The organism is Sideroxydans sp. CL21, from assembly GCF_902459525.1.
Taxonomy (GTDB): Bacteria; Pseudomonadota; Gammaproteobacteria; order Burkholderiales; family Gallionellaceae; genus Sideroxyarcus.
This window is the reverse complement of sequence record NZ_LR699166.1, coordinates 1367844-1483186: the sequence shown is the minus strand read 5'-3', so window position 1 is coordinate 1483186 and position 115343 is coordinate 1367844. Positions and strand designations below refer to the sequence as shown.

Genomic DNA, 115343 nt, shown 5'->3' with positions numbered 1-115343 from the left:
AATCCGAGGGTACATAGACAAGTCGTATCCAAATGCCAACTTATTTAACCAGACAGCTATCTGCAATAACACCAAATTACCAAAAACAAAGTAGTCACTTCTTGCGTACCATAAGGATGTCCAGAAACCTTTGTCCAGCAACATGCCTGTCCACAATCCATCCTCAGTAAATATTCCGGAGTTCAGCATTGGATCTGGATTTCTGATAAAAAAAACTATTACTGCCAATAAAAACAAGGTGCTCGCGCCAAAAATGCTGTCCAGCTTGGAAATGAGATTCGCCCCCTTAACTGACAGCATCCAAGCAACCAATCCTGCCCCCAACGCTGCAAACACAAATGCCTGTATAACTTTCCAGAGAACTGACGAAAGCGTAACACTTGAGGCTACATCAAGTGCAAATCCAGGCAATAGAATAATAGGACGGTTTACTATTGCGTTAGCTTTAAATGAAATGGCTCCATCCGGTTCAACAATATATTGTTCGAACCGATTAATTGGCTTTGCTTGCTTCAGATCGTAGTCTGTAACAGAATCGCCACCATGCTTTACCAGCCAAATTTTCGATATTCTTATCTCAGCGGCACCATTTTGAATGGGATTTAACACTGGATCTAAACGGAATGATTTGTAGTGGCCTATTGGCAGCCGTATATTTAGTATTTGTTTTTTTTGCCCTCCAACATATGGGACCTGAACTGATTCCTTTTCGTTAAACTCATTGCCAGAGTCGAAATAGAGTTGAAGCAAGCCGGGTATATTTGATTCTAGTTGTACGCAGAATTCCGCCTCACGCGCCGCTTTGCTTGCTTGAATTTGATGCCAACCAAAAATCAGCACAAACAACACAAAGACCCCAATGGTCACTTTATTTTTCATCGCTATTTCCATTTCAAAGCTAGCATCGGGGAACAACAACACTCATAGTTTGAAAATATGATTAAGGCAAATTTAGACGGCATCCGACTACAATTTTTTCAAAATCACCGCGTCTTGACCATACCCACCGCCATCATTTTTGCCCCACCACTGTCCTATCAGAATTGGAGGAACAAGATCTAGTCCGCTTCTATTGATCAACTCAATCATTTTTGTCTCGGTAAATGCAACGGCACCGGCGGGTACTGAAATGTCATTAACAAAGCAACCATCACCATATGGGTGTTCGAACTTCAAATCGTACGGTGTCAAATTGACTTTTCTAGCAGCAGCCAATATTTCTTCATCCACAATAAAGCAAGTCGCAAGAACGCTCCCGCCCTTTTTCAAAACCCGCTTGAATTCCTTCAAATAATGCACGATGTCGTCTTCAAACATATGAGTAAAGACAGACCACAAAAATATTCGGTCAATTGAACTATCTGCACAAGGCAGCTTGTATTCCTTCATCAAACTTTTGCCAGATGGATTGTGCAGCTGATCTTTGACATCGAAGTGAATGAAACGAAAATTTGGATTCCGAAGGCTGATATTCGCAGAACACCAGTCGATTGATGGCTTGATAATATCAATGCCTATGTATGAACCTGTCGACGAGATAATCTTGGTGAGTGGAATCGCGTCACGTCCAATTCCACAACCTACTTCAAGAATATTGAAGTCGCTTTCAATTCCAATAGTATCTTTTAGATATTGAATATGTCCCTTGGATATTGCAGAAAAAGTATCTGTACCACCGCCCGTCATATTGACCAAGTTAACAGGCAACTCATATTCAAAAAAGGTGAAAGTGTCCATATCATTCCATGTAGTTAATATTATTAAACTTAAACTTTATTACATCTTTACATTATTGCTTCTGCGTACAGTTCTGAAATTAAATTTTCAGGCAAAGCTTTGAATGGATTATCAAGCAAAAAGGTTTCCGGAATGGCTCCGGATGAAGTTTGGACAGATTCAGAAAATTGATTCGTTAAACTGATCAATGCGTCACACAACAATTCTGGTGCTGCGTAGTCAAGAGCAATTATGTTGTCACTAAAGTATGACAAATCTTTTGACTCATATTTGTTTGTAATAACTTTAAGCCCAAAAGCTGCCATTTCCAAAGGTGGATAACTTGGATGCGGTGAAATCATCAGTGAAATACCAGCATAGCTGCTTAATAGAATTTCTGCATATCCTTCGATTGAAAGTTTACCCAATGACTTAAGAACATTACCATTGCCTAGCTCTATTGGTTTATGCATCTCTCCGACAGATATAAATTCCCAACCAAGGCAATTTTTTTCATTTACCCACATTTTTAAAGCCATAACAATTATTTCATACGCATTACGCGCAGTGCTAGGTCTCCCATATACAAGCACCCTTTTATATCGTTTAGCGGCCACGACTCTATCAAGATAAGGCTTAAGACCTTCATGTAATACAGGCTCAAAGCAATATGATTTTTTAAAATTGAACCCTGCTTGTTCAAAATAATTCTTCAATGTCGAAGTATTGAAAACAGCAACTAATCCAGAGGTATTCTTATATGTAGATTCAGCCAGTGCATATCGGGATGACCAAGGATAAAATCCAGGCTCAAAATCCTGAATAAGATAAATAAATCGCCTAACGTTGCCTAAGTCATATATTACTGCCTGCTTCGACTGCAAAGATTTAGCCAATATGGAGGTCCACCACGCAGTCGCAATAAAAATATCATTTTTTCCAACCGAAAGAGTCTTCCCATATCGATCGGCTGCTGGTATCACACATTTTCCTGATTGATCGTGTGCCTCAAGAGTCAGAATAGACCATTCTTTATAATTAATATTATCTTCAGGGGTAAATGCGGCTTCATCAGTCAGAATTATCCTTAGATTCTCATAATCTTTGCTAAGCTCCTCAAAGAACTTAAGCGCGGTTGCAATGCCACCAAAAACATGTTTCGTTGACAAAGCTGGGACAAGAAGATTTAACCGGAATGATTTAAATTGCGATTCTCTTGCTGCCAAAGCGCCAATTTCAGGTATCTCCGAAATTGATGGTTGTAAATCCGAGCTTAACTTGACTTCGGACTGAGACTCGACATATATATCGCGCAGAAACGATTTAATGCGTTGGTTTTTTAGTAGCCGTTTGAGTAAATTACGAAGCACTTGGTGCTCCCTGAATGCTTGGTGTGGTTGAGCTTAGCGATAAGTTTGGGTTGTAGAATGGATCAGTTTTCTCTTGTCGGTATGGCGCGTACTTTTCAGATGACTGAATAAAGTCTTCTTGGGGTACATGGGGGGTACGAGTTTTTGATTCGTAGTGAAATAGTTTAGCTTCTGCGCACATTACGTTAAATAATCCCCGCTTGTGGGCCCGTAATCCGAGCTCGACATCACTGCCGCATATAATAAATGATTCATCAAAACCGCCTAGCTCTTCGAATCGCTCTCGTGAAATCGCCATGCAAGCACCTGTGACTGCCAGTACATTTCTTGTCAGTACTGGTGATACAAAGGGACCTCCGATATGTTGCGCTGCAGTTGTTCTAAAAACATGATCTGCCCACCCCCCCATCCCAACGACCACCCCACTATGCTGAATAGATCCGTCCTCAAATAGTAGAAGCGCCCCTACAGTGCCTACATTGGGCAATCTAGCGTAACCAGCCATAGATTCTATCCAAGCGGGAGAAATTACTTTTGTATCATTGTTTAGAAAGATGAGCACATTACCACTCGCTTGTTTTCCACCAATATTGTTCAACTTGGACCAGTTGAACGGAATAGGTGCCGGAATAACACGTACACGCGGCTCGCTCCGCTGTAACTCTTTTAGATACTGGATCGTCTCCGTTTTTTCGGATCCGTTGTCAAGAATTATTACTTCTAAGTTGTGCCAGGTGGAGCGTTCAAAAATACTTTCCACACAGGGTTTTAAGTAATTCAACCCATCCTTGGTTGGGATAATTATGGAAACTAATAGATTGGCCGGTAGTTCAAATTCCGCCTTGTATGTAAATAGATAATCTCCATCTGCTGCTCGCATTCCCCTCCCGGGGAAGTTGTGTTGGATGTACATCTCTACTGCTTTGCGCCCCGCTTCATGAGCATATGGCTTGGCATTCCCAGACTGTGCAGTACTTGCAGCATGCATACGCCAATGATAGAGAATGCGGGGTATATGTTGGATCTGTGTCGCCTCAATATTGGTTACACATGCCAAAGCAAGTCCATAGTCTTGGGCACCATTTAGCTCAGTATTAAATCCCTCAACTGTTTCAATTAATGTCTTTTTATAGCAAACAAGATGACCAAGATATGCTTGTGAGATCATCAAATGAGGTGACCAGCTAGGCTTGAAAAATGGCAAGGAACGATTGCCACGTTTATCCACCTTATCTTCATCGGAGTAGATCAAACGTGATTGAGGATGGGAATCTATAGTTTCAGCTACCCAAAACAAGGCGTGTTCAGCCAGTAAATCATCGTGATCCAACAAGACAACCCACTCTCCTGTCGCAATCCCAAGTGCGCTGTTGGATGCGGCAGAAATATGCCCGTTCTTTTCACGAAAGACCACCTTGATTCGGGAATCTTGTCGCGCGTAGCGTTCCAGAATTGGTCGGATGGATTTGTCGGTGGATGCATCATCGGCAATGCATAACTCCCAATGGTCGTAAATCTGCTGACGTACTGATTCGATAGCCTCTATCAACCACACCGCGTTTGGATTATAGGTAGGCATTACCACGGAGATGCATGGCTGATGGGCAAAACCCTTTATGCGTTTGCGCATCGTGGCGCGCGATTCGTCAGTGAGCGTATCGTAACTGCTTATCCATTTAGCATAGTCACTCTTTTCACCTTCTACAACCTCCAGTGTAGAGACATTCTGCCCTGTCGTTGCGACGATTCTGAATCCTCGCTTAATGCCTTGCAAACCCTCACGCCGGTATACCTGCACAGCCTTCTTAACCGTATTTCTCAAACCGCCACCACGCTTAATTGCAGGCTTCGCCAATTCCACGATGCGTCGAACACGTTTCATTTGGTATGCGACAAAACGGAGCGGTCCTGTAATTCGCCAACTGGTTGAGTTATACAGTGCCGCAATCAATGCATCTCGTTCAGCCACCGACTGGTTAAGATGCGATATATGCCCATCGCGTTCAACCACCGACTGGTTAAGATGCGATATATGCCCGTCGCGTTCAGCCACCGACTGGTTAAGATGCGATATCTGTTCGTCGCGTAAAGTCACCGTTTGGCTAAGATCGGCAATTTGCTGTTTCAAGATAGTTAGCTGCTGCCGTGCATCAACTAGCGCCAATTCCGTATGCAGAATTTCCTCGTCAGGTGGCGATGACCTTGCGGTCCATGGATTATTGGCTTGGTCAAGTATCGGGTCCAATTGATACGGGCGCAAGTTCAGCCCCCGATGCCCCTGCACCACTAGTTCCAACGAGCCTGCTATAACGCGATTTCCAAGGCCGTTGCTGGCGGCCACCGCTTTGCGTACAACACACATGGAATTGATGAACTCGACGGAATGCACTTGGGATAGCGTTTCCGTGTCAACTTCACAATCATATCTAGCAAATATTCCACCTAGAATATCGGCTCGAGCCTTGGGTATGCCCCAGTGCTCATGATTAATAACGTCCGCAAGTCGTTTGAAGAATGAAATTGATGAGTACGGGTCGAATAGCCCGCCTTCAAACTTATCCCAGTAGCTGCAATGCAGATCTTCGGCGATGAAAATTCCGCCCTCCACTACACTTGAAAAATACAGCGCAAACGTCCTTATTATGTCGCTCGAAACATGAGACCCGTCATCAATGATTAAGTCGAACTGTGGTGAACGCCGGAGGATCTGTTCACGTACCTTAAGGTCATTAGCATCGCCGATTATTAAGTCGATGCGCGGATCGTCATATTTAAGTTGCTCACAGTCCGGATTAATGTCACAACCAATCAAGACTGAAGCATTATTGAAATACTTTGCCCAAATCTCAAGCGAACCGCCGTTTTGTATGCCAATTTCAAGCATACGAATTCGTTTGTCTCTATATTCCTTAAACAATCTATCGTATTCAGTAAGATACAATGACCACTTATCGGACACCTTGCCCGTGTGTTCGGCATACAGTTGCAAAAGGGATCTACTATTCATCTATTGCCTTTAACTCCACTCTCTCAAATGGAATACCGACCAGCCCATATCGAATTTTGCTGGAAGAAACGTTAATGATCAGTGCATCATGCATCCAATGATGCTGTAAATTGTCGTAAGCATCACCATCAGCCACGGATGCCATCACTGCATAAAGACCGTTTGGAAGCATGGGCAACTTGAACTCGAAAACTCCTTCGAATGTCATGCCCCTCTCAATCGAGGTAGGCACCTGATAGGTGAAGGGAAGCGTATTTTCACCAAATAAATCCTGTCCAAGGCGATCACGCACCAGGAAGCCAAGAATCGGGTTACCTAGTTTTTCATGAGCTTTAGCGCGCACTGTCATACGCACACGCTCGCCGCCTTCAAAGATGTCTCCTTGTCCAGATAACAGCTTTGTAAGAGTAACTGAAATGATTTCAGCACGGCCAGTAATCCAACCTTTAGCGGCATCTGTGTTGTCGCGGACGGAAGCAACAGAGGTATAGTCAATTGCCATTTGCGGTTGTGTTTCCGTATTGGAAACTGATTCGTTGACACATACATCATCGCAAATCTCAGTCAGGGCTATTGAAGTCAGTTTTGACTCATTGCCATATATTTCCTGTAGCGTGTACTGTAAATATGCTTCCGAGACGATCTTTGCTGTGCCGAACTTCTCAATCCTACCATTATTGAGCCAGATACCAGACTTGCAGAGGTTCTGCACAGATGCAGTGTCGTGGCTAACAAAGATCAGCGAACCTCTCTCTTGAAATTTGCGAATGAAACGCATGCATTTTTGCGTAAAGACTGCATCGCCCACCGCTAGCGCTTCATCCACTACCAATATATCAGCATCAACATGCGCAATTACAGCGAAGGCAAGACGAACATACATACCGCTAGAGTAAGTCTTCACGGGTTGCTCGATGAATTCTCCAATGTCCGCAAATGCCTCGATATCATTAAATCGAGTATCGATTTCTTCATTACTCAATCCCAGCACCGAGGCATTCATATACACATTTTCGCGCCCGGTAAACTCGGGGTTGAAACCCGCACCTAGTTCCAACAACGCTGCAATACGTCCATTGGTTTGAATACTGCCGCTGGTGGGGTTGAGCGTGCCGCAGATCATTTGTAGCAGCGTGGATTTACCACTGCCATTGCGCCCAATGATGCCGACCGTTTCACCTTTTTTGATTTCGAAAGAAACATCTTTAAGCGCCCAGAATTCTCGGTAATATTGCTTAGTCGCTCGCCCTGTCAAGCTTTGCAAACGGGGTAAGACGAATTGCTTGAGCCGGTCACGCGGTGCGTTGTAAATCTGATAGCACTTGCTGAGGTTACTGACACGTATGGCGATATCATTGGCATCTGTCCCCATCCCTTCTCCAAGCGGGCGAGGGGAATTGTTTTGATTAGAGGACATCGGCAAAACCCTTTCTGGTTTTCTGGAACCACCAATATCCAGCCCATGCTACTCCCATACTTGCACCTGCATAGATTGTCAGTCCTGCCCAATCAGGTTGTTTGCCAAAGATCAAGACTGCTCTGCTTTGTTCGATTACAAAGGTGAGTGGGTTTAGCATTAGCCAGATTTGAAATCTGGCAGGAAGTGCGGTTATGGGAAAAAAAACCGGCGAGACGAACATCAGTACGGTAGTAAAAATGCCGACCGTTTGCCCGACATCGCGTACAAACACACCGATTGAGGCGAGAAACCAGGCCACGCCCAGTGTGGCAATCAACAGAGGAACAAGGATCAATGGGAAGAAAATAATAGTCCATGGCAGACTGCCTTTGATCAACAAAATGGCGGTCAACAACACGCCAAAACTTATCAGTGAATGAAACAGTGCGGCACCCAGGCCAACAACGGGCAATATCTCTAATGGAAAAATGACTTTTTTTACGTAGTTGACGTTGGATAAAATCAAACTCGGCGCTCGATTTGCCATTTCCGCAAACAATCCATATACGATCATGCCCACAAACAACACGATGGCGAAGCTAGTTTGGCTCTCCTCCCCTCCCGTCCCCCATCTTGCTTTAAACACGACGCTGAAGACAAAGGTATACACCACCAGCATCAGGATAGGGTTAAAGAATGACCAAGCCAAACCCATGACAGAACCACGGTAGCGCCCCACCACTTCGCGCCGGGTCATCTGCACAATCAGCTGCCGGTTGCGCCAAAGGCTTTTGGCCAGTGCCACCAGGGACGTTGGCTGCGGGGTGTGCGGGTTGATTGCCGTTTGTGAATGGTTCATGCGAAGCACCCCGCATCGGCCAAAATTTTACCTTGGGCATCTTTGCCGGAAATGATCGGCGGAGTCTGCAGCTTCCAATCTATTGCCAAGGCTGGATCGTTCCAGAGTATCGAACGTTCATGCTCCGGGAACCAGTAATCGGTGGTTTTGTACAGAAACTCGGCTGTATCTGAAAGGACCACAAAGCCATGTGCAAAGCCTTCAGGTATCCACATCATGCGCTTATTCACGGCAGATAATTCCACGGCCACATGCTGTCCGAATGTTGGTGAGCTTTTGCGTATATCCACCGCCACGTCAAGCACTGTACCTTGCACTACGCGCACCAGTTTTCCCTGAGGATGCTGGATTTGATAATGCAGGCCGCGCAGCACATTTTTTGCCGAGCGCGAGTGGTTGTCTTGTACGAAGTCCACATCGCGCCCCGTGAGCTCAGCGAATTTGCGGCGATTGAAACTTTCAAAAAAGAAACCACGATCATCGCCGAAAACTTTTGGTTCGAACAGGAATACTTCAGGAATGGAGAGTGGAATTGCTTTCATCAAAATTCTTTTTTAGGAAGTGTGGATTAAGTCCGTTTGGCGTGCACCAGTCGAACGCCATTCACCTTTCGACAAACTCAAGGCGAACGGCGTTAATATTTCAATTGGCCAAATAAATAAACTTCTAAAGCGGGAAGTCATTGGCTAACACAACGAACGGAGGACTTGATCGGCGACTTGGGCTTGGTTGTCAAAATAACTGGTTCGTGGTTTTGTACCAGCAAATGAACAGCCAAATTGCCGCCCGCGACACCTGCATCACCGGTAACCAAAATGTTCATGCTTAGATCTTCTTGAAAATTGCAGCAACGACAAGGCCTAAGTTGCCCAACAAGGTTTGGCGGTAGATACCCGACCTCTTCAAGCCTATCAGCCGGGGCAAAATATTGCGGTTTCTGGCTGTCGCGAATTGGTCAAGGATGACCTTATTTTCAGGAGTTAGTTTGTGCTGTATACGTTGCAATGCATTGATATGTCGGTCGTTCAAATCCCTGAATCGCCCTTGCCAAAGCATGCGCATTCGGATGAAGCGGGCATGCCAACTTGAGTTCATCCCGACCAGATTGCAACCATGCTGGCGATAACGCAGGGTTGGGTGTGCATCATAAAAAACCTTGCCCCCGCAACCGCTGACGACCAGGTAAGACCACCAGTCATGCGTGATCACGTTGACGTCCTGCCCTGCCTCGCTCAACAGCTTGCGTGCTGCCTCGTTGAATACCATGGTGTTGCCGCCGCCCACGTTTTGCATCAACGCGTTGGCAAAGCTGGGCGGCTTGTCAAAAAGAGGAGAGAGGCAGATTTCCCGGTTGTTTGCATCGACGACTCTTGTGCGAGAGCAATACAGTGCAGGAACATCGCGTGGAAGACTCTGAAACCAATCCACCGCACGCTGCAGCTTGTCTGCTTCCCAGATATCGTCCTGGTCCGAGTAAGCGTAGTAATCTGCATGAATGGTTGCGTTGCAGGTTAACGACAGAAAATTTGCAACAAACCCTTCCGCAGGGCCGAAGTGGATGGAGAGCCGATCATCTCCCCATTGATCCCGGCACGCCTCGAGAATCGCATGAGTATCGTCCTGCGATCCGTCATCAGAGGCCCACACGACCCAGTTGGGAAAACTCTGTGCCGCAAACGAATCCATTTGTTCGGACAGATAAAGCTGGCCGTGATAAGTGCAGAGAAGAATGGCAACCTTGGGCAATGCAGGGACATGCTGTTTAAGCGGCTTTTGAAATTTTGTGACAACAACTTCCTGTTGCTTCGATGGCTGCTCACTCAGTCCATCGGGTATCGCAAGCGAATTTTTATTTAAGGCAAGCATTTATTGCGTTAACACCATTGATACATATTTGTTTACTAATGGGTATTTCGGGTCGGATAGTATCAAACTTGTGTTGCAGAATCTATTACAAAAAATATCTAGATATATCCAAATTACTTAAGTAAACGCTTATATATCGGGATTGTTTGGTAATTTCTTGGCTGCATTCAATCAGTTCCTGCAGATGTAACGATTATTCGCAGTCCGCGTCAATCAGACATTAACAAATCGCGGTCGTAAAATTCAAGTTTTCAGAAGCGGCGTAGCTACGTTTTTACTTTTGTTAAATTTATGTCAAAAAAAACACGCATCGTTTTTTCGATGCGTGCTCATATTGACAACTTCGGGTGCTCAGACCTTGAACGGGTGTCGCAATACAATCGTTTCATCCCGATCCGGTCCGGTGGAAACCATATCCACCGGCACTTCGCAAATCTGTGCGATGCGTTGCAGGTAGTTGCGGGCTTCCACGGGCAGTTCTTCATAACGCTTCACGCCCACGGTGCTGGCGCTCCAGCCCGGCATATCCTCGTATACCGGCACACAGCCTTCCAGCGATTCCGCGCCGACCGGCAGGATGTCGCTGAACTGGCCGTCTATCGTGTAGCCCACGCCGATACGCACCTTTTCCATACCGTCCATCACGTCCAGCTTGGTCACGCACAGGCCGGATACGCCGTTGATCTGGATAGAGCGCTTGAGCGCGGCGGCATCGAACCAGCCGCAGCGGCGCGCACGTCCGGTGGTCGCACCGAACTCGTGACCTTTAGTCGCCAGCATCTTGCCGATCGGATCCTGCTTGTCCACCGCATCATACAGTTCGGTCGGGAACGGGCCGGAGCCGACGCGCGTGGTGTATGCCTTGGTGATGCCCAGTACGTAATGCAGCATCTGCGGGCCGATACCGGCGCCGCTGCAGGCTGCACCGGCGATGCAGTTGCTGGAGGTCACAAACGGATAGGTGCCGTGATCGATATCCAGCAGCGTGCCTTGTGCGCCTTCGAACAGCAGGTTTTGTCCGGCCTTGTTTGCCTCGTACAAAGCGCGTGGCACGTCCAGCACCAGCGGTTTGATACGCTCGGCCAGCGCCAATGCATCATCCATGGTTTTCTGGAAATCCACCGTTTCCGCATGGAAATAATTTTTCAACACGAAATTATGGTAATCGAGGACTTCACCCAGCTTGGCGGCAAAACGTTTGCGGTGGAACAAGTCCTGCAGACGGATGGCGCGGCGCGCGACCTTGTCTTCGTAAGCCGGCCCGATACCGCGTCCTGTGGTGCCTATCTTGCCCGCACCTTTGGCTATTTCACGTGCTTTGTCCAACGCCTCGTGGTACGGCAGGATCAGCGGGCATGCCTCGGAGATACGCAAGCGCTCATAGACCTGTATTCCCGCTTCGACAAGCTTGTCCATTTCCTTGAGCAGCGCAGCCGGCGACAGAACCACGCCGTTGCCGATGTAGCACATCACTTCGTCGCGCAGGATGCCAGACGGGATCAGATGCAACACCGTTTTTTCACCGCCAATGACCAGCGTGTGGCCCGCATTGTGTCCACCCTGAAAGCGCACCACGCCCTGCGCATGGTCGGTCAACCAATCGACCACCTTGCCCTTGCCTTCATCGCCCCACTGGGTACCGATCACTACAACATTTTTTGACATGTTTCTTCCCTATATTCCAAGCATCAATTTTTCATTTCGACGACGACCCATTTGCCATCACGCAACACCAACTGGCGATCGCAATTCAATTCGGATTGGTATTCGGTATTGCCCAGCAGGTCGATGACGACGATATTGCCCTGCGCCCGCAATTTTTCGATAGTCGCTTCCAGTTCCGCATCCTGAAGATAGGGCGCATGGATCGCTTTGGGCTGCTCGCGCTTGGCCAGCAAACCATGCAATTGACGCAGGTCCATGCTGAATCCGGTGGCCGGGCGCGCCCGCCCGAAAGCTTTACCCACGTCGTCGTAACGGCCGCCCAATGCGATGGCATCGTGACTACCGGGGTGATATACCGCGAACACCATGCCGCTGTGATAGTGGTAACCGCGCAACTCGGCCATGTCGATGCCGATTCCGCGCGCAAGCGCCTTCAAATGGGCTGCCGCCTGTTCCAGCTCATTTAATGCAGCAGTCACTTCAGGATAAGCAGGCAGGATCGAACGGGCGCGGGCGATCACTTCCACGCCGCCGTAAAGCTGGGGCAAAGCCAGGAATGCGGTTTGTACATCCTGTGGCAGGTCGGCCACCAACCCGCGCAAGGCCGGTACATCCTTGCGTTGCAGGGCGTTGAATAATTCGGATTCCAGTGCGGGGGAAATGGATGCGTGCTTCACCAGGCTGCGGAACACGGCGACATGGCCCAGATCGAGATGCACACCTTCGATGCCCACCAGTGCCAATGTCTGCAACATCAAGCGCTGCACTTCCAGATCGCTCTCGATGCCGCCGTGGCCGTACAATTCGGCACCAATTTGCAGCGGTTCCCTGGTGCGCATCAATCCGGCAGGCTGGGTATGCAACACACTACCTGCGTAGCACAAACGCGTAACGCCCTGGCGGTTGAGCAGATGCGCATCGATACGCGCCACTTGCGGCGTGATATCGGCACGCAAAGCCAGCGTCCGCCCGCTCAACTGATCGACCAGCTTGAAGCTGCGCAGGTCCATGTCTTCGCTGTCGTTGATGAGCAGCGATTCTGCATATTCGAGCAAAGGGGGCGAAACGAGTTGATACCCGGAGCGGCGAAGCAGTTCCAGCACGTCGCGGCGTATGCTTTCGATGCGCCATGCTTCGTCCGGCAACATGTCCTGGATATATTCCGGCAGCAGCCAATTCATCTGGAAACCTTAAATAATCTGTGGCGCGGTTCGATGCACCCGCAAGAGGTAGGCCGGTGTGTTCCCGGCGGCTTTGCCGCCACCCTCCCGCTCGCGGCGTTGCGCGGTGCTCGCTCCTCACCTACCTGCTTGGTATGTCTCGTTCGCTGCGCTCCGTGCGCCTTGCACTCAAACCGCTCACGACGATTCTTAAAGATTTCCATTATTGGATCCAGTAAATCAGCAATACGCCGCATAACATCAGCGTCAGCCCGATGAAGCGGGCCTGACCATCCTGAAATTGTGACACCTTGCGCAGCGTTTCGCGCCAAGACGAGGGAAACAGGAACGGCATGATCCCCTCCAGCACCAACATCAAGCCCAAGGCCGCCAGCCAGTAATTGCCCATGCGAAATTATTTTCCGTCCTTGCCGGGGCCCTTCAGATACTTGAAGAACGGGGAGCCGGCATCCAGCACCATGATGTCGCTCTTGTTCTTGAAGCCCAGTTTGTAGACATCCAGGCTGCGATAGAAGGCATAGAACTCCGGATTGCGGCCGAATGCGCCCGCATACAATGAAGTCGCCTTGGCATCGCCTTCGCCTTTGATCTTTTGCGCATCGCGATACGCCTGCGCCAGAATCACCTCGCGTTGCCTGTCGGCATCGGCGCGGATCTTCTCGCTCTCCGCATTACCGGTCGCACGCAGTTCGTTGGCCACGCGCTTGCGTTCCGCGTCCATGCGGCGATACACCGAATCGCTGATCTCCAGCGGGAAATCCACACGTTTCAGGCGGACATCCAGCACTTCCACGCCGATCTTGCGCGCATCGAGATCGGTCTTTTCCTGGACGATGTGCATGAGCTCATCGCGCTGTCCGGACACGACTTCATGGATGGTGCGTTTGCCGAACTCTTCGCGCAGCGTCGAATTCACCGTCTGGGTCAAACGTGTCTGCGCACGCGCCTCGTCTCCGCCCACGCTGATGTAATACTGCTTAACGTCGATGATGCGCCATTTGATGAACGAATCTACCAGCACGTTCTTCTTCTCGGCAGTAATGAAACGCTCGGGATCGGCATTGTCCAGCGTCATGATGCGCGAATCGAAAAAGCGCACATTCTGGATCAGCGGCAGCTTGAATTTGATGCCGGGTGTTGTCTCCACACGCATCACTTCGCCAAGCTGGAACACGATGGCGGTCTGACGCTGGTCGACAATGAAGAAACTCATGCTGGCCAGAACCAGCACGACCACGCATGCCACCAGGAAATTAGTCATATTCAGTTTCATTAACGGGCCTCCCTGTCACGACCGAACAGCGATTCGCGACCTTGCGGAGGAACAGCCGCCGCTTCGCCTGCTGCCGGAGTATTAAGTTGTTCCGTCGGTTTGGCCGCGGCTGGCTCAGCGCCGGGATTGGTGCTCTGGATCAATTTGTCCAACGGCAGATACAACAGGTTGCCGCCGCCGCTTTTCTGGTCAACGATGACCTTGCTGGTGCTGGTCAGTATCTGCTGCTTCATGTCCTGATACATCCGTTCGCGGGTCACTTGCGGTGCTTTTTCATATTCGACCAGAATCTGTTTGAAGCGGCTGGCATCGCCTTCCGCATCGGCAATCACGCGTTGCTTGTAACCGTCCGCCTCCTGCATCAGGCGCGCTGCGGCACCTTTCGCTCTTGGCACAACGTCGTTGGCATAGGCCTGGCCTTCATTCTTCTGGCGCTCCCTGTCCTGACCGGCTTTCACCGCGTCGTCGAATGCCGCCAGAACCTGCTCCGGCGGCTGTGCGTTCTGCATGGTGACTTTGCTGATGATGATGCCCGCCTTGTAGCGGTCGAGGATGTCCTGGATGAGCTTGGTGGTCGAAGCCGCAACCTGTTCGCGCCCTTCATACAAAACGAAGTCCATTTTGCTTCTGCCCACGACCTCGCGAATGGCCGTTTCGGCGACCTGACGCACGATTTCCCTGTCATCCGGCATGCGGTTGTTGAACAGGAATTCGGCCGGATCTTTCAGGAAATATTGCACCGCGAACTGAATGTCGATGATGTTCTCGTCGTCAGTCAGCATCAACGATTCCTTGAGCATCTTGTTCTTCACATTGTCGCGGTAGCCGACTTCGACCATGCGCACCTGGCTCAGGTTGACCACTTCCACCGTCTCGATCGGATACGGGAAATGCCAGCGCGGGCCGGCATCCGTGATTTCCACCTGTTTGCCGAATCTCAGGACCACACCGCGCTGGCTGGCATCAACGATATAGAAACCGCTGGCGATCCAGATCAGCACGACGATCAGCACGATCAGACCGATACCGTTGGCCAATCCGCCAAATGAGCTGCCGTTGCCGCCCTTGGGTGCACCGCCACCGGATTTGCCGAACAGCGATTCGATTTTGCGATTGATTTTGCGCATCACCTCTTCAAGATCAGGTGGGCCGCCTCTGTTTTTATTGCCCCATTGCGGGTCGTTCAATCCCATAGTCCGTTACCTTTAGGTCAAATCAATTGTTATTCAGGGGATGCCATTCCTGCACTTGCACATCCGATTCAGGCGTATCGCGCACTTCGGCCAGCGCGGCCCGCAATTCGGCCAAACCTGCACCCGTGATTGCGCTCAAATGAATGCTGGCGATTTTACCATATTCGTCGCGCTTCACGCCCGCATCAAGGCCCTGCAGGTCGATCTTGTTGTAGACCACGATCTGCGGAATATTCTGCGCCCCGATTTCGGCCAGTACCTTGTTCACTTCGGCCACCTGGTCGTGCCGTTCCGGGCTGTTCACGTCCACCACATGCAGCAACAGGTCGGCCTGGGCGGTCTCTTCCAGCGTGCTGCGAAAAGCCGCCACCAGGCCGTGCGGCAGATGGCGGATAAAGCCCACGGTGTCGGACAGCACGACTTGCCGGTGGCTGTCGCCTTCCAGGAATATCTTGCGTGCCGTGGTGTCCAGTGTGGCAAACAACTGGTTGGCGACATAGACGTTGGCATTGGTCAAACGGTTGAACAGCGTGGACTTCCCGGCATTGGTGTAGCCGACGATGGAGACCGACATCACATCGGAACGGCTGCGCGCCTTGCGCTGCAGTTCGCGATGACGTTTGAGCTGTTTCAACCGCTCATTGAGCAGATGCACCCGCCGATCCAGTTTGCGCCTGTCCAGTTCCAATTGCGTTTCGCCGGGGCCGCGCGCGCCCACGGCAAACTTCTGCTGCCCCATATCCATGTTCATGCCGACCAGACGCGTGGATAAATACTTGAGCTGCGCCAGCTCGACCTGCACCTTGCCTTCGTGGCTCTGCGCGCGCAGCGCGAAGATATCCAGAATCAGCATGGTGCGATCGATCACGCGTGTCTGTATTTTGGCGGTAAGGTTGCGCATCTGCGCGGGAGACAGGTCGTGATTGAAGATGACCAGCGGCGCCTCCAGCTCCTCGACCAAAGCTGCGATCTCATCCACCTTGCCGCTGCCTGCAAAAGTAGAGGCGTCGGGGCGTTGCCGCTTGCCTTCTACCAGCGCAAGGGTGCGCACACCGGCGCTTTCTGCCAGCAAACGTAACTCTTCCAAACTTTCTGCGTAATCCGGTGCGCCGAAATCCAGACTGACCAACACCGCCGTATTGGCGGCAGTCGTTGACTCGTGCATTACTCGGCGTCGTACGGGATGGTGACGGCGCGTGCGGGGACGATGGTTGAAATGGCGTGCTTGTAAACCATCTGGGTGACGGTGTTTTTCAGCAGTACCACATATTGATCGAACGATTCGACCTGGCCTTGAAGTTTGATGCCGTTGACCAGATAAATGGCGACCTGCACATGTTCCTTGCGCAATGCGTTCAGGAACGGGTCTTGTAGTTGTTGCCCTTTTGCACTCATGTTGTTTGCTCTTGTAGTTCTTGGGGCGGGTACTTTACTGGAAAACAGGCTGCTACGGAAGGGCTCGTAGCCTTGAGCGCTTTTTCAAATCGGTCACGACACCCGGATTCCCCTTGGGATCCTTTTGTCTTGAGCATTGGGAAGTTAGTCCGGAATAAGAACGGTCACTTGAGTCCGGCTTAGCAGTTTTTTGAAATCGGTATCGAAGGTGATAAGGTGTTCGCCGAGTTGAATTGCCGCAGCAGCGAGCCAAGCATCAGGAATATCGTTCGCGGCCAACCTTTTCTGGATGCAGAGTTGGCGCAGCATCGGCCACTCTGCCCCGAGCGATGGTATTTCCACTCCGGGAACTTCCAGGAGCGCATCCAGAAAGCCCACGGCATCTTCCACTGGTGTTGGTTGAACGAATATTTTCGAATTTGTAACCAACCTTAAAAAACTGGCAACAACCATAGGCATCAGCTTCAGACTCGCCCCTCCTGCACAAGCTATTATGGCTTTATCCAGGCATGCATAGGCTATCTTGTGTTGAGGATGATCACTCCGTGACGCGGCAATCAACACATTGACATCAGGCGTCATCGTCAGCCGCATCCAGCATTGATTTATTGCTAAGCGGATTTAGGCCAACAACGAGCCCGCCTTGTCCCTTAAAGACTGGCAATTTTTTTTGTTTACTCACCTTGTTAGAGACTGAGGAAGAGCGGAGGCGAAGTTGTAATCCTTCCTCAATCAACCGTGTCAGGGTTGTTCGCTGCTGCGCAGCAAGAGCCTTCGCATTGGCAAGCAGGGAATCGTTAATGTCGAGAGTGGTTTTCATGCAAATACAATACAGATTTCTGTATGTATCGTCAAGCAAGGGCCTTCGACGCTTGTTCGCATTAATCCCGGCGCCCGGTTCGCCCCCTGGCGACCCACTCACGCAACTCTGCAACGACTGCGCTTGTCATGAAAGCAACCATGAATGTCGTCAAGACCAGTGTGATTATCAAACCCGATAATAAGTATTTCATCTCGACCTCCTGCAATGCGGATGTTAGCTGCTTGCTTATTATTGCGGCTTGAATCAGCGTTACTTGAGCGAGTGCAGAAGTCTTCTTACTGATTACCGATTCCGGGAAAGGTCACGCTTCAGTTCCAGTTCTTGGGGCAGTGAACTTGAACGCCCCATCAAAAATCGGCCAATATCGTCAAACGTTCCGGCTTGCAACTGTTCAGGTTTCAACTTGGCCTTCATTTCACCGAAACCATCAAGGTTATTACATTCCAGATCGACAGTGCCATCAGCATAATTGCCCTGAAAACGCATCCAGATCAGAAACTCCGGCTCGAAACTTACCTGAAAGGTCACTTTCTGCGGGCGGTTCCGCCACATTTCATGCATGTCTTCAACCGGCTTCAGCCCGAAAGCCTGTATATCTTGCTTTAACTCGTCATACTGCTCCCAGCGGCGAGTGACTTTAACCGGTTCAGGAACGGTCAGCCGTACCTGAAAATTCACATAATCCATCAGCGCATTATCCGCCAGGCTTTGCTTGCGAAATTCGACCATCCCGTATTTCCATTTCAACCGGGAGAATTGGGCTCTGCCGTCCAACGCATAGATACGGGGAACGTCAGGCTCGAGAGCATTCAAATGTTTGGTGAACAGGTTGAAAAAATGAAACGACCGTTCCAGAGCATCATTCACGCTTTGTGTCGTCGTCTGACGGTCTTGCTGCTGTGCGCGTTTCGCTTCCAGCTTTTGCGACGCCTCACTGGCCAGTTCTGCCAAGAAACCGCTCATCTCGTTATCCGATTGGTTCATGCTCGATTATCCCAATAAAAAAATCGGCAAAATTGATGGCAACTAACCGTACAGCCTGCGCCCGCGGATACGTGCGCGATGGGCGGCACGTTGCTCGCTCTCTGTAAGCACATGCTTCTTGTCCGCGAAAGGGTTCTTGCCGGATTTGAATTCGATGCGCAACGGAGTGCCTTGCAGCTTGAATGCATCGCAAAAGGTCGCCTCCAGAAAACGGCGATAACTGTCGGGCACTTTGTCCAGCGCGCTGCCGTGGATGATGATGAGCGGCGGATTGCTGCCGCCCTGATGGGCATAGCGCATCTTGGGACGGAAACTGCCCACGCGCGGCGGCTGTTGCTTCTGCAACGCCTCTTCCAGCACCCGGGTGAGTTGCGGCGTGGGAAGCTTGGCCATGGCAGCCGTGTAAGCCTGGTTCACCGATTTCAGCAGCGCATCCACACCCGTCCCGTTCAGTGCGGAAATGAAGTGGTGCTTGGCAAAATTCAGGAAATGCAGCTTGCGTTCGATGTCGCGCTTGGTCGTGTCGCGTTTGTATTCGTCCAGGCCGTCCCACTTGTTCACTGCGAGCACCAGCGCGCGTCCGGCTTGCAGCACAAAATCGGCAAGGTGCGCATCCTGCTCGGTGATCTGGTCGCGGGCATCCACCACCAGCACCACGACATTGGCATCCTCGATGGCCTGCAGCGTCTTCACCACCGAGAATTTTTCGACTGCCTCGTCAACTTTACCGCGACGGCGCACGCCGGCGGTGTCGATGATGGTGTATTTCTTTCCCTCGCGTTCGAAATCGATGTAGATCGAATCGCGCGTGGTGCCAGGCTGGTCGAAGGCAATGACGCGCTCTTCGCCGAGAATGGCATTCACCAGCGTGGATTTGCCCACGTTCGGGCGACCGACGATGGCGAGTTTTGGATGATCGGATTTTTCTTCGACTTCCGCTTCGGTGGCCGGTAGTTCATCCAGCGCGACTTCGATCATCTCGGCGACATTGTCGCCGTGCGCGGAAGAAATGGGGATTGGCGTACCCAGTCCGAGTTCGTGGAAATCCACGGTGGCACGCGCACTCTGCATACCCTCTGATTTGTTCACCAGCAACAACAGCGGACGACCTGTCTTGCGCAGCTGGGTGGCGATGATGCGGTCCTGCGGCGTTACCCCGTCCCGACCATCGACGATGAACAGGACCATATCCGCCTCGTCCACCGCCTGCCGTGTCTGCTTGGCCATCTCATGCAGGATGCCCTCCTTGGCGACCGGCTCCAGACCGCCGGTATCAACGACCAGATAGGGCCGTTCGCCCACGCGACCGCGCCCGTAGTGTCGGTCGCGGGTCAATCCGGGCAAGTCCGCCACCAGCGCATCACGGCTGCGCGTGAGGCGATTGAATAAAGTGGATTTACCCACATTGGGACGGCCGACGAGTACGAGAGTAGGTAACATTTTCTTTTAGTGGATAGCGATGGAGTACAGTTCGCCGCCGCTGGTTTGAACCAAGGCACCGTCACCCAGAGTGACAGGTGCATCCTGGATCGCGCTGCCATCGGTTTTGCTGCGCGCGACAAAACTGCCGTCGTCGCTTTTCAGCACATGCAGGTAGCCTTCATAATCGCCCACCACCAGATAGTCGTCCAGCGGGTAAGCGGCTGTTACTTTGCGATTCGTGAGCTGGTTGTTCTTCCATATTGTTGCACCTGTGCTTTTGTCCAGCGCCAGCACATTGCTGTCGGAATCGGTGATATACAGATTCTTGCCGGAAATCGCCAGGCCTTTTTCGCTGGCGATGTCGCGCGTCCACAATGCGCCACCCTGCACGGCATCGAAACAGGCCATGCTTCCCTGGAAGGCGACCGCGCAAACCTGGGCATCCTCCACCACCGGCAGACTGGTGATGTCGCTGATGCGTTCCAGTTCGGTGCTGCCGCGCGGCTGCGAAACCGAGGACTCCCACACCACCACGCCATTCTTCAGGCCGATCGCCGCCAATTTCCCTGCCGCGAAGCCCGCATAAACCAGGTCGTTGCGTATCACCACACTGGCATGACTGCGCACGATCAGCGTGGGGGTAGCGCGTTCATATAACCACAGGCGGCTGCCGTCTTTCGCGCTCAAACCGGTGATGCGCTGGTTGCCGGTGCGTACCACCACAATGCCGTCGGCGATCATGGGCGCAGCCAGTACCTCGCTTGAAACCTTGACCTTCCATTGCAACTGGCCGGTATCTTCGTCGAACGCGGCAAGTTCACCTTTCCCGCCGCCAACCAATACCAATCCTTCACCCGCGCCAACTCCACCGGTTATTTCAAAACCGCTATCGATACGCCATGACTGTTTGCCGGTATTGCGGTCGAAACGAAAGATATTGCCTTTTGCATTCGCCGCAAATACCGCTTCGCGCGTCACCGCAGGAAACAGTTCGCTCAAACCTGCGCCACCAACGTCGGCTTTCCAGCGCACGTCAATCTTGGTGGTAGCCTTGAAATCCACCAGCTTGGTGGGTTCTATGGTCGGTTTGTCGCTGCTGCAGGCAGCCATCAAGACAGGCAGCAGCATGACGGCGAATTGACGTTGCAATTTCATTTGGCGTTGCCCAGGCCGTCCATTTTCAGTTGGATCAGGTTGCGATATGAGTTCTTGGCATCGATCTTATCGTAGGCTTGCTGGTATGCGGCACGCGCCTCGGCTGTCTTGCCTTGTGCGCTCAACACATCGCCCCGAAGATCGGCGTAAAGCCCCGTGAAAGACTCGGGATGCGCGGCGTCAAGCAATTTGAGCGCGTCATCGTATTTTTTCTCGTCGAGCAATACGCTCGCCAGTTTCAGGCGTGCCGTATCCTGCAAGTCTGTTTCATTCGCATGTTCGATCACCCACTGCAATTGCACCGTGGCATGCGCCACATCGTGTGCCTGCAAACTGGCCTGCGCTGCCAGCAGTTCCGCGCGGGGCGCGTAAGCGCTGCTGCCATAGCGGCTGACCAGCGCATCCGCCGCGTCGCCGATGCGTTTGGCATCGTTGGAGGCGGCTTGCTTGACCACTTCGGCATACAGTTTCGCAGCTTCCGCAGCCTGACTGGACTGGTAGTTTTTCCAGTACATGGTGCCCGAAAAACCGAGCAGGCCGATCACCAGAATGCCAATGACCCACTTGCCATTTTCTTTCCACCAGGCCTTGAGCTCATCCACCTGTTCTTGTTCCTGCAGATCCAAACTAGACATTTTCATTTCCTCACTTGATCAATTCACGAACTTTTTGCTGCAAATCATCCATTCCAACGCGCTGTTGTTCTGCTCCCCCGCGCAAGGGTTTGAGCATGACGGCATTCGCTGCCGCTTCGTCATCGCCGATGATGACCGCGCATACTGCCGCACTGCCGTCGGCTTTTTTCATCTGCGACTTGAAGCTGCCGCCGCCGCAATGCAACAGCACGCGCAACCCGCCATCGCGCAGATCCTCTGCCGCACGCCAGGCCAGACTCCGCGCCTGCTCGCCCTGATGCACCACATATACATCCAGGGGCGCAGCGGGGTTCTGCATGCCGCTTTCCTGCAACAAAGCCAGCAGGCGTTCCACCCCCATTGCAAACCCGCACGCCGGTGCCGGTTTCCCGCCGATCTGCTCGACAAGGCCGTCATAACGGCCTCCGGCACAGATTGTTCCCTGCGCACCGAGGCGTGTCGTGACCCATTCGAACACTGTGCGGTTATAGTAGTCCAGTCCGCGCACCAGTCTCGGGTTGATCTCGAACCCGATGCCATGTTGTTTAAGGATCGCCTGCACTGCCTCGAAATGCCCGATGGCATCTTCTTCCAGTTCGTCCATCAGTTTCGGTGCCGCGCTCACCAGTTCCTGCATGGCCGGATTCTTGGTATCCAGGATACGCAAGGGGTTGCTGTGCAAACGACGCTGCGCATCGGCATCCAGCGCGTCCTTGTGCCGCTCGAAATAGGCGATCAGCTTTTCGCGGTGACGCTGGCGGGAAGCCGCATCTCCCAGCGAGTTGATCTGCAAGGCCACATCGCCAATGCCCAATTTTTTCCAGAGCCGCGCGCACATCACGATCTGCTCGGCATCGATGTCCGGCCCGGCAAAACCCAGCGCTTCCACGCCGATCTGGTGAAACTGGCGGTAGCGCCCCTTCTGCGGACGCTCGTGGCGAAACATCGCACCGCCGTAATATAGACGCTGCGGCGCGTTATACAGCAAATTGTGCTGCAATGCCGCACGCACGCAGGAAGCTGTCCCCTCGGGGCGCAGCGTCAGTTGGTCGCCATTCAGGCTGTCCTCGAAGCTGTACATCTCTTTCTCGACGATATCGGTGACTTCACCGATGGCGCGCTTGAACAGCGCAGTCGGCTCCACCAGCGGCATGCGGATATTGCGATAGCCGTAGCCTTCCAGCCAGTCTCGCACCGTGTCCTCGAACCAAAGCCATAAACCTGCCTCGTCCGGCAGAATATCGTTCATGCCGCGCACGGCCTGTAATGTTTCGTTGCTCATCTGCTTACTCAAACCGCTTTGATCTCGATGCGCCTGCCGGCCTTCTCGCCCGGCGCGCGTCTGGCATAGTTGCGCACAATATAGTCGTCCACGATCTGCTGGAATTCCTGCGCGATGCGGTCGCCGCGCAAGGTCGTGACTTTTTCACCGTCCACATATACCGGTGCGGACGGATTTTCACCCGTACCTGGCAGGCTGATGCCGATGTTGGCCATCTTGCTTTCGCCGGGTCCGTTGACGATGCATCCCATCACCGCGACTGTCATCTCTTCCACGCCGCTGTATTGTTCGCGCCATACCGGCATCTGCTGGCGCAGATAATTCTGGATGCTCTGGGCCAGCTCCTGGAATACGGTGCTCGTCGTGCGTCCGCATCCGGGACATGCGGTGACCATCGGCGTGAACGAACGCAATCCCATGGTCTGCAAGATCTCCTGCGCCACCACCACTTCCTGCGTGCGTGCGCCGCCCGGCTCGGGCGTCAGCGAAATGCGTATCGTGTCGCCTATACCCTGCTGCAACAGCACCGCCAGCGCCGCGGTGGAACCCACGATGCCTTTCGAACCCATGCCGGCTTCGGTCAAGCCCAGATGCAAGGGGTAGTCGCAACGATTCGCCAGTTCCCGGTATACGGCGATCAGATCCTGCACGCCGCTGACTTTGCAGGACAGCACGATGCGGTCATGTGCCAGACCCAGTTCCTCGGCGCGCCGGGCAGAGTCCAGCGCGGAAACGATCAGCGCCTCGCGTGTGACCTCTGCAACTTCTTTGGGCTGCGCCAGCCTGGCGTTCTCGTCCATCATGCGCACCACCAGGTCCTGATCCAGGCTGCCCCAATTCACACCGATGCGAACCGGTTTGTCGTATTGCCTGGCCACCCCGATCATCATGGCGAACTGATCCTCGCCTTTCCGGTTCTTGCCCACGTTGCCGGGATTGATGCGGTATTTCGCCAGCGCCTGCGCGCATTCTGGGAACTCGGTCAGCAGGCGGTGTCCGTTGTAGTGAAAATCGCCGATCAGCGGCACGTCGCACCCCATGTCATCCAGCATCTTGCGGATACGCGGAACCTGAACGGCAGCTTCTGAAGTATTCACCGTGATACGAACCAGTTCGGAACCGGCCTGCGCCAGCTCAAATACCTGGCGTGCCGTGCCTTCCGCATCGACAGTGTCGGTGTTGGTCATGGATTGCACAACGATATTTGTATCGCCGCCGATAGCAATATCGCCAACAAGCACGCGCTGCGTCGAACGACGCGAGATAGGAGGATGACTCATCTTATTCCACCTTCAGGTGCGCAACATCCATCCCGGCATACGCCGAGAGATCGATCTCTTTGCCCCTGAAAAACAATTTAACGTTGGCCGGATGCGCGATCGATATGTCGTACGGCTCGTGCCGTGGCCCTCCGACCCATTTCTCGGTGCCTCTCGGATTGTTCCGCGACAGAAGAACTACCCCATGAGCATCTATTACCTCGGCCCACGCACTTTCAATGAATACCAGGTGCAGAGGCCGACGCTTGAGCACTTCCAGCGGGATGGGCTGCTTGTCCGCCGCCACAGGTGCAGAAGCAGCTTCTATCTGGGCAAGCGGCTGCACGGCAGCAGGCTTGGGCTTGGATGATTTGGGCTGTTTGACCGTCGCCACCGGCGCGGATGCAGCTTCAATCTGCGGTGCCGGATTCACCACAGGCTGTTCAGATTTGGGTTTTTCGGCTGTTTTATCCGGCTCGATCACTTGTGCGACTTCAGGATTTTTCGCCTGCACCTCGGTCTCCGCCACAGCCGAAACGGCAACTTCAACTTCAGCCTTCGGCAAGGTCACGGGTTCGACGACGACCCTGGTCGGCTTTGCTGTCGGCTCGCCTGCATGGAGCAGCACGAACAATCCCAGCACCAGCGCGACAACCAGTGCGCCGGCCAACCACAGCACATTGATGCGCCGCAATGATTGCATGTTCGGAAACACCGCATTCACTGCCTGCGCCTTTGCAGCAACCTGTCCGGAAGGATCGGCAGGCAAAGCTGCGATCAGCGCCACTTCATCCAGGTGCAACACACGAGCGTAGCTGCGCACAAAACCGCGCACAAAGGCGGGTTCCGGCAAATGCGCAAAATCATTCGCTTCCAATGCTTCAACCTGCTTCGGGGCAAACTTGATCCGATCCGCAACGTCATGCACGCTCATGCCCAAGCGCTCACGCGCCTCGCGCAACGTCATGCCGACATCAAGCACCGGCTGTTGCTGATCCGCAGGTTCCTTTTTTGCGTTAACGGGGGTGCCGGAAGTATCCATCATTGCCCTTGCGATAACTGTTGGGCTTCGGGGGAATCGGGATAGTTCTTGCGCAATTGCAGGGCATAGCTGGCTTCGGAATTGCGATCATGCATCTTGCGCTCGATACGTACTGCCAGCCACAGTTGTTCGGCATTCGGTTCGGCATTTACCTGCATGAAGCGATTGAAATAGGACTTTGCGGCAGCAAAGTCTCCTTTGGAATAATTCAAGTCCGCCAAACCATATAACGCATTCGGCATATCGGGGCGCAGAACCAGCGCTCGCTGCAGATTGCTTTCCGCCTCCTTCGTCAGCCCCGCCTTCCTTGAGCATAAGCCCAGGTTGGCGTAAGCCACTTCCGGCGTGGAATACAGCGGATTGTTCAAAGCATCCTGGAATTGCTTGAAGGATTCCTTCATATTCCCGTTTTGGCAAAGGAACCATCCATAGTTATTGTGCGTCTCGGAATTCGCGCTATCCAGTCTCAGGCTGTGCTGGAAATCTTCGTCCGCCTTGTCATTTTCATGCAACGCCACCCGTACCAATGCCCGCACATTATAGGCTTGCGGAAAACCCGCATCCGCCTTCAGCGCCACCGCCACCTCCTGCAAGGCCACGCCATATTGGGCCCGGTCGTAATACATGCCCGCCAGCTCGGTGTGTATCCTGGCGATTTTCTGCGCACGTGTCGTATCGCCCTGCGGCGTACCTTCGGAACCGCCCCCTTGCGATGCGCAGGCCGACAACAACGATACAAGGAGAAACAGTTTGAATAGCTTCATTGGCTCACCTCAATCAATCGATGTGTTCGTTTTGTCTTGTCCTGCACCTGCCCTGCCAACTGTCCGCAAGCTGCCGCGATATCGTCGCCGCGCACCTTGCGTATGGTGGTAACGATATTTGCCTGCATCAACACATCGCGAAAACGCAACACTGTCTGCATGTCGGAACGCTGATATGGCGCCTGCGGGAAAGGATTGAACGGGATCAGGTTGAATTTGCACGGCACCGCGCGCACCAGCTCGATCAGCTCGCGCGCATGTTGCACGCTATCGTTCACCCCCGCCAGCATCACGTATTCGAACGTCACAAAATCGCGCGGAGCCTTTTCCAGATAGCGCAGGCAAGCCGCCATCAATTCGCTCAGCGGGTATTTCTGGTTGATCGGCACCAGCACATTGCGCAACGCATCGTTCGGCGCATGCAGGGAAACCGCCAGCGCCACCGGGCATGCGTCACGCAGCCTGTCCATCGCGGGCACCACGCCGGAAGTGGAAACCGTCACGCGGCGACGCGACAAGCCGTAGGCATTGTCGTCCAGCATCAGGCGCAAGGCGCTGACGGTATTGTCGAAATTCAACAATGGCTCGCCCATGCCCATCATGACCACGTTAGTGATGGGCCAATTGCCGTCGGCATTTTTGCCAAGTTCATGGTTTGCCCACCACACTTGGCCGATGATCTCGGCGGTCGACAGGTTGCGGTTGAAGCCCTGCTTGCCTGTAGAACAGAAGGAGCAATCAAGGGCGCATCCGGCTTGCGTCGAGACGCATAATGTTCCGCGATCCTCTTCAGGGATATACACGGTCTCAACTGCATTGCCCGTGCCCACATCCAGCAACCATTTGCATGTCCCGTCGGAAGCGATTTCTTCCTTCATCACTTTGGGAGTTTGTATGCAGGCGATCTGCTTGAGTTTTTCGCGAAGAGAGATCGCCAGATCGCTCATCGCATCGAAATCGGACTCCCCGCTTTTGTATATCCAGCGTAACACTTGCTTGGCGCGGAACGGCTTTTCGCCGTGTTCCGCAAACCATGCGGTCATTGCTGCCGGTTCAAAATCGAGGAGGTTTTGCTTCATCGGTAACAACTTAGCGCGAATAAACGTTCAGCGCCGGGAAGAAATAGGCAATCTCGACTGCTGCAGTTTCAGCCGCGTCGGAGCCGTGTACCGCATTGGCGTCGATGCTGTCGGCAAAGTCCGCACGAATGGTGCCCTTGTCGGCTTTCTTCGGATCGGTCGCGCCCATCAGGTCACGATTTTTCAGGATGGCGCCTTCGCCTTGCAGCACCTGGATCATCACCGGGCCGGAGATCATGAAGTTCACCAGGTCGTTGAAGAAAGGGCGAGCGCGATGCACCGCATAGAAACCTTCCGCTTCGGCGCGCGACAGTTGTGTCATGCGTGCTGCCACGATCTTCAGGCCTGCGCCCTCAAAACGGGAATAAATCTGGCCGATGACGTTCTTCGCCACGGCATCGGGTTTGATGATTGAAAGGGTACGTTCGACGGCCATGCTTCTCTCCAAAATGAATGTGCTTCAGAAAATTCTGAGGGCGCGATTCTATCAGGATTTGGCTACCCTGTCGCAGGGCAGCATCGCTTCCAATCAAGGGCTGGCATCATGATCAGGCTCTTTACAAGACGGCGCTTGCGATGAATTTCAGTCGATTCGGCAGCTTTCCCGGACATGAAACAGGTTCGAGCTGATTGGCCGGTTCTGTATCGTTACATTGCACCGACCAATCTCGGGAACCACAGCGACAATGCCGGCCAATAGGTAACCAGCAACAGGAAGCCCAGCATGGAGAGCAGCCACGGCCAGACCGCGACGGTCAGCTCGGTAATCCCCATTTTTGCAATGCCAGACGCGACATAGAGATTAAGGCCGACCGGCGGATGGCACATCCCGACTTCCATGTTCACCACCATGATGATGCCGAAGTGCACCGGATCGATCCCCAGCTTCATCGCCACCGGGAACAGGATCGGTGCAAAGATCAATACGATGGATGACGGCTCCATGAAATTTCCGGCGAGAAGCAGGATGACATTACATGCAAGCAGGAAAGTGATCATGCCCAGGCCGTTGCCCAGCATCCAGTTCGCCAAAGCCTGCGGGATGTTTTCGTTGGTCAGGATGAACGAGAAGAGCATGGCGTTGGTGATGATATAGAGCAGCATCGCGGACATATTGGCCGAATTGAGCAGCACCCGGGGCACGTCCTTGATACTCAAATCTTTGTAAACAAAGACCGCCACAAAAAAGGCATAGACCGCGCTCATCGCCGCCGCTTCAGTCGGCGTGAACAAGCCCATGTAGATGCCGCCCATGACGATCACGATCAACAGCAAACCCCATACCGATTCGCGGAATGCCTTCAGTCGCTCGGCCCAACTTGCCTTCTGCAAGCGCGGATAGTTGAATTTCCTCGCCCGATAATAAGTTACACCGCCCAGGATACAGGCCAGAACGATACCTGGCACGACGCCCGCCATGAACAGGGCTCCGACCGAGGTGTTGGTCGCCACCGCGTACATGACCATCACGATCGAAGGCGGAATCAGGATACCGAGCGCCCCCGAAGTGGTGATGATGCCGGCCCCGAATTTTTTGGGAAAACCGGCCTTGACCATCGCCGGCAACAGGATCGAGCCGATCGCCACCACCGTTGCCGGCGAAGAACCCGAGATCGCCGCGAACAAGGCACACGCCAGCACTCCGGACAAGCCGAGACCGCCGTACAGGTGGCCCACCATGGACGAGGCGAAGCGGATCATGCGTTTCGCCACGCCGCCGTGGGTGAGAAAATTGCCGGCAAGAATGAAGAACGGGATCGCCATGATCTCGAAATTCTCAATACCCGTGAACAGTTTAAGCGCAACCGACTCGATCGGAACCTGCGTGAACATGAACAGAAAACTGAGTACGGTTAGACCAAGCGAAATCGAGATCGGCATCCCGGTCAGCATGAGCCCCAACAGCAGTATGAAAATGATCGAGGCGTTCATTCCGGTTTGTCATCCTTGTTGTCACGATGACGCCCAATGCCGTCTACAGGATGTTCAAGATCAGCCGGATGAAGATTGTCACCCATCGCATACACATTGATATCGACCGGCGTTTCATCATCTTCAAGGCCGTCAACGTGTCCGTGATCATGATGCGGCAAGTCGCCGGTCTTGAGAAAAACGACCAACACTTGCAGAAAACGGAAACACATCAGACCGGTGCCGAGCGGAATCGCCGAATAAACCATCCAGGTCGGCCACTCCAGGTCCGGCGTCGTAGGCCCCTCCGGCACATCGCCAAACGGGCTGCCGATCAGGCCAAGATACGCGTGGTGGGCGCCGTTCTCCCAGACAAAGTAGGCACCCAGCGTAGCCACGATGCCGGTGAACAGCATTCCGGCCAGCAGGCCGAAAACGATGAACTTGGCGCGCATCTTTTCGTCCAGCCGGTTGATCAGCACGTCTACACCGACGTGGATGCCGGTACGCACGCCGTAAGCGGCCCCGAACTTGGCCATCCAGACGAACATGATGATGGTGAGTTCCTGCGCCCAGGAGAAGTTGATGCCCAGAAGCCAATCCTGAACGATGGGAATGCTAAGGCCGGCTGCGTAACGATGGACGACGGAGACGAAAATGATCAATGTCGCTCCGGCCATGAGAAAGGAAATCAACCATTCCTCAAGATGATCAAGAAATTTCACGAACGATGCTCCCCCTCATCTGCTGCAAGTCTATGAGACTGATTCCGGTGCCATGCTGCCGAAGAACACAGACGCGCATGGCAACCGATGATTACAGCTTGCTCGGATCAGTGCCGGTCTCTTTGTAGATAGACTGCAGCAAGTCGCTGCCGACGCGATCTGCCATCTTGATGTGAACGGGTGCCATTGCCTTCTTGAACGCCATTCTTTCTTCCTTGGTCGGCGTATAGACTGTTGTCTTGCCGCTCTTCTTGACCTCTTCCAGCGCGGTATCGTTTTCTTCCTGAGCGATCTTGTTGGCGTAATCGGTCGCTTCCTTCATCGCCTGTTCAAGTTCGCCGCGTATGTCAGGCGGCAAACCGTCCCAGAACTTCTTGTTGACGATCACCGCATAGCCCAGGTAACCGTGATTGGTCAACGTCAGATATTTCTGAACTTCGTTCATCTTCTGCGTGTAGAAATTGGAGATCGGATTTTCGGTACCGTCCACCACACCGGTCGACAATGCCTGATAGACCTCGGAGAAAGCGATCACCTGGGGAATTGCACCTACCGATCGCATCTCTTCTTCGAGCACCTTGGAAGACTGGATGCGCATCTTCTTGCCCTTGAGGTCGGCAGGCGTCCTTATGGGCGTATTCGCCGAAAAAGACTTGAAGCCGTTATCCCAGAAGGCCAGCCCCTTGATGCCCTTGGGTTCCAGCTTGGCCAGCAGGCTGGCTCCGATCGGCCCCTGTGTGATCTTGTGCAGCTCTGCGTAGTTGTCGAAGATGAAAGGAATATCGAAGGCCTCGAATTCCTTGACGCCGAGCGGGCCGAACTTCGCCAGGGACGGTGCCAGCATCTGTACCGCGCCGATTTGCAGCGCTTCCATCTCTTCCTTGTCCTTGTACAGGGAACTGTTGGGGTAGACCTCAACCTTGACTTTCCCCTTGGTTAACTCTGCTGCCCGTTTGGCGAAAAAATCCGACGCTTTGCCCTTGGGCGTATTGTTTGCAACGACGTGACTGAATTTGATGATGATGGGATCGGCAGATGCAGCCAGAGACAGACTCAACAACAATACACTGCACAATGCGCTTATGATTTTCATAGTTCTCTCCCTGATAAATTTTAGGTTCCGGCACTGCAATTTTTTGTCGGCGGAATCATATTCCAATTAGTCCAAAGACACCAACACACCTGCCTCGCCCGGTTCGGCTTGATAATCGGCATGGATGGCGACCCCCACCACGCACACCAATTCATCCCCGCAATACAGCAGGGGCAAGCGTTCGCGCTGCCAGGGTGGGACATGATGCTCCTGTAGCAGATTTTTCAAACTGCGCGTTGCGGCGGCGGCAGAAGGACGCAACGATTCACTTCCGCTGCGCAAGCGCAGTGTCACCGGTCCATGCTGCAACTTTGCATAGCTGATGCCCTTCCCTTGAACATGACTGAAGCCAATGACACGGTTAAGCGCAGACCATCGCAATTCTGCCTCTCCGTTCCACGTCATCACCAGATTTGGGTCGAACGGATCCCGGACGTCTGTTACATAGACCTTGCCTTGGTAACGACGCAGCTGCCAGCGTCCGAACTCGACACATATCGCCGCATCTTCACGCGCATCGCATAACTGGTGCAGCATGTCATCGAGTTGGGCGGCATGCGGCATGGATGCGTACTGCCTATGCAAAAAATAGCGCAACAGATTTTTGGCACGGGCATGCGGAAGTGCCCGCAAACGGGCGACATCAAGAGCCACGGCATCCCCCGAGCCTTGCATGTCCTGCAGTGCCAACTCATCCAGCAATTCTCCCGCTTCCGCGAAGTGTTGTGCGCTACGCGCCAACGTGTCGCGGTAGGCAGGGAATCGCCGTTCCAGCAGAGGCAGCAGACGATGCCTCAGGAAATTGCGCGGGTAGTAGTCGTCGGCATTGCTCTCGTCTTCAACCCAGTGCAGCCCGTGTTGCCTTGCGTATTCGGTCAACGCGCTGCGCGGGATATCCAGCAAAGGACGCAAGGTTGCAGGGGCAGGAGTCGGCTTGAGCAGGGACCCTTCGACCTTGCTCAGGACAGGCCCTTCGACTTTGCTCAGGACAGGCCCTTCGACTTTGCTCAGGACAGGCATTGCCGCTACACCCCTGATACCCGCGCCGCGCAACAGTTGCAATAACAACGTTTCCGCCTGGTCGTCGGCATGATGCGCCAGCGCAACGAAGTCGCTTTTTTGCCTGGCGAACGCAGCATGACGCAGCTTGCGCGCAGCGGCTTCGATACCGTGATCGGCTTGCAACCGGGAGATATCGACGCGTTCGATGTGCAAAGGAATATTGAGCCGCATGCAAAGCCCGGAGCAGAAATCCGCCCACGCATCGGCGTTCGGACTGATGCCGTGATGGACATGCAAGGCGGAAAGCTGCCAATCGAAGCGCGGCGCAAGGGTGTGCAGCATATGCAGCAGCACGACGGAATCCATGCCGCCGCTCAAGCCAATGAGGATTTGACTGTGTCTGGGAAGAAGCGGCGCCAGGCGCGCCGCGACGGTGTCAGCTAAGCTCGATTTCCTTGAACTTGCCATAGCTCATCAAGCGGCTGAAGCGCGTTTGCAGCATCTCATCCGTGGTTTGAGATTGCACTTGCTTGAGCGTGTCCTGCAAAGCCTTCTTCAGCGACTGCATCATTGCCGGATAGTCGCGGTGCGCGCCGCCCAAAGGTTCGCTGATAATCTTGTCGACCAGACCCAGCGTCTTCAGACGTGTCGCCGTGATACCCAGCGTCTCCGCGGCATCCGGGGCTTTGTCCGCGCTCTTCCACAGGATGGAAGCGCAGCCTTCCGGTGAAATGACGGAGTAAGTCGCATATTGCAGCATCAGCATCGCATCTCCTACCGCGATAGCCAGCGCGCCGCCTGAGCCGCCCTCGCCGATGATGGTGCAAATAATGGGCACTTTGAGCTCCGCCATCACATACAGATTCTTGCCGATGGCTTCGGACTGCCCGCGCTCTTCCGCACCCACACCGGGATAGGCGCCCGGGGTGTCGATGAAGGTCATGATCGGGATGCCGAACTTTTCGGCCAGACGCATCAGGCGCATCGCCTTGCGATAGCCTTCGGGACGCGGCATGCCGAAATTGCGGTATTGGCGTTCCTTGGTATCGCGGCCTTTCTGATGGCCGATCACCATCACGCTCTGGCCGTTGAAACGGGCCAGACCGCCGACGATGGCCGGATCGTCCGCGTAGTTGCGATCGCCGTGCAATTCTTCGAAGTCGGTGAACAGATGCTGGATGTAATCCAGCGTGTAGGGGCGCTGCGGGTGGCGCGAAACCTGCGATATCTGCCACGGTGTGAGCTTGGCATAGATATCCTTGGTCAGCGATTGGCTTTTCTTTTGCAGCCTGCCGATCTCGTCGGAGATATCGAGCGCGGAGTCGTCCTGCACATATCGCAACTGCTCGATCTTGTTTTCCAGTTCGGAGACCGACTGTTCGAAATCCAGAAAGGTAACTTTCATCTGCACTAAATCCGTGTTGTCCGGGTGCGAATGATACAGGAAGCCGCCCCGCGAATTAAGCCCTAAATTTTGGTGAGGCATTCAACCAAGCGAAAAGAAGCGCTTGATTGTGGCGAGTATCTCAATACGCTGCTGTGACAAGTCCTTATGCGCACCGGTTGCATCAAAATTCTGCAATGCGACATCGAGTTCCGCGCGTCGCGCAACCAGAATGTGAGATATCTCTTCGGCGATACCCGGGCGCGCCTGCAACAATTCTTCAACCACCTCCTTGTCGATGCGATAACACTCCACGTCGGTTTTGGCGATGACCGATGCGGAACGCGGCGCACCCGTCATCAGCCCCATTTCGCCGAAGAAATCGCCATGCCCCAGCGTGCGCACGGTGCGGCGTTTGCCATTGGGCAGGTCGACAAAAACATCGGCCTCGCCGTTGATGACGATGTACAACCATTGTGAGCGCTCGTCACCCTGTCTTGTGATGATATTGCCGCGAGCAAAGGGGGAATACCGCAGACGCTCGGCCAGCCCCTTGTATTCGGCGTCGTTGAGCTGCGAAAACAACTCGACCCGGCGCAATGTCTTGATGCGCAATTGCACTTCGCGTTGCCGCACCGCTTCATCGTATTTCTCGTTTTCCTTGGTGATATGGACGCTGTGCTCTTCCACTGCCAGCTTGATACCCGCACGCTGCAAAGCGGTCATGATATGCCAGCGCAAGACGGCGTCGGTAGGATCGTCCAGCACCAGATCGGTCAGCCAATAACGCAGGGCATAACGCGCATATCCCTTGCTGTCCATGTCCATCAGAACACAACTGGGCATCGGGCTTTTCGCCACGTTGGCGATTTCGGTCTGCTGCACGGAAGCCTCAACCACGCCCACCACCTTGGTCGGAGCAACATCCAGCCCCACGCTGAACCATACCCAGCGCCTTAACTGAACCGGCTGGTCTGTACGCCGACCCAGCACCAGAAACTTGTTCTTCATCAACTGACTGTTGGGAAACACGACGGTCTCCCAGTTGCGCGTCTCCACCAGCGTTGAACGCCAGCGGATGTCCACCACCTTGCCGGAGATATCGTCTACCTTGATCCAGTCGCCGACTTCAATTGAATTGTCCAGTTGCAGCGCCAGGCCGCCGAGGATATTGCCCAGGGTGTCCTGCATGGCGAATGCCAGCACCGCCGTGATCATCGCCGAAGTCGCCAGAATGCTGCCCAGATCGAGACCGGCATAACGCATGCGCACCATGAACCACGCGACATAGGCAACGATGACGAAGATATCTTCGGTGATGCGCGGCAGGCTGAGCTTGACCGCAGGCAGCACGGTACGGAACACCAACAGCCCCCACAGGCGGATGACCGCAATCCCCGCACCGATGACGAAAACTTCATGCGTGACGTCCGCGGCACGCAAATGCTCGAGTGCATGCAACACCGCACTGACGAATTGTCCGAACAGGCAAACAATGAAGAAACTCACCGTGTTGACGAGGCTGGGCCGGTCTTCGCGGCGGAAATGTGCAAGCAGGACCGTGAGGCACAGCACCATGAGCAGCAACGGGAAGGATATGTCGCTCCAGAAGAAGCCCATCATGTTTTCCCAGAAACTCATATTTTTCGTCCTCTTCGCATATTGTTCTATACGGCGTACCGTGCCAATGGCCGTACAGTACGCCAGAATTTCCAGGCATCGCCGCGCGTGAACTCGAAACATTGCGAACCGTTTTCGCGCAGCACCTCCAGTTGAACCGACTGCAACCGGCCGACCTGTAAAGCTTGCAGCAAGGGCCGGGCATATTCCGTTTCGATATTTTCCACCGACTCGCGCCATGCATAAAGATCGCCGCGCTGCAGCGCTTCGCGCGGCGCGTCGCAAACCCACAATCCGCTTTGGAATTTCCCGTCCAGCATTTCCTGCAGGGATTCAAGCTGCGGGATACCCGCAACCCGCGCGAATGCACCGGCCAGTTCGCTGTCACCGCCGACCGAATCGAAAGCTTCCACCACAGGGGCCGCGCGTCCGCCTCCCCACAGCCACAGACTATTGATAAGCTGTTCTCCGCGCGCTTCCCGTGCCTGATTCAGCGGATGCGCGTACAACAGCATCTGCACTTCGGTGAAGATACGCTGCCAGTGCAAAGCATCCGCACCCTGCGGCTGATAGAGCTTCGCGTCTGACCAGGCCACCTGCTGCAGCGGGAAAGTCGTCAGTTGCGGTTCGGCTTCCAGCCGCACATACCAGCGCCGGGGATGCGGCGCAAAGAATGTCATTCCCATGCCCGCAAAGTGCTCATTCAGCATGGCGCACAGAGCGGCACTTTCATCCGGGCCGGTTGCCAGATCGGGCAGCACCATCGCCTGCGAATGCTGCAGTTGCAGGCCCACGGGATCGGCACACAGCCAGTATGCTTCGCCGACTTCCAGCCCCTCGGATGCGGCGCGAACCGGCGCGACGGATTGCCCGCCAAACGCCGCGCAGAGCCAGTCTTCCAGACGGGTGGCACGCGATGAGGTCGCTTTACCCCGCCCCAGCAACTTTTCCAGCGCAGGCAGCCGCAACCCCGCGCACACTTCGGTGGCAATTTCCTGCGGCGGAAAAAGATCGGGGGCAAGCAGGCGGATACGGTTCATGGCAAACAGTTTACCATCCCGCAACACCGGCACTTATGGCAAACTAGCGCCCTTCGCCATTTCGAGCTTCCAACTTGCAACCTTACGAATTATTCATCGGCCTGCGCTATACACGCGCCAAACGCCGCAATCATTTCATTTCCTTCATCTCGATGATCTCCATGCTCGGCATCGGTCTGGGCGTGATGGCGCTGATTGTCGTGCTGTCCGTGATGAACGGGTTTCAGAAAGAGATACGCGCCCGCATCCTGGGTGTCACACCGCATTTGCAGGTCATGAGCGACAGCGGACAACTGAACGACTGGCAACATACGCTGGACATCGTCGCCAGCCATCCTGAGATACGCGCCGCTGCGCCCTTCGTCAGCGGCCAGGGCATGATATCGCTGAACGAAAGCGTCGAAGGAGTGATGGTGCGCGGCATCCTGCCCGACGCCGAGCAACGCCTGACCGCGCTGGGCGACAAAATGAAGCACGGCTCGCTGAACGATCTGCGCGCGGGCGAATTCAACATCATACTCGGCGTCGATTTGGCTCGCGCGCTGGGTGCGCATGTCGGCGACAGCGTGCTGCTCATCACTCCGCAAGGCCAGATCACCCCCGCCGGCATGCTGCCGCGCCTGAAGCAATTCCACGTGGTCGGCATCTTCGAGATCGGCATGGCGCCGTACGACAACGCGCTGGCCCTCATCCAACTTGAAGATGCACAAAAACTCTACCGCATGGGAGACAGTGTGAGCGGCATCAGCGGCAGCCTGAACAACCTCGACCTTGCCCCCCGGGTCGCCTTTGAACTGGAAGGCAAGTTGCCTAAAGACACTTATGCCACCGACTGGACCCGCCAGAACGCCAACTATTTCAGCGTGGTTGCGATGGAGAAGAAGATGATGTTCATCATCCTGTCGCTCATCGTCCTGGTTGCCGCATTCAACATCGTCTCCACGCTGGTGATGGCCGTCACCGACAAACAGGCCGACATCGCCATCCTGCGCACGCTGGGTGCCTCGCCCAAGAGCATCATGAAGATCTTCATGGTACAGGGCATGCTGATCGGACTGATCGGAATGGGGCTGGGCGTCATCGGCGGTGTAGTGATTGCACTGAACATCGGCACCATCGTGCCGTTTATCGAACACTTGTTCGGCGTGCAGTTCCTGTCCAAGGAATTCTATTACATCAGCGAGCTTCCTTCCGACCTGCAAAGGGGCGATGTGATCGTCGTCGCGGGCATGTCCTTCCTCATCAGCCTGTTCGCCACTATTTACCCGAGCTGGCGCGCTTCCAAGGTGCAACCTGCGGAGGCTCTGCGTTATGAATAAAAAACCGGTCATCTCCTGCCGAGACCTGCGCAAGACCTACGCGCAAGGCGACCTGAACGTTCCCGTCCTGAATGGAGTGGACCTGGACGTGGCACGCGGAGAACGTATCGCCATCGTGGGCGCATCCGGCTCGGGCAAGAGTACCTTGCTGCACCTGCTCGGTGGCCTCGACACCATCACCGGCGGCAGTGTCAACATACTGGGACAAGACGTATCGAAGATGAATGAGACGCAGCGCGGCGAACTGCGCAACCGTTCGCTCGGTTTCGTCTACCAGTTCCATCATTTGCTGGCGGAATTCACCGCGCTGGAAAACGTCGCCATGCCGCTGCTGATACGCGGGATAAAACCCTCAGAAGCACACCCCCAAGCCGCTTTCATGCTGGAGCAGGTCGGATTGGCACAACGCATCCGCCATACTCCCGCCGAGCTTTCCGGCGGGGAACGCCAGCGCGTGGCGGTTGCACGCGCGCTGGTCACCCAGCCTGCCTGCGTACTGGCCGACGAGCCGACCGGCAATCTGGACCGCGCCTCGGCTTCCACCCTGTTCGACCTGATGCAGACTCTCAACGCAAAGCTCAATACCAGCTTCATCATCGTCACTCACGACCTCGAACTGGCGGGCAGGATGCAACGCCAGTTGCGCCTGGTGGACGGCACGTTGCACCCGGCCTGACGTACTGCAACCTTCCTGTCATCACCCTGCAACGAGAAAAGGATAGCCTGCCCCCATCCTAACAACAGGAGTGGCGAACATGATCACTTACCCGACGCCCAAGCTTCCCCGTATCGACCGGGTTCCCTCCGACGGGGTCCTGCAGCCTTTCGAACAACTGTTCGATTTCAAGACATTCGCCTCGCTACGCCGCATGGTTTCGCATCAACAAAGCAAGCCCCTGCTCAGGCGGGCCGATTTCATGAAACAAATCACTTTATATCTGCCCGAGGTCGCCGCACGGATAGAAGAGAGCGACTTCGGCGTGTTGCATCTTGAAGTGGGTGCAATCAAATTAGCCACAAAAGACGCCATCGCCAGCCGAGATTTCGCCAGCGTGCGCAAATATCTGATGCTGGTGGCCGAGTTCTTCGATCGGGCGGATGCCGAGTTATACGATGCGATTCGCGTCTCCTTCCTGGAAGGACTGTTTCTGGAGGAGACTTCATCCGCTTACACGGAAGCGCGCAACATGCTGCCGAGGTCGATGGAAAACGTTTTGAGGCAATCCGAACTGCATTTGGAAAGACTGCGCGCACTTTAACGTCCAACCCCGGTGCTGCTGCAACAGCGCGAATCAGGACTTTGCAATATCCAACGCATGATCTATTTTGGCAATCAACGTGTCTCGATCAAAAGGCTTCACCACAAAATTTGAGGCACCGGCCTTCAAACTGTCACTGACGACCTGTCCGTCGCTCTTTCCGGTGATCATGATCACCGGAATCTTTGCGAATGTTGGCTTGGCCCTCAAATTTCGCATGGTTTCCAAGCCGTCCATATCGGGCATCATGACATCCATGAGAATAAGGTCCGGCTGCGCCTTGCGGATCATATTCAAAGCTTCGCTACCGTTGCTGGCGAACATGAGATGATAATTTTCCTTCTGCAGCAGTTTGCCAATTAGCTTGTGCTGGAACTCATCGTCATCCACGACCAAAATGTTCGGTCTGGTCAACCCGCCCTGTTCCACAATGCCCGGCATATCGTTGCAGCCCGATTCAGCCGCACTCTGTTGCTCCAGCATCTGCTCCATTTCCGCCAAAGGACGCGAGTGCACGGCAAGTTCAGTAACCTTGTGTCCGACTGCCTTGAGTGCAGCCAATTCGCGTAGCGCATTGTGGACAGACATGTTCAAACGGGGAGCGTCATAAGTCATGGGCCAGAACAGAATGTAATCGTCAAATATATCCTTCATGCACAACTCGTACGCACGTTTGACCTCGTCTTTGCTGCTCAGAATGACGGTACGATGCGGATGCAAGTGTATTTCCGGACACTGCCGGTACATTCCCAAATAGCAATGTTCAGATTTTTCGAGTGTATTGAATGCCAGCACCAGTACGTCGGGCTGATGGTGCACGAAGTCGTCGGCGGCATGGTCGGTATCGGTGGAAGTGAATACCCCGCGGAATTCTTCCTTCAGAATCCCTCTCACCAGAGCCGCATCGCCGATGATGTCCGTGGCAATTAAAATCCTGACAGGTGAAGTTGAAGTCGCCATGGCAAATTAATCCTTTATGGAATGCGTTTTCTCGACTTGGCGTAAGACTGATCCCAAGTCCTTATCCATTCCGGCAACTCGGCCCCCGGCATCGGTTTGGCAATAAAATAACCTTGGGCAATATCGCAACCCCGGTTGCGCACAAAATCCCAGTCGGCCTGGTCTTCGACACCTTCCGCCACCACCTCCAGGCCGAGTTGCTTGGCCAAACTGAGACAGGAATCAAACATCGCCCACAACTTCTCGTTGCTGCAGGCACCATGCACGAAGCTCTGGTCGATCTTGAGTTCATCAAAGGGAATGTCGCGCAACTGCGCCAGAGAGGAATTGCCAATGCCGAAATCATCGATTGAAAGCCTGAATCGTTTCAGGCGCAACCGGGTCAGTATCTCCAGCGGAATACGTATGTCGCTCATTAACCGTGTTTCCGTGACTTCCAGCATCATCATCTGCGGCGCCACACCGGATTGAGTCGACATCCCGACAACCATATCCACAAAATCCAGCGCGGCCAGATTGTCCATGGAAAGATTGACTGACATCTGCAACATCAGTCCCGATTCCTGCCAAACTTTGGATTGGGCGAATGCATTCTTCAGCACCACTTTGGTCAAATCGTCGATCAGGCCGTGCGCTTCCGCCACACCGATGAACTGGTCCGGATACACGAGCCCATCACTGGGGTGCCGCCAACGCACCAGTGTTTCCACGCCCATCACACGTCCCGTGGAAGTCACCACCTTGGGCTGATAATAATTGACCAGTTCACCGCCGCTAATGGCTGCCCGAACCTCGTCTGCGCCGTAAACGTTTCTATCCTTTCTCGGCTCGTGCCGGGATTGTATTTTCCATTTCCCGATCAGCTCGCCCAAACCCGCCGGAGTGGGAGGTTTATGCAAATGCCCCAACACTGAAATTTTATGTGCTATTGCCAATTTTTCGGCCGCCTGCTGCATGCGTTCATCCTCACCGCTGACCAGAATGACACTGCCGCTAAAGTGCAGTTCAACCAGATGGCGGACAAACGCAAGACCGTCCATCTGCGGCATATTGATATCCAGCAGGATCAGATTGGGCGGCTCGCCCGAGTCGGCAATCAACTCAAGTGCGGTCTGGCCGTTGTCACAGGCGAGGACGGGGGCGTATCCCAAATCGGCCAGTATGTGCTCGAGCAACTTGAGCATGAACGGCTCGTCATCGAGCACCAGAATCTTCATTTTTAAATCGTTCATGATGGCAGCCTTGCAACCTTTCAACTCGTTTGTGCGCGGACTCTATCGGACAACCGCGGCCGTATTCACTCGTGCGAATACGACCCTCAGTATTGTTCTAGAAAACGTTCGACGTTTGCCAGTTCCCGCTCGAATTTTGGCAACAGCGCCGCTAGCGCTTCATGATCATTAACCTCGCCGTACTTTTCCATCCCGGCGCACAGCTCACCCAACGCCAGCGCACCTACCGAGCGTGCAGACGATTTGAGTTTGTGCGCAGCAGCGCCGATAACCCCCGCCTGCCTTGCTGCACAGGCTGTACGCAGTTCATCCGCAATCTTTGCCGCACTGATTTGAAATTCATGCAAAAAATCGCGCAGGGTGGCGTCGTCATCACCCACCAGACTCCTAAGCACATTCACGTCAACAGCGATGGATGGCGAAGCCTGACGACTGTTCACCGTGCCTCTTTCGCGGAGCTCAGGAATCAATACCTTGTCAGACGGTAAATGAGGCGCTGCGGTAGCCACAGGCAACCATTTATCCAGCATCGCTTTCAGGCTGACCAGTTGCACGGGCTTGCTCAGATAATCATCCATGCCGATTTCTCGGCAATGCTCTGCCTCTCCCTTGAGCGCATTGGCGGTAAAAGCGATGATGGGCATGTGAATCTTGCCACCTTCGGCAATACGGATCGCGGCGGTCAGCCCGTAGCCATCCATTTCCGGCATGTGCAAATCGGTGAGCAAGAGACTGTAACGATCCTTCCGCCAACGTTCCAGTGCCTCGCGCCCATTGCCGGTGATATCCGCCGTCTGCCCGAGCAAATTGAGTTGTTGCAGAATGACTTTCTGGTTGATGTCATTGTCTTCGGCGATCAGGATCAATCTGCCTTGTCGGAGCGCCTCTTCGCGACTCAGGGGCGTGAGGTTCACTTTGACATCGCGAGGCCGGTCTTCCCAGTCGATCAAGTTAACCCTGCCGGCAGCAACCGCTACCGCTTTCAGCAAAGTTTTGCGGGAAAGCACGTTGCCATCCACCAGAACCAGGTCGGCGTCCTCTAATCGAGGTTCCCGGCGGTGCCCGCGCCGGATGACCACGAAGTGGGTTTTCTGCTCGGGATGGGCGCGGGCAGCAATGCGCAGTTCATCCAGCGGCAAGTTTGGGGCCGCAGTATCGATAAGCACGATACACAAGCCGGGAGGACGACTGGCTATCCATTGCTTGACCGCTCCCAGGTCGTCTACCCGGTCTACCTGCGCACCGGCATGCACAAGGTAAGCGGCAAGATCATCGGCCATTCCCTCGGCAACGCCAACCACGAGGCAGGGCAGTCCCGCTACCTGGTTTGCATTTTCGTCAATCTTTTCCGGCAGCCGTTGGAAAGTCAGTCGCAAGCTGAATGTGGAACCTTTGCCGGGATCGCTCTGCACCGTGATTTCGCCACCGTTGAGATTTGCCAACTGCCGCGAGATGGCCAGCCCCAGTCCGGTACCGCCGTAAGTCCGCGTTGTAGAGGAGTCAGCTTGTGCAAAGGGTTTGAACAACCGCTCCTGCGTTTCCGTATCCATGCCAATGCCATTGTCGGTCACGCTAAACTCAAGCGTGACTTGTTCTGGCTTGCTTTCAACCGGCAAGATGCGAACCGATACTTTGCCCTGCCGGGGTAGCCCGCTGGAAAACTTGATGGCGTTGCTCGTCAAGTTGATCAATATCTGGCGCAGGCGCACGGGATCACTCATGACTTGTGAGGGAATGCCCGGATCGGTAAACAGCATAAGCTCCACGTTCTTCATCAGGGCGATGTGGCTCAAGGTTTCGCATGCCGCCTCCGCCACGTCGGCAACCGACATGGGGATACTTTCAATCTGCAGCTTCCCCGCTTCGATCTTGGAAAAGTCGAGAATGTCGTCGATGATGGCCAGCAAAGCGAACGCCGAATCGTGAATGATATTGGCCATCACCATCTGTGAGCTGTTCAGGCTGCTCTGCTGCAATACATCAACCATGCCGATCACACCGTTCATCGGCGTGCGTATCTCGTGACTCATGGCCGAAAGGAAATCCGACTTGGCGTGATTGGCCTGTTCAGCTTCGATCCGTGCATGGTCCAGATCAGCCGTGCGCTCGCTGACTTTTTCTTCCAGCGCGTCGTTAAGCTTGCGCACATGATCTTCAACCTGCTTCTGGTCTTCAATCATGCTCAACAGCGCCCGGCGCGATTGGTTGGCGGCTGCGAGCGCTTCTTGCGCCGACTTTTCGGAAGCCAGGATGGCCTCGCTTCGTTTCTGTTCGGACAGATCGGTTGCCACCATGCAAAAAGCATCGTGCATGCCGTTGACGGGCAGGTTGCTCAGAGAAAGATAGACCGCCAGCCGTTCGCCGTCGCCGGCAACAAGATCAAGCTGCTCGCGGCGTTTTTCGCCTGAGTTTTTGCCCAGCAGAGACAGGAATTTTTCCCGATTATCAAGCGCAATCCAGGTGTGTATCGAGGCGCCTATCACTTTTTCGAGCGGCATCTTGAGCATCTCGGCAAAGCGCCTGTTGGCGTACAAAATCACACCCTCAGCCGTCAGCGTCAGCGCGCCTTCACTCATATCCTCTATCAGTGTCCGGTAAGCTTGATCGGCGCCCTTGAGCGTATAAATCTGCGGCCCGCCCGCGCCCGCAACAAACAGTGCATCCCCTTCGCCGCTGAGTATCTCACGCTGGATCTGCTCGGCAGTTTCAAGCTTTGCGCGCAGTGCCACGTTTTCTGCGAGGAGTTGCGCTTGGGTTGTGGGCTGGTTTGGCATTACGTGCTCTTTTGAATATCCAACCCGACCAACACGCGCTCGGTATTTGACATATCGCCGATGATGCGGCGCAAAGGGAGCGGGAGTTCACGGATGAGCGTCGGCAGAGCGATGATCTGCTCGCCCTGTGCCAGTTGTGGCTGCTGGTAGAGGTCGATCACCTCCAGTTCATAGCGCCCCTGCAAATTTTGCTCGCAGATTTTTTTGATGTTGGCAATGGCGTTAACGGATTTCGGCGACTTTCCGGCAACATACAAGCGCAGCACATAATGGCCACCTTCTTCTTTGCGAGGCTTGGCTTTGGGCGGCGTGGGCCGGGTTGTAGTGGCGCTCATTTCGAACCCCATTTTTGTTTGTTCGCCGTCGTATCCTCATTGCGGCTCTGCCCCATGTCCACGCGGCCTTGTGCCAATTGCACGCCTTGCGCCTGTTCTTGTCCGGTGATTCTGAGCGATGCTGTTTTTTGTACCTCAAATTCGGCCCGCATCGCGGCTATTTGCGCTTCCAGCACTTGATGCTTGCTCGCCAGTTCAAGTTGCTGGCGTTCTATTTCCTGCTTGCGCACCATCTGCGCAGCCTGATCCTGCGCCTCTTGCGTCAGACGCGCGGAGCCGGTCAGTACTCCGCTTGCACCAACATACACATCGCGCAATTCCACACCATGATCGGTGAGCAGGAACTCGCGCATCTGGTTCGAGTGCGCCATGCCGCGTGATTTCAGGATAGACAAGCCCCGATTGCGTTCGCCGCCGCTGTCGATCGCACGCAGTGACAACCAAGTGTCAATCAGGGATGAAATGGCCACCTCGCTCTGCTCAAGCTTGCCAACGCTTGAGGTCAAACTCGTGAACAAGCCGGTAATCTGACTCGTTTTCAGAAAATCCAAAAGCCTCGTCAACATCGACTGGACACCGATCTCGTTATCCCCGATGAGGAAACTGTTCAGGGGATCCAGAATCACCACTTGCGGTTTGAAGGTGTTGATCACTTTGTGTTTCATTGCCAGGTGCGTTTCCAGGCCCGCGGAAGAAGGACGGTTGGCATGAAACTGCAACAGACCTTTCTTTACCCATGGCTGAAGGTCGATCCCGATGGAACGCATATTGCGCATAGTCTGACTGGGCGATTCTTCAAATGAAAAATACAGTACGCGCTCGCCGCGACGGCAGGCGGCATCGGCAAAAAGAGCCGCAAAACTGCTCTTGCCGGTACCCGCTGTGCCTGAGATCAACACGCTACTGCCGCGGTAATACCCCTTGCTGCCCAGCATCGCATCCAGTCGCGGGATGCCGGTAGAAATACGTTCATTGGAGGCGATGTGCTGCAAAGCGAGCGACGTGACCGGCAGTACCGAAATACCGTCTTCATCGATCAGGAAGGGATATTCGTTGGTGCCGTGGGTCGAACCGCGATATTTGACAACGCGCAAGCGCCGCGACGAAGTCTGCTCGCTCACGCGATGGTCGAGCACGATCACACAATCGGAAACGTATTCTTCCAAGCCTTGACGCGTCAGCATTCCATCGCCGCGTTCGCCGGTGATGACGGCTGTCACGCCCTTGTGCTTCAGCCAACCAAACAGGCGGCGCAGTTCAGCGCGCAGAATGGCGGGGTTGGGCAAACCGGAGAATAGTGACTCGATCGTATCCAGCACCACGCGCTTGGCGCCGATGGAATCAATGGCTGTCCCGAGGCGGATGAACAAGCCTTCCAGATCGTATTCGCCGCTCTCTTCGATTTCGCTGCGCTCAATGTACACATAATCCAGCACGATCTTTTTGCGCGCGACCAGATCTTTCAAATCGAAACCGAGCGAGACCGTGTTCTGGGTCAAGTCTCTGGCGGTCTCTTCAAATGCCATGAACACGCCGGGTTCGTTGAACTCGGTTGCCCCGCGCACCAGAAATTCCATCGCGAGCAGCGTCTTGCCGCAGCCGGCACCACCGCACACCAGCGTCGGCCTGCTTTTGGGCAAGCCGCCGCCAGTGATTTCGTCCAATCCCTGAATGCCGGTCGGAGCCTTGGGAAGCTGTGGTCTGGCTATTTTTTTTTGCCTGACTTTGGCTGCCGGTTTCGATTTCGCTGCTGGCTTGAGCTTGGTCATAAGTTATGTCTCCGTTGGATTTGCAGACTCTGCGCTGGGGTAACGGGGATGATTGCCGATCAGCCCCATCAGTTCATTCACTTCATGCTTGAGTTCAAGGATGCGTGCTTCCCGTCCCGAGGTCACCTCATGCCAGCGGCGTAACTCATCCATCTGTTCGGAAAGCTCGGCCTCAGCCTGCTTACGTTCGGTGATGTCTTGCGACATGCCGGTCAAATAGAGTGGCCTGTTCTCGGCATCACACTGCAGATCCCCGAAACCATTGATGAAGCGTACCGTGCCATCGGACAAGAGAATGCGAAATTCCAGCGCATCCGGTTTTTTACCCGCCACGCACTCGTCCAACCATGTCTGCATAGACGGTCGGTCATCCGGATGTATGCAGCTGAAGAATGATTCCGGATTCGGCGTAAAAGTGTCTGGTGAAACACCAAAAAGATGATACATCTCATCAGACCAGGATATATGACCCGAAATTTCATAGCGCCAGCTGCCGACTTGGGCAATTCGTTGCGAATCGGACAGGAGAATATCTTTTTCGCGTAATACTGCTTCCGCCTTCTTGCGCTCGGTGATGTCAATAAATGTGACGATTGAGCCTATTGTCGCGCCATCGGACTCGATCGGATACGACCAGTATTCAACCGGGACGGCGACGCCGTCCTTGCGCCAGAACACCTCATCGGAAACATTGATTGCTCGATCATGCCGAAAAGCACAATATGCCAGGCATTCATTTGCCGGGTAGGGGCGGCCGTCAGCATGGGAATGATGGATCAGTCCATGAGTACGTTTTCCCAGAACTTCACTTTCGTTCTGGTAACCCAGTATTTGCAGAAAGGCTCGATTGACGAAGGTGCAGTCGCCATTGATATCCACCCCATATGCACCTTCTGCCATCGAATTGAGCAGGCGATGCAAATTCTCGTTAGAAGCCTGCAATGCTTGCTGCGCGTGCTTGAGCTGGGTGATGTCTTCCTTGATGGTCAGATAATGAGTCACCCTTCCATCGGCCTGGCGCACCGGTGACGCCAGCACATACTCAATGTACTCGCTGCCGTCCTTGCGCCGGTTGGTAAATTCGCCTTTCCACATTTCACCGCGCAACAGGTGCGCCCACATGTCGGTGTAGCTTGCCCTCGGTGTTTTGCCTGACTGAAGCAGACGCGGATTGTGCCCGACAAGTTCGGTACGGCTGTATCCGGATGTCCTGACAAAGCCCTCGTTAACGTACTCGATGTTGGCTTTGAGATCGGTGATGGCAATGGCACTGGGACTTTGCTCTACCGCCTGGGAGAGTTTGCGTAACATTTCCTCCGTTCGCTTGCGTTCGGTTGTGTCAATTGCTGTGGCGTAGGTGATGCCATCGTGCTTGTCATAGTAGGCTGTCCATGACAAATCAATCACGCCGCCGTCTTTGCATAGATAGCGATTTTCGAAATACAGTGTCGGACGTGTTTCCACCTGTAGTTTCATTTCATCCTCGGTTCTTTGCCGGTCTTCCGGCAGAACGAAATCGAGGAACGGCTTTGCGATGAGTTCGCTTTCAGAATATCCGGTCAGTTTTACAAATGCCGGATTGGCTTGCGTGAAGCAGCCGTATGGATCTGCGATACACATCGGATTGATGGAGAGCATAAAGAACTTCAAATATTGTTCTCTATCCTGTTCCAGTTTCTTGCGCGCACTGATGTCGCGCATCACACCAACGGCTTGCCAACCGCCTTTCACTTTGAACGCGGTCACGGATAGTTCGACCGGGAATTCACTGCCGTCCTTACGAATAGCCGTAACCTCATTGATGATTCCAATCAACGGCCCTTTGCCGGTCTTCTGGAAATTGGCAAAGCCGCGGGCCGCGTCGGTTTGATGGTGCGAAGGCGCGAGCAACTGGTGTAGCTGCTTGCCGATGGCGTCATCCCGGGTGTACTGGAAGTTTCTTTGCGCGGCCGGATTCCAGTCTGTGATGCGGCCCTGTTCGTTGACGACAACAATTGCTTCCTGAGACGAGGCATTGATTTGCCGCAAGCGTTCATCACTCTTCAGTCTTTTGAAGACCAGAGAATAGAGCGCTGGAGAAATGATCAGGGTAAGCAGGATGGAGTCAACCAGATTACTTCCAACATCAGAAAGGTGTTTACCGATGAGAGGTGCATGCATCACTGTCATGATCAAAAGCTCGACGAGTGCGATGAGCAAGCCCAAGGCGCACACTACCCCCAAGGGGCTCTTGAATAACGTCGGCAACTTCGAGTCTTTCATGGTGGGTTCATTTGAATCTTGAACACCCAGTTTGCGATTTGCTCGCTCTTTTGATTCTTGAAGCAAGATAACCATGGAAAAATTGCGCATGGTCAGGATTGCACTCCTACTTATATCACCTTGACTACGTCGTCTGTTCGCTATTGCACATATGAATGCTGAAAGGCTTCTGACAAAAAGCCCGCAATCGTCTTAACGTACTGCCAGGAAAGAAAGTATGCATGTCTCACTCATGTTTTTTGAATTTTGGGTCGCTATATGGTGTTGATGACAGCCCCAAAAAAACCCGGTACTTGCGCACCGGGGTATATGAATCATGGAGTACTGGTTGGAACGTCTATGGATGTGAAGGCTGGTAGCATAATGAGAATCGTCATCACACCGACCACTACCCAAGAGACAAATTTGGCTGCCTCTTCATAGGATTTTTATCTAATACCTCTATTGCTTAATTCAATACCCGGCCTGCATCTGCCGAACATAAAGCACGGCTCCCATCATTGAGGAAACTTCCGGGTTACCGAACGTGACGCCTGCGCCATTTGATCACTACGATCAGCCGCCAAATCAAGCGAACCGCAACATAGCCTATGATTGCAAGACCGACGGCAAGCAATGGCAGGCCGACCAACAATGGTTTGCCCAACAACATCAACCAGGCCCACAACTGGGAAAACCCGTCGCTCCAATGCAAATCCGGAAAGGCAGGTACGACAGTTGCGTTCGCCGAACCGATCACCCGTATGCCGATCTGATATGCCAACAAGTATAAAGGTACGATGGTAAACGGGTTGGTATAGAGCGTAGTGAAGGCTGCCACAGGCAGATTGACGCGAAAGAAAATCGCCAGCAAAGCGGCAGCGATCATTTGCAGCGGCCCCGGGATCAGTCCGCAAAACAAGCCAACTGCCACCCCGCCCGCCACTGAACGGCGATGCAGATGCCACAGGTTATGATGTTGCAGCCAGTGTTGCACCGGGCGCAACCAGCGCTGGCGCAGGAAGCTGTTGTGATCGGGTAGCCTGTCTTGGAAGAATCTGCGCATGGGTGGATTCTATGGGAACCTTGAAGAACCGTCACGAGCGACTTGAGTGCAAGGCGCACGGAGCTTTGCATGGCCATTCGACTAGGCTGGCAAAAAACACCAGCCAAGTCGCTGGTCAACGGAGCGACGAAACATACCACCAAGGTAGGTGAGGAAGCGAGTACCGCGCTGACAATTCCGCATCTGGCTTGCCGGATAGCGGATTGCGTACCTTTGGTGCAACGCAGCAATCAGGGCGCGCAGTAGGTTATTCAAGGTTCCCATTTGATTTTGCGGTACGCTACGCTTATGGTTTCTTTCGCACTCTTTTTTACACTCGGCGTGTGGTATCTGCAACAGCAAGCCGCACTGCCGGTACTCCCTGCCTACTGGCCTCTTGCCGTTATCGTATTGATGCTGCCGCACGCAAACGGCAAGCTGCTGAACGCGGCCCGTCGCGCCGCGATATTAATGTGTGCCGCGTTGCTGGGTTTCAGCTATGCCGCCTGGATAGCCCAGTACCGTCTGTCGGATGCACTGCCGGACGAATGGCAAGGGAAGAACATCACGATCACCGGTGTCGTTGCCGAAATGCCCCGTTTGCATGAACGCGGCTTGCGTTTCGCTTTCGATGTGGAAAGCGTTCAGACGGAAGGCGCGCACGTACCTCGCCACATCCAACTCTCCACTTACGATGGCGACAGCAATGATCCGCTGGAATTGAGTGCAGGTGAACGCTGGCAGCTCACCGTGCGCCTGAAGCAGCCCCACGGCACCAGCAATCCTTACAACTTCGATTTTGAGGCATGGGCGCTGGAGCGGGACATCCGCGCCATCGGCTATGTGTATGCCAAGGGCGACAATGAGAGATTGTCGGAACAGACTTCCAGCCCGGCATATCTGGTGCAACGGCTGCGCGAATCGGTGCGCACTCATTTTCGGAAGACACTGGGCGATGTGCCTTATGCCGGTGTTCTGACCGCACTGGCGATCGGCGACCAGTCCGGTATCACGCAGGCGGACTGGCAGGTCTTTACGCGTACCGGCGTCAACCATCTGATGAGTATCTCGGGCTTGCATATCACGATGCTCGCCGGGATGGTCTTCAGCATTGTGTATTGGTTATGGCGGCGCAGCATCCGCCTCACGCTCCGGTTCCCGGCGCGCAAGGCAGCGGTATTGGCAGGGCTTTTCGCCGCGATCTTCTACACGCTGGTGTCCGGCTACGAAGTGCCTGCACAACGCACGCTTTATATGCTGGCGACTGTCGGGATCATGCTGATGCTTTCGCGCAATGTTTCTCCTTCGCAACTGCTGGCAACCGCACTCTTGGTGGTGCTGCTCGCCGATCCGTGGGCAGTGTTGTCACCCGGTTTCTGGCTCTCGTTTGGTGCTGTTGCATTAATCTTCTATGTGACCGCGAACCGGCTGCGCAAACAGCATTGGCTGAAAGAGTACGGCAAGGTGCAATGGGCCATGATGATCGGCCTGATCCCGCCGCTGTTGGCTATGTTTCAGCAATTATCGTTGGTCTCGCCCATCGCGAATGCCTTCGCCATCCCGCTGGTCAGTTTCGTGGTGGTTCCGCTCACGCTGCTCGGCACCTTGCCGCCGTTCGAGTGGATGCTTTATGTCGCGCATGAGGCCATGGTCTTGTGCATGTACCTGCTGAACCTGCTGGACAAGCTTCCTTATGGCGTGTGGGCACAACATGCCCCGCCGGCCTGGACGATCGTTTCCGGCATGGGCGGGGCCTTGTGGATACTCGCCCCGCGCGGCTTCCCGATGCGCTGGCTGGGTGTTCTGTTGTTGTTGCCGATGTTTCTGGTGGTGCCGGACCACCCCGCTGAAGGCAGCGCGCGCCTGGTCGTGTTCGATGTCGGACAGGGATTGTCCGTCGCGGTACAGACTCGCAATCACGCTTTGCTCTATGACACCGGGCCGGAATTCTCCGGCGAAGCCGACAGCGGCAGCCGCATCATCATTCCCGCGCTGCGCGGCATGGGCATCGCGCTACTGGATGTGCTCGTGCTTTCGCACGGCGACATGGATCACATCGGCGGTACGGAATCGGTATTGAAAGGAGTTCCAGTGATGAATGTCATCTCTTCTTTGCCGAACACGCATCCGAAATTGCAACTCGCCGCTCACAACGAACCCTGTGCCGACGGTCAGTCCTGGGAATGGGACGGAGTGCATTTCGACATGCTGCATCCCGCCAAATCAAATACCCCGGCAGCCTTGTCGCATAACAACGAAGGCAGTTGCGTGTTGCGCGTCAGTACCGGACAGAACAGCATATTGCTGACCGGCGACATCGAAAGCCTGGCCGAATCGCGCCTGATGAAGCTGCACGCAAAAGAACTCCCGGCAACCTTGCTGGTCGTGCCGCATCACGGCAGCATGAGTTCTTCCTCGCAAGCCTTTGTGGATGCGGTTCATCCGCGTTATGCGATGTTCACATCGGGCTATCTGAACCGTTTCGGGCATCCCAGGGAAGAGATCACGGATCGCTACCGTGCGGCAGGCAGCGAAGTATTGCGCTCGGATGAGGATGGTGCAGTCACGATCGCCATGGATGCGCAGAATTTCAGGCTGGAGCGCTATCGCACTGTCCATGCCCGTTACTGGCAGCACGGTGTTATGCCAGATGCGGCGGGTTCTTGACGAACGTCATGAATGCATCGGCACCCAGCGGAAGCGAGTAGAAATATCCCTGTATCTCGTCGCACCCGCGTATGCGCAAAAAGTCGAGTTGGTCCTGCGTTTCGACGCCTTCCGCGATCACCTTAAGGTTCAGCCGGTGCCCCAGGCTGATGATGGAGCGGATGATGGCGGCATCGCCCTCGTCGGTATCGATGTCGCGTATGAATGACTGGTCTATCTTGAGCTTGTTTACCGGCAATTTCTTCAGGTAGTTCAAGCTGGAAAATCCCGTACCAAAGTCATCGATGGACAATTGAACGCCCGTCTCATGCATCTCGTTCAGGAAACGCATCCCCACCTGATTGTCACCCATCATGATGCCTTCGGTGATTTCAAGTTCCAGATAACGCGCTTCCAGACTGCATTCCTTTAGTACCGCTTTGACGAATTCCCCCAGCGTCGGCTGGCGCAACTGACGGATCGACAAGTTCACCGCCATGGTCAGGTCCTGCAAGCCGTCTTTGCGCCATTGCGCCATTTGCGTGCACGCGGTACGCAGCACCCATTCGCCTATCGCAATGATCTGCCCCGTCTCTTCCGCCACCGGGATGAATTCGGCGGGTGAAACCAAACCCTTTACCGGATGCTTCCAGCGGATCAACGCCTCGACGCCGCTCAAGGCTCCACCCGCCAGATTGACCTGGGGTTGATACTGCAGGAAGAATTCGCCGCGTTCCAGTGCCAGTCTCAGATCTTTTTCCATGGAAAACAGCAGGTCGACACGGAAGTTCATTTCCTGCGCAAAGAACTGGTAATTGTTGCGCCCTTCCTCCTTGGCGCGATACATCGCCATGTCGGCGTTCTTGATAAGTATGTCCGCATCCTGCGCGTGATCGGGATAGATGCTGATGCCGATACTCGCCTGCGTGGCGATCACCTGCCCATCCAGATCGTATGGCGTGGCCAGCGCGGACAACAGCTTCTGCGCCACCACAACAGCCTGGCTTTCTCCGGCCTCCCGCAACAGGACGATGAATTCGTCGCCGCCGAGGCGCGCCACCGTGTCTCCTTCCCGCACGCATTCCTGGATACGCGAGGCAACCGACTGCAGCAGGCGATCTCCGACGGAGTGTCCCATCGAGTCGTTGATATATTTGAACCGGTCCAGATCCAGGAACAACAGGGAAAACTGATGTCCATCCCGATGCGAGACAGCAATCATCTGCCCCAGCCGATCGCGCAATAATGTGCGGTTGGGCAAGCCTGTCAACACGTCGTAGTAGGCAAGAAAATGGATATTCTTTTCCGCCTCGGTTTCCTCTGTGGTGTCGCGTGCGATGGAGATATAGTTCACCACTTCGCCCTTGTCGTCGCGCACCGTCGTGATCGACATCCATTTGGGATAGACGCGTCCGCTCTTGTGCTTGTCCCATATCTCGCCCTGCCAGTAACCGTGGTTGTCAATGTCGCTCCACATGGCGCGGTAATACTCGGCATCGTGCCGTCCAGATGCGAGGATGCTCGGATTCCTGCCCAGCACCTCTTCAGAGCGGTAGCCGCTCATTTGCACGAAGGCATGATTGACGGCGACAACATTGACCTTTGCATCCGTAATCAGGATCGCCTCTCCGCTGCTCTCGAATACTCTTGCCGCCAGCCGCAGTGCCGATTCCTCTTCCTTGTGTGCAGTGATATCGTGCGCCGTGCCGACGGCAGAGACGGCCCTTCCGGTGTTTGCGTCGAAGTCCAGGTACGCCTGTTCGCGCACCCACCTGACCTTGCCATTGACCACGATGCGGTGTTCGACATCGTACGTGCTGCCATGCAGCGCCTTAATCCATGCCTGTCTGACTTTGTCCCTATCATCCGGGTGTATGCGTGAGAGGTAGGTCTCGTAGTCGACCCGGTCGCTTTCTTCCATGCCGAATATCCGCGAAGTCTCATTCGACCATTCCATGTGATTCTTGCGCAGATCGAGTTGCCAACTGCCGACACCGCCGATGGCCTGGGCACGATTGAGCGCATCCTGATTCGCCTGCAGCGCCTTCATGGCATGGGTGCGCTGGTAGTTCAATGCCGAGACGCTGGTGCCGAGCAGCGTCAGGAAGACAATGTAGAGCCACAGCTCGGTCACCCCGCGCAAATCGTTACCCGCAAACGGCCCGAAGCCATGCAGCGTGGTTTCGACCGCAACAAGGAAAATCAGGGTCAGGACGCTGCTGACGAAACGCTGGTTGAAGCTCAACCCCGCCCACACAATGACGGGAAACAGCACGAACATGCCTAAATGCATAAAATCCGCGATGCCGGAAAAATATTCGAACACCAGCAGGAGCAATGTCGTCAGCGTCAGCAACAACAGCATCACCTCCCTGATCTGCGCACGAGTCCAGGGTAAAGGTTTGTGCAAGGCAAACGCCAGTACGGCGGGCACAAACAAAACGACGCCGAGTGCGTCCCCCATCCACCAAAACAATGTGGTCGACAGATACCGGTCAAGCGGGATCGAGTGTGCTGCCAGCAGAATCGTCGCCCCGATCAGCGCGCTCGACAAAGTGCTTAGCACTCCGCCGAACAGCACCAGCCGGTAGATGTCGCGCACTTCGGAAAGACGGTGATGAAAATTCGAGAGTCGACCCAGCAGATAGGCGCCCAGCCATGCCTCCACGGTCGCACCGGTCGCCATGCCGGTTACCGCGATCAGCGGCAAACCGGTCGTCAGGTTGGAAAAGAAAGCACCGATGAAGATGGCGGGGAGCAAACGATAGCCGAACAGCAGGATAGCCGCCAGAGCGATGCCCGAAGAGGGCCAGAACAGGGTGACTGCATGCCCGACCAGCGCAAATTTAAGGCCGAGCTGCGAGGCCGCGAAGTAAGCCAGCGCAAGCAGGCTACCTCGCAGCCAATTACTCTTCATACTGATCAGATGCATACTCGGGAGCCACGCCCTGGCCCAGTTTTATCAGTGCGGATCTCTGCAATACGACCTCGCCCAGTTATGCTTTCAGCGCAACGAAAACTTCTTCCAGCATCTTCTTGGCATCGCCGAACAACATGCGGTTGTTCTCTTTGTAGAACAGCGGATTGTCCACGCCCGCATAGCCGGTCGCCATGCTGCGCTTCATCATGATCGAGGTCTTGGCCTTCCAGACTTCCAGCACCGGCATACCGGCGATGGGGCTGCCCGGATCTTCCTGCGCTGCCGGATTCACGATGTCGTTGGCGCCGATCACCATGGCAACATCGGTATCCGGGAAGTCCGCATTGAGTTCGTCCATCTCCATCACGATGTCGTAAGGTACTTTGGCTTCGGCCAGCAAAACGTTCATGTGACCGGGCATGCGACCGGCGACCGGGTGGATGCCGAAACGCACGTTGACGCCTTTCTCGCGCAACAACTTCGTGATCTCGTAGACTGTGTGCTGAGCCTGTGCCACTGCCATGCCGTATCCCGGCACGATGATCACGCTCTTGGCTTCACGCAGCAGTTCTGCTGTCTCGACCGCACTAATAGACACCACCTCGCCCGCAGGTTGCGCATCACCGTCAGCCTTCTTGGCCGGTTTGCCGCCGCCGCTACCGAATCCGCCTGCAATGACACTGATGAAGTTGCGGTTCATCGCGCGGCACATGATGTAGGAAAGAATGGCGCCACTGGATCCCACCAGCGCGCCGGTGACGATCAACAGGTCGTTGTTCAACATGAAGCCGGTTGCCGCTGCCGCCCAGCCGGAGTAGCTGTTCAGCATGGACACCACCACCGGCATGTCGGCGCCGCCGATGGCCATCACCATATGAATGCCGAACAGCAGCGCGATCACGGTCATCACGGTCAGGCCTATCATGCCCGCACTGATCGTTTCCGCATGGAGGAACTGCCATCCGAAGGCGATCACAACCAACAGGCCCGCCAGATTCATGAAGTGACGGCCCGGCAGCAACAGCGGCTTGCCGCCGATTTTTCCCGCCAGTTTGCCGAAGGCAATGAGTGAACCGGAGAAGGTCACCGCGCCTATCAGTATGCCAAGATAGACTTCGATCTCGTGGATCGATTTTTCAGCGCTGGACAGGTTCAGTGCCGCGATCGGGTCGATGTAATTGGCGAAGCCAACCAGACAGGCAGCGAGACCGACCATGCTGTGCATCATCGCGACCAGTTCCGGCATCTGCGTCATTTGCACTTTGCGCGCGGCATAGAGTCCGACGCTGCCTCCCACCACCATCGCGACTATGATCCAAGGAACTCCTGCCAATGAAACGCGGGGACCGAACACCGTCGCCAGTACGGCAAGCGCCATGCCTATCATGCCGTAGAGATTGCCGCGGCGAGAAGACTCGGGGTTGGACAGACCGCCCAGGCTGAGGATAAAGAGAATGATCGCACCGATATAAGCAACAGTTGCCAAGCTTGCAGACATAGTATTTATCCTTATTTGCGGAACATCGACAGCATGCGTCGGGTAACGGCGAAGCCGCCGAACATATTGACCGCAGTGAGCGCAATGCCCGCCACCGCCAACCAGCGTATCCATGCATCCGGGCGATCAAGCCCTACCGTCAGCGGCGGAGCAATCTGCACCAGCGCACCGATGGCGATAATGCTGCTGATCGCATTGGTCACGCTCATCAACGGCGTATGCAGAGCCGGAGTGACATTCCACACCACCATGTAACCGACGAAACAGGCGAGCACGAACACGGTGAAGTGTCCGAGAAACGCTGCGGGCGCATAGGCACCGATAAGAATGAACAGCAGTGCGGCTGCACCAAACAATGCAGCCGTCTTTCCGGCAGATGCTGGAGCCCCACCGCCACCATGACCGTGCGCAGGTGCCGGAGCCGGTTTTGCCGCGGCCGGTTTGACCGCAGCAGCCGGCAGTTTCGGCGCAGGCGCAGGCCAGGTGACCACGCCGTCCTTGATGACCGTCAGGCCGCGAATGGCGTCGTCTTCCATGTTGACGTTGATGATGCCGTCCTTGGTCTTGCACAACTCTTCAGTCAGGCGGAACAGATTGGTTCCATACAGCGTGGAAGACTGCTTGGCCAAACGACTGTTCAGGTCGGTGTAACCGACGATGGTCACACCGTGCTTAACCACCGCCTGACCGGGCTCGGTCAGTTCGCAATTGCCGCCGCGTTCGGCCGCCATGTCCACGATGACACTACCCGGCTTCATGCTCTTCACCATTTCGGCGGTGATCAGCCTTGGCGCGGGCTTGCCCGGGATCAATGCGGTCGTGATGATGACGTCCACTTCTTTCGCCTGCTTGGCGTACATATCGCGTTGTGCCTGCTGGAAGCCCTCGCTCATCACCTTGGCATAGCCACCGCCGCCGCCGCCTTCTTCCTCATACTCGACTTTCACGAATTCGCCGCCCAGGGATTTGACCTGGTCGGCCACCTCGGCCCGGGTGTCGTTGGCGCGCACGATGGCACCCAGACCGGCGGCTGTACCGATCGCCGCCAGGCCGGCTACACCGGCACCGGCGATGAAGACCTTGGCCGGCGGAACCTTGCCGGCAGCCGTGATCTGTCCGTTGAAGAACCGACCAAAGACATTGGCGGCCTCGATGACGGCGCGATAGCCGGCTACGCCAGCCTGCGAGGTCAGCGCGTCCATCTTCTGGGCGCGGCTCAGCATGCGCGGCAGACAGTCGATGGCCAGCACGGTGGCCTTCTTCGCCGCCAGTTGCTGCATCAATTCGGGGTTTTGCGCCGGCCAGATGAAACCGATTAGATGCCCACCTTCGCGCATAAGACCGACTTCTTCCTTCGACGGCACGGTCACCTTGAAAACAATGTCGGACGCCGCCCAGAGCTTGGGTGCACCAACGATGATTTCTGCACCCGCGGTGCGGTAGGCATCGTCACCGCAATTCGCCCCATCCCCGGCACCGGATTCAACTGCGACTTTGAAACCCAGCTTGACGAGTTTCTCTACGACTTCCGGAACCGTTGCAACGCGCTTTTCCCCTGCGGCTGTTTCGCGCGGAATTCCTATCATCAGAGCCATGTAGTCTTCCTCTTAACTGTTACGCTATTCTGAAAAACGCCCGGGTGACCGGGCGCGAATTTTTCTACAAGAATGTCTCGGCAGATTATATACGAGCTTAATAGTCAACTGCACAGCATTGTTAACAGATTAATAACAAAGAACCCCGGCACATGTCCTAAATGTTTATCGAATAAGGTGATACCAAATAACGCTCAAAGAAACGGGGCCTGGTTCCCCAGGCCCCGTTTAGTGTCGCCTCTACCCGGATTACTTTGCCGGGGCAGGAGCCGGTGTAGCGGGAGCGCTAGTGCCGGACATTGATTTATCGTGTTTGCTGCCATCGCAAGCGAAAACACTTCCGGTCACGGAAACACCGAACACCAACAGCATTGCAATAACCACATTCTTCATATCAACCCTCCTTTGCTCGTCCTCTGCAACACGGTCCGGCAAATTCCGGCCAGACCACCCTGAAAGATGGCTCTATCCTGCGCTTATTTTCCTGTAACCGTCAAGAAGGAGAGCTTGCTTACGCCCGCTTTCTGGGCAATGGCCATGACCTGCGCCACGCGTCCGTAATTCACTGCTTCGTCGGCCTGTATCTGCAACTGGAAATGCGGATCCACCGCACGGTTTTTCAACATCTCTGCCAATCCCTGATCCGTGAGGTGCTCAGACTCAAGAGAAACAACGCCGTGTGCATCAATGGCCAGGCTGACCTTTTGCAGCTTGTCATCGTGGGCGACCGATTCAGTCTTGGGCAGGTTGATCTTGAGCGCCTGCGGTGCCAGCAGCGGCGCGGTGATGATGAATACAACCAGCAGCACCAGCATCACGTCCACCAGCGGCGTGACATTGATCTCGCTCATCATGCTGTCTTCCTGGGAAGAGTTTCCGAATGCCATATGGGTACCTTACAGTTTGTAATCGTGCTTCTGCGCCAGGCGCAGAAAGTCGTGGGCGAAGTTTTCCAGATCGGTCACATGCACCTTCAGGCGGCGCAGAAAGAAGTTGTAGGCCAGGACTGCGGGCAGTGCAGTGGCGATGCCGATAGCCGTAGCGATCAGCGCTTCGCCGATGGGGCCTGCCACAATGTCCAGCGAAGCCGAACCGCTTTTGCCGATATCCTGCAACGCATGCATGATGCCCCACACAGTGCCGAAAAGCCCGACGAAAGGCGCGGTGGAACCGATTGTTGCCAATTCCGCCAGACCGCGCTCGTGAAAGCGCTGGATGTTCTGCAACTGCTGGCGCAGCATGCGTTCCAGCACCTCGTGCGGCGCCCCCAGATGCTTCAGGTCATGTTGCGCCTCGTTCATGGTTTTCAATTCGGCAAATCCGGCTTGCGCCAGGCGCGCAATGTCGCCCCGGCTATCCTGTGCGACTTCCCCTGCTTCGCTCCATTCACGCACCGACCAGAATCTGTCGTTGAAAGCGCGGTCATCCTTTTTTGTTTGCCATTGTCTCCACAACTTGAGCAATGCAGTGGACCAGGTCACGATGGACAAGATAATCAGCAACAACAGCGTCGCGGAGACAATGGGAGAATTGACGGAAAACAGATTGTTCATCCTGCGTTGTCCTCTAAAGAAAATTTGATGGGAACCAGAAACCACTGGGTGACAGGTTGGCCTAAGTGACGTGCCGGCGTAAAGTGCCAGGTCTTCACCGTCTGCAAGGCAGCATTGTCCAGAATATCGTGGCCGCAGCTTTGGTGCAGCAACACCTGGCCCGCTTTCCCTTCCGCCAGCACCTCGACATTCAGGATCACCTTGCCGTGAAAGCCCATGCGTCTCGCCACCATGGGATAAGGCGGACGCGGGTTGTTGAGGTAGTCGGCACGGTAATCCGGCTCGGTGTCCAGCGCCACCGGGGATGGCGGCGTGACATTCTGCGGTGCTGTATTCTCCTCTACGAGCTTTGCCTGTTCTGTCACGGCAGGTTGTGCGGCGGGTAAAGGATCGGGATCGTGCGGCAGGGGTATGGCCTTGGGCAGGGACTTGGGTTTGGTTTTGGGCGTGACATCGGCCTGCGGCATCTGCATGTTGGCAAAGGATACCGATATCTCATTCACCAGCACGGCAGGCATTTCCGGATGTAACCAATATGCCGCGAAGGCAGCCGCATGCAGCAAGACAACCAACCCGACCACCACGATACGTTCGCGCATCGGTGATCGCTCCGGCCGAGACGGTAAGGAATACGGCATAACCATGAAGGAATTCAGCGGGATTGCAATGGTTGACATCCTACCAGCGCTCCTCCGGGGAGACCAACAAAGCGTGATCACTTACGAATTCAATTGTCATGAGACACCGGCACAATGAGATAAACGGACAGAAAATCAATCGCTTCATTGACGACTGCACAATAGATCAAACTCCCAGAAAGATACGGCGCAACCCAAGCGCAACCAACACTGCCGCCGCACCCCGGCGTATCCAGCGGGTGATCCACTCGCGGTTCTCGCGCAGGTTACTGCCCAGCAAACTGATCAGCAGCAATAGTATCAGCATTGGCGTGAGTGCCGCACCCAAACCAAAGACCAATCCGTGCGCCATGCCCAGTTTGACGCTGCCCTCCGCCGAACACACTGCCAGCAGCGAAGCCAGCGGCGCACAGGGTGTTGACACAAACAATGCTCTCATCAACATCACTTTGATTTTCGTCGTGACCATCCTCGTCAGTTTTTTAAAATGCCTGTCGCTACCTTGCAGCGTTCAGTTCGGTCAGAAGTTGCATGTATTTGCTCGCGATCAATCCGGACAGATACCAAAACCCTGTCTCATATGCGGGAATGTGGCATATTGTCGCGCGTCATTTTGTCGCACCCGCGGCACGGCAATTTGTCTTCAGTCGCACGCATTGCCTGAACTTCAAAATTCCGTCTCGACCTATCCGCTATAATCCGCAACATGTCTTCCATCCAGTTGCTCCCCGACCTGCTCATCAACCAGATCGCCGCCGGCGAGGTGATCGAACGCCCCGCTTCGGCGCTGAAAGAATTGCTGGAGAACAGCCTGGATGCAGGCGCGACGGACATTGCAGTGCAGTTGGAAAGTGGCGGAATCAAACTGTTGAGAGTGCGCGACAACGGCGGCGGCATCGCGCCGGAGCAGTTGCCGTTGGCGCTGATGCGCCATGCCACCAGCAAGATCGCCTCGCTCGACGACTTGCAACGCGTGGCCAGCATGGGGTTTCGCGGTGAAGCGCTGGCCAGCATGGCGGCAGTGGCACAGGTCACGCTGACCAGCCGCAATGCCGACGCAGCTCATGCCTGGAAGATCGAGGCTGCCGACGGCACGCAAAGCGCTGCCGCGCCTGCAGCGCACGCCCACGGCACCAGCGTCGAGATACGCGAGCTGTATTTCAATACGCCCGCGCGGCGCAAGTTCCTGAAGAGCGAAAGCACCGAATTCGCCTGGTGCGAAGAGACCTTCAAGCGCATCGCACTGTCACGGCCGGATGTGGCGTTCACGTTGCAGCACAATGACCGCATGGTGTGGCAGCTTCCCGCACAGAACATGCAGCAGCGCATCACCGCCATCCTCGGCTCAGAATTCGGCCAGCACGCCGTCAATGTGGAACGCCAGATCGGCGCACTGCACCTCTACGGCATCGCCGCCCTGCCCGCCTATTCACGCTCCACGCGCGACGAACAATATTTCTTCGTCAACGGCCGTTTCGTGCGCGACAAGGTGCTGATGCACGCCGTGCGCCAGGCCTATCAGGACATCCTGCACCACCAGCGCCACCCCGCTTTCGTGTTGTTCATCGAGGTGCCGCCGGAGCAGGTGGACGTGAATGTGCATCCGGCCAAGAGCGAAGTGCGCTTTCGCGAAAGCCAGGGCATCCACCAGTTCGTGTTCCATGCTTTGCAGGATGCGTTGAGCGCAACTATGCAGGAATCGGCCCCGGCACCAGCGATTATTGCAGCTCCAGAAAATAAGCCGGGCAACTCGTTTGTTCCGATGCAGCAGCAACGCATTCCTTTCGGCGTGGCGCAACAACAAGCCAGTTATCGTTTATGGGAATCTCTAACGGAGAAGGGAGATGAGGGAAGAGAGAAGGGTAATACCGCACCTGCTTTTGACGCTACCCTTCCCTCTTCTCCTTTCCCCCTTCCCGCAGTTGAACACCCGCTCGGCTTCGCCCTCGGCCAACTCTCGGGCATCTATATCCTCGCGCAGAACCAGCAAGGTCTCATCGTCGTGGATATGCATGCGGCACATGAACGCATCGTGTACGAGAAACTGAAGGTCGCCTTCGACCGGCAGCAGATGCCGACACAACCCTTGCTGATCCCGGTAACGTTCAGTGCCGACACGCTGGATATCGCCACCGCCGAGGAAGAACAGGAAGCCTTGCACCAGCTGGGTTTCGAACTCGCCCCGATCTCGACCAACACGCTGGCCGTGCGCGCCATGCCGGCCATGCTCAAGCAAGCCCGAGCCGAAGCGGCCGCACGCGAAGTGCTGCACGAACTGCGCGAGTTCGGCGCGAGCCGTGCCCTCACCGAACGCCGCAACGAACTGCTCGCCACGCTCGCCTGCCATTCCGCCGTGCGCGCCAACCAGCAACTAAGTCTCCCCGAAATGAACGCCATCCTGCGCGAGATGGAGCAGACCGAGCGCGCCGACCAATGCAACCATGGGCGGCCCACCTGGTTCCAGGTCACGCTGGCGGAGCTGGACGCGATGTTCATGCGCGGAACATAGGATTCGGGATGCAGGACACAGGATTCAGACAACCATACCGAATTAGAGCCATGAACAAATCATTGAATACCACCGCCCCCACTGAATCCTGTATCCCGCATCCTGAATCCTTCTCCACCGCGCGCATCGCCTTCGCCAGTTTCATCGGCACCGCCATCGAGTTCTACGATTTCTACATCTACGGCCTTGCCGTGGCGATGGTGATCGGTCCGGTATTTTTTCCCAACAGCGATCCGGCAGTGCAGGCGCTGAATGCCTTTCTTACCTTCGGCATCGCCTTCATCGCGCGCCCTTTCGGCGCGCTGCTGTTCGGTCACTTTGGCGACCGCATCGGGCGCAAGACGACGCTGGTGGCTTCGCTGTTGGTGATGGGCCTCTCCACCACGCTCATCGGCGTGCTACCGAGCTATGAAGCCGTCGGCTGGCTCGCGCCTGCGCTGCTGTGCTTGTTGCGTTTCGGCCAGGGTATCGGCCTCGGCGGCGAATGGGGCGGCGCGGCCTTGCTGGCGGCGGAATATGCACCCAAGGGCAAGCGCGGCTGGTTTGGCATGTTCCCGCAACTCGGGCCTCCCGTCGGTTTCCTGTTTGCGGTCGGCAGTTTCCTGTTGCTGTCGCAATTTCTTGACGACACCCAGTTCCGCGCGTGGGGCTGGCGCATCCCGTTCCTTGCCAGTGCGGTGCTGGTGGTCATCGGGCTTTATGTGCGGTTGAAGCTGGAAGAGACGCCCGTGTTCGCAAAGGCATTGCGGTCGCACCAGCAGGTCAAGCTGCCGCTGTCGGAGTTGTTCGCCCATCACACCAAACCGCTGATCCTCGGTGCCTTGACCATGGTGGTGTGTTACGCGCTGTTCTATATCGCCACGGTGTTCTCATTGAGCTACGGCGTCACTTCGCTCCACATCCCGCGCCCGCATTTCCTTGGCATGCTGTGCATAGCCGTCGTCTTCATGGCGGCAGCCACACCACTGTCCGCCTGGGCTGGCGATCGTTATGGTCGCCGCCCCGTATTGCTGATCGCGGGCAGTGCCGCTTTGCTATCCGGTTTCCTGATGGCGCCAATGCTGGGCAGCGGTTCACCGATATTGATCACCGCGTTCCTGAGCCTCGAATTGTTCCTGATGGGTGCGACGTTTGCACCGATGGGGGCGCTGCTACCGGAACTGTTCCCGACATCTGTGCGCTATACCGGCGCAGGTGCGGCCTACAATCTGGGCGGCATCCTCGGCGCATCGCTGGCGCCTTACCTCGCGCAGCAACTGGTGCAGCATGGCGGTCTCGCCTGGGTGGGGGGATATATCTCGGTCGCAGCGGCAATCAGTGTGCTGGCCGCGCTGGCATTGCGTGAAACGCGTGACCGGGACCTGGCATGAACTCGCGCCCACCTGCCATCTTCCTGATGGGCCCCACCGCCAGTGGAAAAACCGGCGTCGCCGTGGAACTGGTGCAAAAACTTCCGGTGGAACTCATCAGCGTCGATTCCGCCCTGGTGTTCCGCGATATGGATATCGGCACCGCCAAGCCGGATGCCGCGACCCTCGCCCGCGCGCCGCACCACCTGATCGACATCATAGCCCCGACCGAAGCGTATTCCGCCGCCGCGTTCCGCCATGACGCGCTGCGCCTGATGGCCGACATCACCGCGCGCGGCAAGATTCCGTTGCTGGTCGGCGGCACCATGCTGTACTTCAAGGCACTGCGCGAAGGATTGAGTCCATTGCCGCAAGCCGACGCCGCGTTGCGCGCCGAACTGGATGCCGAGATCGCCCAACACGGCATCGAACACCTGCATGCCAAGCTGGCCAAGGTCGATGCCGAAACCGCCGCCCGCCTCCACTCCACCGACACGCAACGCATCCAGCGCGCGATGGAAATCTATCGTCTCAGCGGACAACCGATGTCGGTGCTTATCAAACAGCAGGAACAAAACCCGTTACCCTACCGCATCCTGCCCATCGCGCTGATCCCCTCTGACCGCGCCGTGCTGCACCAGCGCATCGCTTCGCGCTTTACAGATATGCTGAAGCAAGGTTTGCTGGATGAGCTGCACGGGCTGCGTGAGAAATTTCCGCTGCACCGCGACATGACCTCGATGCGTTGCGTCGGCTACAGGCAGGCTTGGGAATTTCTCGAGGGAGAGATCACGGAAGCAGAGCTGATGGAGAAAGGAATCGCGGCCACACGACAATTGGCGAAACGCCAACTCACGTGGCTGCGTTCAACGCCGGACATCATCGAACTGGATTGCCTTGCACCGGGACTGGCACAGACAGTGCTCGATATCCTGACTAACAAGCTAAATTAGCTCTCGTAAGGCGCAAAGCCCAAGAGTGGAAGATCCTCCGAAAAATAATTAGCGGTCATTGTGCCGAATTCATCCCCAACATTCGGTGCAATGCGCTACGCTTATTGCACCCTAATTAGTTTTCCGCCACCGCACCGAAGTACACCATGACCACCCTCCGCGCCATCCAAGCCGACATCACCCAACTCAACATCGACGCCATCATCAACGCAGCAAATTCGTCGCTGCTTGGTGGAGGCGGAGTCGATGGTGCGATTCATCGCACCGCCGGCCCCGGGCTGTTGGAGGAATGCCGCACGCTGGGCGGCTGTCCGACCGGGCAAGCACGGCTGACGCGCGGTTACAAATTACCGGCCAAATTCGTCATCCATACCGTGGGGCCGGTGTGGCAAGGCGGTAACCAGAACGAAGCGAAGCTGCTGGCCTCCTGCTACCGCGAAAGCCTTGCCCTCGCCGCCGCACAACAGCTTTCCAGCATCGCTTTTCCATGCATCAGCACGGGCGTTTATGGTTATCCACCGGAACAGGCATGCGAGGTGGCGATTGCGGCAGTTCGCGATTTCCTGCGCACGCCCTGTTCCTTACGGGAAGTGATCTTCTGCTGCTATTTGGATAGCGATCTGGCACTTTATCAAGCTGCGCTTGCACGCAAGGAATGACCTGATTACGTGGCTGTATTGCCGCACAGGTATTTGGCCTATGATGGGCGCTTGATTCCTTCAGGAGAATGGATATGAGCACCATCAATTTCAAACGAATAATCAACGACACCCTGGACCATACCGTCGAACGTGCGACAAAAGCACTTGCTGCCGAAGGTTTCGGCATCCTCACCCGCATCGACATGCACAGCAAGATCAAGGAGAAGACCGGCAAGGACGTCATCCCCACCGTGATCCTCGGGGCGTGCAACCCGAACCTGGCCTACGAGGCGTATACCGCAAACAGCGATGTGGCGAGCCTACTGCCTTGCAATGCAGTGATACGCGAAGTTGTCCCCGGCAAGATGTCGGTCGAATTCATCAAGCCGACCAGCATGATGAAAGTACTGGGCGACGCCAAGCTGACCGCATTGGCTGCCGAAGCGGATATCAAGATCGAAAGAGCGCTGTCAAATGCCTGAAAGATGTCTGTAATGCGGCATCGCGTATAATGCGCGCCATCATATTTACATGACGCCAACATTCAATCCATGAAAATTGCCATTGCCGGTACCGGTTACGTAGGCCTTTCCAACGCCATTCTGCTTGCCCAGCACAACGAAGTCGTGGCCATCGACATCGTTCCGGAAAAGGTGGAGATGCTCAATCGCAAGCAGTCGCCCATCGAGGATGTGGAAATCGAGGACTACCTGGCGCACAAAAAACTCAATTTCAAAGCCACGCTGGACAAGCGCGAAGCCTACACCGGTGCGGAATACGTCATCATCGCCACGCCCACCGATTACGATCCCGAAACCAACTACTTCAACACCAAGTCCATCGAGGCGGTGATCAGGGACGTGCAGAGCATCAACCCGCAGGCGGTGATGATCATCAAGTCGACCATTCCCGTAGGTTACACGGCCAAGCTCAGGCAGCAAATGAAGTGCGACAACCTGATCTTCTCGCCCGAATTCCTGCGCGAAGGCAAAGCGCTGTACGACAACCTGCACCCTTCACGCATCGTGGTGGGCGAACGTTCCAAGCGCGCGGAGATTTTTGCCAACCTGCTCAAGCAGGGCGCAATCAAGCAAAATATTCAGGTGCTGTTTACCGACTCCACCGAGGCCGAGGCAATCAAGCTCTTCGCCAACACCTACCTGGCCATGCGCGTGGCTTATTTCAACGAGCTGGACACCTACGCGGCTACTCATGGCTTGGATACCAAACAGATCATCCAAGGCGTAAGCCTCGACCCGCGCATCGGAGATCACTACAACAATCCTTCGTTCGGTTACGGCGGCTACTGTCTGCCCAAAGACACAAAGCAACTGCTCGCCAACTATCAGGATGTCCCGCAAAACCTGATCCATGCCATCGTCGAATCCAACACGACGCGCAAGGATTTCATCGCGCAAAGCATTGTAAAGCGCAACCCAAAGGTCGTCGGCATACACCGCCTGGTCATGAAGAGCGGGTCGGACAACTTCCGCTCCTCGAGCATCCAGGGCATCATGAAACGCATCAAGGCCAAGGGTATCGAGGTCATCGTCTATGAACCCGCGCTGCATGAGACAGAGTTTTTCCGCTCCAGAGTGGTGAATGACTTGGCTCAATTCAAGAAAGAGTCCGACGTCATCGTTGCCAATCGCATTACCGACGACATCCGGGACGTGGCTGACAAGGTTTACAGTCGCGATTTGTTCGGCAAGGACTAAACGGCCGATTCTGTTTAGCCGCCGCGATGACGCTTCAGTTGCGGAAGACATGTCCGCGTTCGCGGAACAACGCCACGCAGGCATCCACCACTTGTGGATCGTAACGAACACCGCGTGACTTGGTGATTTCCTCAAGTGCAGCTTGAACCCCCAGTCCCGGGCGATAGGGACGGTGCGAGGACATCGCCTCGACCACATCTGCCACGATCAGGATACGCGCCCCCGGCAATATCTCGTCGCCCTTCAATCCCTGCGGATAGCCGGATCCGTCCATGCGTTCATGGTGTTGCAGCACCATCTGTGCGATCGGCCACGAAAAATCGATCCCCTTCAGAATGTCATAACCGGCTTGGGGGTGCATCTTGATCAGGCTGTACTCGATCTCGTCCAACCTCCCCGGCTTGCTCAATATTTCAGCGGGGATGCGTATCTTGCCAAGGTCATGCACCAATCCGGCCAGATGAATGGCTTGAACCTGATCCTCCGGCAATCCCATCCGGCCTGCGATTTCCTTTGCCAGTTCCGCCACCCGTGCCTGATGGCCGGAGGTGTAAGGGTCGCGCATCTCGACGATACTGGCAATCGCTTCCACGGTTTGCAGCATGTTATCTTGCAGGCGCTGCGCATGTTCGCGATGCGCCAGCTTGACGCGCAGCGTAAGAATGCCGAAAGCGAGGTCGCCCGACATCTCTTCCAGCACCCCCACCTCATCCGCATCGAAGACATTCACCTTGCGATCAAAAAGCACCAATGCCCCGAATGCCCGCTTGCCATCCATCAGGGGCAAGGCAATGCAGGACGCATAGCCGTTACGCCGTGCATTTTCGTGCCATAAGTTTGTTTCGGGTTCAGACAGGATATCCTGCACTACCTTGGGCTCGCCGCTGGTAATGGCATCCCCGGCGGGATAAAATTGGCGTCCTTCCCTGCTCCAGGTCAGTGGCAACAAGTTCAGCCCGCCCTCGACGAAACCTGCCTGGGCCATCTGCTCTATCGTCTTGTCGGCATCGTCACGGGCATAGCCTATCCACGCCATGCGGTAGCCACCGACCTGCACCGCGACGTCGCACATGTCCTGCAGCAATTGTCCTTCTTCCGTTGCATGAATGAGCGCCTGATTGCCGGCACTGATCGTCCGCAACGCACGGTTGGCACGTTGCATGGCAAGCTCATGTTCTTTGCGCTCGGTCGTATCTTCAAGGCTGTGCACGCTGAACAGATACTCTCCCTGCTCGTTATGCACAGGGAAAGCGCGTGAACGATAGAACGTGCCATCCACGGCGATTTCATCTTCATTGTCCTTGTCTATTTCTTCTTCCAGAACATGCTGACAGCCGGGTAATGGCCCGTCCATCCGTGGGAATATTTCGTAATAGGGACGACCGATGAACTCGCCAAAAGGCAGACCGGCATGCCGTTGATACGCCCGATTGGCGCGCAAAATGCGGAATTCCCTGTCGTGCAGAAAGATCGGATCATCAACGGCATCCAGCGCCGCTATCCATTCGTGGTGGGCCTGTGCGATCTGCTTGCGCATGCTCTCCAGACCGTCCGGTCCGGACTCTCCGATGTGCAGACCGCCACTGCGGCTGGCAATCAGCTCACTCAATTCGGCGATGGCATGTTGCGCCGCGGCCAGTTCACTACGAAGTTGCGTTACAGCGTCGCTCATGACAGCACCTCATGTGCTTTATGGCTTGATTTTTACATCTGGAAAGATGTAGAAATGAAAAAATTATCCATGAGGTTTGCTCAAGTCGCACACGATGCCTGCCTCGGCACCCACGATGAGCATCACCTGCTCGGCGGATGTGCGTAACAACTCGCCGATATCCTTGTAATCGTCAGGAAGCGCTGCATCATCCCAGCCGTTCGCGGAATGACGGGCCAGATTGACCGCCAGCTGGACGTTGCGCACTCGCGGCTGATTGGCGTTCGCATCGTCCATCAGCGTCAGCAACAGTTGCGGCAACTCCCATTTTTGCACCAGCAGCTTTTGCAGATCAGCCAGGGCAAAACCCAGCACCTGTTCCTGCACGGCGCGACTGCGCAATGTTTTGTCCTGTTGCTGGATAGAACGTATTTGCATCATTTTCTGTGGCTCGAAACACCACATCAGCATTTCGGCAATATCGTGCAGCAATGCCGCCACGCGGACTTCTTCGTAGTGCAAGTCGTTCAACCTCACTGCCCAGTCGTAGGCATATTCCGAAGCGCGATGTGCACGGTGTACCCCGTGCAACAGATGAATGAGCGCATCCATCTGTCCTTTAAGGGCATCCTGTACTGTCAGGTTGGCGGGTATCTTGTTGAAAAACGCTTCGACGCCTAGCATGATGAGCGCCTGCTCGACCTGCATCACTTCACTGGTCTGGCTGCGGCGTTTGTTTAACTGGAGATAGCGCAGCAGCTTGAGCGTCATCATCGGGTCGACCGCAATTACCTGGGCGACGCTGCGTGCACTGAGTTTGTTCTGGTCTTCGCGCAGGGTGGCGAGATCGCGAGCGGTTTGCTTGAGTACCGGAATGTCCGCTCCGGTCAGAAAATCGACCCATCCTTCCAAACCTGTCACGTTTTGCTGTTGCATAACTCGCTCCCGAATACGCCCAACACAGGAGATAGCGGCATTTTTGACGGAATCTTTAACTGTTCGGGCTTTGCACCGCCAGCATACCACTTCGTCCTTCGACTGTTCCCGGTTTGACCGCATAACGCGGTAACTCGGCTAGTTTGAATTCTTGCAGATATTGGCGCATCGAGACGAGGTCATATCCCTGCTCGCGCCAGCCTTGCAATAGCTGTTCAAAGATCGGCATCCACTTCTGCCCTTCCAGTTCGGCATGCAGGGTATATACATGTCCCGTCTCGGAGGGTTTGCTTGTGATGTCCAGCAGATGCCGGGCAACATTCTCGGTGGTAATGCCGTCGCGCCCGATAAGTTCGTCCAGCGTCGGCAAGGTGGTGGGTAATTGCGGGCAGGCGATGATTTCGGCATCCCAGGTCGGGATGAACGGCCTCGTGCCACGCGTATCCGAGCTGTAATCGAAATCCAGGTGCTGCGTCTGCCGCAAGCCATGCCGATTGGTCTGCCAGCCAGCCGCCGCATGCGCTTTGGGCGCCACACCGAATATCTCGGTAAAACGGTCCACCGCGCGCTGCATCTCGCGCCTGGTCCAGCCTTCACCTTTTTTGGCCACATAATCCTGCCAGCGGATATGGTCGTAGCAATGGATGCCCACCTCGAAACCCGCATCTCGCACGCTACGCATGATGTCCGCGCAGTTACGCCCGATGTCGGGTCCCGGCAGCAAAGTCCCATACATCAACGTCTTGAAACCGTAATGTTCCAGCACCGAGGTGCGCGACACCTTGCCGATGAAACCGGGACGGAATACGCGCTTGATCGCGCGCCCAGTGTGGTCCGGCCCCAGGGAGAAAAAGAAACTGGCTTGCGCATGGTGGCGTTGCAGCGTTTCCACCAGACGCGGCACACCTTCGCGCGTGCCGCGATAAGTGTCCACATCGATCTTGAGGGCGATTTTTTTCATTTGAGGATTTGGGATTCCGGATTTGGGATTTGGTTTGGTTTTCCCCCAACTCCCAAATCCCAGTTCCTAAATCCTGTTTAATCGACCAAACCGCGCGCTTCGGCGATCTGACTGCGATAGGCATCGAATATCTTGCGCAGGGTGTCGGCCATGGTAGTGGTCGGCTTCCAGCCCAATTCTTCGCAGGTGTTGGTGATCTTCGGCACGCGATTCTGCACGTCCTGGTAACCCTTGCCGTAGTAGGCGTCGGAAGTGGTCTCGACGATCTTCACCTTGGCGGCGGAATCGCTGTACTCCGGATATTCCTTTGCCAGCTTGAGCATCATTTCGGCCAGATCGCGAATGGCGAAATTGTTGGTCGGGTTGCCGATGTTGTAGATCTTGCCGGTGGCGATGCCATTCCTGTTGTCGATGATCTTCATCAGCGCGTCGATGCCGTCGTCGATATAGGTGAAGGCGCGTTTCTGGTGACCGCCGTCGACCAGACTGATGTTATTGCCGCGAATGATATGACCGAGGAACTGGGTCACCACGCGCGAGCTGCCTTCCTTCGGCGTATTGATCGAATCCAGACCGGCACCGATCCAGTTGAACGGACGGAACAGGGTGAAGTTCAGGTTGTCCTGCATGCCGTAGCCCCAGATCACGCGATCCATCAGCTGCTTGGAGTTGGAGTAGATCCAGCGCGGCTTGTTGATCGGGCCGCAGATCAGTTCCGAATTCTCGGGGTCGAATTCTTCGTCGTGGCACATGCCGTAAACTTCGGAAGTAGACGGGAACACCAGGTGCTTGTTGTACTTCACGCAGGCTCGCACAATGGGCAGGTTGGCTTCAAAATCCAATTCGAACACGCGCAAGGGCTGTTTGACGTAGGTGGCAGGCGTAGCGATCGCCACCAGCGGCAGGATTACGTCGCACTTCTTGACGTGGTACTCGACCCATTCTTTATTGATGGTGATATCGCCTTCAAAGAAGTGGAAACGCGGCTTGCCGATCAGGTCGGTGATGCGGTCGGTACTCATGTCCATGCCATAGACCTCCCAGTCTGTGGTGGCCAGGATGCGGTTGGACAGGTGGTGACCGATGAAGCCGTTCACACCCAGTATCAGGACTTTTTTCATTTCTATTTCCTCAACGATTGAATTCAAATTTTTTTGTACCGTACTTCGCGGCAAAATCCGCTGCGCTCATTTCGATACCATCCAGCTCGAATCGCACCACGCGCAATACGCCGTTTGCACAGGTTGCATGTGCTTTTCCTTCTTTCACGCAGAAGGCAGGGGGCTCTTTTCCGGCCGCATCATCTTTGCTCACCAGCGTCTGCAGGATGCGCATGGACTTGCCCATGATTTGCGTCGTAGCCCCTGGATACGGCGGCGCTACAGCGCGCACCAGGTTGTGTATCTCCAGCGCAGACCGCGACCAGTCGATAACGCCGTCTTCCGCTTTGCGCCCGCCGAAATAAGCACCCTTGCTCAAATCCTGCTTCATTGCTTGCGCCCTGCCTGCCAGCAGTGCCGGCAACACGTTGTTCAGCGCCATTTCTGCCGCTACCGTCACCTTCTGGAAAACTTCGTGTGCCGTATCGTTGGGCAGGATGGGCACTGCCTGCTGCGACACAATGTCGCCGTTGTCCGGCTTCTCGGTCATGTAGTGCAGCGTCGCGCCCGTTTCCGTTTCGCCGCGGATTATCGCCCAATTCACCGGCACCCTGCCACGGTATTTCGGCAACAGGGAGCCGTGCATGTTCAGTGCCCCCCCTTTCGGAATGGCCAGCAGCGGCGCTTTCAGCATCTCGCGGTAGTAGAAGGAAAAGAAGAAATCCGGCTGCAAGGCACGTATCTGCTCCACCACTTCAGGCACATTGGGATTGTCGGGCGTGATGGTCGGAATGCCATGCAGTTCGGCCAGTTTCTGCACGCTCTCGAACCAGATGGTTTCTTTTGGATTGTCGCGGTGAGTCACCACCAGCACCACATCCACACCTTGCGCCAGTAATACGTTGAGGCAACGGACGCCTACGTTATGGTAGGCAAAAACAACGGCTCGGCTCATTCCTCACCATCCGCGAACATGTTGGTTGCAGGTACTGTTGCAGCCTTGGACTTCGCTTTCTTTGGGGCGACCTCGACGTTATCGGGATAAGCGGTTTTACTCTTCCCTCTTCCCCCTTCTCCCTTCCCAGACTGTTCCAGTACCGCTTCCACCAGGTAACGCGGACGGTGCCGCACTTGCTGGTAGATGCGTCCGATGTACTCACCCAAGAGACCGATGCCGAAGAGCGCGATGCCGATCAGAAAGAACATCAATGCAAACAGCGTGAACAGGCCTTCCGCTTCGGGGCCTATCACCAGGCGGCGAATCACGAGGAAAACAAAGAACAGCGCAGAAAGCACCGAGATCAGCATCCCCAGCATGGAGAACATCTGCAACGGCACCAGAGAGAAGCTGGTCATCAGGTCAAAATTGAGGCGAACCAGGCTGTACAGCGAATACTTCGACTCGCCCGCCGCGCGCTCCTCATGCCCCACTACCACTTCGGCAGGATTGCGCGCAAAGCTGTATGCCAATGCAGGGATAAAAGTGTTCACCTCTTGGCAACTGTTGATCGCGTCGATGATGTTGCGGTCGTAGGCGCGAAACATGCAGCCCTGATCGGTCATCTTGATGCGGGTGATCTTTTCGCGCAGGCCGTTCATGGCGCGCGAGGCAACATGCCGCCACCAGCTGTCGTTGCGCTGGCGCCGGATGGAACCGACATAATCGTGCCCCTCGTCCATCTTGGCCAGCAGCAAATGCGTATCTTCCGGCGGATTTTGCAGATCGGCATCCAGCGTAACGATACGTTGTCCTCGACAGTGCTCGAAACCGGCCATGATCGCCATGTGCTGACCGAAATTACCGTTGAACAGCACCACACGCGTCACATCGGGGCGCTTTTGGAACTGCTCGCGCAAGATGGCGGCGGAGCGGTCACGACTGCCATCGTTGACGAACAGGATTTCGTAACCGATGTCGAGCTTGTCCAGCGCGGGATACAGACGATCGAACAGTGCTTGCAGGCCTTGTTCTTCGTTATAGACGGGGATGACGACGGAAAGTTGGGGAGTACTCATAGGGACGGCATTCTACCGCAGAGCATGAGGTTCGTGAAATCCGCCATTCCCAAGCTGTTCTTGCGACATAACCCCTGTAGCGGTTTTATCTAGATAGCTATCTAGACCTTTTGGCATATTGATTTAGCCCGGCTTATGGTTGATAACCTTACTAACAAATCAACCGATATCGCGGATATTTTTAAGTGGAATCGTCCGCTTGCATGAAACACATCATCACAAATGGAGACGATCGATCATGTTCAATAACGGCTATAAACAGGAAGTGGTAAGCCTGAAAGAGAAACTGCATGATTTTGAGCAATTGCTGAACGAACGAGAAAGCAATGTGCGCTCCCTCACGCAAGAACATGAATCAGTCCTGGCGAATTTCAACGGCGCATCAGAACTGGTCGTCATGCACGAAGGATTGTTCCAGCACATGAACTCCTATTGCGAATCCGCCAAGGAAATTCAGAGTTCACTGGCGACTCTGGCAAGCACCATGAAACACGAGAAAGAGCAGATCGGCGAGACCACGGGCGCATTGAGCATGAACCTCGTTGCAGTAGAACGCATCTCCAGCAACCTGCAAAAGATGTCAGAAAAGACTGCCGAGACAGCGGTCAGCGTCGACCACCTGAATGAACGTACCAGCCAGATTGGCAGCATCGTCAAATTGATCAAGGAAATAGCCGAACAGACCAATCTACTGGCACTGAATGCGGCCATCGAAGCAGCCCGTGCAGGCGAACAGGGCCGCGGCTTCGCGGTGGTCGCCGACGAGGTACGAAAATTGGCCGAACGTACATCCACCGCCACCAGCGAGATCGGCAAACTGGTCAGTGCGATACAGAAAGAAACTGCGGACGTCAAAGCGCTGGTGGAAGTCAGCCCGCAACAGGCCGAGCAATTCCATAAAGACGGACAGCAGGCAGCCGCCAGCATGGGAGAACTAATGCAAGTCACCGTGCAAATGAAGAATGCAATCAGCACAACTGCATTGCGTACTTTCGTCGAAGTTGCAAAAATGGATCATCTGGTCTACAAGTTCGAGATATACAAAGTTTTCCTCGGTACTTCATCGAAAAAACCTGATGAATTTTCCAGTGACCAGTCCTGCCGCCTCGGCAAGTGGTATTACGAAGGCGAAGGCAAGCACTGTTTTTCCAAACTGCGCGGGTACCCGGAAATGGCGGAACCGCATCAGCGCTTCCACCGTTATGGCGTAGAAGCCGTTACTCATTATCACAAAGGACAATACAAGTTGGGCCTGGAAGCGATTACCGAAATGGAAAAAGCCAGTTTCAAGGTGCTGGAATCGCTGGAGACGATTGCCGAAAGCGGCAAGGAAAACATTAACTCCGAGAATTACCAGGAATGCCGCGAACCCATGCAGGCTACCAGGCGCTGATCGCCAATATTCGCGTCAGTCAACTGCCCAGTACCTCTCGTACCATCTTCACTACGCGCTCGACATCCGCTTCACTCATCCTGGGGAACATCGGCAAACTCACGATGCGTTTCCCGACGCTCTCGGCAACAGGGAACATGCCTTCCCTGAAGCCGCGCTCACGGTACATCTTGAACAGATGTATGGGCGGGTAATGCACGCCGCAACCGATGTTGCGCGCTTTCATCTTTTCCATGAACTCGGCACGCACGACACCTTGCGGCAGGACGATCTGGAACATATGCCAGTTGGTGTTTTCAAAATTCCTGATTGGCAATTGCACGCCTGTCTGATTTTCAAAGTCCGCGCCAAAAGTCACGAAATAATGCCTGGCCAGTGCATGACGGCGCGCGGTGATGGCGTCCAGCTGCGGCAGTTGGTTCAGACCGATCGCCGCGGCGACATCGGTCAGGTTGAATTTGCCGCCCAGCACATCCACTTCCATGCCGTCGAAGCCACTACGCGTCACGCCTTGCAGGCGATATTTTTCCGCGAGACGAGCTTCGTCTTCGTTGTTCAATACCAGACAGCCGCCTTCGGTGGTAGTGAGGTTCTTGTTGGCCTGAAAACTGAAGGAAACGAAATCGCCGAACGAGCCGATACGCTTGCCGCCCCACAAGGAACCGATGGCCTGCGCCGCGTCTTCCACCACGCGCAGTTTGTGGCGTTTGGCAATGTCATACAGCCGGTCCCTGTCCACTGGCAGGCCGGAAAGATCGACCGGGATGATGGCGCGGGTCTTCGGTGTGATCGCCGCTTCGACCTTGTCCAGGTCGATGTTGCGCGTGACCGGATCGATATCCGCGAACACAGGTGTTGCACCAACCTCGAGAATGACACTGGCAGTCGCCACCCAGGAAATCGGCGTCGTGATGACTTCGTCGCCTGCACCGATACCAGCGATGCGCAAGGCGATCTCCATGGTGCAGGTGCCGGAATTGAAAGTGCGCACCGGACGCCCTCCGAAATAAGCGGAGAGTTGTTTCTCGAATTCCAGCACCTTGGGACCGCTGGTGACCCAACCGGAACGCAGCACGTCTCCGACGGCGGCAATGGCGGCTTCGTCGATAAAAGGTTTGGTGAAAGGTAAAAATTCGCTCATGTTTTGTTCATTCCTCTTCTACAAACCCGTCATTCCAAGGCAGGCCCGGATCCAGCGGTTTTATTCAATTTGCTTTGGATTTTTCCTTGCGATGCAAGGTATTTATATAACGACTGGATTCCGGCCTGCGCCGGAATGACGGTCTCAAGCCCTCGAAATAATGATAACGCCAAAGATGATCACGCCCATGCCAACCAGCTTGGTCGGATTGAAGGCCTCGCCCAGCAGATACCAGGCCGCAATGGCATTCACCACATAAGCCATGGACAGCATTGGAAAGGCGATGCTGACTGGTACGCGTGACAGCGCGAGTATCCAGACAACCACGCTGATGCCATAGCAGAATAAGGCAGTGATAATGTGCCATTCGGTCGCCAGTTTCCAGCCGATGGGCAGGATGTTCGCGACACTGAATTCGAAATGGCCGATGGCATTGGTTCCCGCCTTCATCAGGATCTGCGCGGCGGCGTTGAGCATCACGCCGGTAAAGATCAAGCTAAAACTGATCAGGTTCATGGTTTGCTCACCACCACATATTGTTCGTCACGATAAATCTCTTTCATCGCTATTCCTTGCTGTTGGAGTATATAAAGCAATGGTGTCGGCACAATAGCATAGGCTTCCGCTTGCGCACTCCAGCGCTTGGCCAACAGTTCAACCGAAGGTATCCAGCGTTCCGGTTCCATTTTAATACCGAAGTCCATTTCATCCTGGTAATCGACCAGCGTGAACGTCCGCTTGAGATAAAACGGCAAGGTCTGTTCGTAGCAGAACACGGAATAGAACGGCACATCCGGCTTGATCAGCGGCTTGATTGCATCCGCAATGATATAGCTGGAGCGTTCGCGCGCGATGGTGTTGTAGCCCGACACACCGGCTTGCGCCGCAATGAGCGAAGAGAATGCCAGCACAACAACCGCGATCATCTTGCTGTCACGACGCAACAACCACAATGCCGCAATCACGCTGACGAGCCAGAATGCCGCCGCAATCACCAGCCAAACGGAATACTCGCTGTACATCTGATGTTGCAAGGGCGTATCCGCCGTTCTGTCGGCAAACGGTGCGAGGCCGAGCAGGATGGCAACCACCACCAGTGACGGGATGGTCAGCCAGAACAGGCGGCGCGCCTTCATTTCCGCAAGTTGCTTGCCCATCAGCAGTGCCAGCGCCGGGAATATTGGCAGCAAGTATGAGGGGAGCTTGGAATCCGAAACCGAGAAAAACAGGTAGACGAACACTGCCCACACCAGCAGGAATCGCTCCGGACTGAACACCTTGACCTTTCGCACGCTGCCGCGCCATGAGCGCAGCAAGGTGTCGAACATCAGCATGGTCCACGGCATCATGCCCAGCAGCAGAATAGGCACGAAGTAATACCAGGGCTGGAAACGCCCATGCACCTTGGTGGTAAAGCGCTCAAAATGTTCGTAGATAAAGAAGCGCTGGAAAAATTCCGGATTGGCCTTGATCACCAGAACGAACCAGGGAACCGCGATCAGCGAAAACAGCAGCAGGCCGCTAAACCAGTGCATGCGTTTCCACACGGTAATATCGCGGTTGAACACCGAATACAGGAACAGTGCGGCCCCCGGCAGAACCAAACCCATCAGGCCTTTGCTCAATACGGCCAGCGCCAGCCCGGCCCAAGCCAGCAACATCCAGTTGCGCCGCACCGCGACCTGATCTTCCTTTTGCGCGAGCAGCAGTGAAAAGAGTCCCAGCGAAATGAAGAAGGTCACGCCCATGTCCAGCGTGTTGATGTGGGACATCATCGCATAGAGCATGCTGCTGCCTAGCAGCAACGCCGCATAAATTCCCGCCTCGCGCCCGAATAGGCGTGCACCTGTGAACCAAGCCAGCAGAATACCTGCAAATCCGGTCAGCGCCGCCCATATGCGCGATGTCCACTGGTGTTCTCCGAACACTTCATAGGCCACTGCCGTGGCCCAATACTGCAGCGGGGGCTTCTCAAAGTATTTCAGTTCGTTCAGGCGCGGTGTTGTCCAGTCGCCGCTCACCACCATCTCGCGCGGAATCTCGGCATAGCGTCCTTCGTCAGGCCGGATGAGCTTGCGGTATTCGAGATTGCCGAACCAGATAAGCACGACTGCAAGCAATAGCAGCAGGAGTCCGCGCCGGGAAATGTCATTCGTCATAAAGGAAAAATCTGGATGCCTGAAAACAGGCGCGGATTTTAACCTAATCCGCCTGGGGCTCGCGCTTTTCCTGCACGACTGCGCGTGCACCGCCTTGCGCGAACGTGATGTCCAGGCTCTCCCCCAGGGCGATTCGTTCGCTGCTAAGCACGACTTTCCCTTTTGCATCGCGCACCATACTGTAGCCGCGTGCAAGCACCTGTTGCGGATCGAGATGCTGCAGGTGCTGTTGCAATGCAAGCAGCCGCGCATTATGGCGGTCCAGGGTGTACTGCATTGCCGAACTCAAGCGCCGCGCCCGGTTTGTCTGCTGTTCCTGCAAACGAGCTACATTTGGACGCTGCGTGCGCAGCTGCTGCCACAACGAATCCGAGCGTCCCTGCCGATGCTGCAGGACATAGGCTTGTGAAAGTCGAATGCGCTGCCACAAAGCAGCCAGGCGCTCGCCCTGCTGCCGAATGCGTTGTGCGGGATGCACCAGCCGACGTTGCAAATAGTCGACTTGCTGCATGCACTGTTCGAACTGGCGCATGACGGCGCGTTTCAAATGTTGGCGATGCTGCACCAGGCGCTGGCGCAACTCCTGCCGATCCGGCACTACTGCCTGTGCCGCCGCTGTGGGTGTCGCCGCGCGCAGATCGGCCACAAAATCGGCAATGGTGAAATCGGTTTCGTGCCCGACTCCGCTCACGACGGGAATGTGGCTGGCCGCAACGGCACGTGCCACCACCTCTTCGTTGAATGCCCACAAGTCTTCAATACTGCCGCCACCGCGGCACAGTATGAGTACATCGCACTCGGCGCGCCGACTTGCCATATTGATTGCCTGTGCGATCTTTTGCGCTGCGCCCTCGCCCTGCACCGGCACCGGATACAGCACAACCGGCACATTGGGCATGCGGTTCGCCAGGGTGCGCAGGACATCGCGCAATGCGGCTGCTTGCGGCGAAGTCACGATGCCGATCTGCTTGGGCAGCAGCGGCAAGTCTCGTTTGCGACCGGCATCGAACAGCCCCTCTCCTTCCAGTTTGGCCTTCAACCGTTCGAACGCTTCATACAACGCACCCAATCCGGCGGGACGCATCTTTTCCAGCGTCAATTGAAAATCGCCGCGCGCCTCGTACAGGGTCGCCAGCGCCAGCACCTCAACCTGCATTCCGTTCACGGGTTTGAAATCCAGATATTGGCTCTTGTGCCGAAACATCACGCATCGGACCTGAGCGGCCTCGTCCTTGAGTGAAAAATACCAGTGCCCGGAGGCCGCGTTCACAAAGTTGGAAATCTCTCCGCGCACCCACAACAAAGGCAGGCCACCTTCAATCAATTGTTTCGCCGCAAGATTCAGTTCGCGCACACTCAGTACTCGATTCCTGTCCATTCTTTTATTCCCTATGATTCTCTCGACTACTCAGAAATATTTTTTCAAAATAGGCCAAATGGCATATTGACAATTCATTTCAATCCACAACTCCAGCAAATTCGCCGCTTCCGAACGAACAGACGTTGCAGCAATATTACAACTTACGATATATTATTGTTTATTAAGTGTTTTATTGCGGTATATTTTTTGGGCTACTATTAACAAATGGCTATAGCATTGGGCTTGCGCCCCCTCTTTCTGACATTCATGCACAAAGTTATCCACAGATTTTGTGCATAAGAATACAAATCTCTTATCCGACTATGAGTTAGCGCCAAGGATGCCCGGCGACCTTGCTCAAACATGCCCTACAAGATACAGTGCCGCCTTCGAATTTAAGCATAATTTCCTGGAGACGTTGCGTGTTCACACTCATTGAAGCGGCCGGTTGGCCGATCTATTTACTCCTCATCGCATCCCTGGTCGCTGTCACACTCATTACCGAACGTTCACTTTTCTTGCGCCACAAGAAAATCGTGCCACCCACGCTGATCGACGAGGTGGTCCAGGAACTCAAACAGCGCGGCGTCAGCCAGCAGATGCTTACAAGATTGAGCGAAGGATCTCCGCTGGGCAAGGTGTTCGCTGCGGGATTGAAGAACATCAAGAGCGCGCCTGAAGTGATGAAAGAGTCGATCGAGGAGGCTGGACGCGGTGCCGCACACGATCTCGAGCGCTTCCTCACCACGCTGGGCACGATCGCCTCGATCAGCCCGTTGCTCGGCCTGTTCGGCACCGTGATCGGCATGATCGAAATCTTCGGTTCGCAGAATGCGGGCGGCGCCGCTCCGGCCGAACTGGCGCACGGCATCTCGGTGGCCTTATACAACACCGCTTTCGGGCTGATCGTTGCCGTGCCCAGCATGATCGCCTACCGCCATTTTCGTGCGCAGGTCGATTCTCTGACGATCGAGATGGAGCAGCAGGCGATCAAACTGGTCGAAGTCGTGCACGGTGAGCGCAAATGAATTTTCAGCGCGGACGCAATCGCGAGGTACCGGAGATCAATCTGATCCCGATGATTGACGTGCTGCTGGTTATCCTGATCTTTTTGATGGTCACTACCAGCTATTCCAATTTCGCGCAGTTGCAGATCAACCTGCCGCAGGCTTCCGGCGAAGCAGGCGTATCCGCCGCCGGCAAGCCGATCAACGTGGCGGTCGATGCCTCGGAGCATTACGCGGTAAACAATGTGCGTTCCGCATTCAACGGCGTGAACGATTTTGCCGAAATATTGCGCAAGTCCGCCGGCGATCAAACCGATCCGACCATCATCATCAACGCCGATGGCAAGGCAACGCACCAGTCCGTCATCAATATCATGGAAGCCGCACGCATTGCGGGTTTCGGACGTATTACCTTCACTACGCAAAACCAAAGCAAGTAAACATTCAGTATGGAGCGGCTGCAACACCACTGGTATCGACTTTCGCCGCTCCACCTGCTGCTCTTCCCGGTCAGCCTGGTCTTTCGCTCACTCGCGGCCGCGCGGCGCTTTCTTTACCGCACCGGCATTCTGGCTTCTGTCAAACTGCCCGTCCCGGTCGTCGTCGTCGGCAACATCAGCGTGGGCGGCACCGGCAAGACCCCGCTTACGCTCTGGCTGGCACAACAGCTGGTCGACAATGGCTGGCACCCCGGCATCGTCAGCCGCGGCTACACTGGAGCCTCCGAACAAAAGTCAGTTCCGCATGAAATCTCGATAGAGGACGCCGCAGATGAGGTCGGCGACGAACCGCTACTGATGGCGCAGCGCGCACTTTGTCCCGTGTGGATAGGACGCAATCGACCTGCAGCGGCGCTTGCCCTGCTGCAAGCGCACCCCGAATGCGACATCATCCTGAGCGATGACGGATTGCAGCACTATCGTTTGCAGCGTGATGTGGAGATCGTCGTCGTTGATGGCGCAAGGCGTTTCGGAAATGGCCTGTTGCTGCCTGCCGGCCCATTGCGCGAACCTGTATCGCGTATGCACACAGTGGATGCGGTCGTGATCAACGGCGGACAGGCAAACGGAACGGAATTTGCCATGAGCCTGCAGGGTTCGCTTTTCTATAACTTGCTCAATCCCGCAATCGTTGTTTCTGCCAGCGAGTTCGCCGGACAGCATTTGCATGCCATCGCCGGCATCGGCCATCCGCGTCGATTTTTCACCCACCTCGAACATCTCGGACTGAATGCACAACAGCATGCCTTTCCCGATCACTATCGCTATTCTGCAACCGATATCGCTTTCAAAGATGCGGATGCGATACTCATGACCGAAAAAGATGCGGTAAAATGCGCGGCATTCGCCACCGAGAAATGCTGGGTGCTGCGTGTGGATGCACAAGTCAACACAGCTCTTACTCAATTAATCCTGAAAAAGGTCACGCCATAATGGACGCAAAACTTCTCGACATTCTGGTTTGCCCCCTGTGCAAATCCCCTCTTATATATCGCAAAGCGGAACAAGAACTGATCTGCAAAGCAGACAGACTGGCCTTCGCCATCAAAGATGACATTCCGGTGATGCTGGCAGACGAAGCACGCGAACTTACCCTGAAAGAGATTGAATCGCTTTGATGCCGATTTTCAAGGTCGTCATACCCGCCCGCTTCGCCTCCACGCGCTTGCCCGGCAAGCCTCTGCTGGATATCGGCGGCAAACCGATGGTGATACGCGTCGCCGAACAAGCCGCACAAAGCGGTGCGCAGCAGATCATCATCGCGACCGACCACCAGCCTATCATCGCTTCTGCGCAGGAGCACGGCTTTCAGGCCTGCATGACACGGGCAGATCATGCCAGCGGCACAGACCGCATTGCCGAGGTGGCAGCCCGACAAGGCTGGCCGGACGATACCATTGTGGTCAACGTGCAAGGCGATGAACCGCTGATACCGCCCGATCTCATTCGTGCCGTAGCGCAACATCTGCACGACCATAGCGATTGCACCATCTCCACCGCTTGTCATCCCATTCACGACGAAGCCTCCATGCGCAACCCGAACGTGGTCAAGGTGGTTCTGGATAAACACGCCAACGCGCTCTATTTCAGCCGTGCCCCCATTCCGTGGCCGCGGGATGCGTATGCCCAGCACCAACCCTTGCCTCAGACCGTCAATGTGCTGAGACATATCGGCATCTACGGCTATCGTGTCGGCTTCTTGCGCAATTTTGGTGAACTTAACCCTACTCAGATAGAGCAAATCGAGTCGCTGGAACAACTGCGTGCGTTGTATCATGGGTACAAGATTGGCGTAACCAAGACCGATCAAGCACCACCCAGCGGGGTGGACACCGAACATGATCTGGAAGTCGCACGGCGTCTGTTCACCCGATTACATAGCGGATTTAATTGAAAGGGAAAACATCAATGAAACTGATTCTGTTAGGTGCACCCGGCGCAGGCAAAGGAACCCAGGCGAGCTACATCAAGGAAAAATTCGGCATCCCCCAGATTTCCACCGGGGATATGCTGCGCGCGGCCATCAAAGCCGGTACACCGCTCGGCCTCGCTGCAAAGCAGGTGATGGATGCGGGTAACCTGATCTCCGACGACATCATCATCAATCTGGTAAAAGAGCGCATCAAGGAGGCGGATTGTGCCAAGGGGTTTCTGTTCGACGGCTTCCCGCGCACCATTCCGCAAGCACAGGCGATGAAAGATGCGGACATCCGCATAGACTATGTGGTGGAGATCGACGTGGCGGACGGCGAGATCGTCCAGCGCATGGGGGGACGCCGCGTGCATCCGGCATCCGGACGGACCTATCATGAAGTGTTCAATCCGCCCAAGGTGCCGGGCAAGGATGATGTCACCGGCGAAGATCTGGTGCAGCGCCCCGACGATGTGGAAGAAACCGTCATCAAGCGCCTCAACGTTTACCACGAACAGACACAGCCGTTGGTCGAGTATTACACCGCATGGAGTAAATCTGGCGATGCGAAAGCCCCAAAGGTGATACACATTGCCGGCGTAGGCAGCGTTGAGGGCATCCGCGACCAGGTGTTTCGCGCACTGGGTAAGTGACCATGGCAACCAAACCCGTCCTCACATTGGAAGACGCCAGGCGCATGGCCGCCGCCGCCGAATCGGAAGCCCGCGCCAACGAATGGAAAGTCGTCATCGCGGTGGTGGACGACGGCGGCCATCTGCTCTATCTGCAGCGCAGCCATGACACTCAGTTCGGGAGTGTGGAAACTGCCATCGCGAAAGCTCATGCCGCCATCGCTTTCCAGCGCCCAACCAAGGCATCGGAAGATGCCGTGTTAAGCGGGCGCCTCATCCATCTCGCCCTGCCCGGTGTGATTCCGGCCGAAGGCGGTGTACCGTTGGTACGCGACGGGGTCGTTATCGGCGGCCTCGGCATCAGCGGCGTGCGCTCCTTTCAGGACGGCCAGATCGCCCAAGCCGGGATGAACGCCCTATGACTTTGCATCGCCTTGGCGACCGCATCCCCGAACTGCGCGGCGACAGGCATTTCGTCGCCCCCAGTGCCGACGTCATCGGGACCGTGATCCTTGAAAATAACGTCAGCATCTGGTTTGGCGCAGTACTGCGCGGCGATAACGAACCCATCCACATTGGCGCGAACAGCAATATTCAGGACGGTTCCGTGCTGCACACCGACATAGGCTCACCACTGACTGTCGGGGAGAATGTCACCGTCGGGCACCAGGCCATGTTGCACGGCTGCAGCATCGGCGATGGTTCGCTGGTGGGCATCAAGGCCGTCATCCTCAATCACGCCGTCATTGGACAGAACTGCCTGATCGGTGCGAACGCACTCGTCACGGAAGGAAAAATCATCCCGGATAATTCGTTGGTAATCGGCTCGCCTGGAAAGGTACTGCGAACGCTAAACGAAACAGAAATCGCCGCGATGCATGCCAATGCCGCGCACTACGTGGAGAAGGCCGGGGATTTTGCAGTGAACTTGCACACCCTCAAATAAAAGAGGTCATCATCCGAAACCGGATGATGACCTCTTTCGAGAACGGCAAACTCAATTGGCCGGAGCGCGATAGTTTTCCTGCGTCATCAAGTCAATACCGCAAGGCAATGCCTCAATCCAGTTCAAGAACTCGTTCACCATCTTCTTGCCCTTAAAAGACCGCCCGTGTTGCGGTACGATGGCTTCAACGTCCATCTGGCGCACCATGTTGACCCAGAAGCGGCAGATCTTGTTGGAAATCATGTAGCGCTTGTGAAAACCTTCCATGTACTGGATATGCGATTTGAAATCTTCAACGGGTTTGTCCGCCTCCGTATGCCCCACCAGAGATGCTCCCATATCGCCCGAAAACAGTATCTTGCTGACCGGATCGTAGAACTGGAAATTGCCTTCCGAATGCATGAAGTGCGCCGGAATCGCCTTGATGATGGAGTTGCCCAAAGACAGATTCATGCCCTCGTCAGGAATACCGAGTACACGCCCGGAGGAGTTATCGCCGCTGCAGAAGTGCGGCACGAAACGCACCCACAATTTGGAGATCATCACTTTGCAATCGGAATGGATCATCCATTTATTGACCGAAGCAATGATGTCCGGATCCGCGTGTGAAGCCAGAATATACTTCAGCTTCTTCGGCGGGAAATAATTGTGCATTTCCATCAGCAGGCCATTGTAGGTCATGTTGCCACCGGGATCGATCAACGCGCCCTGTCCGTTATCGACGATCAGGAATTGATTGGCCTGGACCGCTTCCCCTTCCGAATCATCCACCAGATCGTCGAACATCAGGCATAGGTGTTTGCCGTTATTGAATAATTCGATGGTCATGCATTTCCCCCTTCAATGGTTTAGCTCGTTTTTTTAATTATATCTTTAATACTTGTATATGCATTCTGATTAGTTTTCATTTTACTTTAGTCTGAAGTCTCATACTACTTAAGTCTGATTCTATCCAACACTCTGTACGTAACAATACAGGTCGTAATTGGCGTAAGATAATCCCGGTATCAAAAAATTAGTTCATTTCACAATCTTTGACGGAGAGCAAAATATGGCGAAGAAGAACGTGTTCTATGCACAATCCGGCGGCGTCACTGCCGTCATCAATGCCTCAGCCTGCGGCGTGATCGAAACCGCAAGAAAACACAAAGACAAGATCGGCAAAGTCTATGCCGGACGCAACGGCATCATCGGCGCCCTCACCGAAGACCTGATCGATACCACCAAAGAATCCGCCAAAGCCATTGCTTCATTGCGCAGCACTCCTTCCGGCGCCTTCGGCTCCTGCCGCTTCAAACTCAAATCACTTGAACAGAACCAGCGCGAATATGCGCGCCTGATCGAGGTGTTCAAGGCACATAACATCGGCTACTTTTTCTACAACGGCGGCGGCGATTCCGCCGACACCTGCTACAAGGTCTCGCAGCTATCCGACAAAATGGGCTATCCGGTGCAGGCCATCCATGTACCGAAGACCGTGGACAATGACTTGCCGATCACGGACTGTTGTCCCGGTTTCGGCTCCGTTGCCAAATACATCGCTGTCTCCACGCTGGAAGCCAGCTTCGACGTGCGTTCCATGGCCAAAACCTCGACCAAGGTGTTCGTACTGGAAGTGATGGGACGCCATGCCGGCTGGATCGCCGCCGCGGGCGGCCTGGTTGAAGATCAAGGCATCCCCGTCGTCATCCTGTTCCCGGAGATCGAATTCGACCAGAAGAAATTCCTCGCCAAGGTAGACGCAATGGTCAAGAAACACGGTTATTGCAGTGTGGTGGTGTCGGAAGGCTGTCACTACCCCGACGGCAAATTCCTGGCCGAGCAAGGCACGCGGGATGCCTTCGGTCACGCACAACTTGGCGGTGCCGCCCCCGTGGTCGCCAACATGGTCAAAGAAGCGTTCGGTTACAAATTCCATTGGGCAGTCGCGGATTACCTGCAGCGCGCCGCGCGCCACATCGCGTCCAAGACCGATGTAGAGCAGGCCTATGCACTCGGCAAATCGGCCGTCGAGCTGGCACTCAAAGGCCAGAACGCCGTAATGCCTACCGTGGAACGTGTGTCAGACAAACCATACAAATGGAAAGTCGGTGTCGCACCGCTATCGAAAGTTGCCAACGTGGAGAAATTCATGCCGCGCAACTTCATCACACCGGATGGTTTCGGTATCACCGAAAAATGCCGTACTTATCTCACGCCGCTTATCAAAGGCGAGGATTACCCGCCATATAAAGACGGGTTGCCGCAATATGTACAGTTGAAGAATGTAGCTGTCGCAAAAAAACTGGAGGAATTCAAAATTTAATGTTGTTAACTTACCGCTCCACATGGGGCGGTTTTTACTTGAGGAGATAAATCATGGCAGGTGGCTTGGGTTTTGCACTGTTTTGTGCGATTGCAGCGATTCTGTACGGCATAATTTCAAGCAAGTGGATACTGGCCCAATCGACGGGTAGCGAGAAGATGAAGAGCATCGCTGCCGCCATTCAGGAAGGCGCGTCGGCGTACCTGAAACGTCAATACACCGCCATTGCCTGGGTCGGCGCTGCCTTGTTCGTCGTCATCTTCATCGCACTCGGCTGGCAGACTGCCATTGGCTTCGCCATCGGCGCTCTCCTCTCCGGCCTGACCGGTTTCATCGGCATGAACGTCTCGGTGCGCGCCAACGTGCGTACTGCAGAAGCGGCCAAGAGCGGGCTTAATGCAGCCCTGAACGTAGCCTTCAAAGGCGGCGCCATCACGGGCATGCTGGTGGTTGGCTTGGGCCTGCTCGGTGTGGCCGGTTATTTCCTGGTCCTCACCAGCATGGGGGATACCAGTGCTCAAGCGACACACGCGCTGGTGGGCTTTGGTTTCGGCGGCTCGTTGATCTCCATCTTCGCCCGTCTCGGCGGCGGCATCTTCACCAAAGGTGCGGATGTCGGCGCTGACCTGGTCGGCAAAGTCGAGGCAGGCATCCCGGAGGACGACCCGCGCAACCCGGCGGTGATCGCCGACAACGTGGGCGACAACGTGGGTGACTGTGCCGGCATGGCCGCCGACCTGTTCGAAACCTACGCTGTGACCATCATCGCCACCATGCTGCTGGGCGGCTTGCTAATGGCCAATTCACCCAATGCAGTCATTTATCCGCTCGTGATGGGCGGCTTCTCGATCATCGCATCCATCGTCGGCACGTTCTTTGTCACCGCACGCGAAGGCGGCAAGATCATGAACGCTCTGTATCGCGGCCTGGCTGTCTCGGCGGTGCTGGCACTCGTCGCCTTCTACCCGATAACCAAATGGCTGATGGCAGACAACGGCATGTATAGCGTCAACGCATTGTATGGATCATCCATCATCGGCCTGATCCTCACTGCAGCTCTGGTGTGGATCACCGAGTACTACACCGCCACCGAGTTCAGTCCGGTACGCCACATTGCCCAAGCCTCCACAACAGGTCACGGCACCAACGTGATCGCCGGTCTGGGTGTGTCCATGCGTTCCACTGCAGCACCGGTACTGGTCGTGTGTCTGGCGATTTACTGCGCCTTTGCGTTGGCTGGACTGTACGGAATTGCCATTGCCGCGACCTCGATGCTTTCCATGGCCGGTATCATCGTGGCGCTCGACGCTTATGGACCGATCACGGACAACGCTGGCGGCATCGCCGAAATGGCAGGATTGCCAGAGTCCGTGCGCAACATCACTGACCCGCTCGATGCCGTGGGCAATACCACCAAGGCCGTGACCAAGGGCTACGCCATCGGCTCCGCCGGCCTTGCTGCACTGGTGCTGTTCGCCGACTACACCCATGCTCTTTCTGCAAATCACCCTGGGTTGACCTTCGATCTGTCCAACCACATGGTCATCATCGGCCTGTTCATCGGCGGCATGGTGCCGTACCTGTTTGCTGCAATGGGTATGGAAGCGGTCGGACGCGCCGCGGGTAGCGTGGTGGTAGAAGTACGCCGCCAATTCAAGGAAATCCCCGGCATCATGGAAGGTACGGGCAAACCGGAATACGGCACTTGCGTGGACATGCTGACCAAAGCCGCAATCAAGGAAATGATCATTCCCTCGTTGCTGCCTGTTGCCGTGCCCGTGATCGTCGGTTTGACCCTTGGTGCGCAAGCACTCGGTGGCGTGCTGGTCGGCACGATCGTGACCGGCATCTTTGTCGCTATCTCCATGACCACCGGCGGTGGAGCGTGGGACAACGCGAAGAAATACATTGAGGAAGGCAACTTCGGCGGCAAGGGTTCGGAAGCGCACAAAGCCGCCGTAACCGGCGACACCGTCGGCGATCCCTACAAGGATACAGCCGGCCCTGCAGTGAATCCGCTGATCAAGATCATCAACATCGTCGCGCTGATGATCGTGCCGTTGCTGTAAAAGCTATTCTCGTTAATATATAAGTGCTACAAGAGGCCGACTAACTGTCGGCCTTCTTTTTTGTCAACGTTTGCCGAAAACCGCCGGTATTAATTCCATCACTCCGAGTGAGGTTGATAATAAAGGATGCTTCCGTATCCAATTCGTCAGTGTTTCTCAAAATTGCACTTTATTTCTCAAATCGGCTTACTATATATCTCATATCCCGCAAGACTATGTAAACAACAAAGATTGAATGCATGGCTGGGCTTTGGGGATTGGCTATTAAGAGCGGGTTAAACGGTTGTGCAGTTGCAAAGAACAGGAGTTGATTGTTCAGACGCCATTCAAAACTCCATTGCTCAAGTCTGGATGCCCAAGCGCGCGCGTCTGATAAGTCAGTCCGATAAGCTATAAAGCGACGTCGGACTTGGCAAGATAAAAACGATGAAATACACCTTGTTTGGTTCGCAGTAAAGAACAATGGACTGGCCGGGGTGCTCTTTGTGACGGACGGAGGAAAACATGAAAACGATCAAACAAATACTGGCTGAAAAAACGAGGCCCCTCTCCACCGTAGCGCCGGGAGATACGGTTCAAAGTGCAATGGAGTTGATGCGCGAACGCGACATCGGGGCTGTCATGGTAGTCAATAGCAAAAAACTGGTCGGTATTTTTACCGAACGCGACTGCCTGCAGAAGGTTTCTTCGCTGGGCCTCAACGCGCGTGAACTGCTGGTGCATGAGGTGATGACCGAGAAAGTACGTTTCGTGAAACCTGATATGGAAGTATCGCAATGTCTGGCGCTGATGACGGAGCGTTTTTTCCGCCACCTCCCGGTACTTGATGAACAACAGAATATTCTTGGCATCGTCTCTATCGGCGATTTGGTCAAGGTAAAGATATCCGAGCAAAGTTTTATAATCGAGCAACTGGAGCATTACATCAACTCCTGAACTTTGATCGGGCTTCGTGTTGTCGCAAAGGCAGGCAGGTCTATAGCCTTTACATGAAGCATTTATGTAATCTCAGTCTAGCAGGTGACATGCATTGCCTTGCCGGTTAATTGGTTGGGTTTTATCTGCTTGGCTGCCAACTTGAGTGCAAATTTGCACCGTCGATTTTCATTTCCTGAATTATTTCCTTGAACCCACATTTCCCATAGAGCAATTTTCTACTGGGAGCCATTAGCGAACAAACAATTGCTCCGCTTGTGCACTAGCGCACAGAGCATATTGCAGAGACAGGTGATGATGCGTTTGGCGGCAAGGTTATTCGAGGTCAGTTTTCTCGCCCAAGTCGACCGGCCACCTCGATTGCCGGCACAGGCCGCAATTCTCAATCAACCAAAATGGAGTCCAACATGAATTGGGATCGTATCGAAGGGAATTGGAAACAATTCAAGGGCAGCATCAAACAAAAGTGGGGAATGCTTACCGATGATCAACTTGAAATCGCCGCCGGCAAATGTGTGAGTCTGTCCGGAAGAATCCAGGAATCAAATGGAATTTTCAGGGATGGATCGGAAAAGCAGCTTGCCGCAAGGCAGGTGAGCCAGAAATAGAACGCTCCATCGCTGACACGCGATCAGACCGCCGTAACCGCCAAATCATTTGATTAATAAAATCAGGGAAACAAATGAACACAACATACATCAACGCAATCCTGGCTATAACCGCACTCTCATTCAGTGCCGGTGCGATGGCAGAAAATATGTCGCATAGTGAATACAAAGCCAACGAGAAAATAATTCAAGCCAATTACAAATCCGCCAAAAAAAGCTGTGATGCCTTCGCCCACAACGCCAAGGATATTTGCATGGCTGAAGCCAAACGTACGGAAAAGGTCGCCAAGGCCGAGCTTAAGGCAAGCTACAAGCCTTCAAACAAGGCAAGCTACAAAGTGAGTGTCACCAAGGCAAAAACCGATTATGCCGTTGCCAAAGAAAAGTGCGATGACAGTGCGGGCAACGTCAAGGACGTTTGTGAACAAGAAGCAAAAGCGGCCCTGGTCGGCGCGGAATCGGATGCAAAGGCCCGGTTGAAAGCATCAGAAGCCAACGCCACCGCCAGGCAAGAATCCGCAGAGGCGCACATGAAGGCGAAAGAAACAGGCAAGGAAGCACGTCACGAAGCAACCGATGAAAAGCGCGAGGCAGATCTTTCGGTAGCGGAAGAAAAATGTAATGCCCTGGCGGGTGACACCAAGGAAGCTTGTGTAAAAGAAGCAAAGATACACTACGGCAAGTAAGCCGCCAGTCAGGGTTTGCCCAGAGCCGGAAGTTAAATACGGAGGTATTTAAAATGAACGCAATTCAAAAAACTGTTATGACTACTGCAACATCAATTGTGTTGTTCGGTTATCTGTGGCGCACCCTGGCAGGAGCAGGTGTTGGCGCAGTGGCCGGAGTCGATACGATCGTCGGTGTGGTGGGTGGTGCCGTAATGGGTGGCTTTGTTGGCTACGAGATATGCAAAGAACACCTGAGTTCTGCGCTTGAGGAAGAATCTATATCAGCCAAGTAAGTCGGCGCAGATGTTTTCGGACAAACTCATAAAATTGAAAGGGCAATAATATGCTTTATACCATTGCCGTTGTAATGCTCATTTTGTGGCTGCTGGGCTTGATCACGTCTTATACCATGGGTGGCTTCATTCATATTCTGTTGGTGATTGCCATTGTGATCCTCTTGCTAAGGGTTATCAGGGGTTGAGCCAATCAACGATCCGGCTGCCCGCATTGCATGCTGCAATGCGGTGGCGGTGAATTTGCAACCTTCGTTTTCATGATTTCAGGCACACTTGGGCATCATGGCACCGTCAGATGGGAACACCCTGCGATAAATTGAAAGTCCCCTTTTCTACAGCAAGCGGGATGGCTCGCTCTGTCCCTACTCCAACAACCCGAGTACTTCCAATTCAAATCTTTGCAGAATCTCACTCGCCTGTACTGGAGATTTTTTTGTGAATGATTTTAACCATTTGACACCTCCGTTCACATTGTTTACCTTGAAATGTGTACGGCGGATTAGCTCAGTCCCCTAAGGCGTTATCACTCCCGTTGCTGAAAGCAAATAACTGTAACGGAACGTTGTTTTATTGTGTCGGTCTTAGCTTATGTCATGCGTGTAACGGTTGCATGTCAATTTGGAGGTATCACCATGAAAAAAATATTAATTTTTACATTCCTTGCGATTCTATCGACCACTATGGCTTACGCCGAAGATGGGCATGGTGGTGGCTGGGGAGGTGGTGGTGGAGAAAGGGGCGGCGGTTGGGGCCGAGACGGTGGTGGTGAAAGAGGTGGTAATTGGGGCCGTGAAGGTGGCGGTGAAAGAGGTGGTAATTGGGGCCGTGAAGGTGGCGATGGATGGGGGCGAGGTGGTGGCTATGGTTGGCAAGGTGGTGGTTATGGCTGGGTTGCTCCCTTAGTTATTGGCGGAGTGATTGGTTATAGCTTGGCATCACCGGATTTGAACAACGCTCAACCCGTTCCGGTTTATACACAACCAGCTCCCGTGTCTGGTGGAGCAGTCCCGCCGGGCCAGTTTTATTACTTCTGTCCTGCTGCGAATGCTTATTACCCGAACGTCCCTTCTTGCCCAAACGGATGGCAACTTGTACCGGCTACTCCGCCTCAATAAAGTGCATTGGCTCGTTCTTCATCTGACACAAACCGTCAGCTTGTCACGATCGCATATGCCGACTCATTTTGATGCAATTTTAAATTAAATTGCATCATTTCTGACGGTCGTGTAGAACTAAATAATCCGTTGGGAATTAACCTCGTCGCCCCTCAGGCAAATGTAAAAAGGCCTGCATCACTGCAGGCCTTGTGTGAACTTTCGGCGTTAGGGAGCCATTTCATTTCCGGCATTAAGGAGCCAGTAGATTGTCGGCATAAAGGCGCCACTTTATTTCCGGCGTAATGGCGCCACAGGATTTCCGGCGTTAAGGCGCCACTTTGAACCCTGATCAGGGGCTCGAACTTTCATTAAGCAACTAGACTTCCGGCATTTTGCCGGGAGAGGTTGTGACTAAACGGAGGTTCGAGATGTATCAGTACCGAAATGTTTTGGTGCGCATGCGCCAAGGCGATTCTGATCGGGATATTGCCCGGTCCAAAACGATGGGACGCAAAAAACTCGCACAGGTTCGCGAGATCGCCAGCGAACGTGGCTGGCTTGCCCCCGAGTTTCCTTTGCCCGATGACGGAGTGCTGTCCACGCTGTTTGAGCGCAGGGAGGCATTGCCTGTCAGCTGTATTTCAACGCTGGAACCCTGGCGTGATCAGATCACCAAGTGGCATGCGGCCGGTATTCAGGGCACCACCATCCACGCCACGCTGGTGCGCAATCACGGTTTTACCGGCAGTTATTCCTCGATGTATCGCTTTCTGGGGCAACTCGTTTCCCTGCAGCAGCCGGATGTTCCGCTACGCCTGACGTTCAAGCCTGGCGAAGCGGTTCAGGTTGATTTCGGTGCTGGTCCGCTCATCACCGATGTGTACACCGGCGAGATCTTCAAGACCTGGTTCTTCGTGATGACCTTGTGCTGGTCGCGTCACCAGTATGCCGAGTTTGTCCGCGACCAGACCGTGGCGACATGGCTGGGCTGCCATCGGCGTGCGTTTGAGTCGTTCTCGGGCGTACCCTCACGCGTCATCATCGACAATGCCAAGTGCGCCATCACCAAAGCCTGCGTCTATGAGCCGGATGTGCAACGGGCGTATGCCGAATGTGCGGAAGGATATGCGTTCAAAATCGATCCTTGTCCTCCACGGGATCCACAAAAAAAAGGAATCGTTGAGGCAGGCGTCAAATATATCAAGGGCAGTTTCCTGCCGCTGCGCGAATTCCGCGATCTGGATGACGCCAACCGCCAGTTGCAGGCGTGGGTGATGAACGAGGCGGGCAACCGCATTCACGGCACGACCCGCGAAGCCCCTCTCAAACGCTTCGCCGAGGTGGAGAAAAGCCTGCTCAATGCTTTGCCCAGCGTTCCACCTGAGTTGGCCAGCTGGGCCAAGGTCAAAGTCCACCGTGACGCGCACGTCCAATACGAGACCAACCACTATTCGGTGCCGTTCCGGCTGATCGGATGCGACCTGTGGTTGAAGGCGACCGGCACCATGGTGACGCTGTACCGCGAACACGAAGCGGTTGCCAGCCATGTGCGACTGACGGGGAAAGGGCTGCGCGACACCGTGACCGACCATATGCCGCCCGAAGCGCAGGCGTGGCAAATGCAGGACACACAGTGGTGTTTGAAATCGGCCTTGCAGATTGGTCCGGCCTGCCATGCCATGGTGCATGCCATGTTCGGCGACCATGTCTTGATCAAGATGCGTGCTGTACAGGGCGTGCTGCGGCTCAAACAGAAATACGGCGCAGCCAGATTGGAAGCGGCCTGCCAGCGCGCCAACCATTACGGCACGCCGGGCTACAAGGTGGTCAAGATCATTCTTGAGAAGGGACTGGATCAGCTCGCGCCGCTGGCAGCCTTCGACGCACTGGCCACCACATACACCCAAGGCGGCCGATTCTGCCGCGATACCCAAACCATTCTTCAATGAGGACTACCATCATGCATCCAATTCCCGAACTGACACCCCTGCTCAAACAACTGCGCCTGTCCGGCATTCTGGACTCACTCGAGGCCCGCAACCGCGAAGCCATCGACCGCAAGCTGGCCTACACCGATTTCCTCAGCTTGCTGATTCATGACGAAGTCGCCCGGCGGGAGCAAAAGAAACTGGATATGCGACTACGACGTGCAAGCTTCCGTAACCAAAAAACACTGGAAGGATTCGATTTCGACCGACTTCCCAATCTGAACCGCTCGGCAGTCCATGATCTGGCGACTTGCCGTTTCATTGAAGAGAAAGTCGCCGTATTGATTGTGGGTCCGTGCGGCACCGGCAAAAGTCACCTGGCGCAGTCGCTGGGTCATGCGGCTGCACGCCAGGGCTATGACGTGCTGTTCATCACGCAAACCCAGCTCCTGAGCAGCTTGCGCGCAGCTCAGGCGACTGGCAATTATGCGCGGCGATTTAAATCCCTGGTCAAAGTGCCCCTGCTGATCATTGACGATTTCGGACTCAAACCCTTGCGTTCGCCTGAAGATGAAGACTTCCATGACTTGATCGCCGAACGCTACGAGCGTGCCGCCACCATTCTGACCAGCAATCTCGACTTTGATGAATGGGGTGAAGCATTCGCCGCAAATAAAATGATCGGCGCAGCGACGCTGGACCGATTGCGCCACGGTGCGTATCGCGTGGTGCTGGATGGAGAGAGTTACCGCGACCCGAAGCCAATGCCGGAAAGGTCAAAAACGCCGACAGGGAAAGGAGGCAAACCTACTCAAGCCTGAAACAGCTACACCAGCAGCAAAACAGAGTGAAAATGCGATTGCAAAAACAGCTCATTTCACGCATTCTTTACCCCCAGTTTGAGCCCCTGATTTGGCACTTCAAAGTGGCGCCATTACGGCGGAAATCAGTGGCGCCTTAATGCCGAAAAGTGACACCTTGTCACCGTTGCCGTCGCTTCGACCAAACGGTTATGAGATGTCGGCCAGAAAACTATCATTTTTTTCAATAAGTTACTTGCAACGCTTGCCACTTCATAAAACAGTCTCAACATACCCCATACAAATCATATCCAATGATGTCATGGCACAAATATGGCACATGACCGATTGATTTCGGTCTTACTTTGGACATCGGTGTTATTAATTGCTAAGGAAAATTTCGGCCAGAAGCAGTAATTCGAGGAAGGTCTTTGTTTTGCTGATAACAGGTTGCCGAAAAGTTAGTGTGACCTGAAAGCGGACGGTCATAAAGGGCAGAAAGTAACCCGAACCGGTCAAACGATCTAAAAGATGCAATGTCCGCTACAGCGAAATTTGAGTACTATTTCTTCAATTGATTTTTAAAACCCACCAAATAAATACCTTGTCCTGAAATATTAGTTTTTCGGTTTAGCAAAGTTTCTCTAAACTCCATCCAATATGACCAAATCATGACGTAAATAAGCTTTAACGTATTCAATTGATTTGATTTTTGATATGCCTCATTTAGATAACTTGAGTAATAACCAATTTGTGACTCACAAGTGTAAGTTTCAATTTTATTGACCTCAAAATCTGCATCTTTTATTAAATTCTCTAACGATTTGGTTGAATAAAGATATAAGTGTCTTGGGGGCTCCCATCCTCTCCAATATTCACCAAACATTTTTGCTCCTAAGCTCTCAACGTTCGGAGTAGTTATGACTATTCTCCCCCCGGGATTTAATAATTGATAACACTTCTTAAGAACAGCTAACGGGTCTATCAAATGCTCAACGGTTTGATTCAATGTTATGACATCAAACTGTTTCTCAATTTCGATATTTGTCACGTCTCCAGTGTAAACATTTATTTGGTATTTTTCTAATATCCTCTCAGCAACTTTTGGATCAATATCAACACCTGTTACGTCCCATCCTCTTTTTTTCATTCGAAATAGAAATCTCCCGCCACCAACTCCCAGTTCCAAAAGAGAGCCAGGCTTATCATTTTGTAAACCCATTAACTTCATTTGAGTAGCCTGAGATTTGACTCCAAGAATAATCTCGTGCGGCGTTGATATTATTGACAGCAATCTTTTAGTAAAGCTCAAGGATATTTTTTGAATTAAAGATCTTCTTTCTTTGGTATGGGTGTGGTAATTACCATATGCTTTAAATAATTCGCTATCAATGGGACGTGGAGATAACCAAATTGATGAACAATCCTTGTTCTTGCAAATTTTGTAATTCCATCCCTCTTTAATTTGATGATCTGGATCATGTATGTTTTTTCGAAATTCCACCCCCTCAGATCCGCACAAATTGCATTGATTAACGTCCTTAGTCACTATATTTATTGCATTCATTGTGTGGTGGCTTTCTATTATGAGGCTGGTGTCTGATTTTCTTCGTTTGGAACTGCTGAATAGTAAAATTTCCGATTCGGAACTATACATTCAAAACATCAGTCACAATCGATGCAACAGTAGGTAGAGTTCACACCACTGTCGAGATACCGTTGATTTGAGTATTGCCCGCAACTGTCGTAAAATTCGCAGTCGAGGGTTTAGTTCAATGTTGGAATAGCTGCTTCCCAAGCTTGCGATGTACCTCACCACTTTCAGTAGGTAGTAAGAAATCTCTATAACGGACATTGCGCTACATCGGCCAAGTGAGCACTCTTGGCCGGTAGTACAAATTCATTTTCCATAATTCGCAATATCTTAAGTTTCAGTTTTTCTTTTTTGCGCTTTTAGTTGAGCAAATCTTTCACGCCATTCCTTCAAGTCTTCCTCTTCCTTTTCAAGCTGAATTGCTAACGCCTCCAAAGGGATAATCTTCTGATTTTCGAGCCTTCGTTCAAGCCTCCCCCCCATACGCGAATACAGTTGCTCAGCTTGTTTTTTGGTTAATTTCTGAGCTTTTAACAAATATTCTTCGCTTGCAATTTTCTTTTTCATGTGTGGCCACTATCAACAATTCATTGGACACGATTTTACATCGTCATGAAGTAATAGCTGTTCATAAAATTGTTACAGAATTACTACTTGAGTCAACATTCACACAGAGCTAATTAACAATGATGGATTTTTGTGGGCGTTGCCAATGTAAACATTATGATCGGCTAATACTGTGTATCTAATACTGTGTATACGGTATTGACCGTGGCGAATTGGAGGATTTTCTACGCCATTTCTACGCCATAAAGTGACGTAGATTTTGATGCTTTTTACAATGCCACCACTACTTGTCATCACTTTGTCATCTTCCTGCTTAATACTATGAGATGGGTAAATATTTGAGCAGGGGGAAGACGTCATGGTTATTCATGTTGATGCGATACAAGATCTTAGTCCTCATGATTTCATGGAAATTAAAGAGGAACATATCCAATTAAATGAATCTCTAAGTTTACTTTGCACTACCTGCCACAATATTGGCAATGAACTCGATTGCCAAAGTTGCAGCCGTGAAAAATTGGCGACGTGCCAAGGACGTTTGGTTTCATTTTTTTACAACGTCATTAACTTTTCCGCTACTCATTTTAAGCATGAAGAATCCATCATGCTGAGGCAGCCTGGCGTTACGAAAGATGATGAAGACTTTTGCCGTCATCAGCAAGCACACATCGATATGCTCAACGCGCTGAATGAGATAATTAGCGAGTGTGACGTACTAGATGCAAGGGGTAAGACTGCTGAAGCCTATCGCAATCTTTGTAACAAGATGTCAGAACAATTCAAAGAGCATGACCGTGTGTTTGATTGCATATATTTAAAGGCAAGACAATCTGAAGCATCTATTCAAGAACCCATTTCACAATTCATATCACCTGCTGCCAAGATGTGGGCAGCGATTTGAAACAGTAGATCTAAGGTTTATATTTGCCAATTTTCGTCGTTACTGCACCGTCATATTTGCTATGTACTGCTGTGGTGTCCATATCAACGAGGAATTGCGGGTTTTCTACCTGTAGTTCGTCGCCCTCCAAACGGCAATCCACCTTGATAAGATGTTTTCCCGTTCTTTCCAGCGGAAGTGTCTCATTTTTTGATATGAGCAAGGTTCCGCTGAATGCGGTATTGGGCGACCTCCGCTTCCATGATCTCAGACACACTTGGGCCTCATGGCATCGTCAAATGGGAACATCCTGCGACGAGTTGCAAGAGTTGGGAGGTTGGAAAAGCCGCGGTATGGTCGACCGTTATGCCAAGTTTGCAACGGAACATTTGGCAGCAGCGGCAAGCCGCATTGAGTCAGATCGGGGCGGGAACGTGGTCACGTTGTCACGTTTTAGTCACGCTGAAAACAAAGCGGCTTAAGGAGTCAACCTTAAGCCACTGATTCTTTGGTGGGTCGTGCGGGGATCGAACCTGCGACAAACGGATTAAGAGCGTAAAGCGTCCGTAAAAACATCCAAAAAAGCATCCAAAATACACAGAGATACAAACTTTAACCCTTTGATTTTATTTGACCCTTTTAAAAGCGCCATATTCACAGGAGTTCATCGGTGCATCAAATTTCACCGACTTTGCGAATAAAAAAGCGTTGCTTGCAGTCGTTATACGACGAGTATTTCTCAGATAGATTTTGGCGTGCGAGCAATTCAATTTGAAACTGAATTGCCTGAAAGCGGACGGTCATAAAGGGCAGAAAGTAACCATAAGAGACATAGCGACTTTCCAAAACTGGACATTCAGAATGAGTCAACAAAGCTTCGGTGATTCAGATTGGGTCCTGTCTTCTTTCACCCGTACATTGCATTTAGCTCTCGAACAAGCAGTCCAAAACTCGCGCTCACCATGTTTTTGGTGAAAGGAGTGTAGACCACCCCTTGGATGTTACTCGGGATGTTTACACCTTCCTCGTGCAGAAGCACGATTCGATTCAACCCGTATTTTCCTTGGAAGAATCCAATCTCATGGATGACATTCTCTCGTGCTCTTGCTTGACCAGCTGTGTCGAGGTCATCGCCCGTCATCACGATAACAGCACTGTCGCACTTCTCGGACGATTCTAACAACTTTGCGAGAATGGTTCTGCCTTGGTTCGCTTCCTGAGCAAGCTCAAGTGTGTCTAGTTTAATATCCTTCTCAATGTAAGCCTGTACTTCTCGCCAATCGGGAGCGTGTCCGTGACTGATGAAAACTCGCCGCATTGCTATAGCGTGTTGCTCAGGCATAGCCAACTCACTGTGAGCTCGAATTTCAAATATCTGATCGATGTCTCGGGTAAGTCGCTGCAACTGGTTTCGCCCGAACCAGAAATCGGCTTCTACATCGGGACTGGTGGCAGCCATCTCAATTTGTGGCGCGGTCATGAACGTGGGAATATCTGCATAAAGATTGGGAAGCTCTTCGCGTAGGACGTCCAACTCCTTTAACGCGCTCGTAAAGTAGTGAGCCACCTGGTCTGGCCTGAATTGATCATAAGGCCTAGATGTGCGAGTGCGTATCTCATCTAGCAAGGCTTGTATTGCTTTGCGGATACCTGCGAGTTTGGCCATTGCTGTACTAACACGCCCCATTTGCCGATTCCTTTATCGTTGGTATGACGCAAATTCTACAGGCAATTACTTTTCACAAGGTTAAATGAGCAATTATGGCCAGCTCAGATTTATGCAGTTTCACTTGGCTGGATTGTCAGAGCCACGATTTAAGCAAGGACTGAACGCAGGAAAAGTAGGTTGAAAATGCTAGCACCGCAAACATTGGTGGAAAAACATAATCGGTAACTAGTCTGGTGCGTACTACGATATATATGCTGGCTCTGATGAATGGCAAGATCAATTCTACATCCGATACATGCAACTCATTTTCGTCAATTACTCCATCAACTTTCATATCGTCTTTATGCTCGAAGGATGCTGCCGCAGTATTCGGTGGCATTGCCGAATGAAACATGGTTACGTCATTAACTTTAATATCCTTCGAACGCGAAAAGTGTTGAGCTAACTTAGAATCTTTTCTCAAGAACTCTCGTTTCAATAAGTATGGCCCTAAGTAGTGTTCGGCCCGCCTGTGAAAACGTTCCTTGAATCCTTTGTTTTCAATTTCATGTGTATATTGAAAATATCGCCATAAGAAGTATCCAAGTACGATGCCGAATATTTTTGGCATGGCGGTTGGATTTGCGATGTCGAGCATGTTTCCAAGAATATTAACTTTCGCCAGTTTAGCTCCTGTTGTGTTTATAAAGATAACCACGGATGCCATCAATATTACATTTCGGCGTTGGCGTTGAAAAAGCTGTTCAGGCATGGCTATATATCTGCTAACGAAGTAATAGTAAAAGTAGATTCACAAACATCATGTGTCGTGAGCTAAATATAACATCAAGATTGAATGGCCGATCTTGGCAGCCGATAGGGGGCATCATACCCAGTAACTAGACTGCCCGAAAGGAGACATTCGCCGAAAACATATCGCAAATCCTCGCATCGGATTTTTACGTTGTATAAACCAAAATCTGGCCCTGTATCAATTATTGTAGAACTTTAGATACAGCAGAAACTGAATCGCATCTATCGCACTGTTACTGCGGTTTAGTGCGACTGCGACAAACGGATTTATGAACCGTTGGTGAGTGCGGTAGTAACATCGGTAACATCCGGATGCCAGTTTGATTTGAGATATATCAGAAGAAGCGCAGTTGAGTCGTATAAACCGCGTCAACGCTGTGTTAATGTGTGAGTCTCGTAAAATATGAAATAGTCAAGTGTATCAAAAACTGTATAACGATAAAAAAAGGAGTCAGCCATTTCTGACTAACTCCTTGTATTTACTGGTGGGTCGTGCGGGGATCGAACCTGCGACAAACGGATTAAGAGTCCGCTGCTCTACCAGCTGAGCTAACGACCCGGAAGAGGCGCGCATTTTATGCGAGCAGCCGAAATTGTCAAGGTTATTGTGCCTGGCATCACCCGATAGAACGGTGCCGCAATGCCCATTCGACATGTTCGCGCACCAGGCTGGACGGGTGTTGTGTGCGAGTCTGCAAGGCTGCATGCACCTCTGGAGTATTGGGTGCATTGCCTAGCGCCACGGCGATATTGCGCAGCCATTGTTCATAACCGATGCGATGAATGGCGCTGCCTGCCAGCCTGAGATGAAAAGTCGCCTCGTCCCAAGCAAACAATTCGGCGAGAGATGCATCATCCAGGCCGTTCCTCACTGCAAAATCAGGCTCTACCGTCTTTTGTGCAAAGCGGTTCCACGGGCAAACCAGTTGGCAGTCGTCGCAGCCGTAGATGCGGTTGCCTATTAGCGGGCGCATTTCGACAGGGATGCTGTCCTTGAGTTCGATGGTGAGGTAGGAGATGCAGCGTCGCGCATCAAGCTGGTAAGGCGCGGTGATGGCTTGTGTGGGGCAGACGGCTATACAGGCATTGCAGGTTCCGCAATGGTTGTCTTGCGGCACATCCACCGGCAGCGGAAGGTCGATGTAGATCTCGCCCAGAAAGAACCATGAACCCTGCTCGCGCGACAGCAACAGCGTGTGCTTGCCGCGCCATCCCAGATTCGCTTTTTGCGCCAGCTCCACTTCCAGCACCGGGGCGCTGTCGGTGAACACCCGGCATTGGCATTCGATCTCGTCGCGTATCTGCTGTGCCAGCTTCTCCAGGCGATTGCGCAAGACCTTGTGGTAATCGCGTCCCAATGCGTAGCGCGAAATAAAGGCGCGGCTGCCGTCCGCCAGCACTTCGTGCGAGTCTTTGGCCTGTTGCGGGTAGTAGTCCATGCGTACCGAGATGACACGCAAGGTACCGGGCACCAGTTCCGCCGGACGCGCGCGTTTGGCGCCATGTTTTGCCATATAATCCATCGCGCCGTGATGGCCATCCGCCAGCCATTGCAGCAGATGCGCTTCGGCTGCGTCGAGGCGCGTGTCGCTGATGCCCACTGCCTGGAATCCCAATGCTTTGCCCCACGCCTTGATGCGCGCGGCGAGTGCGTTGTAATCCGTTTGAGGAACCCCATTTTGCATGAACCGAATCATAGCCGAATAAACCTGCCCGATGAGGCCGCCACGGCGGCCTTTGCGGCACTTCTCGCGCACGCATTGCAACCGGGTCTGGTGATCTATCTGCGCGGTAACCTGGGGGCGGGCAAGACAACGCTGGTCAGGGCGCTGCTACAGGCGCTGGGCTACACAGGACGCGTAAAAAGCCCCACTTACACCCTGATTGAGCATTACGAAGTAGCTGGGTTACACTTGCGCCACTTCGATCTGTATCGCTTCCGCGATGCCGAAGAGTGGGAGGGTTCCGGATTTCGTGATGATTTCGACGGACGCAACATTTGTCTTGTGGAGTGGCCGGAACAAGCCGCGGGGCTACTGCCCCCTGCAGATGTCAGCCTCACTTTCGAGATACTTCAAGATGGACGCGATGTCTTGCTCCATGCCTACTCCGACGCAGGACAAAAATGTTTGAACGCGCTTTAAGACTCGCCGCTTTGTTGTGTCTGTTGTGGCTGCCCTCCGCCTTTGCCGAAATCGCAGTCACTTCGGCACGTATCTGGCCCGCGCAGGATTACACGCGCCTCACACTCGAATCAAAGCAACCCATACGCTACAACCTGTTCAGCCTCAAAAACCCAGAGCGGCTGGTGATCGACCTGGAAGATGTCGAGATCAATGCCTCGTTGAACGACCTTGCCGGCAAGATCGGCAGTGATGATCCCTATATCAAAAGCGTGCGTATCGGCCGTTTCAAGCCAGGCACGGTGCGACTGGTGCTCGACCTCAAGGCGCAGGTCAAACCGCAGTTGTTCAGCCTGATGCCCGTTGCCGAATACGGCCATCGGCTGGTGCTGGACGTGTATCCGCTGGTACCCGTCGATCCGCTGATGGCGCTCGCACAGCAAGGAGAGACCAAGCTCACGGCAAGTGAACCGACAGCCGCCAGCACAGTTGCAGAAACGCCGGCCAAACCGGTTGTCGAGCAAGCTTCCGAGCCAATCGCCAAACCCGCCCCCTTGGCACAGACCGAATTCAGCAACCGCGTGTTGCTTATCGCCGTGGATGCCGGACACGGCGGCGAAGATCCCGGGGCACGCGGTCGGCGCGGCACGCACGAAAAGGATGTGACCCTCGCCATCGCGCGCAGGTTGAAAGCCCAGATCGATGACACACCGGGCATGCGCGCCATCCTGATCCGGGACGGCGATTACTTCATCCCGCTGGGTGGGCGCGTGGAAAAGGCACGCAAGGCGCATGCCGACCTGTTCGTCTCCATACACGCAGATGCCTTCGTCAAATCGACGGCGCGCGGCTCGTCGGTATTTGCACTATCCGAACACGGCGCAACCAGTGCCAGTGCGCGTTGGCTGGCAAAGAAAGAAAACGAAGCCGACCTGATCGGCGGTGTGAACCTCGCGGCAAAAGACCCCTACCTTGCACGCACCCTGCTCGATTTGTCGCAAACCGCCACCATCAACGACAGCCTGAAGCTCGCCAATCATGTGCTCAGGGAAATAGGCAGCATCAACACCCTGCATCGCGGCCATGTCGAACAGGCGGGATTTGCCGTATTGAAATCTCCCGATACGCCTTCGATACTGGTGGAGACCGCCTTCATCAGCAATCCAACCGAAGAACAACGCCTGAACGATGATGCCTACCAGGAAAAAATCGCGCACGCCATTCTGGGTGGAGTGAAACGCTATTTTTCGCAGAACCCCGCACTTTCCAAGCCTCAAGTTGCACAAAAAGATTGAATTTTACTTCCGGCAATTTGTATATCCGGGAGTCCGCATGTTTCGAGAATGGTTTTTTGCGATATGAATCGGGACAGATTTGGCAGAAGCGACAAGACTAGAGTTGTCCGCCTGGTTGAAGCTTGAAAGGCGTGACTACTAGATCGATATTTTTTTGCGGAATGCGGCTCTAACTTCCGGATTATCAATATGGAGTGCCAGTTTTTCGCACAGCTGACCATAGTCATCTGTTCTTCGTAATTCATTTTTGATCAGGATGCGCCCGACGGGACCGATAAATTGGACAAACAATTGTTCAAGTCTGGCGACTCGGTCTTCGTTAATCGTTTTCTCCTCAGAACCGATCAAATGGATCTCGGGTTGAGTATCTTTTTCAATCATTTTGCTTTTGCTTTTTGTCGAACTTACCCCTCCATCCCGAAAGGGAGCTGTATTGGAAGCAGCCTGTCGCCCCGAGGTCGACATAAAAGACTGCTTCAAAATCGGGTCAGTAATGCTTTGGCTTACGATTTCACGCAAATCTTCAAAAGATTTTGCTCTGGCAGAGGCTTTCTTGACCAATACCAGTGCCAGCGGACCGATCAGCCGACACAATTCGGTTTCCAGCATTTCAATGTCTTTGACATCGATGGGTTTTAAGGCCCCCTTTTCCGATTTGGACAACGCAATGGTTTTGTCAAACGGATCGGTTTCCTCGGCGCCCGAAATCACTTCATACAAATCGTGCGCGCGATCATGCTTGTCACGATGCTCGCCCAAATGACGAAAATGTTTAGCCGCATTATCTGTCAGGCATGACACCACGTCATAGAATGCACGCGAGACGACCAATTGATTGTTTTCGGCAAAACTCATGACCCGTTGAGCCACATTGATTCCGTCACCAATCAGATTATTCCGGTTGTTCAAATCGTTAAGCACCCGTATCGGCCCGATATGCAATCCCATGCGCACCTGCAAACGCTGCTGCGCCAATAGCAGCCCCTGTATCTCTTCTGCGGCATGCAGGACTTCTTCGGGATCGCCCATAAAACAGATTGCAGCGCCATCGCCCGTATCGAGCGTGATGCGGGAATCTTGCGGGATGTGAGACAGTTTTGTGGCGATGATTTGGTTGAATTCCGATTTCAGAGAAAACTGCTCGTCTACAGAACATTTAGAGTAAGCAACGATATCGAGAAACATCAAGGAACAAATAAAGTTGCGTCGACTATTTGCTTCATTCTGAAAACCGGTGTTGAATTTGATGTTCTGGTTTATGTGCAGATTCAGATGGGTTCTATTGGCATCCGCGGCAGCTGTTCCTGATTCAATCGATGCATTATTGAGCCGCGCTCTAAAGTCGGAGATGGTTTGTGGTCTCAAGGCTTCATCCGGTTCGAGGGCCGAGTCGATCGCAGCCAGAAAAGCGGCTGCAAAAAGATTATGTCGATCAATGTCGACGGCAGGGACCATCGCGTGATTCTTTAGACGAGCGGCAGCATCCGTGGGCTTCTCGCCGCCGATCATCCAGTACATGACCGCAGCCAAAGAATATATATCCGTCCAGGGCCCCTGATTGCCATGCGAATGGTATTGCTCGAAAGGGGCAAAGCCCGGACTGAATATTGCCGTCAGGTCCCGGCCGGAGTGCACCTGCCTAGCGGCTCCGAAGTCGAGCAAAACGGGGGTTCCATCGTGACGGATATATATGTTGTCCGGCTTGATATCCCTGTGGAGGAAATTTCCTTTGTGTATCAGCTCGAGCCCGTCAAGCAGCGGATTTACGACGGCGAGAAGGTCGTTTGGTTCAATGGGATGGTGTGCCGGCATCCATTGTTTCAGGGATTCGCCCGATTCATACTCCATCACAATATAGGCTGTTCCGTACGACTTGAAGTAGCGCAGCACCCGAACGATATTGGGGTGACGAAAATTGGCCAAGGCTCTTGCCTCTTCAATGAATCTTTCAAGTCCCCACTGGAATAATTCAGATGATTTTTCGCTGTTGGGCGTGACATGAAACTCGCCATCCCGGACCGCAAGATCAACGGGCATGTATTCCTTGATGGCGACCTCCAGATTAAGATTCGTATCTTTAGCCAGATAAGTGATGCCGAACGCGCCACCCCCGAGGGTCTTTTGAATCAGGTATTCATGGATATTGTGATGCTCCGGAAGAGCCAGCACATTGGCAGATTCGCCACTTGGTTTATTCATCCCTTGTTCTATCTGCCCCATATTTGAGAAATGATGCCAAAAATCATTCTTCAATCATCTGTATGGCTTTTTCAAGGCTGCGGCGCATACGGTTGAACGAACTCGACAGAACCGCCATTTCATCCTTGCCCGATTCGGATAGCTCGGGTTCGCCGAACTCGCCATTGCTGATCTTGTCCGCCGAGCGTGATATGTGGCGAATCGGATTGATGATGAGATAACTGATCATCAGATTCAAGATGATAAAAATCACAATGAAGACTGCAAATAAAGAAGCTATAAAAGTTTCAAATGTCTTCTTGGCCTTCTTCATGGGAACATCCATTGGAACAGTCACAACCTGGGCACCCACTATGTCATTCAGTTGCCAGCCAAACCCGTTGGCTGTCCCATAGATCTTAACCATGCTTGGCGGTGAAGACTCGGCAGACGTATGGCACTGAAGGCAGGCAGGATTGGTGATTCTGATCGGTTTGGCAATGTAAAGTTGGCGTCCCGTCGGAGTGTCCCTTTCGGCGACGATTTCCTTGACGTCATCGCGCTGGCGAAACTGGTTGACCATATCCGCCTCCCAATCGCTGGCTCTGTCGCGAAGATTGGTCGGGTTAAGCGTGGCTTCCTTATAACTAAAGTCCGGATATTTTTTCTTGAGCTCGATGAAAGTTTCAGTGGCAGCATATGCCGGAACTGTCTGTGGCATGAAAACCTGATCGAGCTGACCGATCAGCTTTGGCTGGATCTGTTCAACCGTATAGGTGCGCACAGAATAGGCGGATTCCATCATCAGTGAAGCATTTCTAAGCACCTCATCGCGTGCATTATCCTGCAACAGCTGAAATGAAATCGCGCCGGCAGTAGCGAACCCGACAATGAAAACGGCAATCAAAACGAAATTGAATTTAAATCGAATTCCCATGAAGCTCCCCAGTATCGAGTTTTATGTCGACTTAACCATCCCCATTAAGCCCTGCCAATATTAATACAAAAATATTTCTCACATATGCTATTCACCGCTTTGTCCCGAAGATAACGCCGCATGACTCTTTCCGGTAACAGGATGGTGTGTTATGGCTGCAGGAGTTTCAAATGACTTGAAAGATGACACAGCAAACATTGTCGGTGCAAGGCTTCGATGCGCCGCGGACCACACGTTTGGCGGAGTTTCATGCAACAAGCTATATCATTACAATAGCCTTGCTTATCGTGTCGGGATATTTGCATACATTTTATTAACGTTCTTTTTACACTACGCGCCATCGCGATGAAAATTCAAAAACCATCAGCCTCGGAGTGGGATTTGAATCCTTGTTTTTTATCAAGGGATAATTGGCGTTCCGACTGTATTCATCGTGAGATATTCATTCAGCGCCGGTCAAAACCGCTTTCGGGATCAAGCCGATCAGGGCTCGATATCACCTGCGACAATATGTCGCACCTTCGCCGGAAAATGAACTTCTATAATTCCCCGAGTGGGAAACCTCACTCAATCTATAAAATAAAAATAGGGGAATTCAGCATGCAACAATTTCGCGTGACCGAAAAAACAAAATCATCACATAAAATATTTCGTTCCATGGCTTTCCTTGGAGTTGCGCTCGTGCCCGCTCCGGTCTTTGCATGCGCTTGCGGATGCGGAATTTTTGATGTCGGCCTGCCAGGCTTGCCGGTATCCGGCATGAACGACCAGGTTTCTTTGCAATACGCGTACATGAATCAGAATCAGAACCACAGCGGCTCAAGCAATGCGGCAGGCGCACTCAACCCGGACCAGCAGATAAAAACCGAATACTACAATCTTTACGGGCAGCATATGTTCAACAGGGATTGGGGAATCATGGCCATGGTGCCTTTTTGGCAAAGATCTTTCACCACCGACACCAATGGCACGCCGGGTATCACCGATGCGGCTGCAGGTGTGACACCCGGCATTCAAAACGCGAATGTCCGCAGACTTTCCGATATCCGCGTGATGGGAATGTACACCGGGTTTGATGCCGACATGTCCAGCGGGCTCACCTTCGGCTTGAAATTGCCGACAGGTACCACTACCGCATCGCCTTTGCTGGATCGCGATACAGAGCCGGGAACCGGGACCACTGACTTACTGCTCGGCGGCTACAAAATGGGGTATCTCGGCAAGGCGTTTGGCTGGTTTTCACAGGGAACTTATCGGCACGCGCTGAACACCTACCAGACATACAAGCCCGGAGACAGTCTCAATATCACGGCAGGGGTGACCTATAACGGTTTAACGGGTGCCACCAAGCTGATTCCCATGCTGCAAATCAGCGCCCAGTGGCGAGGAAGCGACCAAGGCGGGGGAGACGCCATTTACGGTAACGTGAATAGCGGCTACAAGAATTTGTACATCGCACCTGGTGTGATGGTGAACTTGACCAGACACTTGCAGGCCAACGCTTCAATTTATATTCCGGCATACCGATTTTCTAACGGTAACCAGTTGGTGCCTCAGTGGCTGGGCAATGCAGGCATGACCTACATGTTCTGACCGACGTGATCACTTCAACTCTCTCCAGTTGATACCGATCTAAGCCGTGACGGTGAATGTGAGACAAACTTTCGGACAAAACCTCAATCGGACGGTAATGACGCAAATGAACGCGCAATCAAAACGGGGATCTCCAGCTAAATATAAAGGAGTGCTGCTTGCGCTCTTTCTTTCGCTGTGTACGGTCCACATTGCCCTGGCAAATGATTGGAGCTTGAAGGACAAGGACGGAACGCACTACAAACTCTCCGAGTTGAAGGGCAAATGGGTGCTGGTCAATTTCTGGGCACCATGGTGCGAGCCTTGCCTGCAGGAAATGCCGGGCCTTGATACCTTGCAGAAACAGCACAAGGACTTGCTGGTGATCGGAGTTGCAGTAATGTACCGGAAAAACCAGGAGGTCATGGATGCGGTTAGGTCAACGTCTGTTTCTTATCCTATCGTCCTGGGCAACGAGGACATTGCCAGCGATTTCGGCGAAATGAAAGGGATGCCCACCAGCTTCCTCTATTCTCCTTCCGGCAGACTCATCGGCCACCATGACGGCCCCCTGACGCAAGCCGATATCGAACAGGCGATAGCACAAAAACCCGGCTCGGCAGAATTATTCACTCATTGACCGTCGCGCACCACCGGCAATAACGCGATCTCACTTCACTTCGTCGAACATGACCTCCAGCCGCAACGCTAGCTGCGGACTGGGCCGGAACTCCCTTTCGCGCGGAAAATGCAGCTGCGGGCTCAAATCCAGGAACATCCATTTTCGATGCAATCGATAGCGATATTGCATCAGGACGACATAGTCCACGACCTGCGTTACCGGCTGGCTTACGCCGATCGCACTTGCCTGGTACATCACGGCGGTGCGTTCGTCCAGGGTATCAAATACCGACAAGTCCTGCCGCAGGTCGAAGTTTTGCGTGTTCTTGAGCCAGTTGGCAACGCTGGTGGCACGAAACAGGATGCTCTCGCTGAAGGTGTGCTCGATATCCAGCTGCGTTGTCTCGCCGACACCGATGGTGTTGAACCAGAAGGTGGTCTCCGCCAGCTTCGCGTGCCATTGTTCGAGCGGAGACCCTTCCCAACTGCCGCGCGCGCGCGCAAAAGGGGTCGTGCCCAATCCCTGAAATTTGAGTCCGCCGTCCGCGCTCAAGTGCCAATGCTCGGCTTCCTGCTGCATGAACCGCAACGCCGCACCGAAACTCTGCTGTTGCGATGCAGGCTGGTTCGGTTGCTGCGGCTGCTGCAATATCTGCGTCGGGTCGACGACGGCGTTCTTGTCGGGGTTCGTTTCCACCAACAAGTGCAGTTTCCGTTCCGCAATGGGTAGATGCACGTTGGCCATGAACGACAACATCGATTGTTGCTGGGGGTTGTATCCCGCCACCCGATTGACGTTCAGCAGGAATGTGCTGTCGTTGGTCTCCTGATAATGGCGGTCATCACCAAAAAAGCGGTCAATGTGGCTGACCAGCCCAACAAGCTCGTCCGACAGATAGTTACGCGGTGTATCCAGCACATTCGGGGAATCTTCTGCGACCACAGGCGGGGCGGGCGGCCCCACCATCTCAGGCGCAGGCCCTACAATCTCAGGCATCGGCCCTACCAACTCGGGTACGGGACCCACCAACTCCGGCATCTGGCCAGCCATCTCTTCGCCAAACGCTATCGGTGAAGCCCATAGTGCGGCGGCCAATAAAATGCACGCCAAAGTAATTGAAATTCGTGCAGGCAGGAAAGTCATGCGCCTCAGGCAGGAAATACCCCGGTGGAAAGATAACGGTCACCGCGATCGCAGACGATGAATACGATGGTTGCGTTCGTCACCTGTTGCGAGATGCGCAGTGCCACGCTCAACGCACCACCGGACGAAATGCCGCAAAAGATACCTTCTTCACGCGCCAGGCGGCGTGTCATCTCTTCTGCATCCCGCTGCCCGACGTACTCCAGTTTGTCCACGTTTTGCGGGCTGTATATCCTGGGCAGATAGGCTTCCGGCCATTTGCGGATACCGGGAATCTGCGCGCCTTCTTCCGGCTGCGCGCCGACGATCTGGATGCCGGGATTTTTTTCCTTGAAGAATCGCGAGCAACCCATGATGGTACCGGTCGTACCCATGCTGCTCACGAAATGCGTAATGCCGCCCTGCGTGTCGCGCCATATCTCCGGCGCGGTTCCTTCGTAATGCGCCAGCGGATTGTCCGGGTTGGCGAACTGGTCGAGGATGATGCCCTTGCCTTCATCGCGAAGCTTCTCCGCCGTGTCGCGCGCCATTTCCATGCTGCCCGCCTTCGGCGTAAGCACCAGTTCCGCGCCGAACGCGCGCATGGTCTGGCGTCGCTCCACGCTCTGATTTTCCGGCATCACCAGGATCATTTTGTAGCCGCGCATGGCCGCCGCCATCGCCAGCGCGATGCCGGTATTGCCGCTGGTTGCTTCAATCAGCGTATCGCCAGGTTTGATGTCGCCTCGCTCTTCGGCATGACGGATCATGGAAAGCGCCGGTCTGTCCTTAACCGAACCGGCCGGGTTGTTCCCTTCCAGTTTTGCGAGAACGATATTCGAGGTGTTGCCCGGAATGCGTTTGAGTTTGACCAGCGGCGTATTGCCAACATGGTCGTCCAGCGTCTTGTACATGTTCAGTCCTGAAAAAAAGGGCGCGCCAGCATGATAAATGCTGGCGCGCCCTTTTGCACTGCAATATCTGTCTAGATAGCGATGCCTGATGCGTCGAAAAGCCCCTCAAACAAAATTGAACTGAGATAGCGCTCTCCGGAATCGGGCAATATCACGACGATGGTCTTGCCTGCGTTCTCCGCCTTCCGGGCCAGACGCACAGCAACTGCCACAGCGGCACCGCTGGAGATGCCGGAAATGATGCCCTCTTCTCGCGCCAGGCGGCGCGCATACAGCACCGCGTCTTCATTGCTCACCTGTTCGATGTCATCCACGAGCGACAGATCCAGTGCGCCGGGCACAAAACCCGCGCCGATACCCTGTATCTTGTGCGGTCCGGGTTTGAACTCCTGACCCGCGCGCTTCTGCGTCAGAATCGGGCTGGCCGAAGGTTCCACCGCCACCGACCTGATTGCCTTGCCGCGCGTCTGCTTGATGTAACGCGACACGCCGGTGATGGTACCGCCCGTGCCGACACCCGAAATGAAAATATCGACCTTGCCGTCCGTGTCGTCCCATATCTCGGGGCCGGTCGTCGCTTCATGAATGGCCGGATTGGCCGGGTTCTCGAACTGCTGCAGCAGTACATACTTCGAATCGGAAGCCGCGATCTCTTTGGCTTTGGCAACCGCGCCGCTCATGCCTTTGGCACCTTCGGTCAATACCAGTTTCGCCCCATAGGCAACCAGCAGCTTGCGCCGCTCTATGCTCATGGTTTCCGGCATCGTCAGCGTAAGCGGGATTCCCCTCGCGGCGGCAACGAAAGCCAGCGCGATGCCGGTATTGCCGCTGGTGGGTTCCACAAGCTCTTTGCCTGGACCCAACAAGCCCCGCTTCTCGGCATCGTCGATCATGGCGACGCCGATACGATCCTTGACCGAGTACGCCGGATTGCGGCCCTCGATCTTGGCCAGAATGGTCGCGTTGGCGCCGTCGCTCACACGGTTCAGACGAATCAGCGGTGTATGTCCTATAGACAACGAGTTATCTGCAAAATTTTTCGTCATGATTTTTTGCCCGGGATGAATTTACGATGGGGCAAGTCTAACCAACCTCTGCCGTTTAATGAACTGGTCTGTTGTTATAAGCATAGAACCGGCTTCTCTATCGACTTAAACCTTGTCGTCGAAATGGTAAAAGTGGGTATTACTGCTGCGCATATCTGGCGACTTCGCACGCACCCGCTAGAGAAAACTTTCCACTGCGGCGTAAGGCATACCGAAAGAGTCGGCCACCGCGCGATAGCTTATCTTGCCATTGACGATATTCAATCCGCGGCGCAACGGGATGCTGTCGCGCAGCGCCTGCTGCCAGCCTTTCCCGGCCAGTTGCTGAAGATAGGGAAAAGTTGAATTGGTGAGCGCGAGAGTCGAAGTGCGGGGCACTCCGCCCGGCATGTTTGCCACGGCATAATGCACCACGCCGTCCACAATATAGATCGGATCATGATGTGTGGTCGGATGCGTCGTCTCGACGCATCCGCCCTGATCCACCGCCACATCCACGATGACCGAGCCTTCACGCATCGTTTTCAAGTCTTCGCGGCGTATCAGTTTCGGCGCCGCCGCTCCGGGGATGAGCACACCGCCGATGACCAGGTCGGCCGTGGCGATCTGCTCCAGCAGGTTGTGGCGATTCGAATACAGTGTCTGCACATTGGCCGGCAACACTTCGCTGAGATAACGCAGTCGCTCCAGCGACAAATCCAGAATGGTGACCTGGGCGCCGAGGCCGGCCGCCGTTCTTGCCGCGTTGCTGCCCACCACGCCGCCACCGATCACCACCACGTGCGCGGGCGGGACGCCGGGGACTCCGCCAAGAAGGACGCCGCGCCCGCCGTAGAACTTCTCCAGATATTTGGCCCCTTCCTGTACCGCCATGCATCCGGCCACTTCCGACATCGGCGTGAGCAAGGGCAGCTCGCCCGTGCTCAACTGCACCGTTTCGTATGCGATGCAGGTCGCACCGGAGTCGAGATGTGCCTGTGTCAGTTCGCGATCTGCCGCGAAATGAAAATAGGCGAATATCGTTTGTCCCGCGCGGATGTGCTGCCATTCCGCACGTACAGGTTCCTTTACCTTGACGACGATATCCGCCACCGCCCAGACAGCCGCGGCATCGGCGACGACATGCGCCCCTGCGGCCAAATACTGCTCGTCACTAAAGGAGCTGCCCAGTCCGGCACCGCTCTCGACATGGACAGAATGTCCTTCCGCCACCAGCGCGGCAGCGCCGGCCGGTACCAGTGCGACCCGGTACTCATCCGGCTTTACTTCCTTGGGAACACCGATATTCATAATCGCCTTCCTATACAGTCAGATTGCCGGGCTCCAGAAAACCGCCCGCCCGGAACGTCAGCACCAGCGTATCACGATGCCCGCCTTCGCCCATCGGCTGGATGGGCGTGGATTCATGAATGACGCGCTGATCATCCAGCAGCAGCAGCGTCCATTTCTCGCTCAACGTAAAGCGCTGCCCATGGCGTCCATTGAATTCGAAGATGCGGCTCTCACCGCCGCGAATGTTCTCGCGCCCCGCAAACAGGATGGCCACAAAATCCGTGCCGTCGCGATGTGCGCCCTCAGGTGTCGGCCGTCCGATGCCATTGCTGGTGTCGATGCGAAACTGGTGCAACTCCACATGCCAGGGATGTTCGCCTTTGACAGCGGTGCAGACTTCCGCGATAGCCAGCAACAATTTTGAAATCACCGGTTGCGACACAAAGCCTGGCTTTACCGGCTCGAACATGCGCAGCATACCGCCGTGCAGCGCGTTGTATTCCATCGGCTGGTAATGCGCCCGATGCGCGACTTGCTTTATATCACCGCCGTTCACGATGAAACTGGAATGCCTGCGGCGACGATAACGCCCGCCGTCCTTGAGGAAATTATCGGGCGGCAGATCGTCCCAGTCCATTTTCAGGTCATCCAGCGCCGACAACGGAAAGTTCAGAAAAGTCGCCAGACCTGACGGACTCAATACACCAAAGCCGTGGCTTTTCACGGCATCCGCAAGATGGGAGGGATCGGTATAGGCAGGCGCGAGATTGGCGATAGTCATGGCAATTGATCAGGTCAGGATTAATTCCGATTCTACTTCAATGCGGCATCTCCCCGTTTGAAAGACGACAGAGAAGATTAATGCCGAACCCCGCTTAAAAGAATGCATGCATTCCGACTCCCGTGCTGGAACGGTGCTTGCACGCAGGCACTCACATTCCTCCTTGTCCAGGCCGTGAAACTGCTTCCGAAAATGAATTTTAATTAATGCATTTCAATTACGCGATCATGCTTAAATGCCCCGTAAGCATGAAATTGTTTTTTCCAATTGGAAAGAAATTCCAAAATGAATGATTAACGGCTTCACCCGGCCACACGATCAGTAATGCAATGAACTAGTCCAGAAAAGCAAAATGAATACACCGCCAACAATGCACCTCCTCGAATTGCCAGTGTGTGTTGCTACGTCGGCACTGCATATATCTTTCTGTCTGGAGGCAAATCATGACACGACTGAGAAT

At 54.1% G+C, this 115343-nt stretch carries 109 protein-coding genes, 1 tRNA gene and 1 pseudogene (2 of these 111 cut by a window edge); 37 read left to right on the top strand and 74 right to left on the bottom strand.

The genetic code is table 11. The annotated features are described in order from the left end of the window. From QOY30_RS06990 to QOY30_RS06815, 36 genes are all read right to left on the bottom strand, one after another. On the bottom strand, window positions 1-879 hold the 5' portion of the coding sequence (locus QOY30_RS06990; protein WP_283743909.1) for a hypothetical protein. 1101 nt of this gene lie to the left of the window's left edge; 879 of the gene's 1980 nt are visible here — the first part of the coding sequence; it begins with the start codon at window positions 877-879; its stop codon lies beyond the left edge, outside the window. An 87-nt stretch (window positions 880-966) separates the two neighbouring features. Beyond that, window positions 967-1737: a class I SAM-dependent methyltransferase gene (locus QOY30_RS06985; RefSeq protein ID WP_283743908.1), complete on the bottom strand. Its 771-nt coding sequence runs from the start codon at window positions 1735-1737 to the stop codon at window positions 967-969. Between the two features lie 47 nt (window positions 1738-1784). Then, window positions 1785-3086: a rhamnosyltransferase WsaF family glycosyltransferase gene (locus tag QOY30_RS06980; RefSeq protein WP_283743907.1), complete on the bottom strand. Its 1302-nt coding sequence runs from the start codon at window positions 3084-3086 to the stop codon at window positions 1785-1787. Continuing rightward, the gene (locus tag QOY30_RS06975; protein WP_283743906.1) at window positions 3076-6093 is read right to left on the bottom strand and encodes a glycosyltransferase; all 3018 of its coding nucleotides are present in this window, start codon (window positions 6091-6093) and stop codon (window positions 3076-3078) included. Before QOY30_RS06975 ends, QOY30_RS06980 begins: the two co-directional genes overlap by 11 nt. Continuing rightward, window positions 6086-7465, bottom strand: coding sequence for an ABC transporter ATP-binding protein (locus QOY30_RS06970; RefSeq protein ID WP_283743905.1), 1380 nt, complete (start codon window positions 7463-7465; stop codon window positions 6086-6088). Before QOY30_RS06970 ends, QOY30_RS06975 begins: the two co-directional genes overlap by 8 nt. A gap of 34 nt (window positions 7466-7499) precedes the next feature. Beyond that, window positions 7500-8351, bottom strand: a complete 852-nt coding sequence (locus tag QOY30_RS06965; RefSeq protein WP_283743904.1) for an ABC transporter permease — start codon at window positions 8349-8351, stop codon at window positions 7500-7502. Next, on the bottom strand, window positions 8348-8893 hold the full coding sequence (gene rfbC, locus QOY30_RS06960; RefSeq protein WP_283746039.1) for a dTDP-4-dehydrorhamnose 3,5-epimerase: 546 nt from the start codon (window positions 8891-8893) through the stop codon (window positions 8348-8350). The genes QOY30_RS06965 and rfbC overlap by 4 nt, the downstream gene beginning before the upstream one ends. Before the next feature lie 137 nt (window positions 8894-9030). After that, entirely contained in the window at window positions 9031-9174 is a 144-nt protein-coding gene (locus QOY30_RS06955) for a hypothetical protein (protein WP_283743903.1), read from the bottom strand. Window positions 9175-9176: 2 nt separating this feature from the next. Beyond that, window positions 9177-10217, bottom strand: a complete 1041-nt coding sequence (locus QOY30_RS06950) for a glycosyltransferase family 2 protein (RefSeq protein ID WP_283743902.1) — start codon at window positions 10215-10217, stop codon at window positions 9177-9179. A 351-nt stretch (window positions 10218-10568) separates the two neighbouring features. Next, entirely contained in the window at window positions 10569-11882 is a 1314-nt protein-coding gene (locus QOY30_RS06945; protein ID WP_283743901.1) for an adenylosuccinate synthase, read from the bottom strand. 23 nt (window positions 11883-11905) lie between these two features. Further along, window positions 11906-13063, bottom strand: a complete 1158-nt coding sequence (locus QOY30_RS06940) for an ATP phosphoribosyltransferase regulatory subunit (protein ID WP_283743900.1) — start codon at window positions 13061-13063, stop codon at window positions 11906-11908. Window positions 13064-13265: 202 nt separating this feature from the next. Beyond that, a complete protein-coding gene (locus QOY30_RS06935; protein ID WP_283743899.1) occupies window positions 13266-13451 on the bottom strand; it encodes a DUF2065 domain-containing protein in 186 nt (61 codons plus the stop codon). Between the two features lie 6 nt (window positions 13452-13457). After that, the gene (hflC, locus tag QOY30_RS06930; RefSeq protein WP_283743898.1) at window positions 13458-14336 is read right to left on the bottom strand and encodes a protease modulator HflC; all 879 of its coding nucleotides are present in this window, start codon (window positions 14334-14336) and stop codon (window positions 13458-13460) included. Next, window positions 14336-15529, bottom strand: coding sequence for an FtsH protease activity modulator HflK (gene hflK, locus QOY30_RS06925; protein ID WP_283743897.1), 1194 nt, complete (start codon window positions 15527-15529; stop codon window positions 14336-14338). The genes hflC and hflK overlap by 1 nt, the downstream gene beginning before the upstream one ends. Before the next feature lie 22 nt (window positions 15530-15551). After that, window positions 15552-16694, bottom strand: coding sequence for a GTPase HflX (gene hflX, locus QOY30_RS06920; protein WP_283743896.1), 1143 nt, complete (start codon window positions 16692-16694; stop codon window positions 15552-15554). Further along, window positions 16694-16924 carry an RNA chaperone Hfq gene (gene hfq, locus QOY30_RS06915; RefSeq protein ID WP_283743895.1) on the bottom strand — a complete coding sequence of 77 codons (231 nt, stop codon included), beginning with the start codon at window positions 16922-16924 and terminating at the stop codon, window positions 16694-16696. The genes hflX and hfq overlap by 1 nt, the downstream gene beginning before the upstream one ends. Window positions 16925-17068: 144 nt before the next feature. Further along, a complete protein-coding gene (locus QOY30_RS06910) occupies window positions 17069-17506 on the bottom strand; it encodes a TA system VapC family ribonuclease toxin (RefSeq protein WP_283743894.1) in 438 nt (145 codons plus the stop codon). After that, the gene (locus tag QOY30_RS06905) at window positions 17496-17744 is read right to left on the bottom strand and encodes a DUF6364 family protein (RefSeq protein WP_283743893.1); all 249 of its coding nucleotides are present in this window, start codon (window positions 17742-17744) and stop codon (window positions 17496-17498) included. Before QOY30_RS06905 ends, QOY30_RS06910 begins: the two co-directional genes overlap by 11 nt. Window positions 17745-17805: 61 nt before the next feature. Beyond that, a complete protein-coding gene (locus QOY30_RS06900) occupies window positions 17806-17937 on the bottom strand; it encodes a hypothetical protein (protein ID WP_283743892.1) in 132 nt (43 codons plus the stop codon). A 92-nt stretch (window positions 17938-18029) separates the two neighbouring features. Beyond that, window positions 18030-18731: a hypothetical protein gene (locus QOY30_RS06895; RefSeq protein ID WP_283743891.1), complete on the bottom strand. Its 702-nt coding sequence runs from the start codon at window positions 18729-18731 to the stop codon at window positions 18030-18032. 42 nt (window positions 18732-18773) lie between these two features. Further along, window positions 18774-20171: a ribosome biogenesis GTPase Der gene (gene der, locus QOY30_RS06890; protein WP_283743890.1), complete on the bottom strand. Its 1398-nt coding sequence runs from the start codon at window positions 20169-20171 to the stop codon at window positions 18774-18776. 6 nt (window positions 20172-20177) lie between these two features. Then, on the bottom strand, window positions 20178-21308 hold the full coding sequence (bamB, locus tag QOY30_RS06885; RefSeq protein ID WP_283743889.1) for an outer membrane protein assembly factor BamB: 1131 nt from the start codon (window positions 21306-21308) through the stop codon (window positions 20178-20180). Beyond that, on the bottom strand, window positions 21305-21943 hold the full coding sequence (locus QOY30_RS06880; protein WP_283743888.1) for a YfgM family protein: 639 nt from the start codon (window positions 21941-21943) through the stop codon (window positions 21305-21307). The genes bamB and QOY30_RS06880 overlap by 4 nt, the downstream gene beginning before the upstream one ends. A gap of 10 nt (window positions 21944-21953) precedes the next feature. Further along, complete coding sequence (gene hisS / locus QOY30_RS06875) at window positions 21954-23225, bottom strand: histidine--tRNA ligase (protein ID WP_283743887.1); 1272 nt, start codon at window positions 23223-23225, stop codon at window positions 21954-21956. A gap of 8 nt (window positions 23226-23233) precedes the next feature. Next, window positions 23234-24505: a flavodoxin-dependent (E)-4-hydroxy-3-methylbut-2-enyl-diphosphate synthase gene (gene ispG / locus QOY30_RS06870; protein WP_283743886.1), complete on the bottom strand. Its 1272-nt coding sequence runs from the start codon at window positions 24503-24505 to the stop codon at window positions 23234-23236. 1 nt (window position 24506) lies between these two features. After that, window positions 24507-25529: a helix-turn-helix domain-containing protein gene (locus tag QOY30_RS06865; protein WP_283743885.1), complete on the bottom strand. Its 1023-nt coding sequence runs from the start codon at window positions 25527-25529 to the stop codon at window positions 24507-24509. After that, window positions 25526-26290 carry a type IV pilus biogenesis/stability protein PilW gene (gene pilW / locus QOY30_RS06860; RefSeq protein ID WP_283743884.1) on the bottom strand — a complete coding sequence of 255 codons (765 nt, stop codon included), beginning with the start codon at window positions 26288-26290 and terminating at the stop codon, window positions 25526-25528. Before pilW ends, QOY30_RS06865 begins: the two co-directional genes overlap by 4 nt. Further along, the gene (gene rlmN, locus QOY30_RS06855; protein WP_283743883.1) at window positions 26287-27369 is read right to left on the bottom strand and encodes a dual-specificity RNA methyltransferase RlmN; all 1083 of its coding nucleotides are present in this window, start codon (window positions 27367-27369) and stop codon (window positions 26287-26289) included. Before rlmN ends, pilW begins: the two co-directional genes overlap by 4 nt. Window positions 27370-27379: 10 nt before the next feature. Then, window positions 27380-27805: a nucleoside-diphosphate kinase gene (gene ndk / locus QOY30_RS06850; RefSeq protein WP_283743882.1), complete on the bottom strand. Its 426-nt coding sequence runs from the start codon at window positions 27803-27805 to the stop codon at window positions 27380-27382. Window positions 27806-28017: 212 nt separating this feature from the next. Then, on the bottom strand, window positions 28018-29301 hold the full coding sequence (locus tag QOY30_RS06845) for a TRAP transporter large permease (protein ID WP_283743881.1): 1284 nt from the start codon (window positions 29299-29301) through the stop codon (window positions 28018-28020). Then, window positions 29298-30005: a TRAP transporter small permease gene (locus QOY30_RS06840; RefSeq protein WP_283743880.1), complete on the bottom strand. Its 708-nt coding sequence runs from the start codon at window positions 30003-30005 to the stop codon at window positions 29298-29300. Before QOY30_RS06840 ends, QOY30_RS06845 begins: the two co-directional genes overlap by 4 nt. A gap of 91 nt (window positions 30006-30096) precedes the next feature. After that, on the bottom strand, window positions 30097-31098 hold the full coding sequence (locus QOY30_RS06835; protein ID WP_283743879.1) for a TRAP transporter substrate-binding protein: 1002 nt from the start codon (window positions 31096-31098) through the stop codon (window positions 30097-30099). A 66-nt stretch (window positions 31099-31164) separates the two neighbouring features. Then, window positions 31165-32466 carry a tRNA lysidine(34) synthetase TilS gene (gene tilS, locus QOY30_RS06830; RefSeq protein ID WP_502958683.1) on the bottom strand — a complete coding sequence of 434 codons (1302 nt, stop codon included), beginning with the start codon at window positions 32464-32466 and terminating at the stop codon, window positions 31165-31167. A 70-nt stretch (window positions 32467-32536) separates the two neighbouring features. Beyond that, a complete protein-coding gene (locus tag QOY30_RS06825; protein WP_283743877.1) occupies window positions 32537-33505 on the bottom strand; it encodes an acetyl-CoA carboxylase carboxyltransferase subunit alpha in 969 nt (322 codons plus the stop codon). 81 nt (window positions 33506-33586) lie between these two features. Then, a complete protein-coding gene (locus QOY30_RS06820) occupies window positions 33587-35125 on the bottom strand; it encodes a mechanosensitive ion channel family protein (RefSeq protein ID WP_283743876.1) in 1539 nt (512 codons plus the stop codon). 26 nt (window positions 35126-35151) lie between these two features. Further along, window positions 35152-36144: a hypothetical protein gene (locus QOY30_RS06815; protein WP_283743875.1), complete on the bottom strand. Its 993-nt coding sequence runs from the start codon at window positions 36142-36144 to the stop codon at window positions 35152-35154. A gap of 74 nt (window positions 36145-36218) precedes the next feature. On the opposite strand from QOY30_RS06815, the gene QOY30_RS06810 reads away from it, so the two are divergent. From QOY30_RS06810 to QOY30_RS06800, 3 genes are all read left to right on the top strand, one after another. Continuing rightward, a complete protein-coding gene (locus QOY30_RS06810; RefSeq protein WP_283743874.1) occupies window positions 36219-37463 on the top strand; it encodes a lipoprotein-releasing ABC transporter permease subunit in 1245 nt (414 codons plus the stop codon). Then, a complete protein-coding gene (gene lolD, locus QOY30_RS06805) occupies window positions 37456-38139 on the top strand; it encodes a lipoprotein-releasing ABC transporter ATP-binding protein LolD (protein WP_283743873.1) in 684 nt (227 codons plus the stop codon). The genes QOY30_RS06810 and lolD overlap by 8 nt, the downstream gene beginning before the upstream one ends. A gap of 79 nt (window positions 38140-38218) precedes the next feature. Next, window positions 38219-38722 carry a DUF7674 family protein gene (locus QOY30_RS06800; protein ID WP_283743872.1) on the top strand — a complete coding sequence of 168 codons (504 nt, stop codon included), beginning with the start codon at window positions 38219-38221 and terminating at the stop codon, window positions 38720-38722. 33 nt (window positions 38723-38755) lie between these two features. Here the strand turns inward: QOY30_RS06800 and QOY30_RS06795 are convergent, their stop codons facing one another. The 7 genes from QOY30_RS06795 to QOY30_RS06765 form a co-directional block, all read right to left on the bottom strand. Beyond that, complete coding sequence (locus QOY30_RS06795; protein WP_283743871.1) at window positions 38756-39682, bottom strand: response regulator; 927 nt, start codon at window positions 39680-39682, stop codon at window positions 38756-38758. 14 nt (window positions 39683-39696) lie between these two features. After that, complete coding sequence (locus tag QOY30_RS06790) at window positions 39697-40914, bottom strand: EAL domain-containing response regulator (protein WP_283743870.1); 1218 nt, start codon at window positions 40912-40914, stop codon at window positions 39697-39699. An 86-nt stretch (window positions 40915-41000) separates the two neighbouring features. Next, complete coding sequence (locus QOY30_RS06785; protein ID WP_283743869.1) at window positions 41001-43688, bottom strand: ATP-binding protein; 2688 nt, start codon at window positions 43686-43688, stop codon at window positions 41001-41003. Continuing rightward, window positions 43688-44023 carry a circadian clock KaiB family protein gene (locus QOY30_RS06780; protein ID WP_283743868.1) on the bottom strand — a complete coding sequence of 112 codons (336 nt, stop codon included), beginning with the start codon at window positions 44021-44023 and terminating at the stop codon, window positions 43688-43690. Before QOY30_RS06780 ends, QOY30_RS06785 begins: the two co-directional genes overlap by 1 nt. Next, window positions 44020-45792: a circadian clock protein KaiC gene (kaiC, locus tag QOY30_RS06775; protein ID WP_283743867.1), complete on the bottom strand. Its 1773-nt coding sequence runs from the start codon at window positions 45790-45792 to the stop codon at window positions 44020-44022. The genes QOY30_RS06780 and kaiC overlap by 4 nt, the downstream gene beginning before the upstream one ends. Before the next feature lie 3 nt (window positions 45793-45795). Continuing rightward, on the bottom strand, window positions 45796-48054 hold the full coding sequence (locus QOY30_RS06770; protein WP_283743866.1) for a PAS domain S-box protein: 2259 nt from the start codon (window positions 48052-48054) through the stop codon (window positions 45796-45798). A 517-nt stretch (window positions 48055-48571) separates the two neighbouring features. Next, window positions 48572-49099, bottom strand: a complete 528-nt coding sequence (locus QOY30_RS06765) for a DUF2062 domain-containing protein (protein WP_283743865.1) — start codon at window positions 49097-49099, stop codon at window positions 48572-48574. Window positions 49100-49168: 69 nt separating this feature from the next. Here QOY30_RS06765 and QOY30_RS06760 point away from each other — a divergent pair, with 69 nt between their 5' ends. Together QOY30_RS06760 and QOY30_RS06755 are read left to right on the top strand one after the other, a co-directional pair. Continuing rightward, on the top strand, window positions 49169-49345 hold the full coding sequence (locus tag QOY30_RS06760; protein WP_283743864.1) for a hypothetical protein: 177 nt from the start codon (window positions 49169-49171) through the stop codon (window positions 49343-49345). 42 nt (window positions 49346-49387) lie between these two features. Next, a complete protein-coding gene (locus QOY30_RS06755; RefSeq protein WP_283743863.1) occupies window positions 49388-51745 on the top strand; it encodes a DNA internalization-related competence protein ComEC/Rec2 in 2358 nt (785 codons plus the stop codon). On the opposite strand, the gene QOY30_RS06750 is transcribed toward QOY30_RS06755, so the two are convergent. The 7 genes from QOY30_RS06750 to QOY30_RS06720 all read right to left on the bottom strand — a co-directional run bounded on the left by QOY30_RS06750 (window position 51720) and on the right by QOY30_RS06720 (window position 60436). After that, window positions 51720-54641: a bifunctional diguanylate cyclase/phosphodiesterase gene (locus QOY30_RS06750; RefSeq protein ID WP_283743862.1), complete on the bottom strand. Its 2922-nt coding sequence runs from the start codon at window positions 54639-54641 to the stop codon at window positions 51720-51722. The genes QOY30_RS06755 and QOY30_RS06750 overlap by 26 nt on opposite strands. A gap of 79 nt (window positions 54642-54720) precedes the next feature. Continuing rightward, entirely contained in the window at window positions 54721-56142 is a 1422-nt protein-coding gene (gene pntB, locus QOY30_RS06745; RefSeq protein WP_283743861.1) for a Re/Si-specific NAD(P)(+) transhydrogenase subunit beta, read from the bottom strand. An 11-nt stretch (window positions 56143-56153) separates the two neighbouring features. After that, window positions 56154-57737 carry a Re/Si-specific NAD(P)(+) transhydrogenase subunit alpha gene (locus QOY30_RS06740; RefSeq protein WP_283743860.1) on the bottom strand — a complete coding sequence of 528 codons (1584 nt, stop codon included), beginning with the start codon at window positions 57735-57737 and terminating at the stop codon, window positions 56154-56156. Window positions 57738-58213: 476 nt separating this feature from the next. Further along, on the bottom strand, window positions 58214-58624 hold the full coding sequence (locus QOY30_RS06735; protein ID WP_283743859.1) for an ExbD/TolR family protein: 411 nt from the start codon (window positions 58622-58624) through the stop codon (window positions 58214-58216). A gap of 9 nt (window positions 58625-58633) precedes the next feature. Further along, window positions 58634-59290: a MotA/TolQ/ExbB proton channel family protein gene (locus QOY30_RS06730; RefSeq protein WP_283743858.1), complete on the bottom strand. Its 657-nt coding sequence runs from the start codon at window positions 59288-59290 to the stop codon at window positions 58634-58636. Then, window positions 59287-59889 (bottom strand): energy transducer TonB, encoded by a 603-nt coding sequence (locus QOY30_RS06725; RefSeq protein ID WP_283743857.1) that lies wholly within the window; start codon window positions 59887-59889, stop codon window positions 59287-59289. The genes QOY30_RS06730 and QOY30_RS06725 overlap by 4 nt, the downstream gene beginning before the upstream one ends. Window positions 59890-60094: 205 nt before the next feature. Next, a complete protein-coding gene (locus tag QOY30_RS06720) occupies window positions 60095-60436 on the bottom strand; it encodes an urease accessory protein UreH domain-containing protein (protein ID WP_283746038.1) in 342 nt (113 codons plus the stop codon). Window positions 60437-60634: 198 nt separating this feature from the next. Here QOY30_RS06720 and mutL point away from each other — a divergent pair, with 198 nt between their 5' ends. The 6 genes from mutL (at window position 60635) to QOY30_RS06690 (ending at window position 67098) form a co-directional block, all read left to right on the top strand. Further along, the gene (gene mutL, locus QOY30_RS06715; RefSeq protein ID WP_283743856.1) at window positions 60635-62437 is read left to right on the top strand and encodes a DNA mismatch repair endonuclease MutL; all 1803 of its coding nucleotides are present in this window, start codon (window positions 60635-60637) and stop codon (window positions 62435-62437) included. 50 nt (window positions 62438-62487) lie between these two features. Continuing rightward, a complete protein-coding gene (locus QOY30_RS06710) occupies window positions 62488-63807 on the top strand; it encodes an MFS transporter (RefSeq protein ID WP_283743855.1) in 1320 nt (439 codons plus the stop codon). Next, window positions 63804-64739, top strand: a complete 936-nt coding sequence (gene miaA / locus QOY30_RS06705; RefSeq protein ID WP_283743854.1) for a tRNA (adenosine(37)-N6)-dimethylallyltransferase MiaA — start codon at window positions 63804-63806, stop codon at window positions 64737-64739. Before QOY30_RS06710 ends, miaA begins: the two co-directional genes overlap by 4 nt. Before the next feature lie 146 nt (window positions 64740-64885). Further along, window positions 64886-65398 (top strand): O-acetyl-ADP-ribose deacetylase, encoded by a 513-nt coding sequence (locus tag QOY30_RS06700; RefSeq protein WP_283743853.1) that lies wholly within the window; start codon window positions 64886-64888, stop codon window positions 65396-65398. A gap of 74 nt (window positions 65399-65472) precedes the next feature. Next, complete coding sequence (locus QOY30_RS06695; protein ID WP_283743852.1) at window positions 65473-65862, top strand: DUF302 domain-containing protein; 390 nt, start codon at window positions 65473-65475, stop codon at window positions 65860-65862. A 69-nt stretch (window positions 65863-65931) separates the two neighbouring features. Further along, the gene (locus QOY30_RS06690) at window positions 65932-67098 is read left to right on the top strand and encodes a nucleotide sugar dehydrogenase (protein WP_283743851.1); all 1167 of its coding nucleotides are present in this window, start codon (window positions 65932-65934) and stop codon (window positions 67096-67098) included. A 34-nt stretch (window positions 67099-67132) separates the two neighbouring features. Here the strand turns inward: QOY30_RS06690 and QOY30_RS06685 are convergent, their stop codons facing one another. The 6 genes from QOY30_RS06685 to QOY30_RS06660 all read right to left on the bottom strand — a co-directional run bounded on the left by QOY30_RS06685 (window position 67133) and on the right by QOY30_RS06660 (window position 73762). After that, window positions 67133-68770, bottom strand: a complete 1638-nt coding sequence (locus QOY30_RS06685; protein ID WP_283743850.1) for an HD domain-containing phosphohydrolase — start codon at window positions 68768-68770, stop codon at window positions 67133-67135. Between the two features lie 63 nt (window positions 68771-68833). Then, on the bottom strand, window positions 68834-69685 hold the full coding sequence (locus tag QOY30_RS06680) for an HDOD domain-containing protein (RefSeq protein ID WP_283743849.1): 852 nt from the start codon (window positions 69683-69685) through the stop codon (window positions 68834-68836). A gap of 55 nt (window positions 69686-69740) precedes the next feature. Next, window positions 69741-70646 (bottom strand): polysaccharide deacetylase family protein, encoded by a 906-nt coding sequence (locus QOY30_RS06675; protein ID WP_283743848.1) that lies wholly within the window; start codon window positions 70644-70646, stop codon window positions 69741-69743. 77 nt (window positions 70647-70723) lie between these two features. After that, window positions 70724-71767, bottom strand: coding sequence for a bifunctional UDP-4-keto-pentose/UDP-xylose synthase (locus QOY30_RS06670; protein ID WP_283743847.1), 1044 nt, complete (start codon window positions 71765-71767; stop codon window positions 70724-70726). A gap of 10 nt (window positions 71768-71777) precedes the next feature. Beyond that, a complete protein-coding gene (locus QOY30_RS06665) occupies window positions 71778-72701 on the bottom strand; it encodes a formyltransferase (protein WP_283743846.1) in 924 nt (307 codons plus the stop codon). Next, window positions 72698-73762: a glycosyltransferase gene (locus QOY30_RS06660; RefSeq protein ID WP_283743845.1), complete on the bottom strand. Its 1065-nt coding sequence runs from the start codon at window positions 73760-73762 to the stop codon at window positions 72698-72700. The genes QOY30_RS06665 and QOY30_RS06660 overlap by 4 nt, the downstream gene beginning before the upstream one ends. A 238-nt stretch (window positions 73763-74000) precedes the next feature. Between QOY30_RS06660 and QOY30_RS06655 the strand changes: the two genes are divergently transcribed. Beyond that, window positions 74001-75155 carry a methyl-accepting chemotaxis protein gene (locus tag QOY30_RS06655; RefSeq protein WP_283743844.1) on the top strand — a complete coding sequence of 385 codons (1155 nt, stop codon included), beginning with the start codon at window positions 74001-74003 and terminating at the stop codon, window positions 75153-75155. 19 nt (window positions 75156-75174) lie between these two features. On the opposite strand, the gene QOY30_RS06650 is transcribed toward QOY30_RS06655, so the two are convergent. From QOY30_RS06650 to xseA, 4 genes are all read right to left on the bottom strand, one after another. Next, the gene (locus QOY30_RS06650) at window positions 75175-76296 is read right to left on the bottom strand and encodes a DegT/DnrJ/EryC1/StrS family aminotransferase (RefSeq protein WP_283743843.1); all 1122 of its coding nucleotides are present in this window, start codon (window positions 76294-76296) and stop codon (window positions 75175-75177) included. Between the two features lie 144 nt (window positions 76297-76440). Then, window positions 76441-76812, bottom strand: coding sequence for an EamA family transporter (locus tag QOY30_RS06645; RefSeq protein WP_283743842.1), 372 nt, complete (start codon window positions 76810-76812; stop codon window positions 76441-76443). After that, the gene (locus QOY30_RS06640; protein ID WP_283743841.1) at window positions 76809-78455 is read right to left on the bottom strand and encodes a glycosyltransferase family 39 protein; all 1647 of its coding nucleotides are present in this window, start codon (window positions 78453-78455) and stop codon (window positions 76809-76811) included. The genes QOY30_RS06645 and QOY30_RS06640 overlap by 4 nt, the downstream gene beginning before the upstream one ends. Before the next feature lie 43 nt (window positions 78456-78498). Continuing rightward, window positions 78499-79833, bottom strand: a complete 1335-nt coding sequence (gene xseA / locus QOY30_RS06635; RefSeq protein WP_283743840.1) for an exodeoxyribonuclease VII large subunit — start codon at window positions 79831-79833, stop codon at window positions 78499-78501. A gap of 404 nt (window positions 79834-80237) precedes the next feature. On the opposite strand from xseA, the gene QOY30_RS06630 reads away from it, so the two are divergent. Genes QOY30_RS06630 through QOY30_RS06595 form a run of 8 tightly spaced genes read left to right on the top strand, consistent with a single transcriptional unit; the run spans window position 80238 to window position 84812 of the window. Next, window positions 80238-80843 (top strand): MotA/TolQ/ExbB proton channel family protein, encoded by a 606-nt coding sequence (locus tag QOY30_RS06630; protein ID WP_283743839.1) that lies wholly within the window; start codon window positions 80238-80240, stop codon window positions 80841-80843. Beyond that, complete coding sequence (locus QOY30_RS06625) at window positions 80840-81262, top strand: ExbD/TolR family protein (protein ID WP_283743838.1); 423 nt, start codon at window positions 80840-80842, stop codon at window positions 81260-81262. Before QOY30_RS06630 ends, QOY30_RS06625 begins: the two co-directional genes overlap by 4 nt. Window positions 81263-81271: 9 nt before the next feature. Beyond that, window positions 81272-82255 (top strand): tetraacyldisaccharide 4'-kinase, encoded by a 984-nt coding sequence (gene lpxK, locus QOY30_RS06620; protein WP_283743837.1) that lies wholly within the window; start codon window positions 81272-81274, stop codon window positions 82253-82255. Next, entirely contained in the window at window positions 82255-82440 is a 186-nt protein-coding gene (locus tag QOY30_RS06615; protein WP_283743836.1) for a Trm112 family protein, read from the top strand. Before lpxK ends, QOY30_RS06615 begins: the two co-directional genes overlap by 1 nt. Then, complete coding sequence (gene kdsB, locus QOY30_RS06610) at window positions 82440-83216, top strand: 3-deoxy-manno-octulosonate cytidylyltransferase (protein ID WP_283743835.1); 777 nt, start codon at window positions 82440-82442, stop codon at window positions 83214-83216. The genes QOY30_RS06615 and kdsB overlap by 1 nt, the downstream gene beginning before the upstream one ends. 14 nt (window positions 83217-83230) lie before the next feature. Next, a complete protein-coding gene (gene adk, locus QOY30_RS06605; protein ID WP_283743834.1) occupies window positions 83231-83887 on the top strand; it encodes an adenylate kinase in 657 nt (218 codons plus the stop codon). 2 nt (window positions 83888-83889) lie between these two features. Next, a complete protein-coding gene (locus QOY30_RS06600; protein WP_283743833.1) occupies window positions 83890-84288 on the top strand; it encodes a GlcG/HbpS family heme-binding protein in 399 nt (132 codons plus the stop codon). Beyond that, entirely contained in the window at window positions 84285-84812 is a 528-nt protein-coding gene (locus QOY30_RS06595; protein WP_283743832.1) for a gamma carbonic anhydrase family protein, read from the top strand. The genes QOY30_RS06600 and QOY30_RS06595 overlap by 4 nt, the downstream gene beginning before the upstream one ends. A gap of 51 nt (window positions 84813-84863) precedes the next feature. On the opposite strand, the gene QOY30_RS06590 is transcribed toward QOY30_RS06595, so the two are convergent. Then, window positions 84864-85640 (bottom strand): oxygen-binding di-iron domain-containing protein, encoded by a 777-nt coding sequence (locus QOY30_RS06590; RefSeq protein ID WP_283743831.1) that lies wholly within the window; start codon window positions 85638-85640, stop codon window positions 84864-84866. A gap of 223 nt (window positions 85641-85863) precedes the next feature. On the opposite strand from QOY30_RS06590, the gene QOY30_RS06585 reads away from it, so the two are divergent. The 10 genes from QOY30_RS06585 to istB all read left to right on the top strand — a co-directional run bounded on the left by QOY30_RS06585 (window position 85864) and on the right by istB (window position 95540). Next, complete coding sequence (locus QOY30_RS06585) at window positions 85864-87117, top strand: 6-phosphofructokinase (RefSeq protein ID WP_283743830.1); 1254 nt, start codon at window positions 85864-85866, stop codon at window positions 87115-87117. Window positions 87118-87170: 53 nt separating this feature from the next. Then, complete coding sequence (locus QOY30_RS06580; protein ID WP_283743829.1) at window positions 87171-89186, top strand: sodium-translocating pyrophosphatase; 2016 nt, start codon at window positions 87171-87173, stop codon at window positions 89184-89186. A 504-nt stretch (window positions 89187-89690) separates the two neighbouring features. Further along, the gene (locus tag QOY30_RS06575; RefSeq protein WP_283743828.1) at window positions 89691-90122 is read left to right on the top strand and encodes a CBS domain-containing protein; all 432 of its coding nucleotides are present in this window, start codon (window positions 89691-89693) and stop codon (window positions 90120-90122) included. Window positions 90123-90529: 407 nt separating this feature from the next. Further along, entirely contained in the window at window positions 90530-90730 is a 201-nt protein-coding gene (locus QOY30_RS06570) for a CsbD family protein (protein ID WP_283743827.1), read from the top strand. A 74-nt stretch (window positions 90731-90804) separates the two neighbouring features. After that, on the top strand, window positions 90805-91416 hold the full coding sequence (locus tag QOY30_RS06565) for a hypothetical protein (RefSeq protein WP_283743826.1): 612 nt from the start codon (window positions 90805-90807) through the stop codon (window positions 91414-91416). Between the two features lie 53 nt (window positions 91417-91469). Beyond that, window positions 91470-91691 carry a hypothetical protein gene (locus QOY30_RS06560; protein ID WP_283743825.1) on the top strand — a complete coding sequence of 74 codons (222 nt, stop codon included), beginning with the start codon at window positions 91470-91472 and terminating at the stop codon, window positions 91689-91691. A gap of 50 nt (window positions 91692-91741) precedes the next feature. Beyond that, window positions 91742-91879, top strand: a complete 138-nt coding sequence (locus QOY30_RS06555) for a lmo0937 family membrane protein (RefSeq protein ID WP_283743824.1) — start codon at window positions 91742-91744, stop codon at window positions 91877-91879. A 517-nt stretch (window positions 91880-92396) separates the two neighbouring features. Next, a complete protein-coding gene (locus QOY30_RS06550) occupies window positions 92397-92597 on the top strand; it encodes a hypothetical protein (protein WP_283743823.1) in 201 nt (66 codons plus the stop codon). A 622-nt stretch (window positions 92598-93219) separates the two neighbouring features. Further along, complete coding sequence (istA, locus tag QOY30_RS06545) at window positions 93220-94740, top strand: IS21 family transposase (protein WP_283742935.1); 1521 nt, start codon at window positions 93220-93222, stop codon at window positions 94738-94740. An 11-nt stretch (window positions 94741-94751) separates the two neighbouring features. Beyond that, a complete protein-coding gene (gene istB / locus QOY30_RS06540) occupies window positions 94752-95540 on the top strand; it encodes an IS21-like element helper ATPase IstB (protein WP_283742936.1) in 789 nt (262 codons plus the stop codon). A gap of 541 nt (window positions 95541-96081) precedes the next feature. On the opposite strand, the gene QOY30_RS06535 is transcribed toward istB, so the two are convergent. After that, window positions 96082-97086, bottom strand: coding sequence for a class I SAM-dependent methyltransferase (locus tag QOY30_RS06535; protein WP_283743822.1), 1005 nt, complete (start codon window positions 97084-97086; stop codon window positions 96082-96084). A gap of 357 nt (window positions 97087-97443) precedes the next feature. Further along, on the bottom strand, window positions 97444-97680 hold the full coding sequence (locus QOY30_RS06530; protein ID WP_283743821.1) for a hypothetical protein: 237 nt from the start codon (window positions 97678-97680) through the stop codon (window positions 97444-97446). Between the two features lie 358 nt (window positions 97681-98038). On the opposite strand from QOY30_RS06530, the gene QOY30_RS06525 reads away from it, so the two are divergent. Both QOY30_RS06525 and QOY30_RS06520 read left to right on the top strand, forming a co-directional pair. Then, window positions 98039-98581: a hypothetical protein gene (locus QOY30_RS06525; protein WP_283743820.1), complete on the top strand. Its 543-nt coding sequence runs from the start codon at window positions 98039-98041 to the stop codon at window positions 98579-98581. A 215-nt stretch (window positions 98582-98796) separates the two neighbouring features. After that, window positions 98797-99042 (top strand): annotated as a pseudogene (locus QOY30_RS06520) (tyrosine-type recombinase/integrase); the annotation flags it as partial. Window positions 99043-99467: 425 nt separating this feature from the next. On the opposite strand, the gene QOY30_RS06515 reads toward QOY30_RS06520, so the two are convergent. The 4 genes from QOY30_RS06515 to queG all read right to left on the bottom strand — a co-directional run bounded on the left by QOY30_RS06515 (window position 99468) and on the right by queG (window position 102706). After that, window positions 99468-100247 (bottom strand): TIR domain-containing protein, encoded by a 780-nt coding sequence (locus QOY30_RS06515; RefSeq protein WP_283743819.1) that lies wholly within the window; start codon window positions 100245-100247, stop codon window positions 99468-99470. Window positions 100248-100362: 115 nt separating this feature from the next. After that, entirely contained in the window at window positions 100363-100980 is a 618-nt protein-coding gene (locus QOY30_RS06510; RefSeq protein ID WP_283743818.1) for a hypothetical protein, read from the bottom strand. A 524-nt stretch (window positions 100981-101504) separates the two neighbouring features. Beyond that, window positions 101505-101580 (bottom strand) — tRNA-Lys (locus tag QOY30_RS06505). A gap of 58 nt (window positions 101581-101638) precedes the next feature. Continuing rightward, window positions 101639-102706, bottom strand: a complete 1068-nt coding sequence (gene queG, locus QOY30_RS06500; protein ID WP_283743817.1) for a tRNA epoxyqueuosine(34) reductase QueG — start codon at window positions 102704-102706, stop codon at window positions 101639-101641. Here queG and tsaE point away from each other — a divergent pair. Both tsaE and QOY30_RS06490 read left to right on the top strand, forming a co-directional pair. Next, the gene (tsaE, locus tag QOY30_RS06495; RefSeq protein WP_283743816.1) at window positions 102701-103165 is read left to right on the top strand and encodes a tRNA (adenosine(37)-N6)-threonylcarbamoyltransferase complex ATPase subunit type 1 TsaE; all 465 of its coding nucleotides are present in this window, start codon (window positions 102701-102703) and stop codon (window positions 103163-103165) included. The two genes, queG and tsaE, sit on opposite strands and share 6 nt — an antisense overlap. Further along, window positions 103147-104439, top strand: a complete 1293-nt coding sequence (locus QOY30_RS06490) for an N-acetylmuramoyl-L-alanine amidase (protein ID WP_283743815.1) — start codon at window positions 103147-103149, stop codon at window positions 104437-104439. Before tsaE ends, QOY30_RS06490 begins: the two co-directional genes overlap by 19 nt. Before the next feature lie 138 nt (window positions 104440-104577). Here the strand turns inward: QOY30_RS06490 and QOY30_RS06485 are convergent, their stop codons facing one another. After that, window positions 104578-106692 (bottom strand): protein kinase domain-containing protein, encoded by a 2115-nt coding sequence (locus tag QOY30_RS06485; RefSeq protein ID WP_283743814.1) that lies wholly within the window; start codon window positions 106690-106692, stop codon window positions 104578-104580. Next, window positions 106682-107554 (bottom strand): Tll0287-like domain-containing protein, encoded by an 873-nt coding sequence (locus tag QOY30_RS06480; protein WP_283743813.1) that lies wholly within the window; start codon window positions 107552-107554, stop codon window positions 106682-106684. Before QOY30_RS06480 ends, QOY30_RS06485 begins: the two co-directional genes overlap by 11 nt. Before the next feature lie 345 nt (window positions 107555-107899). Between QOY30_RS06480 and QOY30_RS06475 the strand changes: the two genes are divergently transcribed. Then, a complete protein-coding gene (locus QOY30_RS06475; protein WP_283743812.1) occupies window positions 107900-109147 on the top strand; it encodes a hypothetical protein in 1248 nt (415 codons plus the stop codon). A 106-nt stretch (window positions 109148-109253) separates the two neighbouring features. Continuing rightward, the gene (locus QOY30_RS06470; RefSeq protein WP_283743811.1) at window positions 109254-109766 is read left to right on the top strand and encodes a TlpA family protein disulfide reductase; all 513 of its coding nucleotides are present in this window, start codon (window positions 109254-109256) and stop codon (window positions 109764-109766) included. A 30-nt stretch (window positions 109767-109796) separates the two neighbouring features. On the opposite strand, the gene QOY30_RS06465 is transcribed toward QOY30_RS06470, so the two are convergent. The 5 genes from QOY30_RS06465 to QOY30_RS06445 form a co-directional block, all read right to left on the bottom strand. Beyond that, window positions 109797-110798 carry a hypothetical protein gene (locus QOY30_RS06465; protein ID WP_283743810.1) on the bottom strand — a complete coding sequence of 334 codons (1002 nt, stop codon included), beginning with the start codon at window positions 110796-110798 and terminating at the stop codon, window positions 109797-109799. Between the two features lie 98 nt (window positions 110799-110896). After that, on the bottom strand, window positions 110897-111784 hold the full coding sequence (gene cysM, locus QOY30_RS06460; RefSeq protein ID WP_283743809.1) for a cysteine synthase CysM: 888 nt from the start codon (window positions 111782-111784) through the stop codon (window positions 110897-110899). 71 nt (window positions 111785-111855) lie between these two features. Next, entirely contained in the window at window positions 111856-112830 is a 975-nt protein-coding gene (gene cysK, locus QOY30_RS06455; protein WP_283743808.1) for a cysteine synthase A, read from the bottom strand. Window positions 112831-113007: 177 nt separating this feature from the next. Next, window positions 113008-114120, bottom strand: coding sequence for an alanine dehydrogenase (gene ald, locus QOY30_RS06450; RefSeq protein ID WP_283743807.1), 1113 nt, complete (start codon window positions 114118-114120; stop codon window positions 113008-113010). 10 nt (window positions 114121-114130) lie between these two features. Next, window positions 114131-114883 carry a 2OG-Fe dioxygenase family protein gene (locus tag QOY30_RS06445; protein WP_283743806.1) on the bottom strand — a complete coding sequence of 251 codons (753 nt, stop codon included), beginning with the start codon at window positions 114881-114883 and terminating at the stop codon, window positions 114131-114133. A 443-nt stretch (window positions 114884-115326) separates the two neighbouring features. Between QOY30_RS06445 and QOY30_RS06440 the strand changes: the two genes are divergently transcribed. After that, window positions 115327-115343: the 5' portion of a hypothetical protein gene (locus QOY30_RS06440; RefSeq protein WP_283743805.1), read on the top strand. The gene runs 265 nt beyond the window's last position; the window shows 17 of its 282 coding nt (coding positions 1-17); its start codon is at window positions 115327-115329; its stop codon lies beyond the right edge, outside the window.

What these genes read in the sequence shown, in the direction of transcription:
- QOY30_RS06985 (WP_283743908.1), bottom strand. Translation starts at nt 1,737, where the DNA reads ATGGACACTTTCACCTTTTTTGAATATGAGTTGCCTGTTAACTTGGTC.
- QOY30_RS06975 (WP_283743906.1), bottom strand. Translation starts at nt 6,093, where the DNA reads ATGAATAGTAGATCCCTTTTGCAACTGTATGCCGAACACACGGGCAAG.
- QOY30_RS06970 (WP_283743905.1), bottom strand. Translation starts at nt 7,465, where the DNA reads ATGGGGACAGATGCCAATGATATCGCCATACGTGTCAGTAACCTCAGC.
- QOY30_RS06965 (WP_283743904.1), bottom strand. Translation starts at nt 8,351, where the DNA reads ATGAACCATTCACAAACGGCAATCAACCCGCACACCCCGCAGCCAACG.
- rfbC (WP_283746039.1), bottom strand. Translation starts at nt 8,893, where the DNA reads ATGAAAGCAATTCCACTCTCCATTCCTGAAGTATTCCTGTTCGAACCA.
- QOY30_RS06955 (WP_283743903.1), bottom strand. Translation starts at nt 9,174, where the DNA reads ATGAACATTTTGGTTACCGGTGATGCAGGTGTCGCGGGCGGCAATTTG.
- QOY30_RS06950 (WP_283743902.1), bottom strand. Translation starts at nt 10,217, where the DNA reads ATGCTTGCCTTAAATAAAAATTCGCTTGCGATACCCGATGGACTGAGT.
- QOY30_RS06945 (WP_283743901.1), bottom strand. Translation starts at nt 11,882, where the DNA reads ATGTCAAAAAATGTTGTAGTGATCGGTACCCAGTGGGGCGATGAAGGC.
- QOY30_RS06940 (WP_283743900.1), bottom strand. Translation starts at nt 13,063, where the DNA reads ATGAATTGGCTGCTGCCGGAATATATCCAGGACATGTTGCCGGACGAA.
- QOY30_RS06935 (WP_283743899.1), bottom strand. Translation starts at nt 13,451, where the DNA reads ATGGGCAATTACTGGCTGGCGGCCTTGGGCTTGATGTTGGTGCTGGAG.
- hflC (WP_283743898.1), bottom strand. Translation starts at nt 14,336, where the DNA reads ATGAAACTGAATATGACTAATTTCCTGGTGGCATGCGTGGTCGTGCTG.
- hflK (WP_283743897.1), bottom strand. Translation starts at nt 15,529, where the DNA reads ATGGGATTGAACGACCCGCAATGGGGCAATAAAAACAGAGGCGGCCCA.
- hflX (WP_283743896.1), bottom strand. Translation starts at nt 16,694, where the DNA reads ATGCACGAGTCAACGACTGCCGCCAATACGGCGGTGTTGGTCAGTCTG.
- hfq (WP_283743895.1), bottom strand. Translation starts at nt 16,924, where the DNA reads ATGAGTGCAAAAGGGCAACAACTACAAGACCCGTTCCTGAACGCATTG.
- QOY30_RS06910 (WP_283743894.1), bottom strand. Translation starts at nt 17,506, where the DNA reads ATGACGCCTGATGTCAATGTGTTGATTGCCGCGTCACGGAGTGATCAT.
- QOY30_RS06905 (WP_283743893.1), bottom strand. Translation starts at nt 17,744, where the DNA reads ATGAAAACCACTCTCGACATTAACGATTCCCTGCTTGCCAATGCGAAG.
- QOY30_RS06900 (WP_283743892.1), bottom strand. Translation starts at nt 17,937, where the DNA reads ATGAAATACTTATTATCGGGTTTGATAATCACACTGGTCTTGACGACA.
- QOY30_RS06895 (WP_283743891.1), bottom strand. Translation starts at nt 18,731, where the DNA reads ATGAACCAATCGGATAACGAGATGAGCGGTTTCTTGGCAGAACTGGCC.
- der (WP_283743890.1), bottom strand. Translation starts at nt 20,171, where the DNA reads ATGTTACCTACTCTCGTACTCGTCGGCCGTCCCAATGTGGGTAAATCC.
- bamB (WP_283743889.1), bottom strand. Translation starts at nt 21,308, where the DNA reads ATGAAATTGCAACGTCAATTCGCCGTCATGCTGCTGCCTGTCTTGATG.
- QOY30_RS06880 (WP_283743888.1), bottom strand. Translation starts at nt 21,943, where the DNA reads ATGTCTAGTTTGGATCTGCAGGAACAAGAACAGGTGGATGAGCTCAAG.
- hisS (WP_283743887.1), bottom strand. Translation starts at nt 23,225, where the DNA reads ATGAGCAACGAAACATTACAGGCCGTGCGCGGCATGAACGATATTCTG.
- ispG (WP_283743886.1), bottom strand. Translation starts at nt 24,505, where the DNA reads ATGAGTCATCCTCCTATCTCGCGTCGTTCGACGCAGCGCGTGCTTGTT.
- QOY30_RS06865 (WP_283743885.1), bottom strand. Translation starts at nt 25,529, where the DNA reads ATGATGGATACTTCCGGCACCCCCGTTAACGCAAAAAAGGAACCTGCG.
- pilW (WP_283743884.1), bottom strand. Translation starts at nt 26,290, where the DNA reads ATGAAGCTATTCAAACTGTTTCTCCTTGTATCGTTGTTGTCGGCCTGC.
- rlmN (WP_283743883.1), bottom strand. Translation starts at nt 27,369, where the DNA reads ATGAAGCAAAACCTCCTCGATTTTGAACCGGCAGCAATGACCGCATGG.
- ndk (WP_283743882.1), bottom strand. Translation starts at nt 27,805, where the DNA reads ATGGCCGTCGAACGTACCCTTTCAATCATCAAACCCGATGCCGTGGCG.
- QOY30_RS06845 (WP_283743881.1), bottom strand. Translation starts at nt 29,301, where the DNA reads ATGAACGCCTCGATCATTTTCATACTGCTGTTGGGGCTCATGCTGACC.
- QOY30_RS06835 (WP_283743879.1), bottom strand. Translation starts at nt 31,098, where the DNA reads ATGAAAATCATAAGCGCATTGTGCAGTGTATTGTTGTTGAGTCTGTCT.
- tilS (WP_502958683.1), bottom strand. Translation starts at nt 32,466, where the DNA reads ATGGATTCCGTCGTGCTGCTGCATATGCTGCACACCCTTGCGCCGCGC.
- QOY30_RS06825 (WP_283743877.1), bottom strand. Translation starts at nt 33,505, where the DNA reads ATGAAAGTTACCTTTCTGGATTTCGAACAGTCGGTCTCCGAACTGGAA.
- QOY30_RS06820 (WP_283743876.1), bottom strand. Translation starts at nt 35,125, where the DNA reads ATGAGTTTCTGGGAAAACATGATGGGCTTCTTCTGGAGCGACATATCC.
- QOY30_RS06815 (WP_283743875.1), bottom strand. Translation starts at nt 36,144, where the DNA reads ATGAACCGTATCCGCCTGCTTGCCCCCGATCTTTTTCCGCCGCAGGAA.
- lolD (WP_283743873.1), top strand. Translation starts at nt 37,456, where the DNA reads ATGAATAAAAAACCGGTCATCTCCTGCCGAGACCTGCGCAAGACCTAC.
- QOY30_RS06800 (WP_283743872.1), top strand. Translation starts at nt 38,219, where the DNA reads ATGATCACTTACCCGACGCCCAAGCTTCCCCGTATCGACCGGGTTCCC.
- QOY30_RS06795 (WP_283743871.1), bottom strand. Translation starts at nt 39,682, where the DNA reads ATGGCGACTTCAACTTCACCTGTCAGGATTTTAATTGCCACGGACATC.
- QOY30_RS06790 (WP_283743870.1), bottom strand. Translation starts at nt 40,914, where the DNA reads ATGAACGATTTAAAAATGAAGATTCTGGTGCTCGATGACGAGCCGTTC.
- QOY30_RS06785 (WP_283743869.1), bottom strand. Translation starts at nt 43,688, where the DNA reads ATGCCAAACCAGCCCACAACCCAAGCGCAACTCCTCGCAGAAAACGTG.
- QOY30_RS06780 (WP_283743868.1), bottom strand. Translation starts at nt 44,023, where the DNA reads ATGAGCGCCACTACAACCCGGCCCACGCCGCCCAAAGCCAAGCCTCGC.
- kaiC (WP_283743867.1), bottom strand. Translation starts at nt 45,792, where the DNA reads ATGACCAAGCTCAAGCCAGCAGCGAAATCGAAACCGGCAGCCAAAGTC.
- QOY30_RS06770 (WP_283743866.1), bottom strand. Translation starts at nt 48,054, where the DNA reads ATGAAAGACTCGAAGTTGCCGACGTTATTCAAGAGCCCCTTGGGGGTA.
- QOY30_RS06765 (WP_283743865.1), bottom strand. Translation starts at nt 49,099, where the DNA reads ATGCGCAGATTCTTCCAAGACAGGCTACCCGATCACAACAGCTTCCTG.
- QOY30_RS06760 (WP_283743864.1), top strand. Translation starts at nt 49,169, where the DNA reads ATGGCCATTCGACTAGGCTGGCAAAAAACACCAGCCAAGTCGCTGGTC.
- QOY30_RS06755 (WP_283743863.1), top strand. Translation starts at nt 49,388, where the DNA reads ATGGTTTCTTTCGCACTCTTTTTTACACTCGGCGTGTGGTATCTGCAA.
- QOY30_RS06750 (WP_283743862.1), bottom strand. Translation starts at nt 54,641, where the DNA reads ATGAAGAGTAATTGGCTGCGAGGTAGCCTGCTTGCGCTGGCTTACTTC.
- pntB (WP_283743861.1), bottom strand. Translation starts at nt 56,142, where the DNA reads ATGTCTGCAAGCTTGGCAACTGTTGCTTATATCGGTGCGATCATTCTC.
- QOY30_RS06740 (WP_283743860.1), bottom strand. Translation starts at nt 57,737, where the DNA reads ATGGCTCTGATGATAGGAATTCCGCGCGAAACAGCCGCAGGGGAAAAG.
- QOY30_RS06735 (WP_283743859.1), bottom strand. Translation starts at nt 58,624, where the DNA reads ATGGCATTCGGAAACTCTTCCCAGGAAGACAGCATGATGAGCGAGATC.
- QOY30_RS06730 (WP_283743858.1), bottom strand. Translation starts at nt 59,290, where the DNA reads ATGAACAATCTGTTTTCCGTCAATTCTCCCATTGTCTCCGCGACGCTG.
- QOY30_RS06725 (WP_283743857.1), bottom strand. Translation starts at nt 59,889, where the DNA reads ATGCGCGAACGTATCGTGGTGGTCGGGTTGGTTGTCTTGCTGCATGCG.
- mutL (WP_283743856.1), top strand. Translation starts at nt 60,635, where the DNA reads ATGTCTTCCATCCAGTTGCTCCCCGACCTGCTCATCAACCAGATCGCC.
- QOY30_RS06710 (WP_283743855.1), top strand. Translation starts at nt 62,488, where the DNA reads ATGAACAAATCATTGAATACCACCGCCCCCACTGAATCCTGTATCCCG.
- miaA (WP_283743854.1), top strand. Translation starts at nt 63,804, where the DNA reads ATGAACTCGCGCCCACCTGCCATCTTCCTGATGGGCCCCACCGCCAGT.
- QOY30_RS06700 (WP_283743853.1), top strand. Translation starts at nt 64,886, where the DNA reads ATGACCACCCTCCGCGCCATCCAAGCCGACATCACCCAACTCAACATC.
- QOY30_RS06695 (WP_283743852.1), top strand. Translation starts at nt 65,473, where the DNA reads ATGAGCACCATCAATTTCAAACGAATAATCAACGACACCCTGGACCAT.
- QOY30_RS06690 (WP_283743851.1), top strand. Translation starts at nt 65,932, where the DNA reads ATGAAAATTGCCATTGCCGGTACCGGTTACGTAGGCCTTTCCAACGCC.
- QOY30_RS06685 (WP_283743850.1), bottom strand. Translation starts at nt 68,770, where the DNA reads ATGAGCGACGCTGTAACGCAACTTCGTAGTGAACTGGCCGCGGCGCAA.
- QOY30_RS06680 (WP_283743849.1), bottom strand. Translation starts at nt 69,685, where the DNA reads ATGCAACAGCAAAACGTGACAGGTTTGGAAGGATGGGTCGATTTTCTG.
- QOY30_RS06675 (WP_283743848.1), bottom strand. Translation starts at nt 70,646, where the DNA reads ATGAAAAAAATCGCCCTCAAGATCGATGTGGACACTTATCGCGGCACG.
- QOY30_RS06670 (WP_283743847.1), bottom strand. Translation starts at nt 71,767, where the DNA reads ATGAAAAAAGTCCTGATACTGGGTGTGAACGGCTTCATCGGTCACCAC.
- QOY30_RS06665 (WP_283743846.1), bottom strand. Translation starts at nt 72,701, where the DNA reads ATGAGCCGAGCCGTTGTTTTTGCCTACCATAACGTAGGCGTCCGTTGC.
- QOY30_RS06660 (WP_283743845.1), bottom strand. Translation starts at nt 73,762, where the DNA reads ATGAGTACTCCCCAACTTTCCGTCGTCATCCCCGTCTATAACGAAGAA.
- QOY30_RS06655 (WP_283743844.1), top strand. Translation starts at nt 74,001, where the DNA reads ATGTTCAATAACGGCTATAAACAGGAAGTGGTAAGCCTGAAAGAGAAA.
- QOY30_RS06650 (WP_283743843.1), bottom strand. Translation starts at nt 76,296, where the DNA reads ATGAGCGAATTTTTACCTTTCACCAAACCTTTTATCGACGAAGCCGCC.
- QOY30_RS06645 (WP_283743842.1), bottom strand. Translation starts at nt 76,812, where the DNA reads ATGAACCTGATCAGTTTTAGCTTGATCTTTACCGGCGTGATGCTCAAC.
- QOY30_RS06640 (WP_283743841.1), bottom strand. Translation starts at nt 78,455, where the DNA reads ATGACGAATGACATTTCCCGGCGCGGACTCCTGCTGCTATTGCTTGCA.
- xseA (WP_283743840.1), bottom strand. Translation starts at nt 79,833, where the DNA reads ATGGACAGGAATCGAGTACTGAGTGTGCGCGAACTGAATCTTGCGGCG.
- QOY30_RS06625 (WP_283743838.1), top strand. Translation starts at nt 80,840, where the DNA reads ATGAATTTTCAGCGCGGACGCAATCGCGAGGTACCGGAGATCAATCTG.
- lpxK (WP_283743837.1), top strand. Translation starts at nt 81,272, where the DNA reads ATGGAGCGGCTGCAACACCACTGGTATCGACTTTCGCCGCTCCACCTG.
- QOY30_RS06615 (WP_283743836.1), top strand. Translation starts at nt 82,255, where the DNA reads ATGGACGCAAAACTTCTCGACATTCTGGTTTGCCCCCTGTGCAAATCC.
- kdsB (WP_283743835.1), top strand. Translation starts at nt 82,440, where the DNA reads ATGCCGATTTTCAAGGTCGTCATACCCGCCCGCTTCGCCTCCACGCGC.
- adk (WP_283743834.1), top strand. Translation starts at nt 83,231, where the DNA reads ATGAAACTGATTCTGTTAGGTGCACCCGGCGCAGGCAAAGGAACCCAG.
- QOY30_RS06600 (WP_283743833.1), top strand. Translation starts at nt 83,890, where the DNA reads ATGGCAACCAAACCCGTCCTCACATTGGAAGACGCCAGGCGCATGGCC.
- QOY30_RS06595 (WP_283743832.1), top strand. Translation starts at nt 84,285, where the DNA reads ATGACTTTGCATCGCCTTGGCGACCGCATCCCCGAACTGCGCGGCGAC.
- QOY30_RS06590 (WP_283743831.1), bottom strand. Translation starts at nt 85,640, where the DNA reads ATGACCATCGAATTATTCAATAACGGCAAACACCTATGCCTGATGTTC.
- QOY30_RS06585 (WP_283743830.1), top strand. Translation starts at nt 85,864, where the DNA reads ATGGCGAAGAAGAACGTGTTCTATGCACAATCCGGCGGCGTCACTGCC.
- QOY30_RS06580 (WP_283743829.1), top strand. Translation starts at nt 87,171, where the DNA reads ATGGCAGGTGGCTTGGGTTTTGCACTGTTTTGTGCGATTGCAGCGATT.
- QOY30_RS06575 (WP_283743828.1), top strand. Translation starts at nt 89,691, where the DNA reads ATGAAAACGATCAAACAAATACTGGCTGAAAAAACGAGGCCCCTCTCC.
- QOY30_RS06570 (WP_283743827.1), top strand. Translation starts at nt 90,530, where the DNA reads ATGAATTGGGATCGTATCGAAGGGAATTGGAAACAATTCAAGGGCAGC.
- QOY30_RS06565 (WP_283743826.1), top strand. Translation starts at nt 90,805, where the DNA reads ATGAACACAACATACATCAACGCAATCCTGGCTATAACCGCACTCTCA.
- QOY30_RS06560 (WP_283743825.1), top strand. Translation starts at nt 91,470, where the DNA reads ATGAACGCAATTCAAAAAACTGTTATGACTACTGCAACATCAATTGTG.
- QOY30_RS06555 (WP_283743824.1), top strand. Translation starts at nt 91,742, where the DNA reads ATGCTTTATACCATTGCCGTTGTAATGCTCATTTTGTGGCTGCTGGGC.
- QOY30_RS06550 (WP_283743823.1), top strand. Translation starts at nt 92,397, where the DNA reads ATGGTGGTGGCTGGGGAGGTGGTGGTGGAGAAAGGGGCGGCGGTTGGG.
- istA (WP_283742935.1), top strand. Translation starts at nt 93,220, where the DNA reads ATGTATCAGTACCGAAATGTTTTGGTGCGCATGCGCCAAGGCGATTCT.
- istB (WP_283742936.1), top strand. Translation starts at nt 94,752, where the DNA reads ATGCATCCAATTCCCGAACTGACACCCCTGCTCAAACAACTGCGCCTG.
- QOY30_RS06535 (WP_283743822.1), bottom strand. Translation starts at nt 97,086, where the DNA reads ATGAATGCAATAAATATAGTGACTAAGGACGTTAATCAATGCAATTTG.
- QOY30_RS06530 (WP_283743821.1), bottom strand. Translation starts at nt 97,680, where the DNA reads ATGAAAAAGAAAATTGCAAGCGAAGAATATTTGTTAAAAGCTCAGAAA.
- QOY30_RS06525 (WP_283743820.1), top strand. Translation starts at nt 98,039, where the DNA reads ATGGTTATTCATGTTGATGCGATACAAGATCTTAGTCCTCATGATTTC.
- QOY30_RS06515 (WP_283743819.1), bottom strand. Translation starts at nt 100,247, where the DNA reads ATGGGGCGTGTTAGTACAGCAATGGCCAAACTCGCAGGTATCCGCAAA.
- QOY30_RS06510 (WP_283743818.1), bottom strand. Translation starts at nt 100,980, where the DNA reads ATGCCTGAACAGCTTTTTCAACGCCAACGCCGAAATGTAATATTGATG.
- queG (WP_283743817.1), bottom strand. Translation starts at nt 102,706, where the DNA reads ATGCAAAATGGGGTTCCTCAAACGGATTACAACGCACTCGCCGCGCGC.
- QOY30_RS06490 (WP_283743815.1), top strand. Translation starts at nt 103,147, where the DNA reads ATGTTTGAACGCGCTTTAAGACTCGCCGCTTTGTTGTGTCTGTTGTGG.
- QOY30_RS06480 (WP_283743813.1), bottom strand. Translation starts at nt 107,554, where the DNA reads ATGGGAATTCGATTTAAATTCAATTTCGTTTTGATTGCCGTTTTCATT.
- QOY30_RS06475 (WP_283743812.1), top strand. Translation starts at nt 107,900, where the DNA reads ATGAAAATTCAAAAACCATCAGCCTCGGAGTGGGATTTGAATCCTTGT.
- QOY30_RS06470 (WP_283743811.1), top strand. Translation starts at nt 109,254, where the DNA reads ATGAACGCGCAATCAAAACGGGGATCTCCAGCTAAATATAAAGGAGTG.
- QOY30_RS06465 (WP_283743810.1), bottom strand. Translation starts at nt 110,798, where the DNA reads ATGGCTGGCCAGATGCCGGAGTTGGTGGGTCCCGTACCCGAGTTGGTA.
- cysM (WP_283743809.1), bottom strand. Translation starts at nt 111,784, where the DNA reads ATGTACAAGACGCTGGACGACCATGTTGGCAATACGCCGCTGGTCAAA.
- cysK (WP_283743808.1), bottom strand. Translation starts at nt 112,830, where the DNA reads ATGACGAAAAATTTTGCAGATAACTCGTTGTCTATAGGACATACACCG.
- ald (WP_283743807.1), bottom strand. Translation starts at nt 114,120, where the DNA reads ATGAATATCGGTGTTCCCAAGGAAGTAAAGCCGGATGAGTACCGGGTC.
- QOY30_RS06445 (WP_283743806.1), bottom strand. Translation starts at nt 114,883, where the DNA reads ATGACTATCGCCAATCTCGCGCCTGCCTATACCGATCCCTCCCATCTT.